This is a genomic window from Pseudokineococcus sp. 1T1Z-3, assembly GCF_037482365.1.
Taxonomy (GTDB): Bacteria; Actinomycetota; Actinomycetes; order Actinomycetales; family Quadrisphaeraceae; genus Pseudokineococcus.
Map to the genome: position 1 here is coordinate 450 of NZ_JBBHZF010000019.1, position 108,491 is coordinate 108,940.

The following is a 108,491-nucleotide window of genomic DNA, read 5'->3' on the forward strand; positions in this document are numbered from 1 at the left end:
GCAAGCGGGAGGTGCCCCCAGGTCGCACCCGGCCCGGGACGACGACCAAGGATGGCCGGCGGATCGCTGAGCTCGAGCGGGAGAACCGTGAGCTGCGGTGGGCGAACGACATCTTGAAGACGGCGTCGGCATTTCGCCCAGGCGGAGCTCGACCGCCGACTGGAGTAGTCGTCGAGTACATCGACGCGCACAAGGACCGTTTCGGGGTCGATCTTGGGAGGAGCTCTGCGACGGCGTCTGCAGGGTGCTGCAGGTCGCCCCGAGCACCTACTACGCCGCCAAGACCAGACCCCCGTCGGCGAGGTCAGTGAGCGACGCGGTGACCACCGAGGTGATCCGGTGTGTGCACGAGGACAACTACGGGGTCTACGGGGCCCGCAAGGTCCACGCCGAGACGGTCCGCCGCGGCCAGGCGGTGGCCCGGTGCACCGTGGAGCGGTTGATGGCCGCGGCGGGGCTGCGGGGCCTGTCGCGGGCCAAGGGCCCGCGGACCACGGTGTCCGGGACCGGCCCGGACGCCCGCCCGGACCTGGTCCAGCGCAGGTCTAAGGCCACGGCGCCGGACCAGCTGTGGGTCGCTGACGTTTCCCCCACCCTTCGGGCGGGAGGTGCCCCCGCCTACTGCCGGACCTTCGCCGGGTGGGTCTACGCCGCGTTTGTCGTCGACGTGTTCTCCCGCCGGGTGCTCGGGTGGCAGCTGTCGACGTCGCTGCGCACCGACCTGGCGCTGGACGCCCTGGAGATGGGGCTGTGGACCCGCGCCCGCGAGGGCGTCGACATGACCGGATTGGTGCACCACTCGGACAAGGGCGGGCAGTACCTCGCGGTGCGCTACACCCAGCGTTTGGCCGAGGCTGGCGCAGTCGCATCCGTGGGGTCCACGGGCGACTCGTACGACAACGCCCTCGCGGAAGCGTTCAACTCGTTGTTCAAGGCCGAGCTGGTCCGCAACAAGGGACCGTGGAAGAACATCGACGACCTCGAGATCGCCACCGCCGATGGGGGCACCTCCCACGAAGTGGGGGAACGTCGACTGGTACAACCACCGGCGCCTGCACAGCGAGCTCGGCCACGTCCCACCGGCCGAGCACGAGGCCACCCGCCAGCAAGACCCCGTTCCGGCTACCGTCGGGGCGTCACTTCAGAGCCTCCACTGAACCCGGGGCGAGACACCTCGGCCGTCAGCCCGCAGGTGGCGGACGAGCGGTCCGCCTGAGGGTCTGCGGGAGAGAGTCGGGCCGAGCGCCCGGTCCCGGCCAGTCACGAGGCGTCGACGAGACGACGTCACCAGCAGTCGTCCCCTGGCGCTCCAGTGAGTTCCCAGCATATTTACCTGCGGGGCGCAGCACGAGCCTCCCCATTGGCCGAGCTATTCCCGACGGGGCTCTCACCTGCCTTGCACGGCGGGCCCACTGTGACCGCGGTAGTGGCGGCCCGCCCTCACCGAGGGACGAAGGTGACGACCGTCGCCGCGGTATGTGTGCCCGCGCGCGCGGGGCGTGTGCCGACGTCGAGGATCAGAGTCCGCCATCCCTGGTTCGAACGGCCTCCCCTCGGCGCGGCTGGTGCGTCGACGACTCGGAAGGCGCCGGGTGTCGACGAACCGAGCCGTGCTTCAACGGTTCGACCGTCGATCGTCAGGAGGGCGGAGCGGCCCTCGCGCGCCAGCTTCACCGACGCACGAGTGTGCGCCGACCACCGGAGCTCGGCCGGGCTCGAGAGACGCACCCGGTCGACAGTCGTCACCTGCTCGCCGGCCAGGACGATCTGACGGCTCGCCTCGCGGGCTTGGAGCGCCTGCCGCATGTCCACGGTGATGTGGCGGCTGCTCGGGCCGAGGGTCGGAGACGAGAGCGGTGCGAGCGCAGTGGGTGGCTGCTGGACGCTTCTGCGCATCAGCGTGGAATGCGCCTCCGTCGTGAGCCGCCAGGGGCTGCTGCTCCCCAGCGGACCGGTGTAACCGGGGAGGGAGTACTCGTCTTGACCGTACTCGTCGACGAAGCGTCGACCGTCCATCTCGAGCACAAAGGTGCCAAGATCGAGGTGCCGGTGACCTGCCACTTGTGAGCCGCCGCGTACGGCCACCCAGGTGGCGTCCTCCTCCCAGCTGCTGCGCAACATCGCCACGCCGGCGCTCTCATACGTGCGTGCCAATGGCTGGCACGTGGGTTTGGAAGTCTCCGGCCGTGCCCACAGGAGCAGCAGTCCGTCGACCTTCCGCTGGTCGAGCAGCCGCTGTCCCAGCCAATCCCCCAAAGGGTCGCCGCCCTGCCGTGCATTCCACAGCGCCAGGTAGGGCCTGATGTAGGCGCCGTCGGCATCCGCGTAGTCGAAGGTCTCGCCCGAAGGTCCGGTGACGTCGAGGATGTGCTGCGCCGCAGCGGGCACGCGGGGGACCTGTCGTCCCCCGGCGTCCCCGTAGCTCAGCAGCAGGCTGGAGGACACGAGGGCGAGGTACCGGTGCACCAACCACGTGTAGTTCGGGCCCTCCGGGCTCCCTCCGTCGGAGGCCGTGGTCGCCACCGCGCGGCGCAGGCGTGGGAGGGCCTGGGCGAAGACGGCGCCGGCGGCGGCGTCGTTCTGGTCCGCGACGACCATCGCGGCCATGGTCATCCCTGCGTTGACGACGACACCCCAGTTCGAGGTGGACTCGACCATCCACGAGCGGTTCGTGTAACCCCAGCAGGCCGGTGCCAGCGCCTTACTCACGAGAGCGGCACGGACGGTGCTGCGCTGTGCACGGCTGAAGGCGTCGGGGACGAGGCTGTAACCGAGGGCGACCGTGCTGGCCACCTCCGCCGTCTCCAGGAGAGAGTCCTGGCCCGTGACGATCGGCGCGGTCGAGCCCCAGGAGCGCATCGAGGTCCACGTCAACACCTCGTCCCGGATGCGGCGGGCGTAGGTAGCGGAGCTGGTGGCGACTCGGCCGCCCTCCACGGCGGGGCTCTTGCCGTCCGCGGCCACCTCCATGGCCGCGCGAAGCAAGATCATCCGGTCGGCGGAGCTCCGAGCACCGAGCGAGAGTGAGGTGCTCCTCGGCAGAGGCGCCGCTAGCGCCGCGTCCGAATGACGCAAGACCTGCCGCACCTGAAGACCTTCGTCGCTCGACATGGTGAGCGTCGCCCGGCTCTCGAGTTGTCTCAACCACGCCAGGTCGTCAGGACCGACCACCATGGCGGGATTCGTCGTGCGTGAGGCAGCCATCGCCTCGAGGGGGCGGTCTGCGGGCAAAGAGCAGGAGTCGAACCGCACAGTGGCAGGCACGGCTGCTGCCGGCGCCGGGGTCACTGCCAGAACAGCGCCGACGAGGACGGCGAGGGAGGAGAGGCCGGCGACCGCACGTGATGCGGTACGCGCGTGGGTCGCCGTCGGGAGCCTTGTGGACCTGTGCAGCGAGGCGGAGGGCTGACGACGTCTCGAGGGGAGAAGGGCCACACAGCCACCTCGGCGCCTCGGGCGGCATGGTGGACCGCCGCGCCGTCGGAGCACCTGCTCGGGCTAGTGCATGCCTCCCTTCGGCTTGAGCCAGGCGAGGGTGGTGGTCACATCGAGTCCGCCGCGGCAGACCAGGACAACCTGGCTCTTTGTATCTGCGGTGGGGCTCAGTCGAGGTGGGCTGGTGGTAGATCGAGCGCAGCTGCTGGCGTAGAACCAGGCGACGCCCGGCCTGGTCGTGCTCAGGATGGGCGGCGAACGCCGCTTCGAGGCGGGCGAGCTGGCGGTCGGTGAGATTCTCGATCCCGGCGCGCAGAGTGGTGCGGATGTCGTAGACCGGGTCGCCGGAGTCGCCGCGGTGGCCAGCGGTCTCCTGCACCCGCCTTCGGACGTCGTCCAGGGCGGCGGCGGGCGACGACTGGAGGTACTCCCGCTTGCGGGGGAGGAAGGGGTCGACCACCGAGGTGGCGTCGGCGAGCTTGTCGTCGATGGCCTTCTTGTCCCCGTGGAAGGGGTCCAGCGTCGCAGTGGCCACTCCGGCGCGGAAGGCCTCACCGCGGTCCTGCAGCCAGTCGGCGTAGACCCATCCAGATCGGCCCGGGTACTTGCGTCCAGCGATCGGGCGTGGAGGCGTCCGTCCTGCTCACGGGTCAGGTCGACCATCCCGGTCAGCCCTTCGGGCCCCGTCTGCGAGGGTCGACGTGGTGGGGAGGCCCGGAGCGTGTGCTCGTCCACCCCCAGCGCAGTGACGTCGTCGAAGCGGGTCTCGCCGTCGGCCAGCACTGCGAGCAGCGGGGCGACCGAGGTCCACAGGCTCCGCCAGGACGCCCCGAGCTGGCGGGCGAGCCCTGCGACGGAGGCGTGCTCGCGGCGCAGCTGTGTGATCGCCCACCACCGCGCCCGGGGCAACAGCCGCGCCCGCGACAGCGCGACCTCGTCGTCGACCTCGGTGAAGCTGCACACCGGACAGGACGGCTCACTGCAGGTCCAGGTCCGCTTCCGCCACACCAGCTGCACCGGGCGCCCGAACGCCGGCCCCTGCACCAAAGCGTGCTCCCGGCGTCCGTGGCTGGTCGCGATCACCCCGTAGGCCCGCCACCCCGACGGACTCGGCGGCGACTCGACCCTCACCACCAGCCCGTCGGCGCCGGCGTCGACGGCGACCACGTGCATCCCGTCCAGGCCCACCAGCCGGTCGCAGCACGCGCGGTACGCACCCGGGCAGAAGCGGGCGCAGAGAACTGAGTCGTCCACAGTTGAGGTCCTCGCTGATCAGGTAACTCGGTCGCTCCTGATCTTGAGGACCTCGACCCTCACCCACCCTCAGCCCACGACCGGCGGGTCGTCACCGCCCCCACCGCGCGGGCACGAGAAGTCGAGTTAGGGACGGTCCATCGATGGCGGGTGTCGACGTCGTAGCCGGCCCAGTCCGCGGGCTGCCGAAGCGTTAGGAGATCTCGACATTCGGCTTGTCGGCTCGGTTGCTGCAGCCACTCGCCCTCGCTGGCCCGCTCGATGCCCGGGTGTAGACGCCCTTGTTGACCCATTCCCCGGCGAGGGGCACGTCGCCGGCGCTTTGCCTGCCGTAGCAAGAGACCCGCCGGCGTTGCCGCCCGGGCAATCGTACAGGTGATTGATGTTCTTGCTGGTCCGGTAATGCCGGGCGTCTGCGAGCCGTCGCCGTCCCAGTCGCCGCAGAGGCGCTGATCACCGGCACCCGCCCGGCCCTACACGAAAGATCGGAGGGCGTTGCCGCCGACCAGACCTTTCCGGGATGTGCCCGCTTCTTGTCGACGGGCGGTACAGGCCTGCGGTGGCCTGTCCATCGCCGTCCCAGTCGCACGGCAGGTGCCGGTCCCCGGTGCTGCCGACATTCCAGGTGCGCGAGCCGGCCTCTGACGTTCGTGCCCCGCCCCGAGATGGGTGCTCGCTTCTTCATCCGCGAGCGCTGGCGCCATCGCAGGCCCTCGTCAGTACCGCACCCTCCACGGCCGCCGCGGCGGCCATCACCTCTCGACTCGTTCTTAAGGAGGGTCCTTGCCTCGCCGGCATGTCAGGGACCCGACGCGCAGGTCGCCGGACAGCAAAGGAGCTGGACGAAGCCGCCCAAAGCTGGCCTTCCTTCAGTCGCGTGTAGCGCTCGTTGCATCGCCGGTGTCGGCCAAGTGCGGCAGCGGCCATCGCGCCAGATCATCTGGCTCAGGCAACGCAGGGGTCTCTGTGTCAAGGCTCGATCGTGCCGCTTCAGCTGTCAGGGCCTAGGCGGGCGACCGAGACCTGGCGCGACTCCGGATCCGAGGGGACCCAGTTCTCGACGTCGAGGGGGATGTCGGTGGCCTTGCCGTACGCCTGCTCACGGGTGATCTGCATGGTGGGGGCGCCGGGTAGATCACCTGTGAACAGGTAGCGGTTGCCCCGTCGCAGGACAAGCGTGTCGACTCCGTTGAGGTACAGCGACGCGGCGGTGACGGGCGCGTCGGTCGGCAGGCCGAAAGTACTGCTGCGGACGCCGCCGCCGCCAGTAATGTTGTCGGTGGCGAAGTAGTAGCGGTTTCCGCGCTTGACGGCCATCTCGTCGACGGAGTCGCCGTCCCAGTCGCCGATGAGCGGCGTGTCCGTGGGTCGACCAAAAGTCACGGCCTTCGTTTGGGTGGCCAGTCGGAAGTAGAAGACACCTTCCCGCCACACGATCAGTGAGTCCTGCTCCCACATTGACTTGTCGACCGGCGTTGTCTGCCCACAGAAGGGCGTGTCGCCGGGTCGGCCGAAGCGCTCGATGTTAGAGGTCGTCCCGACGTCTGAGTCGTCGATGTTGTAAGTCCAGTAACCGTTCCGGAAGCTCGCCGGAAGGGCGCTGGGCGTCATGGGCCAAATCTTGCACATCAGAGGCTTGTCAGTGGGGTCGGCCTCCCACGTCGACGACGCAAGTCGGCTGGTCTGCGTCGGCGCTCCGACGCCTGGTTGAGAGTAGAAGGACAATTCCTGCCCGCTGGGCTCGAAGACTGGCGGCCACGCCGCTGCAGCTGGCGTGACGACCGCACACACCGCTGCCACGACGACCACACCTACCGCGAACGCACGACGCGCCGCCTTCGACCTGCTCACAAGTCCTCCTGCACGACGAGCGGAGCGGGGCGCTCAGATGCCCGGACGGTACGGCGCTGAAGAGCGTGTGGTCGCGACCTTCACGAGGTAGTCACCCTTATGGGCGTCTTCAGCTTCTCGACGGCACATCGACGAGCTGGTTGACCTCCCCGACAACCTCGGACGGTGGCGAGGGGGGCCTCGGGGGCGGTCGACCCGACCTGACCTGACCTGCTCGAGCTCGTGGTCTACGAGTCTGGGGTGGCGGCCGGAGCACTCGCCCGACGACTAGTGCACCGCCGCGCGTCAGTCGACGACCGCGGACCGACCCATCGCAGGCAGCACCGGCCTCCCGGTCCGTCGGGCAGCGCGAGCCCCTCGTGGTGAGGTCTGTCAGGAGCGCTCCCGAGTACGGTGCAGGCGCTTGTCCTGCCGATCGTCGAAGGAGCGCCATGCGCCTGCTCGTCACCGGAGCCGCCGGTTTCATCGGCGCCAACTTCGTGCACCAAAGCGTGCGTGAGCACCCCGACGTCGAGGTCACCGTCCTCGACGCGCTCACCTACGCCGGGGACCGCGCGTCGCTCGCGGAGGTCGCCGACCGCATCAGCTTCGTCGAGGGGGACGTGGCGGACGCCGAGCTCGTCGGACGGCTGGTCGCCGGCAGCGACGCCGTCGTCCACTTCGCCGCGGAGAGCCACAACGACAACAGCCTCGCCGACCCCAGTCCCTTCCTGCGGACGAACCTGCTGGGTACCTACGCGCTGCTCGAGGCGGTGCGCGCCCACGACGTGCGCTACCACCACATCTCCACCGACGAGGTGTACGGCGACCTCGAGCTGGACGACCCTGCCCGCTTCACCGAGCAGACGCCCTACAACCCCTCGAGCCCCTACAGCTCGACGAAGGCGGGCAGCGACCTGCTCGTGCGCGCGTGGGCCCGCTCCTTCGGCGTCCGGGCGACGATCAGCAACTGCTCGAACAACTACGGGCCCTACCAGCACGTCGAGAAGTTCATCCCGCGGCAGATCACCAACCTCGTCGACGGCGTGCGGCCCAAGCTGTACGGCGCCGGCGAGAACGTGCGCGACTGGATCCACGTCGAGGACCACAATGCCGCCGTCTGGGAGATCCTCGAGCGCGGCCGGGTGGGGGAGACCTACCTCATCGGCGCCGACGGCGAGCTGAGCAACAGGCGCGTCGTCGAGCTCGTGCTCGGTGCCTTCGGGCGTCCGGCCGACGACTTCGACCATGTCACCGACCGCGCCGGGCACGACCTGCGCTACGCCATCGACTCCACCAAGCTGCGCGAGGAGCTGGGGTGGGCGCCGCGGTACACGACCTTCGAGGACGGGCTCGCGGCGACGGTCGACTGGTACCGCGCGCACGAGGGGTGGTGGCGCCCGCGCAAGGCGGCCACCGAGGCGCGCTACACCGCGAGCGGCCAGGAGGTGCTCTCAGCCCGCCCCTGACCGTCCGACCGGGTGGTCGTCGCAGGACTGCACGGGTGACGAAGTCGGCGGCGGGTCAACGAGGCGAGGACCTGCAACGACATCTCGCTCATGGCCCTCACCGCCCCCGCCCCGACGGGTGCCGACGTCGTCACCCGCGACGCGGTCTGCCGACCGGACGCCTCGACCGCGGTTCCGACCGAGGAGCGCGCCGCCGTCCTGCACCTCCTCCGCCGCGCCACCTGGGGTGTCACGCCCCAGGTGGTCGCCGAGGTCACCGACGTCGGCCGGGCCGCCTGGGTCGACGGCCAGCTGGCGCCGGCGTCCGTCCCCGACGCCGAGTGCGAGGCCTACCTCGCCCGGCTGCCCCTGGCGTCGATGGACCTGGTGCGAGCCCGGACCGGGGGGATCCCGCAGTTCTCCTGGGACGGGATGCTCGCGCTCGGCTTCGCGACGACGGCGCGCCAGCTGTGGAGCCGCCGGCAGCTGCTCGAGGTCGTCGTCGACGTCCTCGCCGACCACCTGCACGTCGCCAACCCCTCGGGCGACGTGTGGTGGTCGCGGATGGACTACGACGTCACGGTCGTGCGCCGGCACGCCCTCGGCCGCTTCGAGGACGCGCTCGTCGCCTCGGCGCAGCACCCGGCGATGCTCGCCTTCCTCGACAACGCCAGCAGCACGAAGAAGGCGCCGAACGAGAACTACGGGCGCGAGCTGCTCGAGCTGCACACCGTCGGGCTGGGAGCGGGGTACACCGAGGACGACGTGCGTGCCTGCACCCGGCTGTTCACGGGCCTCGGCATCGACGGCGCGACGGGCACCATGCGCTTCCGGCCCGAGCGGCACGACACCTCCGCCGTCACGGTGCTCGGGTGGAGCGCGCCCGCCCACGCGGCCGCCGACGGGCCGGCGCTGCAGGTCTCGCTGCTTCGCTACCTGGCCCGCCACCCCGCCACCGGCCGTCGGGTCGCCACCAAGCTGGCACGGCGGTTCGTCGGCGACGACCCGCCGGCCGCGCTGCTGGACCGCCTCGGTGCGCTCTACGTCGAGAAGGGCACGGCGATCGCGCCGCTCGTGCGCGAGCTGCTGCTGGCCCCCGACGCCCTGGCCGCGGCGCAGCCGAAGGTCAAGCGTCCGCGCGAGGACCTGCTCTCGACCGTCCGCGCCATGGGTCACCGCCCCGACGTCAGCGGGACCAAGGGGGCCGAGGGGATCTACTGGATGCTGCGGGGCCGGGCCGACGCCCCCTCGGACTGGGCCCCGCCCAACGGCTTCCCCGACGTCGCCGCCGCCTGGCAGTCGGCGTCCGGCTCGCTCGCCGCCTGGGACCAGCACCTGGAGGTGGCGAGCGGGTGGTGGCCGCGGGCCTACCAGCTCGCCACCCCGCAGCAGCTGCTGCCGACGCCGGCGCCCGCGACCGTCGGCGCGCTCGTCGACGCGCTGGCCCAGCGGGTGCTCGCGGCCCCGCTCGCGCCGGCCGAGCGGGCCGCCGTCGTCGCCTTCACCGGCAGGACCGAGACGACCGCCCTGCGCGCCGGCGACGAGTGGCTCGGCTGGCGCCTGGCCTCCCTCGTCTGCTGCGTGCTCGACAGCCCCTCCTTCGCGACCCGTTGACCGACGACGCGACCAGCGACCAACCCGACGAGAGACGACCGATGAGCCATCGACACCTGCCTTCTCTGGCCTCTCTGCCCGGCCTGCCCCGGCCGCGCCGCTCGCCCGAGGCGTCGCCCGCGAGCGGGTCACCCTGCGGCTGCGACGAAGAACGACGGGCCGGCGTGAGCCGTCGATCCGTGCTGGCCGGCGCGCTCGCGGGCGGCCTGGCGCTGACGGTCGGCGACGCCTCGACGCAGGTGGCCCTCGCCGCGCCGGGCTACACCGGTGACACGCTCGTCGTCCTGTCCCTGCGCGGCGGGGTGGACGGGCTGTCCATGGTCGCGCCGGTCGGCGACCCGTACTACGCCGCCCTGCGGCCGACGCTCGCCGTGCCGGCCTCGGTGGCCCACCAGCTCGACGCGACCTTCGGGCTGCACCCCGCGCTGGGCCCGCTGCTGCCCCTGTGGCGGGCCGGGCAGCTCGCCGTGCTGCACGCCGTCGGCATGGCGGCGGCCAACCGCTCGCACTTCTCGGCGATGGAGGAGATGGAGCGGGCCGCGCCCGGCACGACCCTGCGGACCGGGTGGCTCGACCGGATGGTCGGCGGCACGGGTGAGGGCTCGGTCTTCTCGGCCGTGCAGGCGGGGAGGACCACGCCGGCCTCGAGCCTGCGCGGGCCGACGCCCGAGCTGGCCTTCCGCGCGCTCGACGGCCTGCGGCTGCGCTCCGGGGCACGGGGGGAGGAGGCCCGCCGCGACACCGTCCTGCGGGCCCTGCACGCCGGGGCCCCCGCCGCGCTCGCCGGCGCGGCGACGACGGCGCTGGACGCCGTCGCCCGCACCGGCGGGGTGCTGGCCGCGCGCCCGGCCCCGCCGGTCGCCTACCCCGACTCCGACCTCGGGCGCTCGCTGCGCGACGTCGCCGCCCTCGTCCTGACCGGCGCCGGCGTGCGCGCGGCCGCCGTGGACGTGGGGGACTGGGACATGCACGTCGGCATGGGGGCCCCCACCGACCCGAAGGGGTGGATGCACACCAAGCTCACCGACCTGGCGCGCGCCCTCGTGGCCTTCGCCGCCGACCTCGGCCCGGCGATGTCGCGCGTCACCCTGGTGACGCTCTCGGAGTTCGGGCGGACCGCGGACGAGAACGGCTCCGGCGGCACCGACCACGGCTACGGCAACGCCGTCCTCGTGCTGGGCGGCGGCGTCGTCGGGGGCAGGGTGCACGGCCGCTGGCCCGGCCTCGCACCGACGGCCCGGGTGGGCGGGGACCTCGCCGTGACGACCGACTACCGCTCCCTGCTCGCCGAGGCCCTCGTCACTCGGTGCGGGATGACGCCGGCCACGGCCTTCCCCGGCGCGGTGACGCCGACCTCGGGGGTCTTCCGCGCGCGCTGACCCGCTCGCGACCGGGGTGAGCCCGGGGCGGTCGCGACGCCGCTGCGTAGCCTGCCGGGCGTGGAGAAGCTCACCGGCGTGGTCCGGGACTACGCGTGGGGCTCGCGGACGGCGCTGCCCGAGCTGCTGGGCCTGCCCGCCGACGGGCGGCCGCAGGCCGAGCTGTGGCTCGGCGCCCACCCCGGCGCGCCGTCGCGGGCCGGCGACGAGCCGCTCGACGCGCTCGTCGACCGCGACCCCGCAGGCGTCCTCGGGGCGCGCGTGCGCGAGCGCTTCGGCGACCGGCTGCCCTACCTGCTCAAGGTGCTGGCGGCCGCCGCGCCGCTGTCGGTGCAGGCCCACCCCAGCGAGGAGCAGGCCCGCGACGGCTTCGCCCGCGAGGAGGAGGCCGGCGTCCCGCTCGGCGCCGGGCACCGCAGCTACAAGGACCCGCACCACAAGCCCGAGATGGTCGTGGCGCTGACGCCGTTCGAGGCGCTCTGCGGCTTCCGCGACCCGGAGGTGGCGGTCGCGGCGCTGCGGCGTCTCGACGTCCCCGAGGTGGCGCCGCTGGTCGACCTGCTGGAGGGCGCGGACCCGCAGGAGGCGCCCGGCGCGGCGATGGCGTACCTGCTGCAGGGCGGCGAGGAGGTGGCCGACCTCGTCGAGGCGGCCAGCGCCGCGTGCGCGGAGGACGCCGGCGACGAGCTGGACGCCGACCGCCGCACCGTCGCCGAGCTGTCGGCCTTCTACCCGGGCGACCCGGGCGTGCTCGTGGCCCTGCTGCTGCACCGGGTGCGGCTGGAGCCGGGCGAGGCCATCTGGCTGCCCGCGGGCAACGTCCACGCCTACCTGTCGGGCGTGGGGGTGGAGATCATGGCCGCCTCGGACAACGTGCTGCGCGGCGGCCTGACGGGCAAGCACGTCGACGTCGGCGAGCTGCACCGCGTCGTCGACCCGCGCCCGGTGCCGCTCCCGCGGGTCTCGCCGGACGAGCCGGCGGCCGGGGTACGGGTCTGGCGACCCGGGCCTGACGAGCTGGAGCTGTGGTGCCTCGCGGTGGAGGGGGAGACGCTCGCCGGCCCCGCGGACGGGCCGCGCGTCGCCCTGTGCACCGACGGCGAGGTGGCGCTGCAGGCGGACGGGCGGCCGCTGGCGCTGACCCGCGGGGCGAGCGCCCTCGTGCGCGACGACGACGGGCCGGTCGAGGTCACCGGGACCGGCACGGTCTGGGTCGCCGCCGTCCCGACCTGACCGCTCGCCCGACCTGACCGCCGCTCAGGCGCGGGCGGTCGCCTGCTCCTGCGCGGCGAGGTCGTCGAGGTCGGCGCCGGCGTCGGGGGAGACCAGGACGACGGAGCCGTCACGGTGCAGCACCCCCAGGACGAGGTCGGGCGCCAGGTCGTCGGCGAGCCCGAGGACCCGCTCGCAGGCCCGGATCTCGCTGATGCGCGCCAGGTCGTCGGCGAGCTCCAGCACGCGGGGGTCCTGGGTCTGCTCGTCGGCGTCGAAGACGTCGTCGCGGCCGGTGACCTCCGCGTTGTAGTCCAGCGCCCCGGGCGGGCCGCCCTCCGTCCTGCGCGACAGGGCCGGGGGGTCGACGACGACGACGCGCCCCGCCGGCCCGACCGGGCCGTCCGCCGTCGTCACGAGCACGGCTGGGGGCTGGGGCTCGAGGTCGTCGAGCATCTCGCCCTCGTCGCCGTCCCACGACGGCTCGGCGCCCGCCGACCACGCGGCCAGCGCCAGGACGACGGTGCGCCACGACGGCGGCAGGGCCAGCGCGACGACGTCGCCGGGCTCGACGTCGCACTCGTCCACCAGGAGGTCGGCGGACTTGGCGACCCAGTTGGCGAGCACCCGGGCGGAGAGCTCGACGCGCTCGCCGCCCGCGCCGTACCAGGTGACGCGCGGGCGGCCGCCGTCGCTCTCGGACAGGGCGTCCAGCAGCGCGGGCACGTGGCGGGCGCGCTCGACGGCCGGGTGCTCGCGGGCGGTCGAGGGGTCGTCTCCAGGAGGCTGGGGCACCCGGCGACCCTACGGTCGACCCGGTGCGGCGGGTACCGGGTGTCGGCAGGCTCCGGGTGTCGGTGGCACCCCGCACACTCGGGGGGTGCTCGACGCCCTCCCTCTCCGCCGCCCCCGGTCCTGGCCAGGGTCGTCGGCGCCGCTGGAGCGCACGTGGCGCCCCGGCCGGCCGCTCGACGTGGCCGCCGTCCTCGCGCCGCTGCGCCGGGGCGCGGGCGACCCGGCGGTCCGGCGTGTCGGCGGCGAGCACTGGTGGGCCACCCGGACGCCCGAGGGCACCGGGCTGCTGCACCTGCGCCCGGCGCCGGGGGAGGGGCTCGTGCACGCGCGGGCCTGGGGTGACGGCGCGCAGCACCTGCTCGACGGCGTGCCGACCCTGCTCGGCGCCGGTGACGACGACGCGGGCTTCACCCCGCTGGCCCGCCACGCCCGCCTCGTCGACGCGCACCGGCGCCACCTCGGCTGGCGGGTGCCGCGCACCCGTGCCGTGCTGGAGGCGACGGCCGGCGCCGCGGTCGAGCAGGTCGTCACCGGGGTCGAGGCCCACCGCGGCTGGCGTCGCCTGCTGCAGCGCTTCGGCGAGCCGGCACCAGGAGCCCCCGCCGCCGCCGGCGGGCCGGCCGCGGGAATGCGGGTGCCGCCGTCGGCGGAGGTCTGGCGCCGGGTGCCGAGCTGGGAGTGGCTGGCGGCCGGCGTCGAGCAGCGGCGCAGCCGGGTCGTCCAGACGGCGGCGCGCTCGGCGTCGGGCCTGGAGCGCACGCTGCTGCTGCCGCCCGAGCGCGTCGAGGCGGCGCTGCGCAGCCTGCCCGGCGTCGGGGTGTGGACGGCGGCCGAGGTGCGTCAGCGCGCCCACGGCGACGCCGACGCCTTCTCCTTCGCCGACTACCACGTGGCCAAGGACGTCACGTGGGCGCTGACCGGCGAGGTGCTCGACGACGACGCCTGCGCCGAGGTCATCGCGCCCTACGCCGGGCACCGCTACCGCGTGCAGCGGCTGCTGGAGATGTCGGGGGCCCGGCGTCCGCGCCGGGGCCCGCGGATGACGCTGCCGACGCACACGCCGGCGGGGAGCCCCCCGGTGCGGCGATCCCGGGGGGCGGCCTAGGTGTCCCAGCGAGGCGCTACCGGCAGGTCCGAGGGGCCCGCCCCGTCGCCTCCTCCAAGGCGGTGAGCGCCGCGGCGGGGTCGACGAGCCCGTAGCCCGTCTCGGCGTCGCGTCCGACTGCGCCGAGGTCTCTCGCCGTGCTGGTCAGGGCGTCGGCCACCTGGCGGGCCGAGGCGCCGGGGACCGTGGACACGAGCACAGCCGCCGCAGCCGCCACGTAGGGCGCTGCCATGGACGTCCCGCTCTTCGCGCCGTAGTCGTCGCCGTCGCCGACCACGGTCGAGACGATCGCGGTGCCCGGCGCCGCGAGGTCGGCGTGGGCGCCCGTCGAGGAGTAGGGCGCACGCCTGAGGTCCTTGCCGACGGCGGCGACGGCCAGGACGTCGGGGTAGGCCGCCGGGTAGTACGTCGGGGACCCGCTGCCCTCGTTGCCCATGGCCGCCACGACGACGACGTCCTGGGAGACGGCGTAGGCGATCGCGCGCTCGAGGACGTCGTCCCGGACCGGACCCCCGAGGGAGAGGTTGACGACGTCCGCACCGTTGTCCGCGGCCCAGACGACCCCGCGCGCGATGGCGGTCGTGCTCCCCGTGCCGTCAGCGCCGAGGGCCTTGACGGGCAGGACTCGCAGCCGGGCCAGCCCCTCACCGCCGAGGCCGTTGGCGATGGCCGCGCCGGCGATGCCGGCGACGTGCGTCCCGTGCCCGTTGCTGTCCCTCCGCCCGTCGCCTCCCGAGGAGGTCATGTCCGCGCCGGGCAGCACGACGGTCCGCAGGTCCTGGTGGTAGGCCGCCACGCCGCTGTCGACGACGGCGACCACGGGAGTCCCGTTCGCCCGCAGGCGGAACGACTCCGCCGCGAGCGCGTCCAGGCCCCACTGCTGCGGGCGCAGCGGGTCGGGAGATCGGGCGGGGACGGCTCCGCCGCGCAGGGTCCGCATGGTCGAGGGGACCGAGGAGGCCTCCACGGCGGGCAGCGTGTCGAGCAGGTCCACGACGGCGTCGGCCCGGCTGCGCGGCACCTCGACGGTGGAGATCTCGAGCCCTGCCCCCTCGGCGACCGCCAGGGCCACCTCGGTGGTCGGGCCCGGCACGTCCGCGTCCAGCGCGGCCTCGCCGGCGAGGGGGCGCAGCTCGGCCAGCACCTCCGGGGCGAGCTCGGACGTCCACCCGGGCAGCTCCGGCGGGGAAGAGGTCGGTGACGCGAAGGCGCCCACGAGGAGGACGGCGCAGCAGGCGGAGACGCCGGGCAGCGCACGCCCGGGACGACGCAGGAGGTTCACGAGGTGCTTGTCGGCCGTCACCGACTGGTCCTGGAGCCGGCGCGCGGCGCAGGCGCCGTCCGGCCTAGAGCATGCCCGGGGCCGGTGCGGTCGTCGGGGCTGCCGGCGCCCTGAGCGTGACGACCGTGGAGCTCGTCCCGTCGCGGCCCGCAGCGCGTGGTCGACGGTCCGTCGCCGTCACCGCCTCGACCCCCTCGGCCCACAGCGCCACCCTGACGCGCTCCGCGAGCACCCCTGCCTCGACGGCTCCGCCCTCGACCACGACGAGGACGGCTCCCTGGCCGGGCGCCCGGGCTGCAGCGCCCACCGGCGCCCCCGGCCCTGTCGCCACGGCCAGCGCCCGTCGCACCCGGGCGGCCACGCTGTCAGCGGCCGGGTCCAGCGGCGGCGCCTCGACGGCGCCGGGCGGGGAGCCGAGCGCGGCGCGGACCGCCTCGACGTGGCCGTAGGCGAACCAGTCCGAGGGGCCGGTGCGGACGCAGCCCGCGGCGCCCTCGCCGTCCGGGCCGCCGACCACCGCGTGCTCTGAGGCTCCGGTCGAGGTCGAGGCCGAGGTGCTGTCGACGGGAGGCAGCCCGCGCACGAGCGCGACGGGAGTCCCGGCGCCCTTGCCCTTGACGAGGTCCCCGAGGGCGGCGACCTCGTCGGCGACGGCACGGACCGTCACCTCCAGCGCCCGGCCGAAGCGGTCGACCTCGCCGCGGACGTCGTCGAGGGCCCGCACGCCGGCCGCACCGAGGGCGACGTCGGCCACCCCGACCCGCCACGGCCGGCCGGTCGTGTCGGAGACGACCACGCCGGGCGAGCGGCCCGTCAGCTCGGTGACGCGGGCGCGCAGCGCCCGCGCCGAGGCGTCGGGGTCGGCGGGCAGCAGCAGCACGGTCCCCGGCTCGACGTCCGAGGCGTCGACGCCGGCCGCCGCCAGGACGGGGCCGCTGCGGGACTCGACGACCCGGGTCGTGACGCCGCCCGGCATCGTCCGCTCGGCGACCACCCGCACCGTCTCCGCCTCGACCGCGGCCGCGCGGCTGCGTGCCCGGACGCTGCGTCCCTCTGCCTTGGCGACGACCTTGCTCGCGACGACCAGCACGTCGTCGTCGCGCAGCGCCAGCCCCGCCCGGGCGACGGCGTCGACGAGCAGCGCGCCGAGGTCGTGGCCCGCGCGCACCTCGGGCACACCGGGCAGGGCGACCGCCCGGACGGCGAAGCCGTCCACCGGCAGCGGCGGCTCGCGCCTCACGCGACGAGCCCGGCGTGCGCGGCGGGGACCCCTGGCCGTGACCCGAGCCTCGACCTCTGGTCGAGGCCGAGAGTGGCGACCTCGGCGGCGAGGTCCAGCGCGGCAGCCGCGATGCGGGCGGCGTCCACGGGCGTGGTCATGAGCAGCGGCTCGGCCCGCACGACCCACCCGGCGGCGCCGGCCCGCGCGTCGGGCGCGTCCGGCGGGTCGACGAGCCAGCCGTCGAGGACGTCGGCGTAGAGGCCGGCGACGGCGGCCGCCGTCGTCGGCACGCCGACGGCCCGCAGGCACGCGTCCGCCATGCCGCGCACGGGGCGGCCGCCGACGACGGGGCAGACGCCGACGACCGGCGCGCCGGTCTCCGCCAGAGCCCGGCGGACCCCCGGGACGGCCAGCACGGCGCCGAGGGAGACGACGGGGTTGCTCGGTGGCAGGAGGACGACGTCGGCGTCGCGGATCGCGGCGACGACCCCCGGGGCGGGCGTGGCCCCGCGCGCCCCGGCCACGACGACGCGCCGCGCGGGCGGGACGGCGTGGTGGCGCACCCACCACTCCTGGAAGTGCAGCGCCACCTCGCCGGGGCCTGCCAGGCCCGCCGCGAGCGGCGAGCGCACCGAGGCCGCGTCGAGGGCGGCCTCGGCGGCGTCGACGACGACGTGGGTCTCGACCCGGTCGTCGGTCATGGGCAGCAGGCGCACGCCTGGCGACCACCGGTGGCACAGCTGCTCGGTCACCGCGGACAGGGATGCGCCGGCGTCGAGCAGCCGGGTGCGGAGCAGGTGCGTCGCGAGGTCGAGGTCGCCGAGGGTGAACCAGTCGGCCGGCACGCCCCCGGCGTCGAGGTAGGCGCCGAGCTCGGCGGCCACGGCGCCGGTCTCCCCGCGCCGGCCCCAGCCGCGCTCGTCGTCGGCGCCCCCGCCCAGGGTGTACATGACGCTGTCGAGGTCGGGGCAGACGCGCAGGCCGGAGAGGGTGACGTCGTCGGCGGTGTTGCCGACGACGGTGAACTCGTGGCTGCTGCCCCGACCCGCGCCGGCGGCGAGCAGCCCCCGTAGGAAGCGGGCCCCGCCGACCCCTCCGGACAGGGCAGTGATCCGCATGCCCCCATCCTCGCTCCCCGGCGGACCACCCGCGGACAGTCGACCCAGCGTGACGCTTCGTGACGACGCGTCGATCGCCGTCTGGGCGGGCGGTCCTGCGGCTCGGTGCCCCGCCTACACCTGACGGGGTTGACGACCGCCGCACGACACGCGTGTAATTCGGTCACGACCCCCGGTGCCGCCGGCCGGGTCGGGAGACGGGCGGACCGCCGACCGCCGCTCCCCGCACCGCCTGCCCAGGCACTCTCAGTAGGCACGCCCGGAGGAGGGCCCCCGTGGCCGAGACGACGCACGCGCAGCACCTCGACGCCGATCCCGACACCCGTCTCGACCGCGGTGAGCGGCTGCTCGAGCGCCGGGCGACCGAGCTCGACGTGGTCGTGGGCCCCTGGGCCGCCGCCGCTCTCGACGAGAGCGCGCTCGAGCACGCCCCCGCCGCCCGCCGCGAGCGTGCCCTCGCCCGCCGCCAGGGTGACGAGCGTCTCGCCGGGGGGGCGTCGGGCGCCCTCGCGGGACTCGAGGAGGACGGCGACGAGGGTGTCCTCGGCTGGCAGGAGCGCGCGCTGTGCGCCCAGACCGACCCCGAGGCCTTCTTCCCCGAGAAGGGCGGCTCCACGCGCGAGGCCAAGCGGGTGTGCGTCTCCTGCGACGTGCGCGCGGAGTGCCTGGAGTACGCCCTCCTCAACGACGAGCGCTTCGGCATCTGGGGCGGCATGTCCGAGCGCGAGCGTCGCAAGCTCAAGAAGCGCGCGGGCTGAGCCGCCCGCCCGTCGCGACCCGCCCCGACGGCCAGGAGGCCGGGGGCACCACGCCACCTCCCGTACGGTTGCCCGTCGTGCCCTCCCCGTCCGAGCCCCACGCCGGGCCACTCACCGGGCCAACCACCGGGCCAACCACCGGGCCGCTCAACGGTCCCGCCGACGGTGAGCCCGACGCCGTCACGGTGACGGTCCTCCTGCTCGTGTCGGACACCTCGCCGGAGGCCCCGCAGCGGCTGCGCCGCGTGCTCGCCGCGCTCGCCGCGCAGACCCGCCGTCCGTCGCTCGTCCAGGCGGTTGCCAGCGGGTGCCACCCGGGCAGCCTGGAGGTCCTGCAGGAGCACGGCCTCGAGCCGTACCTGCGCCGGCGCTCGACCCCCGCGGAGCTGGTCCGGGTGCTGCCCGGCGCGCCGCCCTCGGGGCGTCGCCGTCTCCGCGGCGAGGACGGCCGCCACAAGGTGACGGGCAGCCAGGCCGGCGACGGCGGGTCGTCGGGCCGCGGACGGCCAGGCGCGCCGGACGCCCCCGACGCCACGGGGACGCCCTCGCTGGACGCCCCCGTCCCGTGGCTGTGGCTGCTGACCGACGACGTCGTCGCCGCGCCCGACGCCCTCGAGCGGCTGCTGGCCGCCGTGGAGCTGCGCCCCGGCGTGGCGGTCGCCGGCCCCAAGGTGCGCGACCTCGACGCCCCCGGACGGCTGCTCCAGGCGGGCTTCACGACGAGCCGGCGCGGCACGGCGCTGACCCGCGTGGCCGCCGACGAGCTCGACCAGGGGCAGGTCGACGACCGCGAGGACGTCCTGGCGGTGGCGGGCGCCGGGATGCTGGTGCGCCGGGACGTGCTCGACGAGGTCGGCGGCTTCGACCCGGCGCTGCCCCTCGACGGTGCCGACCTGGACCTCTCGCGCCGCGTGCGGATGGCCGGCCACGGCGTCGTCACCGTGCCCTCGGCGGTCGTCGAGCGGCCCGGGCGCCACGCCCAGGTCGTCGGGGGAGGCCCGGCGAGCGCCGCGTACACCCGGCTCGTGTCGGCCTCGCCGCTCGGCCTGCCCTTCGCCCTCGTCGGCGTCCTGCTCGCGGGGGCGATGCGGGCGCTGTGGCGCTTCCTGCTCAAGGACCCGGGCCACGCGCCGGCCGAGCTCGGCGCCGTGGTCGGCGTCGTCCTGCGGCCCGACCGGCTGGTGGCCGCTCGCCGGCGCGCCGCCGCCGTCTCGGTGCGCGGGCGCTCGGCGCTGCGGCCGCTGCTGGCCTCGCCCGGGGAGGTGCGCCGGCACCACCGCGACCGCTGGTCGCTGCGGCGGGCCGCCGCCGAGGTGGAGGCCGAGGACGCTGCGCGCGCCGCCGAGCACCCCCGGACCCGTCCCCACGCCCCGGGTGGGCTGCCGCCGCGGCGCGACCCGCTCGCCGCGCTCGTGCTCGTCGGTGCCCTGCTCGCCCTCTCGGTGCTGGCGCTGCGCCGCCTCCTCGGCCCGGGCGGCGTCGTGCAGGCGCCGGCCCTGCCCCCGGCGCCCGCAGAGGCCGCGACCTTGTGGGCGGCCGCGCGCTCGTCCTGGTCGGGCAGCGGCACGGGGGTGGCCGCCCCCGCCGACCCGCTCGTGGGCGTGCTGGGCGCGCTGTCAGCCCCCCTGGCCGGGCGCCCCGGCCTGCTCGTGGCGGCGGTGCTGCTGCTCGCCGTCCCGGCCTCCGCCGCGGCGGCGTGGTGGGGCGCGGGCGCCCTCACCCGCAGCCGGCTGCTGCGCGCGGCCGGCGCGCTGGCGTGGGCCGGAGGCATGCCGCTGCTCCTCGGCGTGAGCACCGGCCGGCTCGGGCCCGTGGTGGCGCACGCCGCGCTGCCCTGGCTGGCCCGCTGCCTGCTGTCGGGCTACCGCGCCCGCTCCGGACGCCGCGCGTGGGCGGTGACCGGGGTGACCGCGCTCGCGCTCGTCGTCGTCGGCGTCGGCGCGCCGGTGCTCCTGGCGCCCGCGCTGCTCGTGCTCCTCGCCCTGGCGGTGAGCGCGCGCCGCCGGCTGCCCCTGCTCGTGGCCGGGCTGCCCGTCGCCGCGGTCGTCGGCCCGTGGGCGCTGGCGGTGGCCGCGCGCGCCGGCGAGGGGCCGACCGGGCGGGCGCAGGCGCTCGGGGCCCTGCTCGGCGGGCCGGTGCCCCCGGTCGCGCTCGCGCAGACGCCGCTCTGGCAGCAGGTGCTGGCGCAGCCGCTGGACGCCACCGGCGTCGCGACCGACCTCCTGGGACTGCCGAGCACGTGGCCCGCGTGGCTGCTCGTGGGCCTGCCGCTGGCCGCGGCGGCAGCGCTGGCCGTCGTGGCCCTCGTCGCCGCGGTGCTGCGCCCGCGCGCCGTCGGGGGCTGGGCGCTCGTCGCGCTCGGGACGGCGCTCGCCGCCGCCGCGGCGTCCGTGGGTGCCGGCGTGGTCGACGGCGGCGACGGGGCGGTCGTCGCGCCCGCCTGGTCGGGGCCGGCGGCGAGCACCGTGCTGCTGGGCCTGCTCGTCGCGGCGGTGCCGCTGCTCGCCGGTCCGCTGGGCGCGACCGGACCACGACGTCCGGCTCCCGACCGACCGGGGCCGCGGGCGGCGCGCCTCGCCGCGACCGTCGTCGTGCTCGCCCTCGCCGGCGGGACGACGGGCGTCTGGACGCTCGCCCAGGCCGGGACCGGCGACGAGCAGGCCGCAGCCCTGGGGCTCGTGGCCCGCGGGCAGGGCCCCCAGCTGCCCGAGACGGCGGCGGCCGGCGCCGCCTCGGGGCCGGGGCTGCGCACCCTCGTCCTGCGCCCCCCGGCCGCGGCCGCGGGCACCGGTGCCGACGACGCCCGCGCGCCGGAGGCGGCGGACCTCCCCGCCGGTGTCGCCGGGGCCGACGACCCACCGCCGGTGACGGCGGTGCTCGCGCGCGCCGGCGTCGACCTCGCCGGCACGAGCTCGCTCGTGGCCGCGTCCGCGGCCGCGCCGGGGGAGCAGCCCGCGGACCGGGCCGCCGCCCCCGTCGCGGCGGCCGCGGCGGCCCTCGTCGCGAACGACCCGGGCGCCCGCGACGCGCTCGCCGTGCTGGCGGCCGGCTTCGTGGTCCTGCTGCCGCCCGAGGGTGCGCTGTCTGCCGCCGGCACCGACGCCGCCTCGGCGCTCGACGCCGTCGACGGCCTGCAGCGGGCCGCCGAGGTCGACGGGGCCGTGCTCTGGCGCGTCGCCCCGCCCCCGGAGGGCACGCCCGACGTCGGGGTGCTGCGCGTGCTCGACGCCGACGGGCAGGTGCAGCAGGTCGTCGCCGCGAGCGCGCGGAGCGGGTCGGCCCCGCTCGACCCCGGGCCGGAGGGCCGGGTGCTCGTGCTGGCCGAGCAGGCGGACCCCGGCTGGGAGGCGACGCTGTCGGGCGAGGCCCTCGAGCCGGCCGAGGCACCCGCGAGCAGCCCGTGGGCGCAGGCCTTCGCCCTGCCGGCCGACGGTGGCCAGCTGGCCGTCCGGCACGTCGGGGGCTGGACCTCGCCCGATGGCCCGTGGCCGTGGGTCGCCGGCGTCGGGCTGCTGCTCGCGGCGCTGCTCGCGGTGCCCCTGCCGGGGCGGAGGACGGCATGAGCGGCGCAGGCACGGAGGACGGCATGGGGAGCGCAGCGGCGCAGGACGGCACGAGCAGCGGCTGGACGCCGCAAGAACCGGCCCGTCAGCAGGAGGCCGCCGACCGCGGCGAGCCCGGGCCGCCGGGCCTGCGCCACGGCCCGCGCCTCCTCGCCGCGGTCGCCTCGGTGGCGCTCGTCGTCGGGACGGCGGCGCTGGTCGTGGTGGAGGACGGCGTCGTCGACCACGTGGCCGCGGCGGTGCCCGCAGGCGCCGGGGTCGTCGAGGTGGGGACCCAGCCGGGGGCCTCGTCGCTGGGCTGCGCGGGCGGGCCGGTCCTGACGGCGGCCGTCGAGGAGACGGACGAGGAGTTCGCCGCGGAGCAGTCCCCGACCGACCGGCGCCTCGTCCTCCTGGCCGACGGCGCGCAGGGGCCGCTGGTCGTCACGGCGCCCGTGGAGTCGGCCTCCTCGACCACCTCGGGTACGGCGTCGGCGCCGGCGACGCAGGTCGAGCCGACCGACGACGGCGTCGCCGTGGTCGAGGGGGCCGGCGGCTCCGGCGGCGCGGCGACCGTGTCGGTGACGGGCCCGACGGGCCAGGCGGCGCCCTCCCTGTCAGGGCTGTCGACCTCGCTCACCCCCGACGGGGACCTGCGGGGCCTGTCCGCGTCCTCGTGCGCGGCGCCGACGTCGGACGCGTGGCTCGTGGGCGGCTCGACGGCCGCAGGCACGAGCACGCGGCTGTCCCTGCTCAACCCCGGCGCGACGGCCGCGGAGGTCAGCCTGGGCGTGCACACGCCCGAGGGGGTCGTTCAGCCTCCCGGCGGCCAGGACGTCGTCGTCCCGCCGGGGGAGCGCTCGGAGGTCCTCCTCGACGGGCTCGTCGAGGAGGCGGTCGAGCCGCTCGCCGTCCATGTGACGAGCACCGGCGGCTCCGTGGCACCGTCGCTCGTCGTCTCGCGCCTGGTCGGTATCGTGCCGCGCGGCGTCGAGGTCGTCACGCCGGCGGCGGCCCCGGCGCTGACCCAGGTGGTCCCCGGGCTCGCGACGGCCGGTGCCGGCTCGGCCGTGCTGCGGGTCGTCGCCCCGGGGGAGGAGACGGCGACCGTCGAGGTCGACGTGCTCGCCGACGAGGCGGGAGCCGCCGCCGCGGCGGGCCTCGCGACGTCGGTCGCCGTGCCCGCGGGCGAGGTCGTCGACGTCCCCCTCGGCGGGGTGCCGGCAGGCGCCGCCGGGGTCGTGGTGCGCTCGGACGTCCCCGTGACGGCCGCCGTCGTCCTCGCGCGCAGCGCGGGAGCCGACGACCCGGACGGGCCGGCCGACCTCGCCGTCGCGCCCGCGACCGCGCCGCTCGCGCCCGGGGCGGGGCTGGCACTGCCCCGGGGCGATGCCGGCCTGGGCGCGCAGGTGCTGCTGACGAACGCCGGCGCCGGGCAGGCGACGGCCTCCGTGGTCGGCCTCGCGGCCGACGGCGCCCGCACCGACCCCTTCGAGGTCGCCGTCCCCGCCCGGTCGACGCGCACCCTGGACCCGGCGCAGGTCGGCGAGGGTCTCACCGGTCTCGTCGTCGTCGAGGTCGTCGTCGACGCCGAGGCCGAGGCTGCGGCGGAGCAGGCGGCGGCCGAGGAGACCGAGGAGGCCGGTGGTGCTGACGGGGGTGCTGACGGTGGGCAGGGCGGCGCCACGCAGGACGGTGGGCAGCCGGTGTCGCCGGCCCCTGCCGCGACGGGCCTGCACGCCGCGCTCGTCCTGGTGGCGGCGGACGTGCCCGGGGCGGTCGCCGTCGTGCCGCCGTCGTCGGTGCCGGCCGCGGCGGGCAGCACGCCGGTGCTCGTGGCCCCGCCGGGCCGGTGGCCCTGAGCCGGACCCCCTCGCAAGGCTCGTCACCCTCGACCTGAGGTCGAGGGTGACCAGGGGTGCGTCAGTCCTCGCGGTAGTGCGGGTCGAGCCGCTCGGGCTCGGTGCCCAGGGCGTGGGCGACCTGCTCGACGACGACCTGGTGCACGAGGTCCTCGAGCTCGGCGGGCTCGCCGGCCCGCGTCTCGACCGGTCGGCGGTAGACCACGACCCGGGCCGGCGCGCCCCGCTCGGCCGGGGTGTAGCGCCCGAGGGGGACGGCCTCCCCGACCACGTCCGACGGCTCGCCCGGCGGCACGTCCTCGACGGCGAACTCGATGTGGGAGAGCGGCTGGTCCAGCACGCGCTCGACGTCCTCGACCGCGTCGAGCACGAGGTCGTCGAAGCGTTCTCCCCGGGTGCGGGCGGCGGGCAGGCCCGCCGGCAGCAGGGGCCCCCGCAGCCCGCGGCCGCGGCGGTCGCGCCGGCGCCGGGCGCGGTGGGCGGGGTCGGGCACACCGGGAGGTTACGGCGCGCGGCGTGGGGCCGCGGCGCCCTCGGGCCCGGCGGGTAGCGTCGTCGCCCGTGACGACGACGAGCGCGGCGGGCGGCCGGGGGCGGCCCCGGGTCCGGCGGTGCTGCCGCAGCGCGTGCCCCCAGCCGCCCGTCGCGACGCTGACGTACGTCTACGCCGACTCCACCGCGGTGCTCGGCCCCCTCGCCGCGACGGCGGAGCCGCACACCTACGACCTCTGCGCCGGCCACTCGGAGCGGCTGACGGCGCCCCGCGGGTGGGAGGTCGTGCGGCTGGCCCCCGACGTCCCGGCCGGCCGTCGCAGCGACGACGACCTCCTGGCCCTGGCCGACGCCGTCCGGGACGCCGGGCGGGCCCGGCCCGAGCCGTCCGCGACCGTCCGGGGCGCCCCGCGCGGCGGCCCTGAGGGCGGGGGCGGCGAGCGGAAGGCGCGCGAGTCCGCGCGGCGGGGGCACCTGCGCGTGCTGCGCGACGGCGGCTCCCAAGGCTGAGGGGTCGGGCCCGCCCCGGCCCGAGGAGGGCCTCGTGCTGCTCCGTCCGGGTGACGTGCTCAAGCCCGGTCACCCGATCGCCCGATGCAGGGGTGGTCACGCCGCGCCCACGCGGCCCGTCTGCAGCCCCGAGGAGTTCCTCCGTGCCCAGCACCCGCGCCGCCGCCGTCCCCCGCCCGCGCACCCGTCGCCCCGCGCCGGTCGTCCCGCTCGGCTCGCTGACGCAGACCGCGGCGTCCGAGGTCGTCGGGTGCCCCTCGTGCGAGGCGCCGCGCGTGACCCGCCTGGCCATGACGCTGACGGACGGCACGGCGGCCGTCTTCACCTCCTGCGGGCGCTGCGACCACCGCGGCTGGGAGGCCGACGGCGTCGGCCTGCGCATCGAGGACGTGCTCGCCCGGACCCGTCGCCCCGCCTGAGCGGGGGGCGCGCCGGTAGCGTCCGCCGCGTGAGCAGCCCCGACCCCGACCTCTCCACCATCGTCAAGGCCTACGACGTCCGCGGGGTCGTCCCCGACCAGTGGGACGAGACGACGGCCCGCGCTCTCGGCGCGGCCGTCGCAGACGTCCTCGTCCTGGAGCCGGTGCACCCGGCCGGCGGGGCGCACGAGCCCGGCGGCGCCGCGCGGCCTCGCCTCGTCGTCGGGCATGACATGCGACCGAGCTCGGACGGCCTCGTCGACGCCTTCGCCGCCGGCGCGCAGGACCGCGGCGCCGACGTGGTCCTCATCGGCCTCTGCTCGACCGACGGGCTCTACTACGCCAGCGGCGTCCTGCACGCGCCGGGCGCGATGTTCACGGCGAGCCACAACCCGGCGCGGTACAACGGCATCAAGCTGTGCCGGGCCGGCGCCCGCCCGGTCAGCCTCGACTCGGGGCTCGCCGCGGTGCGCGACCACGCGAGCGCGTCCCTGGCCGCGGGTGGCCACGACGTCGTGGACGGACGGGGCGCCCGCCGCGAGGAGGACCTGCTGCGCGGCTACGGCGAGCACCTGCGCCAGCTCGTCGACCTCTCCGGCTCCCGCCCCCTGCGCGTCGTCGTGGACGCCGGCAACGGGATGGCCGGGCTGACCGTGCCCGCCGTCCTGGGCGAGGCCGCGGGGCTGCCCGCGCTGCCGCTGGACGTGCGGCCCCTCTACTTCGAGCTCGACGGCACCTTCCCGAACCACGAGGCGAACCCGCTGGAGCCGGCCAACCTCGTGGACCTCCAGCGGGCCGTCGTCGACCAGGGCGCCGACGTGGGCCTGGCCTTCGACGGCGACGCCGACCGCTGCTTCGTCGTCGACGAGCGGGGCGAGGCCGTGAGCCCCAGCGCCGTGACGGCGCTCGTGGCGCTGCGGGAGATCGCCCGCGAGCGGGCGCAGGAGGACGAGGCGGCCGTCACGGTGATCCACAACCTCATCACCTCGGCCGTCGTGCCCGAGCTCGTCGAGGCCGCCGGCGCCAGCGCCGTGCGCACGCGGGTGGGGCACTCCTACATCAAGGAGGAGATGGCGCGCACCGGGGCCGTCTTCGGCGGGGAGCACTCGGCGCACTACTACTTCGCGGCGTTCTGGGGCGCCGACACGGGCATGCTCGCGGCCATGCACGTGCTGGCCGCGCTCGGCAGCAGCCAGGGGAGGCTCTCGGAGCTGGTGGCCGACTACGCGCCCTACGTCGCGAGCGGGGAGATCAACTCGACCGTGCCCGACGTCCCCGCCGCGGTGGAGCGGGTCCGGGCCGTCATGGCCGCGCGCGGTGCCGGCGTCGACGAGCTGGACGGCGTGACGTTCACCGCGCCGCTCACTCCGGACGACGCCGGGGGAGGTCCCGGGAGGGGCCCCTTCGGGCGGGCCTGGTGGGCCAACCTGCGCGCCAGCAACACCGAGCCGCTGCTGCGCCTGAACGTCGAGGCCGTCGACGCCGCGACGATGACGGCGGTGCGCGACGAGGTCCTCGCGCTCGTGCGGGCCGACGCATGAGCGCCGGGACGGGCGGCGCGGCCGCGGGCTCGCGGCTGGAGGAGCCACCGGCCTGGCTCCGCGAGGTGCTGCGGTGCCCGGCCACCGGCGGCCGCCTGGAGGACCGTCGTGACGGCGAGGGACGCCTGGTGGCCCTCGTGGCGGTCGACGCCGACCCGCCGCTGCGCTACCCCGTCGTCGACGGCGTCCCCGTGCTGCTCGTCGACGAGGCGGTCGCCGAGCCGGCGGCCGGCGCGCCCGGTGCCTGAGCTCGACGAGGGGCTCCTCGACGACGCCGACGCCCTGGCCGCCGCCGACCCCGCCTCGGTCCTGCGGGCGCTCGCGGGGGCCGGCGCCCAGGTGCGGCGGGCGCTGGAGCTGGTCGAGGAGAGCCCGGCCTCGCGGTGGGAGGCCGCCGACCGGCCGCGTGCCGTCGTCGTCGCGGCGCGGGGCGGGGCGACCGTGGTCGCCGGGGCGCTGGAGGCGCTCGCGGGCCAGCGGGCCGCCGTCCCCGTCGTCGCCCGGACCGGCTCGGTGCTGCCGGCCTGGGTCGGGGCGCTGGACCTGGTCGTGGCGGTGTCCCTCTCCGGCCGGGCGGGGGCGACGGTGGCGCTCGCCGCCGAGGCCGGGCGCAGGGGCGCGCGGCTGCTGACCGTCAGCGCCGCCGGGTCACCGCTGGAGGCGGTCTGCGCCGCGGCCCGCGGGGTGCACGTGCCGCTGCCCGAGCCGGGCCGGGAGTCGACGTCGGCCCCGACCTCCCGGACGGCGCTGTGGTCGCTGCTGACGCCGGCGCTCTGCGTCACCTCCTCCCTCGGCGTCCTGGCCCCGATCGGGGAGACCTCCGGGGCGGCGGGCGCGCGCGAGGCGCTGGAGGAGGTCGCCCGGGCGCTGGACGACGAGGCCGAGGCCTGCCGCCCGTCCTCGGAGGCCTTCGTCAACCCGGCCAAGACGCTGGCGCTGGATCTCTCGGGCGACGTCCCGGTGCTGCTCGGCGACGGGGACCTCGCCGGCGTCGCGGCCCGGCGGGCCGCGTCGGTGCTGGCGCGCACCGCGCGGGTCCCGGCCGTCCACGGCCGGCTGCCCGACGACGCCGGCGACGTCGTGGCGACCTTCGGGGGGCCCTTCGCCGCCGCCGCGGAGGACGACCTCTTCGACGACCCCTTCCTCGACGGCCCGGCCCGCAGCCGCCTGCGCCTCGTGCTGCTGCGCGAGGCGACCACCGGCCCGTCCTCGGCCGTGCTGGCGCTCGCCGAGCGCTCCGGGGTCCGCACGAGCGACGTCGTCGCCGACGAGGGCGGCCCGCTCGCCCGCTTCGCCCGGCTGGTCTCGCGCACCGACTTCGCGGCCGCCTACCTGGCCCTGGCCAGCGGTCTGGACCCGGCCACCTCGCCGCACGTCGCCGAGCTGCGCGACGTCCTGGGCTGAGCCTGCTCCTCGCCGGCGGCGCCCGCGGACGGCTCTCGGGAGAGCGCCCGGGTCGAGAGGTATGTCCCGTTCCGGTCACGGCCCGGGGTGCCCTGCGCGGCGCCGGGGGCGGGGGGTCATGATGCGGCCATGCGACGACGCATCGCCCGGACGGGGCAACCGTGTGCTCCGTCCGGGGAGCTCCTGGGTGCACCCCCTCCAGCGCTGGCGGGCTCCGCCCGAAGGGGTGCCATGGCCTCGGACGACCTGACTGCCCCTGCTGTGCCCGCGGGCCTGCTCGCCCCGGCCCAGGTGCGGCCCCGTCACGACGACCTCGAGGGCGCCGGCGGCCACGTCGTCTTCCGCGACGTCGCCCCGTCGTGGCGGGTGCGCGAGGCCGCCGACGTGGCCGACCCCGAGGACGACCTCGGGCGCGGCACGCCGCTGCAGGCCATGGCGGGCTGGGGGGCGGCGTTCGTCCTGGGCGCGAGCACCTGGGCCGGCGGTCTGGCGCTGGTCGTCCACGTCTTCGGCTGAGCGGCCGCGCCGCCGCCGGTGGTGCCCGGCGCGGACGTCGCGGCGACCACGCCGGCCGGCGGGGCCCGGCCGGGCCCGCGGCCGACGGCGTACCCTGAGCGGGTCCGGCGTCGGTGGTGACCGCAGGCCCAGAGGGGCCGCGCCGGTGGACCTGAGCCCCAGCGCGGGCTCCGCCAGGACCCCACCCAGGAAGGACGTCCCCGTGACGCTCACCGCCCCTGCCCAGCCCGCCGCGACCGCCCCCACCGGCTCGACGGCGCCGGCGGACCTGCCCGACGCCGTCGTCGTCGGCGGCGTCGAGCACCGCGTGGCCGACCTGGGGCTGGCCGAGGCCGGCCGCCACCAGATCCGCCTCGCCGAGCACGAGATGCCCGGTCTCATGGCCCTGCGCGAGGAGATGGGCCCGGCGCAGCCGCTCGCCGGCGCCCGGGTCACGGGCTCGCTGCACATGACGGTGCAGACGGCGGTGCTCATCGAGACCCTCACCGCGCTCGGCGCCGAGGTCCGCTGGGCCAGCTGCAACATCTTCTCGACCCAGGACGAGGCCGCGGCCGCCGTCGTCGTCGGCACCGGCACGCCCGACGCCCCCGCCGGCGTCCCGGTCTTCGCCTGGAAGGGCGAGACGCTCGCGGAGTACTGGTGGTGCACCGACCGCGCGCTCGACTGGAGCCGCGAGGGCCACGACGGCCCCAACATGCTCCTCGACGACGGTGGCGACGCCACGCTGCTGGTCCACCAGGGCGTCGCGGTCGAGAAGGCCGGCGAGGTCCCCGGCGCCGAGAGCGCCGAGAACGCCGAGCACGCCGTCGTCCTGGAGACGCTGCGGCGCAGCCTGGCCGCCGACGGCCAGCGCTTCACCCGCCTGGCGGCGGACCTCAAGGGCGTCACCGAGGAGACGACGACGGGCGTCCACCGCCTCGTGGAGATGTCCCGTGACGGCGCGCTGCTCTTCCCCGCCATCAACGTCAACGACGCCGTCACCAAGTCGAAGTTCGACAACACCTACGGCTGCCGCCACAGCCTCGTCGACGGCCTCAACCGGGCCACCGACATCCTCATCGGCGGCAAGGTCGCCGTCGTCTGCGGGTACGGCGACGTCGGCAAGGGCTGCGCCGAGTCACTGCGCGGCCAGGGCGCCCGGGTCGTCGTCACCGAGGTCGACCCCATCTGCGCGCTGCAGGCGGTGATGGAGGGGTACCAGGTCACGACGCTGGAGGACGTCCTGACCGTCGCCGACGTCGTCGTCACGACGACGGGCTGCAAGGACGTCGTCACCGCCGACCAGATGCGGCGGATGAAGGACAAGGCGGTCGTCGCCAACATCGGCCACTTCGACAACGAGATCGACATGGCCGGGCTGGAGAAGGTCCCCGGCGTGGTCCGCACCCAGATCAAGCCGCAGGTGCACGAGTGGGTGTTCGCCGGCACGGCGGAGGAGCCCGAGCACAGCATCATCGTGCTCTCCGAGGGCCGGCTGATGAACCTCGGCAACGCGACGGGGCACCCGTCCTTCGTCATGAGCTGCTCGTTCTCCAACCAGGTGATCGCCCAGGTCGAGCTCTTCACCCGCACCGACGCCTACGGCACGGGCGTGCACGTGCTGCCCAAGCACCTGGACGAGAAGGTCGCCCGCCTGCACCTGGGAGCGCTCGGCGTCCGGCTCACCGAGCTCACGCAGGGCCAGGCCGACTACCTCGGCGTGCCGGTCGAGGGGCCGTACAAGCCCGAGGCCTACCGCTACTGACGCCGGCCCGCCCGCTGGCTCAGGGCTCGAAGGGCAGGCGGTGCAGGTGCTCGGCGTCGGCACGGCGCCGGTCCTCCTGGCGACGCAGCCGTTCCAGGTCGCGGCGGTGGCGCTCGGCGAGCACGGCCTCCAGGACGCGCTCGTCGGGAGCCGAGCCCGGCGGCGGCGGGAAGACGCGGTCGACGACGTCGGCCCGCAGCGCGGCCCCGAGCCGCTCGCGCGAGGACGGGTTGAGCCGATGGCGGCGCGCGAGCAGCTGGCGGCACGCCAGCGCCAGCCCCGCCGGCAGCGAGGCGACGTCGGCCGAAGCCGCCCACGCGGCCAGCTCGGGCGGCATCGCCGCGCGCCCGACCTCCTGGCGGGCGGCTCGCTCGCGCACGACGACGGTCCCGGCGAGCAGGTCCCCCAGGCGCTTGCCGCGCCGGCTCACGAGCGCGGTGATGAGCGCCGGGCCGCCCGCGAGCAGCCACAGCTCCAGCACCCCGGCGAGGGCCCGGACGAAGGCGTGCCGGAAGCGGGTGGGGCCGCCGTCGTCGCGCACCACCCGCGTCCCCACGACGAGCCGGCCGAGGGAGCGGCCGCGCGTCAGGGTCTCCACCCCGGCGGGCACCGCGAGGAAGAGCAGCGCGAGCGCCAGCCCGACGATCGTCGCGACGGCCGAGGTGTTGCCCAGGGGCAGCAGCGGCCCGAGCGTGAAGGCCAGGACGACCGCGAGGAGCACGACGACGAGCGCGTCCAGCAGCCCGGACACCAGCCGCACCGCGGGGGAGGCCCGCGGCAGCTCCAGCACGACGGCGTCGCCGGTGACGACGCCCGCCCCGAGGGCGTGCGCCAGCGCCTCGTCCTCCCACCGCGCCGAGCCCGTCTGCGTGCTCACGGGCCGATGGTGCCAGGCAGCGCCGTCACGGGCCGTCCCCTCGGCGCTCCGTCGCCCGGACGGGTCGACGAGGCCTGCGTGCCCGCGCCCGTCGCCGCCCCCGCGTAGCCTCGGGCGGACGCGCCCCACGGGCGTGCCGTGACCCGCACCAGCGAGGGGGAGCCCTGGACGTCGACGCGTTCGTCGAGGTGCACGAGCCGACCTGGCAGCGCCTCGAGGTGCTGCTGAGGAGGGGGCGGACGACGGGGGCCGACGCCGACGAGCTGGTCCGGCTGTACCAGCGGACGGCGACGCACCTGTCCCAGCTGCAGGCCGAGAGCCCCGACCCTGTGCTGGTCTCGCGGCTCTCGCGGCTGGTCGGGCAGGCCCGCCACCGCCTGGGCGGGGTGCGCGAGCCCGCCTGGCGCGAGCTGGCCCGCTTCGTCCTGGTCTCCTTCCCCGTCGCCGTCTACCGGACCCGGTGGCTGACCGTGGCCATCGGCGTCCTCTTCTGCCTCGTCGGCGCCGCCGTGGCCACCTGGGTCGCCACCGACCCCGCCGTCCTCGCCGCCCTCGGCAGCGAGGCCGACGCACGCCAGTACGTCGAGAACGACTTCGTCGAGTACTACTCCCAGAACACCGCCGCGTCCTTCGCCGGGCAGGTCTGGACGAACAACGCCCGCATCGCCGCGCTCTGCATCGCCCTGGGCATCGCCGGCTTCCCGGTCGTCTACCTGCTGGCCGTCAACGCCATCGCCGTCGGCCAGGCCGCGGGGCTGCTGTTCGCCTACGACCGTGGCGCCGTGTTCTTCGCCTTCATCCTCCCGCACGGCTTCATGGAGCTGACGGCGATCTTCGTCGCCGGCGCCGCGGGGCTGCGGATCTTCTGGGCCTGGGTCGCTCCCGGCGCCCGCACCCGCGCAGACTCCCTCGCCACGGAGGGACGCGCCCTGTTCACCGTCGCCCTGGGCCTCGTCGGCGTCCTCGCCGTCTCCGGCGTGGTCGAGGGCTTCGTCACGCCCGCGCCGTGGCCGACGTGGCTGCGCGTGGGCGTCGGCCTCGCCGTCCTGCTCGCCTTCGTCGTCTACGTCGGCGTCCTCGGTCGTCGCGGCGTCGCGGCGGGCGAGACGGGGGACCTGCGCGCCGACGAGGTGGGGGACGTCGCACCGACGCGAGGCTGACCCGCCTCCACCGAGGGTGCTCAGGCGCGTGGCTCCCGCCAGGGGGGTCTCCGACGTCGTCACCGAGTCCCCGTCGTCGGCGCCGTCAGCCTGACGGATGACGTCGGGGCCGATGGTGGCCGGCGGGGCCGCGGCGGCGGTCTCGGGTGCTCTACTCGGGGCGGCCGGCGCCGGCGGACGTGGGGCGCTGCGGCTCGGGCGGCGCACGTCGAGCGAGGGGAGCCGCACGTGGGCGAGGTGACGACGCCGGGCGGTGAGCGTCTGGCGTGGGTCGACCGGGCCCGCGGCGCGGCGATCCTGCTCGTCGTGCTGCACCACTGCGTCGCGGCGGCGCTGGCCCAGGGACTGCTCGGCGAGCGGGTGCCCGCGGTGGACGCGCTGCTCGCGGGCGTGCGGATGCCGCTGTTCTTCCTCGTCTCGGGGCTGCTGGCCGCCCGGGCGCTGGAGCGGCCGTGGCGGGCGCTGCTGCGGGGCAAGGTGCTGGTCCTGCTGTGGCTGTACCTGCTGTGGATGGTGCTCGGCGCCGCGCTGTACTCCGTGGTGCCGTACGCGCGCCACGCCGAGGCCGACCCCGGCGGGGCGTGGGGCGCGGCCCTGCTCGGGCTCGCCCTCCCGGACAACTCGCTCTGGTACCTCTACGCCCTCGCCGTCTTCACGGTGCTCGGACGGCTGCTGCGCCGGGTCCCCACCGCGGCTCTGCTGCTCGGGGCCGCGCTCGTGTCCGTGACCGTCGTGGCGCTCGTGCCGGAGCCCGAGACGGGCTTCGCGTGGCAGGCGATGGCGCGTCTGGTGCCGTTCTTCCTCGCGGGCGCCCGGCTGCCGGGGGTGCTCGCGGTCGTGAGCACCGCCGTGCCGTGGGGGTGGGGCGTGCTGGCGCTGCTGGCCTGCCCCACCCTCGTCCTGCTGGCGTGGTGGGTCCCGGCCGGCGTCCCGCTCCCGGGCGCCCACCTGCTCACCGGCGTCGTCGGCGTCGTCGGCGCGGTCGTCGTGACGGCCGCCCTGCCGGCGACCCGGCCCGTCGAGGCGCTGGCCCGTCTCGGCCGGGTGACGCTGCCCCTGTACGTGCTGCACGAGCTGGTGCTCAGCGTCGTGATGCTCCCGCTGCGCGAGCCGCTCGGTGCCGCGGTCCGCGCGCTGGCGCCCTCGTCCGCGCTCGCGACGGCGCTCCTGTCGACGACGGTGGTCCTGCTGCTGCTCGCGCTCACCCTCGCCGGCACCCAGGGGCTGCGCCGGCTCCTCGCGGGGCTCCCCGGTCTCTTCACCCTGCCGCGCGGGCCCGCCGGGCTGGTCGGCGAGCGGCCACGGGCTACAGCCGCCCGGCGGCCTTGAGCGCCAGGTAGGCGTCGGCCAGGCGCGGCGGCAGCTCCTCCGGCGTTCCCCGGACGACGTGCACGCCGGAGCGGGCGAGCCGGCGGGCGAGCCGGTCGGTCTCCAGGACGGTCCGCTCGGCCGCCGCGGCGCCGTAGACGGCGACCTCGTCGCCGCGCCCGGCGCGCATCTCCTCCACCCGCGGGTCCGTGACGCTGGCGAGGACGACCTGGTGGCGGGCCGTCAGCTGCTCCAGCACCGGCAGCAGCGTCTCCTCGACCGCCGCCTCCAGCGGCGTCAGGAGGACGACGAGCGCCCTCCGGGTCAGCGACGTCCGCACGGTCCGCACGACGAGCGGCCAGTCGGCCTCGGTGAGCCGCGCCTCCAGCGGCGCCATCGCCTGCACGAGCGCGGGCAGCAGCGCGGCGCCGGTGGCCCGCTCCACGCGGGCCCGCACGCGCCGGTCGACGGCCACGAGGTCCACCCGGTCCCCGGCCCGGCTGGCCAGGGCCGCGAGCAGCAGCCCGGCGTCCATGGCGGCGTCCAGGCGCGGGGCGTCCCCGACCCGCCCGGCCGCCGTGCGCGAGGTGTCGAGCACGAGCAGCACCCGGCGGTCGCGCTCGGGGCGCCAGGTGCGGACGACGAGCTCCTGGCGCCGCGCCGTCGCCCGCCAGTCGATCGAGCGGACGTCGTCGCCGTCGACGTAGTCGCGAAGGCTGTCGAACTCGGTGCCCTGCCCGCGCACCTGCACCGACGAGCGGCCCTCGACGTCGCGCAGCCGCGCCAGGCGGCTCGGCAGGTGCCGGCGGGAGCGGAAGTGCGGCAGCACCCGCAGGCTCGCCGGCGCGGGCAGCGACCGCTGCCGCCCCGCCACGCCCAGCGGGCCGAGGGAGCGCACCGTCACGAGGTCGGCCGGTCGGTCGCCGCGCCGGGTCGGGCGCAGCGGGGTGAGGTACCGGCGTCGCTCGCCGGCCGGCACGTCGAGGCGGTGGCGGTCCACGCCGGCCCCGGCCGAGGGCCCCCAGGCGTCGCGCACGAGACCGCGCAGCCGCCGCGGCGTCGGGTTGGTGACGAGCAGCTCGCACGTCGTCGCCTCGTCCAGGCGCAGCGAGGTGGGCACCGAGCGCTCCAGCGCCAGGGCCTTCGGGGAGACGGCCAGCAGCAGGTCGAGCCCGACGGCGAGCAGCACGAGCAGCACCCAGGCCAGCACGGGGGCCCACCCGGGCAGCAGGGCGATCGGCACGCCCCCCACCGCGACGAGCGCGACGAGGCGTCCGGTGACGGCCACGCCGGCCCTCAGCGGGGCACGGGCACGCCGGCGAGCACGCTGCCCAGCACCGCGTCGACGCTCACGCCCTCCAGCTCGGCCTCCGGGCGCAGCTGCACGCGGTGGCCGAGCGTCGCCGGCACGAGCGCCTTGACGTCGTCCGGGCTGACGTAGTCCCGGCCCTGCAACCACGCCCACGCCCGGCTGGTCGCCAGGAGCATCGTCGCGCCGCGGGGGGAGACGCCGAGGGACAGCGACGGCGCCTGGCGGGTGGCCCGCACGACGTCGACGACGTAGCCGAGCACCTCGGGCGCCACGCGGACGCCGGCGACGGCCCGCGCGCCCGCGGCCAGGTGCTCCGGCCCGGCGACCGGGCGCAGCCCCGCGGCGGCGAGGTCGCGCGGGTCGAAGCCGGCGGCGTGCCGCTCCAGGACCTGCAGCTCGGCCTCGCGCGCGGGCAGCGGCAGCCGGAGCTTGAGCAGGAACCGGTCCAGCTGCGCCTCGGGGAGGGGGTACGTGCCCTCCTGCTCGACCGGGTTCTGCGTGGCCGCGACGACGAAGGGCCGCGGCAGCGGCCTGGCGCGGCCGTCGACGCTGACCTGCCGCTCCTCCATCGCCTCCAGCAGCGAGGCCTGCGTCTTCGGCGGCGTCCGGTTGATCTCGTCGGCGAGCAGCAGGTTGGTGAAGACCGGGCCCTCGCGGAAGACGAGGTCGGAGACCTTCGCGTCGTAGACGAGCGAGCCGGTGACGTCGCCCGGCATGAGGTCGGGCGTGAACTGCACGCGCGCCGTCCCCAGCTGCAGCGAGGCCGCCAGCGCCCGCACGAGCAGCGTCTTCGCCGTCCCGGGCACGCCCTCCAGCAGCACGTGCCCGCGGCACAGCAGCGCGACGACCAGGCCCGTGACGGCGACGTCCTGGCCGACGACGGCCTTGCCGACCTCGGTGCGCACGGCCGCGAGCGCCTCGCGCGCCTCGGCCTCCGACGGCAGGTCGGCCTGCGGCGGCGGCTCGGCGGCGGGTACCTGCCCGGCGGCGGGCCGGGCCCCGTCAGGCTCGGGGGCGTCGGGGACGGGTGGGGCGGTGGTCGGCTCGCTCACGAGCGTCGGACCTCCTTCTCGAGGGCGTCGAGGGCGGCGGCGAGGGCCACGAGGGCCTCGTCGTCGCGGGGGGCGGGGGAGCGGTAGAGGTCGGCGACCTCACGGACGGGACGTCCGGACGCCGCGGCCGCGGCGTCGACGACGGCGTCGGTCGCCGCGGCGCCGGCCGCGACGGGCACGCCGAGGCGCTCGGCCAGGCGCGCCAGGGATGCCGCGCGCAGCGTCGCGGCGGCGTGCTCGCGCGCGCCGGAGGCGCGGTAGAGCCTGGCCCGGCCCTCGACGGTCTCGGCGGCGCGCACGAGCACGGGCAGCCGCTCGGGCACGAGGCGGCCCAGCCGGCGCCCGCGCCACAGGAGCAGCACGAGGACGGCGGCGCCCAGCACGTACACCGACCGCACGAGGCCCGGTGGGACCAGCGCGGCCAGCGGCGTCGCGTCGTCGCCGGCGAGGGCGGGGTCGAGCGGGTCGGGCAGGTACCAGACGAGGGTGTCTCGGGCCCCCAGCGTCCGCAGCGCGAGCGCCGCGTTGCCGTCGGCGGAGACGCGCTCGTTGGTGAGGACCTCGGGCTGGCCGAGGACCACGACGCGCCCCGGGCCCGCGGTGGCGCGCTCTCCCGCCGCAGCCCCGGCAGGCTCGACGACGACGTACGGCGCGCCGCCGAAGGGCAGCCCGTAGCAGGAGGTGACGGCGGGGTCCTCGTCGTCGGCCGGCTCCACGAGCACCCCGCCGCCCGTGGTGGTCCCCGCGGCGACGGCGTCGGGCTGCTCGCACTGCGGCGGCACGCCCTCGGCGGCCTCGATGACGTCGGCGGCCACCAGGGACGGCGCCAGCGCGGCGAGGACGTCTTCCTGCGGCGCGACGAGCAGCAGGTCGGCGCCGGAGGCTGCGAGGTCGTCCAGCTGGGACGTCGCCAGGGGGGACGTGGGCACGACGAGCACGGCGGCGCCGCCCGGGCCTGCGGCGGCGACGGCGTCCACCGTCTCCTGCGTGCTCGTCGTCCGGACGACCTCGACGCCCCGGTCGCCGAGCACCTGCGCGAGGGCGCGGGACCCGCCCGGGGTGGCGCTCGCCGGGTCGAGGTCGTCGGCGGTCCGGCCGAGGGAGCCGACGACCAGCGCGGCCAGCACCAGCAGGGCGAGCGCGGCCACGAGCAGCCGGCGACGGCGGCGCCGGGCGCGGTCGCCGGGGCCGGCTGCGTCCCCGGGGCGGTCGGCTGCGCCCGACGAGGCGAGCCGGTCGTCGACGGTGGCGCCCCCGTCCTGCTGGGCCGGTGCGGCGACGGGGCTCACCGCCCGGTCACCGCGGGGCCCCGCTCGCCGCGGGCGAGGCGTCCTGGTGCGCCGGCCGGGCGGCGGCGACCTGGTCCTCCAGCGCGCGCAGGCGGGCGTCGTCGTCCGCGCTGCCCGGGGCGGAGCCGTAGACGACGTCGTCGAAGGTCCGCGCACCGGCGCGCAGCTGCTCGACCAGCCCCGGCAGCACCCCGCCGAGCTCGACCGCCGTCTCCCCGGCCGTCCGGCCGGGCCGCTCGTCGACGAGCACGCGCTCCTCGGCGCCGCGCACGAGGGCGCGGAAGCGCTCGGCCACGGCCTCGGGCCAGTCCCCGGCGGCTGCGGCCTCGTCCGCCCGGCGCCGGTGCTCGGCCGCGCTCCGGCGGGGCGCCTGCGCGAAGACCTCGGGGGCCTGCGCGCCGCGTCGACGGGCACGCAGGGCGGCCTGGCCGCCGAGCAGCAGGGCGAGGGCGACGAGGGCACCGAGGACGAGCACCACCAGGGCGCTGAGCACCGGCCCGCCGTCCACGGCGTCGGGCAGCGCGTCGGCGAGGGTCTGCAGCAACCAGTCGAGGGCTCGCTGCAGCAGGGAGGGCTGCGCGTCGGCGTAGGCCGGGTCGGCCAGCTCTGCCGCGAGCAGGTCGCGGGCCTGCTCGCGGGAGAGGTCGCCGACCCCGCTGGTGGCCCGGACGACGCCCAGGACGACGCTCAGGGCGAGGCCTCGGCCGCCCGGGCGAGCTCGACGTCCAGGCCCTCCTGGCGGATCCGCAGGTCCGTGTAGAGCAGGGCGGTGACGGCGGCGGAGAAGGGGAAGACCAGGATCTGCGCCAGGGTCTGGAAGAGCAGCCCGATGAAGACGGCGGCCGCTGAGGCCCCCGCCCCGCCGCCGCCCACGGCGTCGATGACCGCGGCCACGACCGAGGCCGGGCCGACGAGGACGAGCGTGGCGATGGTCGTGACGACCAGCGTCAGCAGCAGGACGCCGAAGACCCGCCACCACGTGCCCCGCACGAGGCCCCAGCTGCGGCCGAGCGCGCCGAGGACGGAGCGCTGCTCCAGCAGCAGCGCAACGGGCCCGAACGCCCAGCCGGTGGCCACCCAGGCCAGCAGCGCGGTCCCGGCGAGGAGGCCGAGCAGCAGCCCGACGACACCGGCCGACGTCGAGCTGAAGAAGAGGAGCGCCCCGGCGACCGGCGGCGTGACGAAGGCGACGAGGTAGACCAGCGTCTGCAGCAGCGAGAGGCCGACCAGGGCCAGCAGCCGACCCCTGACCCGCTGCCACAACGTGCTGGCGCTGACCTCCCGCCCGATCACCGAGCCGCTGACCGACAGCACGAGCAGGCCGGTCAGGGCGATGGTCGCCACGACGCTGACGAGGAAGGTCACCGGGTCGGCGCCGGCGAAGTCGAAGGCGTCGAGCTCCTGGGTGCCGCCCGCGCCCGCAACCCCCGGCCCGGCCAGGAGGTCGTTGAAGACCGACGCGAGGACGCCGCCGAAGAGCGGCGCCAGGAGCAGGGACAGGACGGCGACCCCGCCGAAGACGGCGGCCGAGATGCCGAGCATGACCTTGGGGTTGGCGCTGATCGACCGGAACCCGCCCTCGAAGATCTCGAAGACCCCGAGGGGGCGCAGCGGCACGACGCCCGGGCGCAGCGGGGCCGACCAGGTCTGGTCTGTGCCGGGTGGCGGACCCCAGCCCTGCGGCGTCCCGGCCTTCACGCTGCTGCTCTCAGCCGCTCCGGCGGCCGGCTGGCTGCCGAGCGCCCAGGCCGGTGCCGGTGCCGGGTCCGCGCCGCCCTCGTCGTCGTGGTGGCCGTCGCGGCCGTCCGCGCCGCGGCCTCCCGGCGCCGCCCAGCCCTGGTCCGCGCTCATCGCCGTCCCGCCCGGGGTGCGAGCCCGGTCGTCCCCGCGGCCTCCGTCCTCATGGCCGCGATCTTCCCACGCACCGCCCGTGCCCGTCCGGGGGACGCGCGTGCCCGCGCCGGTGGTGACCCGGTGGTGACCCGGTGGTGACCCGGTGGTGTCCCCGTGGTGTGCGGGTGGCGTCCCAGGTGCGGCCGGGCAGGGAGCCGGAGCGTTCCGTCCACGGCGCGGCCGGCGAGATCCGATGTCCCGACATATGTCTCGAAGGGGTGACGGATCGCTCATGGGTCCGTACGGTGGGTGACGCGCGACACGGTCGTCCGCTCACACGTAGATCCGACGCAGAGCTGAGGCGGCGCCCCGCACCAGGGGGGCCGGGACGAGGTGGACCGCATGAGCGCTGGCACGGCGAGCTGGGGCCGGGGCGCAGCCCCGACGGCGGCCCCCAAGGTGCCAGCCCCGGCCGGCCCGTCCTCCCAGGGCCCGCGCTCCGACGGCCCGTCCTCCCAGGGCCCGCGCTCCGACGGCCCGCCCTCCCAGGGCCCGCGCTCCGACGGCCCGCCCTCCGAGGGCCCGCGGGGCGTGGACGCGCCCCCCGGCATGGTCGACCGCCGGTCCACGCGTCGTCCCGACCTCCGCGAGCAGGGGTGGCAGCGCCGGTACACCGCCCGTCTGCCGCTGGTGGACGCCGCCGCCGCGGGGGTCGCCGCGGTGCTGGCCTACGGCGCGCACTTCGGTCACCTGGCCGCCGGCGGGGCCTGGTGGCAGCAGATCGCCGTCCAGCCGGCCTGGTCGGTGGTCCTCCTGCCCCTGCTGTGGGTGGCCGCCGTCGCGACGGCGCGCGGCTACGAGGCGCGCTTCCTCTTCACCGGCCCCGAGGAGGTCCGCCGGGTCGCCTTCGCGGGCGTCACGGTGGTGGCGGCCGTCTCCACGACGGCCTACGCCTTCGACCTCGACGTGGCCCGCGGCTACGTCGTCGTGGCGCTCCCCCTGGCCCTGGCCCTGACGCTCGCGGCGCGCCTGGTGATGCGCCGGCGCGTCCACCTCCTGCGCCGGCGGGGCCGGCGGACGTCGACGACGCTCGTCGTCGGCCGGGCCGACGGAGTCCGCGACCTCGTGCGCCAGCTGCAGCAGGCCCACCACCAGGGCATGGAGGTCGTCGGCTGCTGCACCACGTCGGCGTCGCTCGTGGGCGTCGACGGCGAGGTCGTGGACGTCTCGACGCCCGTGCTCGGCGGCTTCGACGACGTCGTGGAGGTCGTCCGGCGCGACGGGATCCAGACGGTCGCCGTGCTCCCGTGCGCCGAGATGGGCACCGCCCGCCTGCGCCGGCTCGGGTGGCGCCTGGAGGAGACCAGCGCCGAGCTCGTCGTCGCCCCCGGCATCGCCGAGGTCGCCGGCCCGCGCGTGGCCATCCGGCCCGTGGCCGGGCTGCCGCTGCTGCACCTGGAGCGGCCGGAGCTGCGCGGCGTCCGAGCCGTCGCCAAGGGCGTCATCGACCGGGTCGGTGCGATACTCGCGGTCGTCGCGCTCGCCCCGGTGCTCGTGGGCGTCGCGGTGGCGGTGCGGCGCTCGAGCCCGGGCCCGGTGCTGTTCCGCCAGCAGCGGGTGGGCGCCGACGGCCGCCCCTTCGACATGCTCAAGTTCCGCAGCATGGTCGAGGACGCCGACGCCCGCCTCGCCGGGCTCGTGGCGCAGGACGAGGGCAACGGCGTGCTGTTCAAGATGAAGGGCGACCCGCGCGTCACGCCCGTCGGGCGCGTGCTGCGCCGCTACTCCCTCGACGAGCTGCCGCAGCTCTTCAACGTGCTGCGGGGGGAGATGTCGCTCGTCGGCCCGCGCCCGCCGCTCGCCTCCGAGGTCGAGCGCTACGGCGAGGACATGCACCGCCGCTTCCTCGTCAAGCCCGGCATCACGGGGCTGTGGCAGGTCAGCGGGCGCTCGCAGCTGTCCGCCGAGGAGTCCGAGCGTCTCGACGTCCGCTACGTCGAGAGCTGGTCGCCCGCCACCGACGCGATGATCCTCTGGAAGACCGTCGGGTCCGTGCTCTGGGGTCGGGGGGCGTACTGAGTCCTCGCCCGCAGCAGACTGCTGCGCCCCCCCACGCCGTACTCTCCCGTCCGACGTGCGAGGCAGGACATCCTGGGCGGGGCATCTCGGGCGGGCAGCGCAGGCTCGCCCACGGCGGGCGACGGAAGGGGCGACGTGAGCACGTCGAGGGCGGACTCATCACCGGCGCAGGCGTCCGGTGCTGGCCGAGAGCCAGCCGTGACGCCGGTGGTGGCCTTGAGGCGGCACTGGCTCCTCGGCGTCGTCCTGGTGGCAGCCGGGACCGCGGCCGGAGCGGTCGCGGGGACGGTCGCGCCCGCGGCGTACACCGCCGAGTCGCGGGTCGCCGTGGGCAGCAACGACCTCGGCGCCCTCTCGATCCCCGGGTACGTCTTCGCCTCCCAGCAGATGGCGGCCAGCATGGCGCGCTACGTCGACAACGCGGCGGCGCTCGACGCGCTGGGGCCCGCCCTCGGTGACGCCGAGGGGAGCGCGGTCTCGGCGTCCCCCATCCCTGACTCCAACGTCATCCGGCTGGAGGTGACGACGTCCGACCCCGACGCGGCGGTGCGCGGGGCGTCAGCACTGACCGACTACCTCGTCGCCGAGGTGGCGGAGGTCAACAGCTCGAGTGACGCGGACGCCTTCCTGGCCGCCTACACCGCGCTCTCGCAGGAGGTCGCCGCGGCGACCAGCGCCCGTGACGAGGCGGTCCGTCAGGTCGAGGCGGCCGAGGACGCGGGGGCGCCCGCGCAGGAGGTGCGGAGCCAGCTGGTCACCCTCGAGTCCGAGCTGTCGGTGCTCCAGACCCGCGCGGCAGCCCTCCAGGCCCAGTACGAGCAGGCGGTCACGGGTCAGGACCTCGACTACCAGCTCGTCGTCGTCGCCGACTCCGCCCCGTCCTACGACACCGAGACGTCCTCCCTGCAGAGGTACGGGCTGCTGGGTCTCGTCGGCGGTGGGCTCGCGGCGCTGCTCGCCGCCGTCCTGCTCGAACGACGTCGGACGGGCACGTCGTCCGACGCAGAGGCGGAGGCCGACGTAGAGACGGGGGCCGACGTAGAGGCGGAGGCCGACGTAGAGACGGGGGCCGACGACCGTGCTGGTCCTCGCCCTACCGACCCCGCCGACCGGGCGGAGACGTCGGGGCAACGGTCTCCAGGGCGGGAGAGCGAGATGGCGGGCTGGCGGGCGTCGGGAGGTCGCGCCCCCTCGTCCTCGTGAGGAGGTCGCGAGCCCTCGGCGGACGCGGCGCGCGTTCGGGCGGCACGGGGGAGTGGGGCCCTGATCGACCGCTCTACCTGTGGCTGCTCCTGGCGACGCTGCCCCTCAACGTGCTGTCAGGCACCGGCTCGGACGCCTTGGGGCTACCGCTCAGCCCTGACCGCCTGACCCTCGCCGCCGCCCTGGTCCTGCTCGCGCTCGACCCGTGGGCGTGGCGCCGCACCCCCCTTGGCGTCCGAGGCGTGCACGTGGCCATGGCGGCTGTCGTCGCACTCGCGGCCTGGTCGGCCCTGGTGAGCGGCACGTTGCTCACCACGGCCGGGCTCTTCTCGCTCGCGGACCGACTCGTCGTGCCCTTCCTGCTGCTGACCGTGGCCCCGGTCGTCTTCTGCACCCCGGAGCGCCGCGACCTCCTGCTGCAGACGCTGACCCTCCTCGGTCTCTACCTCGGGGTGACGGCCGTCCTGGAGCAGGTGGCTCCGGCCCTCGTCGTCCCCTCCTTCGTCGTCGACCTCTCTCTCGGCATCAACCAGGGACGCTCCCGCGGACCCTTCCTGGCCAGCGAGGCCCTCGGGCTCACGCTCGTCGTGTGCGGCTTCGCCGCGGTCCTCCTCGCGGTGCGGCGTCGGGGGGCGTGGCGCGCCGTCGCCGCCGCCACCGCGGCGCTGGCCGCCGTCGGCGTGCTGCTGACGCTGACGCGGTCGATCTGGCTGGGTGCGGTCATCGGGGTCGTCGTCGCGTGCCTGCAGCAGCGGCGGCTGCGGCGCCTCCTCCCCGTGCTGCTCGCGGGTGCGGCCGCGCTCGTGCTCGCCGTGCTCGTCGCGGTCCCCGCCCTGCAGGCGGCGGTCACCGAGCGGGCTGGCACGACGCGGTCGCTGGACGACCGGCGCAACGTCAACGAGGCCGCGCTGCGGGTCGTCGAGCGCCACCCCCTGACCGGGGTCGGCTGGGGTCGATTCATCGAGGAGAGCGAGGAGTACGTCCGGCAGGCAGACACCTACCCCGTCACCAACGTCCGTCTCGAGGTGCACAACGTCCCCCTCGGACGTGCCGCCGAGCTCGGACTGCCCGGTGCGGTCCTCTGGCTGGTGGCCGTGGCCCTCGGGCCCGGGCGCGCCACCGTCGGCCGGGTCCGCACCCGTGGGCCCGAGGACGAGGACCTGGACGGGTGGCGACTGGTCCTGACAGGAGGGGCCGCTACCTGGGCCGTGACCATCATGCTGAGCCCTGTGCCGTACCCGTTGCCGAACTACCTGGTCTTCCTGCTCGCCGGCGTCGTGCTCGCCCCCGCGCTCGTGCGTCGTCGGGCTCCCCGGGCGGCCGAGGTCGAGGCGTGAGGGGCGAGGCCGCCCGGATGCTCGGTGCGGCCGGGTACCTCGGGTGCGCCCGTCACCTGCCGTGGTCCCCGCGTCCCGGCGGAGTCGTCAGCCGCCGGCTGCGCGGGTGGCTCGCGCGCTGGATGCTCGACGAGTGCGGCACCGACGTCAACGTCGAGCACGGCGCCTGGTTCGGGTCCGGTCGGGGCATCCGCCTGGGTGACCGCTCCGACCTGGGCATGGACTCCCTGGTCATCGGCCCCGTCCACATCGGCAAGGACGTCATGATGGGGCCGCGCTGCGTCCTGCTCGCGAGCAGCCACCGGGTCGACGACACCTCACGCCCCATGAACACCCAGGGCTTCGCCGCCGACCGTCCCATCGTCATCGAGGACGACGTCTTCGTCGGGGCCGGCTGCGTGGTGCTGCCCGGTCGCCGCATCGGCCGGGGGAGCATCGTGGGCGCCGGCAGCGTCGTCGCCCACGACGTGCCGCCCTGGTCGGTGGTCGCGGGCAACCCAGCGCGGCTCGTCCGACGACGAGGCGAGTCCGAGGAGCTGCCCGTCGTCTGACGAGGGGCTCAGCCGGCGTCGGCGCGGCCGAGGTGGTTGAACGTCGTCGTCCTGTCGGGGGAACGGCCTCGCCCGGACGGGTGGCTGGGCCGTGGCAGCCGAGTGTCCCTGCGCCGGAGCGGCCTGCGCGTCCGACAGCGGGCTCCGGCCTCCGTCGATGCAGCCCTCGTCGGCGGACGTCGACCAGCCCCGGGCACACCGGGCGAGACCTCCGTCGAAGGACATCCCGTGCGCGCCACGATCAAGCCCCCCCGCCGCGAGCATCCGCGCCGCCTGCGCGCCCGCCGCCTCGTCCTCGCCGTCGCCGTCAGCGGTACCGCTCTCCTCGCCGCGGCTCCGGCTGGCGCGTCGGGCAGCGGCGCGGGCCCGACGACGGCCGCGCTGACCGGCACAGCGGCGACGCCCACCGTGGCCGCCACCTCGTCGGTCCTCCCCACCAGTCCTCCGGGCGGGATCTTCGGCCCGACCAGCGTGTGGCGCCAGGACGTCAGCCGGGCTCCGTTGGCGCCGGACTCCGCGGCGAAGTCCGCGCACCTGTTCGCCCAGGTGAAGAAGTACTACGGGCAGGCCGCCTTCAACGCCTACCAGTACAACACCAGCGTCTACACGGTGCCCGCAGACCAGCCTCGGATCGACGTCGCCTTCGACAACTGCCAGGGCAAGGACTTCATCCCTCCGCAGCTCTTCACCCCCTCCCGGGGAGGTCATTTCCTCTCCGTGCCCATGCCGGACGACGCGATCCCCGCCGCTGCCCGCGACGCGCAGCTGACCATCTACTCACCGAGCACCGACCAGCTGTGGGAGTTCTGGCGGGCGAAGAAGACCGCTGACGGCTGGTCCGCCTGCTGGGGAGGGCGTCTGGACGACGTGTCGACGAGCCACGGCTTCTTCCCCGACGGGACCGGCGCCAGCGCCAGCGGCCTGGCCGTCGCGGCCGGCTCGATCCGCGTGGAGGAGGTGCAGCGTGGCTACATCGACCACGCCCTGTCCCTGGCCATCCCCTCGCCGGCGCACTGGAAGACGTACAGCTGGCCCGCACAGCGCAGCGACGGCGGCGACACCTCGCCCGCGGCGATCCCGGAGGGGACCCGTCTGCGTCTCGACCCGTCGATCGACGTGGACTCTCTCAGGCTGCACCCGATCGCCAAGATGGTCGCGAGGTCGGCGCAGAAGTACGGCTTCATCGTCACGGACAAGTCGGGAGCGGTCAGCATCCAGACCGAGAGCGGCAGAGGCACATGGGCCGTGACGGGCAGGGACCCGTGGCCGGCTCTTCTCAACGGCCCTCAGAGTGCGGTGATGAAGAACTTCCCCTGGCAGAGCATCCAGGTGCTGCCGCACGACTACGGCAAGGACGGCGTCACGGCTCAGTGCCGTCCCTGACCTGCAGCGCTCGCCGCCGAGCCTGCCGCCGCCGCCGGAGCACTCGAACGAGGGCACCTACGGCGGCGGGGCGACGGGCGAACCAACCGGCACTCCCGAGCGCGTCGCGCCAGCGGCGCTCCGCCTGGGCCAGGCGGAGGTCGTCCCAGACGACCCGGCTCCACGCGCCCTGGCGCAGCGCCGGCGTCATCCAGGGACGCTCGTCCACCGACGCCAAGATCGTCGTGAAGTGCTCCCGCATGAGGTCCTTGTCGACCGACGCCTGCTCCGCGTGCTCGTGGTAGCGGACGCCGGGCTCGGTGAGGGCGACGCCCGGACCGACCTCGAGCACCCGGAGCCACAGGTCGAGGTCCTGGGCCCGACGCAGCGGCCGGAAGCCGCCCGCGGCGGCGAGCGCCTCAGACGTCACCATCGTCCCGCTGGTGACGACGAGGTCGCTGGGCACGAGCATGTCCTGGGGCCTGAGGTGCCGGACCCGCCGCGAGGGGTTGCCCATCCAGCGCCCGCTGGTCGCCCTGGCCGGGGCCGTCACCATCACGGCCCCTGGCTCTTGCGCCGCTCCCTCGACGAGGCGCTCCAGGTGGTCCGGCAGCCACTCGTCGTCGCTGTCGAGGAACGCGACCCAGCGCGTGGTGGCCTGGGCGATCCCCGCGTTGCGCGCCGGTCCGCTGCCCGAGCGCTCGGGCATGGTGAGCACGTCGGCCCCGCAGGTCTTGGCCACCCGTGCGGTGCCGTCGGTGGAGGCGTCGTCGACCACGACGACCCGGGCGGGAGGGCAGGTCTGGTCCTGCGCGCTGCGCAGCGAGCGGGCGATGAGGTGCTCACGGTCCATCGCGGGCATGACCACGGTGACGTCGGCCACCGTGCCGGCAGGGGCGTCGCTCATCGGTCCACCTCGAGATGCTGGCTCGCCGCGAACCGGTCGTCGAAGGGTGCCAGCAGCGCCTCGGCCTCGCTCGACCTCTCTCGCTCCACCCACGGGGCGGCGAGGATGCGGGAGATCTGCTGGCGGAAGGCACGGTAGGTGCTGGCGTCGCCGGGCTCGTAGGTGACCTCGGAGGAGCCGTCCAGCCCGGCGGCGAGCCGGTCGAGCGGAGGCAGGCCCGGGGGGGCCTCGCCCCGCCCGAAGAGGTCCTGGAAGAGCCGGACGAGCAGGAGGCGGAAGCTGCCGTCGTGGAAGGAGCCCTCGCTCCGCTGGAAGCGGCGGTAGGTGCTGATGACGTAGTTGAAGTGGACGACGTCCTCGGCGCTCCGGGGGTCGACGCCGACGCGTCCAGGGTCGGTGTGCCACTGCGCCCAGAAGGTCGTGTCGACGACGTGGCGCTCGCCACCGACGGAGGCCTCGTGGCCGAGGTGCCGGTGCGGGGGGTAGGCGCGCAACCAGGCGGTCCGGGCGGTCTGCTCCCACGTGGCGGCCAGCTCCCGGCCCCGCGCGGAGTACCACGGGTCCCAGGCGGGGCTCAGCCCGAGCACGTCGAGGTCGGAGGCCTCGGCAGCCTCGTGCATGCGGTCGTGCAGGTCCGGGTCGAGCATGAAGAGGTCCGCGTCGTGCAGGACGACCCGTCGGGTGCTCGCGGCGCTGGCGCCCGCGACGAGCTGGGCCCCGTGGTTGCGACCGGGGTCGCCCAGCCGAGGGAGGACCAGCTGGTCGACCGGGGGGAGGTCGAGAAGCTCGAGGCTGCCTCCTGGCCAGGTCGGCCGCTCGCGGGCGACCGCGGCGGCCACCGCCGGGGAGCGGCGGTCCGGCACGACGAGCGTGCGACGACGGTGCCGCCCGCTCTGCTGGCGGCACACGGCGAGCGCCAGGTCGGTGAAGACCGGCAGGTCGCCGGGGACCGGCACGAGCACCGTGTAGCCCTCGTCGTCGATCGCCGCGACGGACCACCAGCGGCCGAAGCGGAGCCGCCAGAGATAGCTCAGGGGTGAGGGCACGTGAGGATCTCCTCGGTGTCGGGTGGTGCGCGTCGAGGACCCTCGGCGCGGGTCCCGCGGTCGTCGGGCACTCCCTCGAGCCACCACGACCGTAGCCGAGCGTCGAGGCCCGTGACGGCGCGCAACCAGATCAGGGGGGTGGCCGACGTGGTCCGTGCCCCGAGACGGGTGGGTGGGGCTCGTCTGGTCCCTAGTATCCGAGCCATGCCGACGCCGTCTCCGTCTGGCGGGGGTGAGCCTCCCCGGACCGGGCTTCGCGACGAGCTGAGCGAGCTCGTCCGGGCCGACCTCGCCGTCAACCCTTTCCTCGCCGACCGTGCTGTCCTGCTCGTCTGGCGGCTCGGGCAGGTCGCCCACGGTCGTCCCGGCCTCCTCGCCTTCGCCCTCCGTCGCCTCCACACCCTTCTGGACGTCGTCGTCGTCCGTACCTACGCCGGAGCCGAGCTGCCGCGGTCCACGTCCGCTGGTCCGGGACTGCGACTGCCGCACTCGGGGCGTGGAGTCGTCCTCCACCCGTCCTCGCGACTCGGTCGAGACGTCGTCCTCTACCACCGCGTCACCCTCGGGGTGCGGGGCGGCTCGGCGGCGCCCGTCGTGGAGGACGGCGTCTACCTCGGGTGCGGGGCGGCCGTCCTCGGCGACGTCCGTGTGGGCTCGGGGGCGTCGGTCGGGGCCAACGCGGTCGTGCTGGCCGACGTGCCGTCCGGGGACAGGGCTGTCGGCGTCCCCGCCCGCCTCCTCGGGCGGAAGCCGGCATGAGCAGCGAGGAGCTGGACGGCGCAGGCCCGTCCCTCTCGGTCGTCATCCCCGCCCACCAGGAGGAGGGCGTCGTCGGACGGTGCCTGGACGCCTTCTTGCCGGGGCTGGGGGAGCGGGTCGAGGTCGTCGTCGTCCCCAACGGGTGCACCGACCGGACCGCCGAGGTGGCCCGCGAGCGCCCGGGCGTGCGCGTCGTCGAGCTGGCCGGCGGCTCGAAGCGGGCGGCCCTGGACGCCGGGGACGCCGCCGCCAGCGTCTACCCCCGGGTCTACCTCGACGCCGACGTCGTCGTGAGCGCCCCGGCGCTGGAGGCGGTCGCGGACGTGCTGCGCGGTGCTGCGCCGCGGGCCGCCGCGCCACGCGTGCGGTTCCTCACGACCGGGCGCCCCTGGGTGGTGCGTGCCTTCTTCGCCGCCTACGAGCGCACGCCGTACGTCCGCGACGGCCTCGTGGGGCTCGGGCTGTACGGGCTGAGCCGCTCCGGGCGGGCCCGTTTCGGCGCCTTCCCGGCGGTCACGAGCGACGACCTCTTCGTGCAGCGCACCTTCGCACCCCACGAGCGCGTCGTCGTGGTCGACCACGTCTTCGACGTCGAGACGCCACGGACGCTGCGGGCGCTCGTCGCGGTCCGCACCCGGACGGCCCAGGGCAACGCCGAGCTGGCAGCGGGCGGCGAGCCCGCCCACGCGGCCTCCACCGGGGCGACCGTGCGGGCACTCGCCCGCGGCGTCCTGCGCGACCCTCGCACGGCGCCGTCGAGTGCGGTGTACGTCGCGGTGGTGCTGTGGGCCCGGGTGCGGTCACGGCACGTGCCCGAGACGTGGCACCGGGACGAGACGACCCGCCCGACGATGTGACGCAGCGTCACCAATTGTGAACATTGGGTGAACAAGGCGTCACCCAATTGGGTTACGCGTCGATATCACCTCTACTGGGGCCTATGTCCACCACGTCGGCCACCAGACCAGAGGAGCCGGCAACGACGCCGACCACCACGACCAGCGCCCTCCCTCGACCGCGGGGCGTGGAGCGCAGACCACGCATCGAGGTCGACGGCGTCGCCTTCGACGCCGTCACCGAGGTGGAGGTCGTCGAGCACGTGCTCGACCGCCTGGCGCAGGGCCAGGGAGGCATGCTCCTGACGCCCAACGTCGACATCCTGCGCCAGCTGCGGCGACCCGAGCTGTCAGCCATCCACGCGGCGGCCGACGTCGTCGTCGCGGACGGCATGCCGATCGTCTGGGCGTCGAGGCTGCAGGGCCGTCCGCTGCCCGAGCGGGTGACCGGTGCCTCCCTCGCCGTCTCCCTCGCGCGGGCCGCCGCGACGGACGGCCGCTCGGTGTACCTGCTCGGGGGCGAGGAAGGAGTCGCGCAGGCGGCGGCCTCGGCGCTGACGGACGACCACGAGGACCTGCAGGTGGCGGGCTGGCACTGCCCGCCGCACGGCTTCGAGCGGGACGAGGCGGAGCTGCAACGCATCGTCGAGGAGCTGCGTCGCTCCCAGCCCGACGTCGTCCTCGTCGGTCTCGGCTTCCCCAAGCAGGAGCGCCTCATCGGGCTGCTGCGCTCGACCCTCCCGCGGGCCTGGTTCATCGGCTGCGGCGGGGCGCTCGCCTTCCTCGCCGGGCGCGTCCCGCGGGCACCCCAGGCCCTGCAGGCGAGCGGGCTGGAGTGGGTCCACCGCCTCGCGATGGAGCCGCGACGTCTGGCCCGCCGCTACCTCGTCGACGACCTGCCCTACGCCGCAGGCCTCTTCGCGCGCTCCGCCTGGCGCAGCGACGGCCCGGCGCGCGCCGCTTGAGCTCCGCGCCGACGGTGCGCGACGGCGCCGTCCCGGCCCTGGCGCTGCTCGTGAGCCGGTACCCCGCCCTCTCGCACACCTTCGTGGAGCGGGAGGTCACGGCCCTGCGCGAGCTCGGCTGCCGCGTCGTCACCTTCACGGTGCGCCCGCCCGAGGCCCACGAGGTGCGTTCCGAGCACGCCCGCGCCGAGAGGTCGCGGACGACGGCGCTGGTCGGCGCTCCCGCCGGGCACTACGTCCGCGCCCAGCTGGCGGCGGCGCGGCGGTCACCGCTCGGGTGGCTGGCGTCGGTGCGGCGCAGCGTGTCCCGCGGACCGGCGACGCTGCGAGGGCGGCTGTGGCAGCTCTTCTACCTCGCCGAGGCGGGGGTGCTCCTGGAGAGCATGCGGGCGGCAGACCTGACGCACGTGCACGTGCACCTGGCCAACAGCGGCGCCGACGTCGCCCGGGCAGCGGTCGACCTGGGGCGGGCCACCGACCCCGGACGCGCGTGGTCGTGGTCGCTCGGCATGCACGGGCCGACCGAGCTGGAGGACGTCGTCGGCCACGACCTCCCGGCGAAGGTCGCCTCCGCGTCGGCGGTCGCCTGCATCAGCGACTTCTGCCGCAGCCAGCTGATGCGGCACAGCGAGCAGGAGGTGTGGCCGCGGCTGGGTCTCGTGCGGATGGGCGTGGACGTCGACGCCTACCCCGGCCGGGCGGACGAGCGCGCCGCCCGGGCGCCCGGACCGCTCCGGGTTCTCTTCGTCGGCCGGCTGGTGCCGGAGAAGGGCCCGGGCGTGCTGCTCGACGCCCTCGGGCGCCTCGTCGCCCAAGGGGTCGACGTGCAGTGCCGCGTCGCCGGCGCCGGCCCTCTCGCGGGGTCCCTGTCCACCGCCGTCGCCCGCGGCCCGCTCGCGGGCCGCGTGGAGCTGCTGGGCCCGGTGGGCCAGGACGACATGCCGGCGCTGCACGCCTGGGCCGACGTCTTCTGCCTGCCCAGCTTCGCCGAGGGGGTCCCCGTCGTGCTGATGGAGGCCATGTCCAGCGAGCTGCCGGTCGTGAGCACCCGCATCGCGGGCATCCCCGAGCTGGTCGAGGACGGCGTCACCGGCCGGCTGGTCACGCCGGGCCGGGCCGACCTCCTCGCCGAGGCGATCGCCTCGCTCACCGAGGAGCCTCTGCGGCACAAGCTGGGTCGGGCCGGGCGAGAGCGGGTCGTCGAGGAGTTCCAGCCGCTGCCCAACGCACGACGGCTGCTGGGGCTGCTGCACGGCTCAGGAGCGCTCGGCCTGCCCCCGGGCGAGGCGCCAGGTCTTGGGGGTGCCGCCGCGTGAGGTCGGCAGGGGCGACCGCCGTCGCGGCGGCTCTCTGCCTCGTCCTGGGGTGCGGCGACGGGCGGGGCGCCGCGGTGCTGGTGACGGCGGTCCCGCCCCAGCACACCAACCCGCTGACCCGGGACGGGGCCACCGAGAGCCTGTGGGTGCAGGACGTCCGTGCTGCGAAGACCGCCGCGGACAGCGAGGAGCTCGTCGACAACCTGGTGGCCCAGGTCGAGGAGAGGTGGGGTGGCGTCGCCGCCTTCAACGTCGTCCGGTACGGCACGTCGACGTGGACGGCCCCGTGGTGGGTCGTCCGGCACGACGTCCGCTTCGACGACTGCCAGGGCAGAGGTGATGTCCCCGAGGGGCTCTACGACGGCATGGCGCACTTCGCCGACGTCCCCATCCCCTCCGACGCCGTCCCGTCCCCTGGTCGGGACAACCAGCTGACCGTGTACGCACCGAGCACCGACCAGCTGTGGGAGCTCTGGCGTGCCCGCCGGGACGCCGAGGGGTGGTCCGCCTGCTGGGGCGGACGCATCGACGACGTCAGCACCAGCCTCGGTGCCTTCGACGGCGCCGCCGGTGCCAGTGCGAGCGGCCTGGCCGTCTCGGGCGGCGCGCTCACGCTCGAGGAGGCGAGCACCGGTGAGGTCGGCCACGCGCTCTCCCTGGCCGTCCCCGACGTCGCAGCGCCCCCGCGGCTGAGCTGGCCGGCCCAGCGAAGCGACGGCACGGACACGAGCGGCGACGCCATCCCCATGGGGCAGCGCTTCCGACTGCCCGTCGACGTCGACGTCGACGCGCTCGGGCTGCACCCGGTCGCCGAGGCCGTCGCCCGGGCGGCGCAGACCTACGGGGTCGTCGTGACGGACACCTCGGGCGCCGTGAGCGTCAGCGCCGACCTGGGCGAGGAGACCGTCGTCGGTCCGGGAGCGCCGGACCCGTGGCGCGAGGTGCTCGACGGCACGCCCGCCTACGCGGTGCTCGAGGGCTTCCCGTGGGACCAGCTCGAGGCGCTCCCGCAGGACTGGGGCGAGCCGGCGGGCTGAGCCCCTCAGCCCGCAGGGGGCGGTGCCTGCGAGGCAGCGTCGAGCGCCCGCACGACCGCCTCACTCGCGGGCGAGCCGTCGACCTTGCGGGCGAAGGCGGCGCCGGAGGCCAGGGCGGCAGGGACGTCGTCGGCGACCAGGGGCCGAGGGCTGGCCGACCCGGGCGGGAAGACGGTGAAGGTCGTCGGTCCTTCGAGCACGCGCAGCTGCGGGTCGCCGCTGACGACGCTCTGCACGTAGGACTCGTCGGGGATGCGGCACCGCGCGAAGACCCGCCGCGCGCGGGCTGCGCCGGCCCCGGTGACCACCTCGACCGCCGCCCGGCTCAGCACCATCCACTGCGACGCCTTGACGTAGGGCAGGCCCAGCGCCTCCACCGGGTCGCGCCGGGCGCGCACGCCGACGGCCCACACGCCGGCCCGGGAGGTGGGGTAGGCCAGCACGAGGCGCTGCCACCGCGCCGGACCGCGCTGCCACAGCACCCTCGAGACGCGCCGGGCCGGCGACGGCGTGCCCGTCGGCGCCGACCACGTGCGCCACCGGTAGCGGTGCCGCGCCGGGTCGGGGTCGTCGTCCACGTCGAGGAGGGCGTCGGCGCCGGAGGTGCGCACGTCGGCCTCCCAGGCCGCGAGGTCGCGCACGGGGTGGTCGTGGCCGGAGACGAGGACGACGTGCTCGGCCCCCAGGACGTCGACGGCGTGCCGCGCCGCCTCGAGCATGGCCTCCACGAGCGACCAGCCGCCCCAGCGCACGCGGACGTCGCTGCGCAGGAGCTCGGCGCCGGCGGCGCGGGCGTCCTCGGCGCTCAGGTACCCCGCGGGGCGGTCGTGCCGCAGGAGGACGCGAGAGCCGTTGCTGGAGCGCCGGACGGCGCGGGCGAGACGCAGGGCGGCCGGGGCGTCGTCGTGGCACAGGACGACGTAGCAGAAGGCGCCCGTGCCAGGTACGGGTCCTTCGTCCGGTGACGGCACGGTTCCTCCGGGTCTGAGTAGGGTCGAAGGCGACGACGCCGTCCTCGACGGGCGCGTCGCGGACGTGCCCGTGCCGCCGACGCCCGAGGGAGGAGGGACATGACGGTCTCCGCCGTCATCCCCGTGCGTGACCTCGGGGAGCTGCTCGAGGGTGCGCTCGCGAGCCTAGAGGCGCAGTCGGTGCCGGTGGACGAGGTCGTCCTCGTCGACGACGGCCCGAGCGCCACGATCCCGGAGGACCCGTCGCGCTACCGCGTCGTCCGCAGCGGAGGGGTCGGGCCGTACGCCGCCCGCAACCTGGGCTGGCGGGCCGCCACCGGGGACGTCGTCCTCTTCCTCGACGCCCGCAGCCGGCCGCGACCCCGGTGGGCGGGCGAGCTGGCGGCGCTGCTGGCCCGGGAGGGCGTCGGGCTCGCGGGCTGCGACGTGCACGTCGTCGCCGGCCGGTCTCTGGCCTCGCGCGTCGCCGCGCTGGAGCAGCCCTTCGCGCTGGGGGACTACGTCGGGCGCGCCTGGTTCCGCCCCTACCTGGCGACGTGCAGCCTGGCGGTCCGCCGCGAGGTGCTCGAGGCGACGGGCGGCTTCGCGGCGACCCGCAGCGGCGCCGACGCCGACCTCTGCTGGCGCGCGCAGGACCTCGGGTGGCGCCTGGAGGCCGTCCCCGAGGTGCTGCTGGACTGGCTCCCGCGAGACAGCTGCCGCGACCTGCTGGAGCAGCACTACCGCTACGGGCGCAGCAACACCCACCTGCGACGGGCGTGGGCGGCGGCCGGCGCCCAGCAGCCGGTGGTGCCCACCTGGCCCGCCGTCGCGCGGATGGCCGCCCTCGCCGGGATGCGCACCGTCTACGCCGTGCTGCGCCGGCGGGAGGACCGGCTGCTGCACTCCCTCGTCGAGGCCGCCCGGGTCGCCACCCGGCTCGGGGTCCGGCGGGCCGTCGCCGAGGCGTCGGCGCTCACGCCGGCCGCCCCTGCCACAGGGCCGACGACGGGTCCGACGACGTCGGAGGCCGCGTGAGCGCCCCGGTGGCCAGCGCCGTCGTGCGCACCTTCAACTCAATGGCCACGGTCGCGGCGACCTTCGCCTCCCTGCGGGCGCAGGACGTGCCCGTCGAGGTCGTCGTCGTCGACTCCGGGTCGACGGACGGGACGCTCGAGCTGGCCGCCCGCGAGGCCGACCAGGTGGTGCGTCTCTCGCCGCAGGAGTTCACCTTCGGGCACGCGCTCAACGTGGGCGCCGAGGCCGCCTCCGCCCCGGTGCACATCGGCCTGTCCAGCCACTGCGTGCTGCCCGGGCCCTGGTACGCGCGGGTGGCCGCCGGGCACGTGGCCGACGGTGCGCAGGGCGCCTTCGGGGAGGTCCGGGACTGGCAGGGCCAGCCGCTGGAGGGACCCCGTCGGGTCAGCTACGACGACCTGGTGCAGGACCGCTTCTGGGGCTACTCCGGCCACGGCGGCACCTGGTCGGCGGCGGCGTGGCGGCGGGAGCCCTTCCGGGCCGACCTGCCCTCCTCCGAGGACCGGGAGTGGAGCTGGCGGGTCGTCCAGGACGGCGGGTACCTCGTCGTCGACCCGCGGCTGCTCGTCGACGCGGGGCACCGGCGCGACGCGGGCGTGCGCTCCTACTACCGGCGGATGGTCAAGGAGGGCACGGCCCTGCTGGAGTGGCGCCCGCTGGAGCCCTACTCGGCGCGGGCCGCCGTCCGCGACCTCCTCCACCCGGCCCCCGGGACGCAGATGATCACCCGGAGCCGGCGGCTCGGCCGGACCCGTGCCGTGGAGGTGGCGGCCAAGGTCGCCGCCGACCGCCGCCAGCGGGCGCTGCGGCGCCAGGGGCGGCAGCGGCCCTCGTGACGTCGTCCCGGGTCGACGTCCGCGGGCGCTGGGAGGCCCTCGCCGACGAGCTCCTGGAGGCGCTGGTGCCGCGCACCGACGCCTCGGGGGCGCTCGTCCTGCCGCCGGGACCGCTCGGGCCCCAGCTCGGCTCGCCGGGGCTGACGCGCACCGGACGGCGGGCGCAGTCGGCGCTGCAGGCGCGGCTGCGGACGCCCGAGGGCCTCCGGCGGCGGGCCGCCAACGGCCTGGAGGGCTTCGCCCGCTCCGGGCTGCTGGCCGCCTACCGGCTCGTGCACGCGGACGAGGACCGGCGCGAGGTGCTCGCCGCGCGGTTGCGTCGCGGCCTCGTCGCGGGCACCACGCGCGGCGGGCCGACCTCCTGGCCCGAGGTCACCGACCGCAGCCAGCCCGTCGTCGAGGCGGCCCTGCTCGCGATGGCGCTGCACCACAGCCGCCCGCACGTGTGGGACCGGCTGGGGGAGGCGGAGCAGGACGTCGCCGCACGGTGGCTGGAGGGGGCCGTGCGGGCCGAGACGCTGGCGAACAACTGGCTGCTCTTCGGCGTCGTCGTCGAGCGCTTCCTCGCCGCCGTGGGTCGTTCTCCCGCCGTCAGCCGGGCGGCCGGGCGGCTGGACGCCGTCGAGGCGATGTACCGCGGCGACGGCTGGTACTCCGACGGCGGCGAGCGGAACTTCGACTACTACGGCGGCTGGGGCTTCCACCTCTACCTCGTGCTCGCGGCGCTCCTGGAGGGCGGCGAGCAGGGCCGCCAGGAGCTCGCGGTCCACCGCGAGCGGCTGCGGCTGCACCTGGAGCAGGTGCGACACCTCGTGGCCCCCGACGGCCGGCCGGTCGCGCTCGGCCGGTCGCTGACCTACCGCCACGCGCTGCTCGTGCCGTTCTGGCTCGGGGTCCTCCTCGACGCCACGCCGCTGGCGCCGGGGGAGACCCGGGAGATGTGCTCCGCTGCCGTGCAGCGCTTCCGGGAGGGCGGGGCGCCCGACCGGCGAGGCCTGCTGCCGCTCGGGTGGCGCTGCGACGAGCCGGTCGAGGTGCAGTCCTACAGCGGCTCGGCGTCGCCGTACTGGGCGGCCAAGGGCTTCCTCGGGCTGCTCCTGCCCCCCGACCACCCTGAGTGGACGACGCCGGTGGGGGCGCCGCCCGCACCAGCAGCGCCCTGCGTGCGGGTGCTGCCCGTGCCGGGCCTCGCCGTCACCACGACGCCCGACGCGGTCACCCGGGTCCTCAACCACGGCCTCGACCACGAGCTGCCGTCCGCCGGGGTCGAGCGGGGCGCCGACCCCGCCTACGACGCACTGTCCTTCTCCAGCCGCACGGCACCGCCCCCGCCCGGGCACGGGCTGCCCCTGCGTGCCGTCGACCAGCTGCTGCTGCGCGACGCCGACGGCACCTGGCACGAGCGCCGCCAGCCCCGTCCGGTCCCGGTGCCGGCCGGGTCCGTCGCCGTCCTCGCCTCGACGTCGCGCAGCCCCTGCGGCGTCGTGGAGCTGTCCTCGCGGGTCCTCGACGGGGGGTGGGAGCTGCGGACGGCGGTCCTGCGCGAGGGAGGGGAGGCGTGCGCCGGGGTGCTGGCCGGGGGGTCGGCCGCGACCGGGGTCCACACCCGCCGCACGAGCGGGACCGCCGTCGTCGTCGTCGGTGCCGGGGGGCTCGCCAGCGTCGTCGTCGGCGTCGGCGGCTGGGACGACGCCGAGTCGGCGTCCACGTCGTCCTGGCGGCGGGCGGGCGGGATCGGCGTCCCCCTGCTGCACCGCCGCCGCCCGTGGGCGGTCGGGGAGCCCCTCACCTGGCTCGTGGGGCTGCGGCTCGCCCCGGGCCCTCACGAGGTGGCGGCGATGCTGGTCGAGGCGCGCTGCGTGGCAGCGTCCCTCGCCTAGGGTGACGCGGGTGCGCGTCGTCGTCGTCGGGACCGTCGTCTCCAACGGCGGGGACGCCGCGATCCTCGACGCGCAGCTGGACCTGCTGCGCCGGACCTGGCCGGAGGCCGAGGTCGCCCTTCACGACAGCGACCAGCGGGTGGCCCGCCGGCTGTACCCGGGCCTGGAGGTCCACGAGTCGGTCGTCGCCGGCATGTCGACGCCCACGGGGCCGGGTGCCGGGCGCCGGGCCCGGCTGGCCCGCCGGCGGGTCCTGCTGGCCGCACGCCTGGGGCGTCGGTCCCCTCTGCTCGCGCGTCTGCTGCTGCGCCGGCGGGAGGCCGCCAGCGTCATGTCCCTGGTGCGTGCCGACGTCGTCGCGCACACCGGGGGGACGACGCTCATCGAGAAGTACCCCTTGGACCCCAAGCTCTTCGAGCTCGAGGTCGCCTCGGCCGGTGGCGCCGAGCTGGTGCTCCTGCCGCAGTCGCTCGGCCCCTTCTCCCGCCCCGACGTCGTGCCTCGTCTGCGGTCCCTCGTCGACCGTGCCGCGCTGGTCTTGCTGCGCGACGACCGGTCGCTGGCCCACCTGCGGGACATCGGGGCGTCGGTCGACCGCGCCCGCGTGGTCCCCGACATCGTGTTCGCGCTCGGCACCGAGCAGAGCGAGGAGCGGTTGCGGAGCGAGCAGGTCTCCGCCGAGCCGGCAGTCGCCGTCTCGGTCCGGGACTGCTCGATGTTCCTCGACGGGGCCGCCGGGCAGGCAGCCTTCGAGGCTGCCGTCGCCGGGCTCGTCGTCCACCTCGTGCGCGAGCGAGGCGCCCGGGTCACCTTCGTCTCCACCTGCCAGGGGACGCCCGAGTACTGGGCGGACGACTCCCGGGTGGCCGCCTCCGTCGGCGCGCAGCTGCCCCCGGACGTCACGGCGTCGGTGCGCCTCGACGCGCAGCGGTACGACCACGAGGGACTCGTCAGGGTCCTGGCCGGGCACGAGGTCGCGGTGACCACACGGATGCACGCCGGCATCGTCGCCCTGGGCGCCGGCACGCCCGTCCTCCCGATCGCCTACGAGTTCAAGACCCGCGAGGTCATGGGCCAGGTGGGCCTCGGCGACCATGTCCAGGACGTCGGCGAGGTCACCGCTGACTCCCTCGTCCAAGGCTTCGAGGCGCTGCTCGCCGACCTCCCGGCGCGGCGGCCGGAGCTGGCGAGCGCCGTGTCGCAGCGACGACGCGGCGCGCTCGCGCTCGACGCACCGCTGAGAGCCGTGGCGCCGGGGCGCTAGCGGCGCCGCAGGACGCCGCGGACCTCGGCCACGAGCGAGCGGGCGACGAGGAGCATGGTGCCCACGTACACGAGCACCCCCAGAGCCACCTGCCCGACGACGACGGGGACGGCGCGGCGGTCGAGGGCGAGCACCTCGGGCAGGCCCCACACGAGGAGGCCCATGACGCCGGCCGCGGCGAAGGTGGGGCCGGCGTGGGCGAGGACAGTCCTGACCTTCAAGCCGACGGCGCGTCCGGCGACGTGGACCCCGACGGGCATCATCACCCAGTAGCGGGCGAGGACCGCGACAGCGACCCCCACGACCCCCCACCGGAGCCCGACCACGATGAGCACCACGGCGAGGACCGTCCCGATGGCCCCCATGAGGAACATCAGCGTCGTGCGACCTGTGGCCTGGTAGAGCCAGCCGGTGCTCGAGCCGATGCACTGGGGGACGCCCGCGAGGCAGAGGATCTGCAGCAGGGGGATGGTGGCGTCCCAGTTGGGGCCCCACAGCAGCGGCACGAGGCCCTCGGCCGTGGCGGCGAGGCCGAGAAGCATCGGCACGGCGAGGGCGTTGGTGATGCGCAGGGCGCGGAGGTAGGCCGTCCTCATCCGCGCGTAGTCGCCTTGCATGGCCGAGAGCGCTGGGAACATCACTCGGCCCAGCGCGCCGGTGATCTGGGCGATGGGCAGCAGCATGAGGTTGTACGCGCGGTTGTAGAGCCCTAGCGGGGCGGCGCCGAGCTCTCGGCCGACGAGCAGGTTGTCGACGTTGCGGCCCCAGTAGTTGACGACGTTGAAGCCGAGCAGGCCGCCGGAGAAGCGCCAGAGCTCGCGCAAGGACGTAGGAGAGATGAAGTGCCGCGGCACCCAGCGGACGGCGGCGAAGGAGCCGACCGAGGCGGCCGCGCTCGTCACGAGAGGGCCGTAGACCAGGGCGTAGGCGCCGGCACCCGCCAGCGCCGCCGTCACGGTCGTCGCGTGGCCGAGCACTGCCGCCGCCACCTCGATCTGGGCCACGGTCTTGAAGGCCAGGCGCCGTTGCAGGAGGGCGCTGTGCACGACGCCGACGGAGAGCGTGAAGGCGAGCGCGACCAGCGGGGTGAGCGTGACGAGCTCGGCCTGGCCGTAGAAGGACGCGACGAGCGGGGCGGCAGCCGCGAGGAGCGCGGCGAAGAGGATGCCGCCGAGGGCGTTGACCCAGAAGACCGTCGACATGTCCCGCTCGGAGATGGTCGACCGCTGGATGAGCGCCGCCCCGAGACCGAGCTCGAAGAACATGACGGCGAAACCCGAGATGACGTAGACGCTGGCCACCAGCCCGAAGTCCTCGGGCAGCAGCAGGCGCGCCAGGAGGAGCCCGACGAGGAACTGCATCGCCTGGGTGACGAGTCGGGCCGACGTCGACCACTTGGCCCCCGAGACGACGGCGGCTGACATCGAGGCGGTGGGCTCGTGCGTCGTCCCGCGGAGCCCAGCGCGTCCTTCCGGCCCCAGCGCGGCCGCCGGGTCCGGGACCCCGCCACCCGGGAGGGCGGTCGGCTCCCCGGTGGCTGCCTGACGGCGGCGCCTCATGCCGACGGCCTCGGTCGGCCTGGTCCGCGTCGTAGGCCAGCCCGGACGAGGCGTGCCGACCGGAGCAGGCCCCGCCCGGCCACGAGGGCTGCGTCCAAGGTCGAGGAGACGAGTGCGGGCGGCAGCGGCAGCCACCGCGCCGCCCGGAGCTTGGCGACCTCGCGTCGGTAGAGCGTCGACTCGGCCCAGCCGCCGCAGAAGTGCAGGACGGCGGGCTCGACGAGGCGCCCCTCCTTGACGAAGGAGCAACGACCGGCGAGCACGTCGACGTCCAGCTCGCCCTCCATCCCGAGTGGGGTGCGCATGGTCGAGCCACCGTCGTCCACGACGTCGACGCCGTGGGTGCGCATGCCGATGCTGACGAGCGGCTCGTCGGTGAGAGCGCCGGGGCGTCCGCGCATGGGGAAGAAGCCCAGCTCCTCGTAGCGCGCTGCGGTGGCGCGCGCGGTCGAGAAGACAGCCTGCGAGGTCGTCGACCGCTCCCAGTAGTAGAGCCCGCCGTTGAAGAGAGCGAGGGGGCGCGTGCCGCCGAGCCGTTCCAGCACGGTGGCGATGTCCGCGCCGAACCACTCCCCGGTCCGTGCCGCCCGGCCGCAGGCGGCGAAGGGATGACCGGCGAGCAGGTCCACCACCTCGCGGACGTCGCGGACGGCGAGGCAGTCGGAGTCGAGGAAGAGCGTGCGCGAGAAGGGGGTGTAGACGTCGAGCGCGAGCTTCTGCGCGAAGCCGGAGCCGTGGGCGGCGTCGTGGGGGACGACGACGTCGTACCACCGGCTCATCTGCTCGGGCCGGTCGGTGACGACGGCCCGCGGCAGACCCGGGGAGTGGCGCTGGAGGCTGCGCGCGAGGTTGACCGCCAGGCGGCGGTACCGGTCGGCCCCGAAGCCGAGCGTGAGGACGCCGAGCTCTGCGGACGGGGTGAGGCTCACGGGGCACTCCTCGTCGGCGTCAGGGAGTGGATGCCTCTCTGCTGCCGCCCCGCACCGGCCAGCACGGCGTCGTAGATGTCCGCGAGCCGGCCCAGGTGCAGGTCGAGCCCGAAGTGCTCGGCGACGTGGTAGCGGGCGGCGGCGCCCATCCGGGTGCGTGCCGGGACGTCGTCGCGGAGCCGGGCCAGCCGCTGCCGGAGGCCGCCGACGTCGCCCTCGGGCGCCAGCAGCCCGGTGCGCTCGTCGACCACCGCCTCGGGGATGCCGCTGTGGGAGTAACCGACCACAGGTCGCCCGGCAAGACCCGCCTCCAGGGCAGTGACGGGCAGGCCCTCGCAGTCGCCGTCGGAGGAGGTCTTGGAGGGCATGCACACGGCCGACGCCCCTGCCATGAGGGAGGCGACCTCGGCGCTCGTCCGCATGCCGAGGAAGGTCACGTCCAGCCGCAGCCGCGTCGCCTGCTCCTGCAAGGTGGCGCGCAACGGGCCGTCCCCTGCCACCAGGAGCGTCGGAGGCTCGGCGAGCCCCGCCAGCGCTTCGAGCAGGTCGCCCAGGCCCTTCTTCTCGGCGAGCCGCCCGACGAAGAGCAGGGGGCCTCCCGTCGGCGGAGGGGTCGGCGGTGGAGCCCCGGCGACGTCGACGCCGCACGGGACCACGTGCAGCTTCTGGCTGGGGACGCCGCGAAGGCTCAGCCGGTCCCGCAGGTAGCCGCTCACCGTCACGACGGCCGCCGAGCGCTCGACGAGCGCGTCGAAGGTACGGACGAGCAGCCCGCCGCCGTAGCTCTCGCCGAGGACCTCCGGGTGGAGCGTCGCGTCGTAGCCGTGGAAGGTGACGACGAGCGGCAGGCGCGCGCGCCGCACCGCCGGCAGGGCCCACGCGGCGTCGACGCCGAAGTGGGCGTGGACGAGGTCCGCCCTGCTGCCACGCAGCGCCGACGCCAGCGCCGGCGCCGCGACCTCCTCGGGGGGGGAGCTCCGGCGGCGCAGCACCGCTGCCTGCGCCCGGGGCCAGGGCCTGGTCGCACGCGGCAGGAGAGGTCTGTGGCCGGGTACGGGCAACGCGTCAGGAAGGAGCTCGCTGGTCACTGCCCGCGTCCGATGGCGTGGCATGTGCACGAGGTGGTCGCGGACGAAGGTCTCCGAGCGAGGGAGGAACTGACGTCGGTAGACCGCCACGGTGGCTGCCCGACCTGCCGGGGTGTGGACCGGCCCGACCCCTCTGCCCTGCTTCATCCCGGTCATCTTGCCCGTCGTCGGCCGAGGAGCGGTGCGCCGCGCCTAGTCTCGGACTCGTGGTGGAGGCCGGGGTACGCCGCAGGCCTGCCGTCGCGACCTTCCACTCCGGTCGCGGCGACCCCGTCTGGGACGCCGTCGTCGGCGTCGTGCCGCGCTCAGGCGGGTGCCTCGGGCGGTGGCTGCTCGACTTCGCCCGTGCCACGCACGGCCGCGAGGTCGTCCTCGTCCGCGGCACCAGCTCGTGGGAGGACCGCTACCGCGACTACCTCGGCATGGTGCTGCTGCGGGTGACGCGCTCTCGGGCGCGTGTCGTCGTCAGCGACGCCACCCTCGACGTCGGCAGCGCCGCGGTCGGGCGCAGGCTGCCGGCGCGCCTGCGACCGCTCGTGCCGTGGGCCAGCCGCCTGCTCGTCCGGCTCGCGGACTCGCCCCGGACGACGTGGTGCGTGCTGTCCTCCGAGGAGGTCGAGACCTTCGCCGACCGTTGGCGGCTGCGGGCGGGCGCGCGGGGCCGCACGGTGCTCACCCGCTTCTTCCACACCGTCGACGTGGCCGCGTGGGCGCCGAGGACCACTGACGGCGGGTACCTCTTCTCGGGCGGGGACTCGCTGCGCGACTACGAGGCCCTGGCGCACGCCGTGGACGGCCTCGACGTCCCGGTCCGCGTCGCCACGCGCCGTCCCGTGCCCGCGTTCCCGCCGACCGTCGAGGCCGGTCCGACCGACCACGCCACCTTCGTGGCGCTCCTGGCCGGGTGCACCGCCCTCGTCCTGCCGCTCGTCGCCGCGCCGCGCAGCACCGGTCAGCAGACCTACCTGAGCGCCATGGCGCTGGGGAAGCCCGTCGTCGTCACGGACGCGCCCGGTGTGCGCGACCTCGTCGAGGACGGGGTGACCGGTCTCGTCGCCGATCGCGGCGCCGACGGGCTGCGGCGCGCGGTCGACCGGCTCTTGGCGATGTCGCCGCAGGAGCGCGCCCGGATGGGTGCGGCCGCCCGGGCCGCCACCCTCGTGCCCCGCAGCCCGGAGGCCTACCGGGCGCGGCTGCTGGAGGTCGCCGGGCTCGGCCCCGGACGTGCCTGAGGCGGCCTCGACCGGGTGGCGCGGACCACGGCGAGGACGCCGAGCGGGAGGAGGACCCCGACGACGGCGAGGGCCGGCCCGACGAGGGGGTGCCAGGGCTGGGGCACCGCCAGCAGGACCGGCCTCGCGAGGACGACGACCAGCGCGAGGACCACCTCGTGCAGCAGGTAGACGACGAGCGTCGAGCGTCCGAGCCAGGCCAGCGGGCGCCCGAGCGGGCCGAGGCGGAGGCCCCGTGCGGCCACGAGCCCGGCGCCGGCCGACAGGGCCAGCATCACGACCCCGAGCCCGGGGAGCCGCTCGAGGTCGCTCAGGTGGCCCAGGGGTCCGAGCACGAGCAGGAGCCCGTTGGCGACGGTGAGGGCGACGAAGCCGACGGCGAGCCCGAGCCGGGCCGACCGGAGCCCGCGTGTCGTCGCCGACCCCGTCAGGGCGGTGACGAGCGCCGGGTACCGGGCACCCAGCACGAAGGCGGGCAGGTAGGCGAAGGCCTCGTCGACGCGGTCGCTCGGCGTGCCCACCCAGCCGCTCGAGAAGGCCGTCGAGACCAGCAGCGTCCCGCCGAGGGCGACGGCGGCCGGCAGGCGCCGGGTGAGGGCGGTGACCACGAGCGCCAGGAGCAGCGCGTGGAGGAACCAGAGGTACCCCTCGGGCAGCACGAGCTCGCGCAGCAGGCCGCCCAGGCTGCCGAAGCCGGTCTCGGAGGCCCGCGGGAAGTCCACCAGCGAGAAGAGGCCGACGTAGCCGACGGTGGCGACGAGGTACACGACGGCGAGCTGGCGCAGCCGCCGGCGCAGGAGCCCACGGTCGGCGAGCGTCCGACGCGCCACCAGGCCCGCGACGACGAGGAAGACGGGCAGCGGCACGAGGCGCAGGGCGCCGACGGCCATCGCCCACGGCAGCGAGTAGATCTCCAGCGCCTCGGCGAAGAGCAGCGAGTGGTAGACGACCACGCTGAGCATCGCGGCGCCCTTGGCCACGTCCAGCGTCCTGTCCCGGACGAGCCGACCGGGGCTGGGCGTGCGCATGACCACGTCAACCCCCGGCCGAGGACCTCGGCTCGTCACCGTCCGCGACGAGCCGTCGGCGCCAGGCTGGCAGAGCCTGGCCCCGCGTGGGGCGACGACCCGAGACTGGTACGGGTCAGGTGGCCCCGTCGACGGTGAGGCGCCCGGCGCCGAGGAGGGCACGCAACCGGCGCGCCGAGAGGTCCAGAACGGCCAGCGGCAGCTCGCGCAGGCAGGCCGCCCTCCAGCCGCGGGTGCCGCGCGCCCACGGCAGCCGATCGTCGACGGGGGCGAGGGCGGCGGGGGCGAGCGCGGCCGCGAGCGCGCCGTAGGGCCCGAGGCGGTGGTGCAGCCCCTCGTACCGGGCGCGGAGCCGGCCGGACCGGCTCGTCGCGGGGCGTCCGGGCGCGTAGGGCTTGCGGTGGCCCATGGCGTGCACGAGGACGGGTGGGGCGCCGCGGCGCACGCACGCCAGGCGGTCGGCGGGCAGCCACCCCGCGGGCCCGAAGCACTGCGCGACGTCGCGGCCCTGCCGGAGCACCTCGACCTCGAGGGAGGCGAACTCCGCGGAGCCGAGGAGCGCCGTCAGCACCTCCTGGTCGCCCAGCAGGTGCAGGGGCCGCTCCTGCCAGGGGCTCGACTGCGCGCCCCGGTAGCGCTCGTCGGCGAGAAGGTCGCGCCAGGCCTCGAGCAGCGGGCGGTGGCCCCGGTGCACGCGCACGACTCCCGTGTTGGCCGTCGTGGGCAGCGGACGGCCCACCTCCAGGCCCCAGGCGCGGGTGCGGTGGCTGCCGCCGAGCGCCTGCCCGAGGGGCGTCTCGCCCGCCACGACGAGCGCCGAGGGCGGCACCTGCGCCAGCCGCGCCGCGAGGTCGCCCCACACGAGGACGTCGCTGTCGACCCAGAGCGCCTGCTCGTGCTGCTCCAGCAGCGCCAGCAGGACGGCGGGCTTGACGTCCCACCCCCGCGCCGGCAACGACGAGGCGTCCAGCCTCACCCGCGGGCGCGCCGCGCACCACGCCGCCAGGTCGGCCCCCGCTCCCGGCGACCAGAGCAGCACGTCGGCGGTCGGGACCTGCCGGAGCAGGCTCGCGACGGCGAGCCGGGCACCCACGAGCTGGGCCGGCCGGTCCTCGTGGACGACGACCTGCATCGCGGCGTCCGGCGAGGACCGCCGCCGGTCAGAGGTCGACATCCCCTCAGCTCGACGTCCCCTCAGCTCGACGTCCCGAGCCCCCGGTAGGTCCAACCCGCGTCGCGCCAGGCCTGCGCGGGCAGGCAGTTGCGGGCGTCGATGACGGTCGGCCGCGCGGCCGCGAGCCCGGCCAGCGCCACCGGGTCCGCCCCGCGGAAGTGCGGCCACTCGGTGAGCACCAGGACCACGTCGGCGTCGGCCACCGCCTCCTCGGTCGAGGTGGCGTAGCCGAGGGAGGGGAAGATCCGGCGGCTCGTCTCACCGGCCTCGGGGTCGTAGACGAGCACCTGGGCGCCCCGCAGGTGCAGGCCGGCCGCGACGTTGAGGGCGGGGGAGTCGCGCACGTCGTCGGTGTCGGGCTTGAAGGCCGCGCCGAGCACCCCGACGCGGCGGTTGAGGACGCTGCCGCCGCACGTCTGCACCGCCATGTCGATGACGCGCTGGCGCTGGCGCATGTTGATCTCGTCGACGTCCTGCATGAAGGCGACGAGGGAGTCGGCGCCCAGCTCGCCGGCACGGTGCATGAGGGCACGGATGTCCTTGGGCAGGCAGCCGCCCCCGAAGCCGAGCCCGGCGTTGAGGAAGCCGCGCCCGATCCGGACGTCGTGCCCGAGGGCGTCCGCCAGCTGGGTCACGTCGGCGCCGGCCTTGTCGCAGACCTGCGCGATGGCGTTGATGAAGCTGATCTTCGTGGCGAGGAAGGCGTTGGCGGAGACCTTGACGAGCTCGGCGGTCGGCAGGTCGGTCGTGATGAACGGCGTGCCGGCCTCGACCGAGGAGGCGTAGACCTGGCGCAGCAGGTCCTCGCCCCACGCCGAGGTACCGCCGACGACGACGCGGTCCGGCCGCAGCGTGTCCTCCACCGCCTTGCCCTCGCGCAGGAACTCGGGGTTCCACGCGAGCTCCACCCGCAGCCCGGCCGGCGCCGTCTCGCTTACGCGCTGGGCCATCCGCGCCGCCGTGCCGACCGGCACGGTGGACTTGCCGACGAGCAGGGCGTCGTGGGTCAGGTGGCGCGCGAGCCCCTCGAAGGCCGCCTCGACGTACCGCAGGTCGGCGCCGTTGGAGCCGGGGCGCTGGGGGGTGCCGACGCAGACGAAGTGGACGTCGGCGAAGGCCGCCGCCTCAGCGAGGTCGGTCGTGAACCGCAGGCGGCCGGACTCGACGCCGCGCAGCAGCAGCTCGGGCAGCCCCGGCTCGTAGAAGGGGACCTTGCCGGCCGAGAGCGCCGCGACCTTGGCCGGGTCGACGTCCACGCCCACGACCTCGAAGCCCAGCTCGGCCATCGCCGCCGCGTGCGTCGCGCCGAGGTAGCCCGTGCCGACGACGGACAGCCGCGGGCGCCGGTCGCCGGAGGCCCTGGCGGTCGCGGCCACCTCCGCGTCGGTGGCCTCGACGCCCGCGGGTGCGGCGTCGCCGGTCGTCTCGCTCGTTCGGGTCGTCGTGCTCATGCTGGGCCAGTCCTTCAGAGGTCGATGGCGTCGGGGACGCGCCGTCGCGCCCTGGCAGCATGCCACCGGACGCACCGTCACGGTCCCCACGGCGCGTGACTGCCCTGCGTCCGTCGACGGCACGTCGCCGCCGGGCTGGCGTGCGGCGGTGCGACCATGAGGCCATGACCCAACGCGTCCTCGTGGTCGACGACGACACCGCGCTCGCCGAGATGATCGGGATCGTGCTGCGGGGGGAGGGCATCACGCCCACCTTCTGCGCCGACGGCTCGGAGGCCCTCGTGACCTTCCGGGAGAGCAAGCCCGACCTGGTGCTGCTCGACCTCATGCTGCCGGGGGTCGACGGCATCGAGGTCTGCCGGCGCATCCGGGCCGAGTCGGACGTGCCGATCGTCATGCTGACGGCGCGCAGCGACACCACCGACGTCGTCGCGGGCCTGGAGTCCGGGGCCGACGACTACGTGCCCAAGCCGTTCAAGCCGAAGGAGCTCGTGGCCCGGGTGCGGGCCCGGCTGCGGCGCTCGGAGGACGCCACCCCGGAGACGCTGCGGGCCGGCGACCTCGTCATCGACGTCGCCGGGCACACCGTCACCCGGGGCGGCCAGACGATCGCCCTGACGCCGCTGGAGTTCGACCTGCTGGCCGCGCTGGCGCGCAAGCCGTGGCAGGTCTTCACCCGCGAGGTGCTCCTGGAGCAGGTCTGGGGCTACCGGCACCAGGCCGACACCCGCCTGGTCAACGTCCACGTCCAGCGCCTGCGCAGCAAGATCGAGCACGACCCCGAGCACCCCGAGGTGGTCCTCACCGTCCGGGGCGTCGGCTACCGGGCCGGCAGCACCCCCGAGGCCGACGCCGGGGGGGACGCCGGGGGGAGCGGCGACGGCTCTGAGGTCGAGGGCACGAGCGCCGCGACTCCGTCGAGCGCCGCGGGCTGAGCGCGGTGGCGCAGGGGGGCGCCGCCACGGTCGCCCGCCGGGCGCGCAGGGCGGCGGCGCAGCGGTGGCGTCGCTCGCTGCAGCTGCGCGTCGTCGGCCTCACGGTGACCCTCAGCGCCCTGACGATGCTCGTCGTCGGCGGCTTCCTCGCCGGCGCCATCGCCGAGCGGCTCTTCGACGCCCGGCAGGACCAGGCCTTCTTCGAGGCGAGCGATGGCGCCCGCGCGTTCCAGGACCGGCTGGAGGCGGCCGACGTCCCGACCGTCACCGAGCTGCAGCAGTTCGTCAACGACAACCGGGAGCAGCTGGAGGCCGTCGGCGGGGAGTCCTCCCAGGGCTTCATGCTGCTCCGCTCGCGGGGCAACCAGGCCCCGGCGACGATCAGCGGTCTGGTGAGCGCCGGGCTCTCGCCCACCCTGCTGACCCCCGCGCTGCGCGACAGGGTCGCCAACCAGCCACGGCAGCAGGCGGCCGCCGTCGCCCTGCCCGCCGGCAGCACGACGGTGCCCGCCATCGCCGTCGGCCAGCGCGTCGACCTCGGCCTCGCCGGCTCCTACGAGCTCTACTTCGTCGTCGACCTGCAGCGCGAGCAGGCGACGCTCGACGGCGTCCAGCGCGTCCTCGCGGTCGGAGGGCTGCTGCTCGTCCTGCTGCTCGGCGGCGTCGTCTCCGTCGTCACGCGCCTGGTCGTCCGGCCGGTGCGGGCCGCCGCGGCGGCGGCGTCGAGGCTGTCGGCCGGCGAGCTCGACCAGCGGCTCGACGTCCGCGGCGAGGACGACCTCGCGCTGCTGGGCCGCACGTTCAACGAGATGGCCACCTCGCTGCAGCGCCAGATCACCCAGCTCGCCGAGCTGTCGCGCCTGCAGCAGCGCTTCGTCTCCGACGTCAGCCACGAGCTGCGGACGCCGCTGACGACGATGCGCATGGCCGGTGAGGTGCTCCACGAGGCACGCGAGGACCTGGACCCCGCGGCGCGCCGCTCCGCCGAGCTGCTCGTCACCCAGCTCGACCGCTTCGAGGCGCTGCTCGCCGACCTGCTGGAGATGAGCCGCTTCGACGCCGGCGCCGCGGCGGTCGAGCCCGAGCCGGTGGACCTCGCCGCGCTCGTGGCCCGTGTCGTCGAGCACGCCGAGCCGGTCGCCGACGCCCAGGGCGTGCACGTCGGCGTCCGCCTGCCCGCCGAGCCGGTGACGGCCGAGGTGGAGGCGACGCGGGTGGAGCGCGTCGTGCGCAACCTCGTGCTCAACGCCGTCGAGCACGCCGAGGGCCGGCCCGTGCAGGTGACCCTCGCGGCGGACGAGGCCTCCGTGGCCGTGCTCGTGCGCGACCACGGGGTCGGGCTGCGGCCGCAGGACGCCGAGCGGGTCTTCGACCGGTTCTGGCGGGCCGACCCGGCGCGGGCGCGCACCACGGGGGGCAGCGGGCTCGGGCTGTCCATCGCCTCCGAGGACGCGCGGCTGCACGGCGGACGCCTGGAGGTCGTCGGTCGCCCCGGCGAGGGGGCCGCCTTCCGGCTGCTGCTGCCGCGCACCGCCGGCGCGGCGCCCGGGATGTCGCCGTTGCCGATGCCGGACGACCTGGTGCCCGCCGTCGCCGTGGACGACCCGAGCGCCCCCAGCGTCCTCGTCGCGCCCCTGCCGGGCGTCGTCCTCGTGCCGTCGGCCGCGGGCTCGCCCGACGCGTGGGGCGACGCGGGCACCGAGGCCGCCGCCGACGCGATCGCGAGCGCGGCCCTGCCGGTCGTCGCGCCGCCGGAGCCCAGCAGCCGTGGCTGACGCCGGGCGAGAGGCCGGGAAGCGAGGGGCCGGGAGGCGAGGGGCCGGGGGGCGAGGCGTGCTCGTCCTGGCCCTGCCGCTCCTCCTCCTGCTCGCCGGCTGCGTCGACCTGCCGCGCTCCGGCCCGGTCGCCGAGGGCCCGGCGCCGGCGGCCGACCCCGCGCCGCGCTTCGTCGTCGAGGGGCCGCGCCCCGGTGCCTCGCCGGAGGGGGTCGTCGAGGGGTTCCTGCGCGCCTCCGCCGGCTTCGACGACGACTACTCGGTGGCCCGCGCCTACCTGAGCGAGGAGGCGGCGGCGTCCTGGCGGCCGACCACCCAGGTGGTGGTGGTGGCCGCGGGCGGCGCCGCCGTCGAGGGCCCGCCGGCGGACGCTGCCGGCGCCGTCGCGGCGACGCCCCTGCCCGGCACGCGACGCACCGTGGGCGTCAGCGCGCCGCTGGCGGGGGTCGTCGACGCGCACGGCCGCTGGACGAGCGCCGGCAGCGGCGCGACGTACGACCTGGAGCTGGAGCTCGTCCGCGTCCAGGGGTCGTGGCGCATCGACGACCCGCCGGACGAGGTGGTGCTCGGGCGAGACCTCTTCAACCAGATCTACGTGCCCTTCGAGCTGCAGTGGCTGAGCCCGGGCTCCGAGGCGCTCGTGCCGGAGGTCCGGTGGTTCCCCGGCCGCACGCCGAGCGCCACGCTGCTCGTCTCCGAGCTGCTGGCGGGGCCGTCGCCTTGGCTCGCCGACGCCGTCACGACGGCCTTCCCGCCCGGCGCCGTGCTCTCCAGCCGGCCGCCGGCGGTCCCGCTGGACGCGGGCGGGCGCGCCGTCGTCGACCTCAGCGACGCGGCCCGCCAGACCTCGCCCTCCCAGCGCGTGCTCATGCAGGCGCAGCTGGCCGCGACGCTCAGGGACGTCCCCGGGGTCGTCGGCGTGCAGCTCTCCGCCGGTGGCGGCGCCCTCGACGTACCCGCCCGGGAGCCGGCCCTGCTCGACGACCCCCTCCTCGGAGGGTCCCCGCTCGTCCTGGCCGGCGGGCAGCTGGCGCGGCTCGACGGCGACGGCGCCGAGGTGGTGCCCGGGTTGCCGGACGTCTCCACCCGGCTGCCCAGCGACCCGGCGGTCGGCGTCGACGGCCTCGTCGCCGTCCTCGTCCAGCAGCGCAGCCAGCTGCTCGTCGGCCGCCCGCAGGAGGACGACGAGCAGGCGCCGACGCTGCGCAGCGTCCTGTCGGGAGCCGACCTCGTGCCCCCGAGCGTCGACCGGCTCGGCTGGGTGTGGACCTCACCCGCCCGGGCCCGCGGGCAGCTCCTGGCCGTCGACGACGGAGGTGGCCTCGTGCGGGTCGCGGCGCCGTGGCTGGAGGGCCGTCGGGTCCTGGCCGTCCGGGTCTCCCGCGACGGCGCCCGGGCCGCCGTCGTGTCCACCGACGAGGAGGGTCGCTCCCACCTCGACGTCGCGGGCGTCGTGCGCTCCGCCGACGGCGTCCCCGAGCGGCTCGACGTGCCGACGGCGCCGCCCGTGCCCGACCTCGCCGGGGCCAGCGACGTCGCGTGGGTCGACGCGACGGAGCTGGCGCTCCTCGCTGACGCGGAGGACGGCGCAGGCCGCCGGCTGGTCCTGGCGCGGGTCGACGGCTCGCGGGTGCGCAGCCTGGTCGCTCCCGAGGGCGCGCAGCGACTCACCGCCGCCACCGGTGCGGCCTCGGTGCTGCTCGACGCTCCCGGCGGCGGCGTGCTCGCCCGCTCGGGGCGGGCCTGGGTGCTGCGACCCGGCTCGGAGAGCGCCACCGACCCGAGCTACCCGGGCTGAGCGCACAGGCGCCACCCGGCGGTACCTCTCCACAGGAGGGGACCGGCGGAGCCGGGCGGCCGGCCGGCGACGCCACCCTGACGCCATGGTCACCGCCGCTCGCCGCGCCGCTCCACCCGGCCCGCTCGTGCGGGCGCTGGTGGCCCTGGCCGGGACGGTCTGGCCGGTCTCCTGCCCGGGCTGCGGCCGGGTCGACGTCGCGGTGTGCCCGCCGTGCCGGCGCGCGCTGCTCGGTCCGGCGCCGCTGGTCGCCGCACCCGCGGCGGCGGGCCTGCCGGTGCGTGCCGCGGCCGCCTACGACGGTCCGGCCCGCCGGCTGCTGCTGGCGTGGAAGGAGCGGGGGCGTCACGACCTCGCCCCGCTGCTCGCCGACGCGCTGCGCCGGGCGGGAAGCCCCGCCGTGGGGCAGCGGCCGAGCGGCGGGCCGCCGCTCGCGCTGGTCCCCCTGCCCTCGCGCGCGGGCGCGGTCCGGGCCAGGGGAGGGGACCTCGTGGCCGACCTGGCGCGTCGCTGGGCCCGCGTCCTGCGTGCCTGCGGGGTCGCGGCCGGCGTGGCGCCGGTGCTGGCCCTGCGCGCGGGGGCGGGGGACCAGGTGGGTCGCAGCGCCTCCGCCCGGGCGGCGGCGCGGGCAGGTGCCGTGCGCCTGGTGGGGCGCCCGCCGCCGGTGTGCCTGCTCGTCGACGACGTCGTGACGACGGGCTCGACGCTCGCGGCAGCGGCGGCCGTCCTCGCCCGCCGCGGCAGCGACGTCCGCGGCGGGGTCGTCGTCCTCGCCACGCCGCCGCCGCGTCGTCGGACGACAAGCACGCTTGGTACGCACCGTCAGATCGAGTGACTCTGCGTCGATCGGTCGTCGGGGCTGTCGTGCCGGGCCCGCGGCGGCTAGCGTCCGGTCATGGTGGTGCGCCGGTGGACGCAGCGAGCCCCTCGCGGGGGCTTCTCGTCGCCCGCGCACCACCTCCCCCCGGCGACGACGCCGGGCCCCCGCGGCCGGGGGAGGTGGTGGTGACCGCTCTGGCGACCGCCGGGCAGGGCTGAGCCCGCCGGCGTGTCGGTGCACCGTCCCCCACCGCAGGAGGATCCATGGAGATCACGCTCACGACCCGTCACACCACCGTCCCCGAGCGCTTCCGGCGCCACCTGGAGGACAAGCTCGCCAAGGTGGAGCAGGTGGCCCCGAAGGCCGACCGGCTCGACGTCGTGATCAGCCACGAGGAGAACCCGCGCCAGCCGCAGAGCTGCGAGCGTGTCGAGCTGACGCTGCGCCACCGGCGCGAGGTCGTCCGCGCCGAGGCCTGCGCCGACGACGCCCACGGCGCCCTCGACCTCGCCGAGGAGAAGCTGCTGGAGCGGCTGCGACGCCTGCGGGACCGGCGCAAGGTCCACCACGGGCGCCAGACCCCGACGTCGGTGCGCAGCATGGCGGTGCAGGACCCCGAGGCCGTGCTGGCGGCCGTGCCGGTCCGTGAGCCGGCCCCGGCGTCGACGGCTCTCGACGACGACGTCGAGGTGGGTGGCCTGGTGGCGGGCGAGGACCCCGACGAGCACGGCCTGGCCGAGGCGCTGGGCGCCTCCCCGGTCCGGATCCGGGAGAAGACCCACCTCGCCCACCCCATGAGCGTCGACGAGGCCCTGGCGCAGATGGAGGCGCTGGGCCACGACTTCTACCTCTTCCTCTGCCGGTCCTCGGGGGCCGTGAGCCTCGTCTACCGCCGTCGCGGCTGGAGCTACGGGGTCATCCGCCTGGAGGAGGCCGTCGAGCCCGCTCCCGCCCCGGCCGGCGCGGCCCCGCTCGAGCCGGCCCGCGTGGGGGCGTAGCGCGCGTCGCCCGCGCAGGCACGGCGGGACCACGGCCGGCACGCGGCCGTGGTCCCGTCGGGGTCTGCGGTCCATCTCGTCCCCCTCTCGTCGTCTGCTCTTCCTCGCTGCTCCTGGCCCCGACACCTCGTCGTGGCGGATTCGTGATGTGGGACGTGCGGACATCCGGCGCCCGAGCGGGCAGGCTCCTCCCTGGTCTCGGGGTCTTCCCCGACGGGGGCGTGAGGGAGGACCCACGTGGCAGGACATGGTGGTGCCGGCGAGCGGGCCGACGGCGGGGCCGTCGTCGTCGAGGCGCGGGCAGTGGTCGCAGACGGCCTGGACGGGATCGCCGGGGACGGGGCCGCGAGGGACGGGGGCGCGAGGGACGGGGTCGTTGGGGACGGGGCCGCTGGCTTCCCGCCGGCCGCCGAGCGGCCGGAGACCTCGACCGACGCCGCGCTCATCCGGGTGCTCGTCGTCGACGACCACGTCCTCTACCGCAAGGGGCTCGAGCGCGTCCTCGAGCTGGAGGACGACATCCGCATCGTGGGGGAGGCCAGCGACGGCGCCGAGGCGGTCGCCCGCGCCGAGGAGCTGCTGCCCGACGTCGTGCTCATGGACGTGCGCATGCCGAAGAGCACCGGGATCGAGGCGTGCGCCGCCATCCGCGCGAGCGTGCCCAGCACCCGCATCGTCATGCTGACGATGAGCGACGAGGAGGAGGACCTCTTCAGCGCGGTCCGGGCGGGGGCCGTCGGGTACGTGCTCAAGGACGTCCCGGGCGAGGAGGTGGCCGCCGGGCTGCGCGCCGTCCACGGCGGCCAGTCGCTGCTCAGCCCCGCGATGGCCAGCCACCTCATCTCCGAGTTCGCCGCCCTGACCAGGCACGAGGCCGAGCGGGTCGAGGCGCCGGCGGTCCCGGCGCCGCGGCTGACCGCCCGCGAGCTGGAGGTCCTGCGCCTGGTCGCCCGCGGCATGAGCAACCGTGACATCGCCGGCGAGCTGTGGATCTCGGACAACACCGTGAAGAACCACGTCCGCAACATCCTCGAGAAGCTGCAGCTGCACTCGCGCATGGAGGCGGCCATGTACGCCGTCCGCGCGCGGCTCGTCGAGCCCGAGGACTCCTAGCGCCAGCGGGTCCGGGGCGAGGTCGTCGGCGCCGCCGCGCTACCGTCCGCGCCGTGGTGGCGTCCGGCAGCGGCTCGCCGCCTGCCGCCCGCGGACGTCGGCGCGGGCCCCGCCGGGAGGTCCTCACCGCCGCGCAGGCCCGCCGGAGCGCGCTGGCGGCCCAGGGCCTCGCCGGCCCGCGCCCGACGGGGCCGCCGACCATGCGCTCGCTGCAGCGCGTCGTCGACCGCCTCGGCGTCGTCCAGCTCGACTCCGTCACGGTGCTGGCGCGCACCCACCGGCTGCCCTTCTTCAGCCGGCTCGGGCCCTACGACGACGAGCTGCTGCGGCGCGCGCGCGAGGAGCGCCCCCGCCGGCTCGTGGAGTACTGGGCCCACGAGGCGAGCCTCGTGCCGCCGGCCACCCACCGGCTGCTGCGCTGGCGGATGGCGGGCGCCGCCGACCAGGCGTGGCAGCGGTACCGGCGCGTCCTGGCGGAGCGGCCGCAGCTGCCGGCCGAGGTCCTGGCCGTCGTCTCGGCGGGCGGGGCGGCCACGGCGGCGCAGCTCACCGCCCGCCTGCACCCCGGTGTCCCGCGCAGCCCGGCCGGCTCGTGGATGACGGCGCTCACGCCGGAGGTGCTCGCCGGGCCCGCGCGCGACGTCAAGGCCACCGCCGAGATGCTCTTCTGGTCCGGCGACCTGTCCGCCGCCGGCCGCACGGCCCAGTTCGAGCGGGTCTACGACCTGCCCTCCCGGGTGCTGCCGCCCGAGGTCGCCCGGGCGCCGACCCCACCGCCGGAGGAGGCGCTGCGCGGGCTGGTCGACGTCGCCGGACGCGCGCTCGGCGTCGCCACCGAGCCCGAGCTGCGCGACTACTTCCGGCTGCCGCCGGACCTCTCCCGCGCCGCCGTCGCCGCGCTCGTCGAGGAGGGCCGCCTCGCGCCCGTCACCGTGCGCGGGTGGGCCCGGCCGGCCTACCTGCACGCCGACGCGACCTTCCCGCGCGCCGCCTCCGCCCGGGCGCTGCTGTCGCCCTTCGACTCGATGGTCTTCGAGCGCACCCGCACCGAGCAGCTGTTCGGCATGCGCCTGCGGCTGGAGATCTACGTGCCCGCCGCCCAGCGCCTGCACGGCTACTACGTGCTGCCGTTCCTCCTCGACGACGCACTGGTCGCCCGCGTCGACCTGAAGGCCGACCGGGCCGCCGGCCTGCTGCGCGTCCAGGCGGCCTGGGCCGAGCCCACGGCGCCGGAGCACGCACCGGCAGCGCTGGCCGCCGAGCTGCGTCTGATGGCTGGGTGGCTCGGGCTCGACGACGTCACCCTCACCGGCCGGGGCGACCTCGCGCCCCGCCTCGCCGAGGAGCTCGCCCGCACCTGAGCGCCCGTTCGCCGAGCGCGGGCTCTGCGGGCCGGTGCGCCGTCGTCGTGCGCCGGGCGCGGACCCCCGGGGCCGACGCGCAGGAGCTCCTGCCGCGTCAGGACGGCGGCGTCGTCGCGAGGTCGTCGGCGGTGAGGAGGAAGCGGTCCAGCCGCACGGGCGGCCGAGGCCTGCTCCCGCAGCCACCCGGGCCGCCACCCGGGCCGCCACCCGGGGCGCCGGACGGCCCAGCCGGCGCGAGGTCCCACCCAGCGGGGGCGAGGCCGGCGCGCCGGGCGACGGCGACGCTCGCGACGTTCGCCGGCTCGGCGCGCACCAGCACCGCGGGCAGGCCCAGGCCGCCGACGTCGGTCGGCAGCAGGGCGTGGCGGGCGGCCGCCCGGACCGCCGTCGTGACGACGCCGCGCCCGCGCGCGTCGGGGTGCGCCCAGTACCCGATCTCGGCCGGGCGGCTGCCCTCGAGCCCGAAGACCTGCAGCGACGCCAGCGCCGCGCCCGAGCGGGCGTCGGCCGCGCACCAGCCCACCGCGCGCCCCTCAGCGGCCGCCAGGCGGGTGCTCTCCACGTAGGCGGAGGCCTCCTCGACGCCGTAGGGGGCCGGCAGGGAGGGCAGCCACCGGCGGGTCGTCGGGTCGGTGCAGGCCTCGACGACCCGGGTGGCGTCCTCGTCGGCCCACGGGCGCAGGACGACGTCGCCGGTGACCAGGGGAACCTCGACCCGCGGGACCTCCAGCCACGGCTGCACGGGCGTCGTCGGGTCGCCGGGGCACCACGTGCCGACCCAGCAGTCGCGCAGCTCCCCGCGCTGGTCGTCCCGGCGGCGCACCGTCCCCTCGACGGCGACGCCGCACGCCCACGCGACGCGCCGGCTCGGCCAGTTGCCCACGTGCGCCTGCCAGCGGACCACCGCGGCGCCGCGCGCGGCCGCCCACGGCAGCACGGTCCGCAGCGCCGCCGACATGACGCCGCGGCCCCGGTGCGCCGCCGCGAGGCCGTAGCCGAGGCCGACGCCCCCGTCGGCCTCGGGCCGCAGGCTGACGCTCCCGGCCAGCCGCCCGTCCACCTCCAGCGCCCACGTGAGGTCCTGCCCGCGCGCCCACCCCGCCGACACCCGCCGCATGAAGGCCTCGGCGTCCTCGCGCCCGTACCCCAGCGGCACGCTCGTCCAGCGGGTGAAGGCCTCCTCGGCGGCCATGGCGACCACCGGCCCGGCGTCGTCGTCGCCGAAGGCACGCAGCCGCACGCCCTCGCGGACGGCCAGCACCGGCGGCGCCGCAGGCAGGTCCATCCCGGCAGGCTCGCCGACGGCAGCGCTGGCGCGCAACGGACTTCCCGGCCGCGCTGCGTAGCATGACGGCCGACCTGCGGGGGCCGACGGACGACGGGCCTGGCGACGACGGGCCGGACGAGACGGGCGTGGAGATGGGTCCACGCCGAGAGGGAGCGCGCACGTGGGGATGCTCGAGAAGCTGCTGAGGGCCGGCGAGGGCCGTGCCCTGCGCAAGCTGGAGGCCGTCGCCGAGCAGGTGAACGCGCTCGAGGAGGACTTCGAGAAGCTCACCGACGCCGAGATCCGCGAGGAGACCGACCGGTTCCGCGAGCGTCTCGCCGAGGGCGAGGACATCGACCACCTGCTGCCCGAGGCCTTCGCCAACTGCCGCGAGGCGGCACGCCGCAGCATCGGCAAGCGGCACTTCGACGTCCAGGTCATGGGCGGGGCGGCCCTGCACCAGGGCAACATCGCCGAGATGAAGACCGGCGAGGGCAAGACCCTCGTCGCGACGCTGCCGGCCTACCTCAACGCGCTCACCGGCGAGGGCGTCCACGTCATCACGGTCAACGACTTCCTCGCCTCCTACCAGAGCGAGCTCATGGGCCGGGTGTTCCGCTTCCTCGGCGTCACCACGGGCTGCATCACCGACGGCATGCGCCCCGAGCAGCGCCGCGCGCAGTACGCCTGCGACATCACCTACGGCACGAACACCCAGTTCGGCTTCGACTACCTGCGCGACAACATGGCGTGGCAGGCCAGCGAGCGGGTCCAGCGCGGGCACGCCTTCGCCGTCGTCGACGAGGTGGACTCCATCCTCATCGACGAGGCCCGCACGCCGCTCATCATCTCCGGCCCTGCGCAGGGCGACGCGACGCGCTGGTACGCCGAGTTCGCCAAGGTCGCCCGCACGCTGAGCATCGACGTCGACTACGAGGTGGACGAGAAGAAGCGCACCGTCGGCGTCCTGGAGAGCGGGATCGAGAAGGTCGAGGACCGCCTCGGGATCGACAACCTCTACGACTCGGTCAACACGCCCTACGTCGGGTACCTCAACAACGCGGTGAAGGCCAAGGAGCTCTTCCGCCGCGACAAGGACTACGTCGTCACCGACGGCGAGGTGCTGATCGTCGACGAGCACACCGGGCGCATCCTCTCCGGCCGCCGCTACAGCGAGGGCATGCACCAGGCCATCGAGGCCAAGGAGGGCGTCGAGGTCAAGGCCGAGAACCAGACGCTCGCGACGATCACGCTGCAGAACTACTTCCGCCTCTACGACAAGCTCTCGGGGATGACGGGGACGGCGACCACCGAGGCCGCCGAGTTCCAGGGCACCTACAAGCTCGGGGTCATCCCGATCCGCACGAATCAGACGATGCAGCGCGTCGACGGCTCCGACCTCGTGTTCAAGAGCGAGGAGGGCAAGCTCGCCGCCGTCGTGGAGGACATCGCCGAGCGGCACGAGAAGGGCCAGCCGGTGCTGGTCGGGACGACGTCGGTGAGCAAGAGCGAGCGGCTGTCGGCCCAGCTGGCCAAGAGGGGCGTCAAGCACGAGGTGCTCAACGCCAAGAACCACGCCCGGGAGGCCTCGATCGTCGCGATGGCCGGGCGCAGGGGCGCCGTGACGGTCGCGACGAACATGGCCGGGCGCGGCACCGACATCATGCTCGGCGGCAACGCCGAGTTCATGGCCGTCGCCCAGATGCGGGAGAAGGGCCTGGACCCGGCCGAGCAGGCCGAGCAGTACGAGGCGCTGTGGCCCGAGGTCCTCGCCGAGGCGGAGGCCGCCGTCGCCACCGGGCACGACGAGGTCGCCGAGCTGGGCGGCCTCTACGTCCTCGGCACCGAGCGGCACGAGTCCCGCCGCATCGACAACCAGCTGAGGGGGCGCTCGGGCCGCCAGGGCGACCCGGGGGAGTCGCGCTTCTACCTCTCCCTGCGCGACGACCTCATGCGGCTGTTCAACTCCGGCGCGGCCGAGTCCCTCATGGCCCGGACGGGCTTCCCCGAGGACATGCCGCTGGAGTCGAAGGTCGTCACGAGGGCCATCGCCAGCGCGCAGGGCCAGGTGGAGTCCCGCAACTTCGAGATCCGCAAGAACGTCCTCAAGTACGACGACGTCCTCAACCGCCAGCGGCAGGTCATCTACGCCGAGCGGCGCCGCGTCCTGGAGGGGGAGGACCTGCACGAGCAGGTCACCCACTTCCGCGACGACGTCGTCTCGGGCTACATCACCGCGGCGACGGCCGACGGCTTCGCCGAGGACTGGGACCTCGACCAGCTCCTCACCGCGCTCGGGACCCTCTACCCGATCAGCCTGTCGGTGGACGACCTCGAGGAGCAGGCGGGCGGCCGGCAGCACATCACCCGCGAGAGCCTGCTGGAGGAGGTGCTCTCCGACGCCCGCCTGGCCTACGAGCGGCGGGAGGAGCAGCTCGGCGAGGAGGCGATGCGCCAGCTGGAGCGCCGCGTCGTCCTCTCGGTGCTCGACCGCAAGTGGCGCGAGCACCTCTACGAGATGGACTACCTGCAGGAGGGCATCTCGCTGCGCTCCATGGCCCAGCGGGACCCCCTCGTGGAGTACCAGCGCGAGGGCTACCAGCTCTTCGTCGCGATGATGGACGCCATCAAGGAGGAGTCGGTCGGCTTCCTCTACAACCTCGAGGTGCAGGTGGCGCCGCCCGCGCCGGCGTCCGACCCCTCGCTCAGCGCCGGGCTGGCCGCCGCGGCGCCCCAGCTGAGGGCGCGGGGGCTCGACCAGCCGCAGACGCCGCAGCGCCTGGCCTACAGCGCCGGGTCGGTGGACACCGAGGACGGCGTCGAGCGGCAGGTCGAGAACGCCGACGGCACCAAGCCCTCCGGCGAGGGCAACCGGGCCCAGCGGCGGGCGGCGCGCCGGCAGGGCTGACCTCACCCCACCTCGACGGCGGTGGCGCGCCAGCGCCGGTCCCACCCCTCCAGGCGCAGGGCGACGGCGCGCACCCGGTCGCCGTCGGCCACGACGGCGCTCGCCTCGACGACGCCGTCGCCCGGGCGGCACACGCGGACCCGGCGGACGTGCGCGGGCCGGCCCTGCCGCACCGGGACGGCACCAGGGCGGCACCGCGGGGGCCCCGGCCGCAGGCGCGCGGCCAGCCCGGCCCGCCGCTGCAGCTCGGCGTGCACCTCCAGCGTCGTCCAGCGCACGAGCTGGGCCGCGGGCCGGTGCCCCGACAGCACCTCGACGACGGCGCCGGCGAGCGCGCCGCAGACGCCGGCCGGGTCCGGGAGCTCGTCGTCACCGCTCTCCCGGGGCGCCACCTCTGGCTCGGCGTCCAGCGGCGGCCACCCCCGTGGGCGCACCGGGACGCCGGCGCCGGGCAGGTGAAGCACCTGCTGCCCGGGGTGGTGCCCCCCGTGCTGCCCCCCGTGGTGCCCCCCGTGGTGCCCGGTCCGGCCGGGCCCGGCCGACGACATCTCCTCCGGCCGCAGGCCGGGGGGGAGGCGGCCGGGCACCGGCAGCAGCCGGGCGCGCGACGGCACCGACGGGCCGGCGTGGCGGGGGGCGCGCGGGGACGGCGTGCTGACCGTCTGCGCTGTCCCGGTCGTGCTGGCCCCAGTCGCGCTGACGTCGGTCGTGCTGGTCCTGGACGTGCGGGTCCCGGTCGTCGCGGACCTGGTCGCCGCGGACCGGGTCGTCGGCACGGTCGGGGGCGTCTTCGCCGGGGGCCGGGCTGGTGTCCTGGGAGCCGGTGCCTCTCGGCTGTGGACCCCGCCGCGCCTGTCGTCGCACGCCTGGCCTGCGCCTGGGCCCGCCGTGCGGGGGCTCGCCGGAGCGGCGGTGGTGGTCGCGCTCACCGGGTCACCTGCGAGGTGGGGACGAGGAGCACCTGTCCTGGCCGCAGGAGGTCGGGGTCGTCACCGATGACGTGCCTGTTGGTCTCGTACCAGGCGGGCCACGCGGCGGCGACCTCCGCGTCGTCGGCGCCCGGCGGCAGGGCCCGGGCCGCGATGTCCCAGAGGGTGTCGCCCCGGACGACGACGACCTGACGGCCGCCCTCGGCGGCGTCCGCCCGGGGTGCCGGCACGACCAGCGCCTCGGCCTCGGCCGTCGCGGCGTCGCGCAGCGGCGGGGGTGACGGTGGTCGCCAGGCGACGTCCGGGACCGCGACCGTCGTCGTCCCCGCGGAGGCGAGGTCGGTGCCGCTGCTTGAGGCGGGCTCGGCGGTGGGCGCAGCGGGAGCGGGGCCGCCGGTGACGGTGAGGCCCTCGGGTGTCGTCCGCGTCGTCACCGGGAGGTCGGTGGGGACGGCGCTCTCGCCGTGCTGCTCCACCTGGGTGGCTGCCGGGGGTACCGTCGCGGCCGACGCCGGACCGGCGGCGACCAGCGGCGCGGCGCCCAGGGCGGCCACGAGGACGCCGCGGAGCACGGCGGGCAGCAGCCGCGCCCCCAGGTGCTGGAGCAGCACGCCGGTGGCCGAGGCCGCCGGCGCGAGCCGCCCGAGCGCCACGAGGAGCCCGCCGAGCGCCCACGCCGCCGCCAGCAGCCCACCGGCCGCGGCGGCCCCGGCGGCGACGGCGTCGTCGAGGCGCCCGGTGGGTGCGGCCGCCGCGACGAGGCTGCCGGCGGCGACGTGCAGCAGGAGGACGCCGACCGCGCCCAGCGCCAGCGCGGCTGCGGCGACCAGCACCGGCAGCAGCGCCCCTCGGTCGCTGCCGGACCGCACCGGGCGGACCGGGTCTGCCCCCGTGCCCGGGCGCCGGGAGGAGCGCGCGTCGCAGGTCTGACCGCCCGGTGCCGGTGCGCTCGCAGGGTGTGCCGTCCGGGTCGGCTGCCGCCGACGGCGCGGGGGCACGCCCCCGTCGCACGGGTGCTGCGGCTCACGCCCCAGGACGTACCTGGCGGGTCCGGCGGCGGTGCGGGCGGGGCGAGCAGGGCAGCAGCGGCGGCTGCGGTGGTGCGGGGAGCTGCGAGGTCGAGGCACGGCGGCACTCCTCGGTCGTCGCCCTGAGGCGGTCTGGTGTCGACGAGGCATGTGTAGAGCATCAGGGGCGCGATGACCAACGTTTGATGTCGTTTGCTGTCGAAGAGCACTCGATGGTGGCGTGCGACGCGGGTGAGTACCGTGCCCGGGTGCGGTGGGAGCGGCTCTTCGCGGATCTCGAGGCCCAGCTGGAGGCCGAGGCCGAGGCCGCGCTGCGCTCGGAGGTCGCCGACCGCACGCGGGCCGAGCAGGCCGACGTCTGGCTCGCCGACCGCGTGCGCGCGCACGTGGGCGCGCCGCTCGTGCTGCACCTGCAGGGGGGCGGTGTCGTCGTCGGTCGGGTCGAGGACGTCGGTCCCGACTGGGTCGTCCTGCTCGAGCAGGCGGCCGCGGGCCGCTCGCAGGCCCTCGTCCCGCTCGGGGTCGTCTCCTCCGTCGGGGGCCTGACGCGCCGCGTGGCCCTGCCCGCCGGTCAGGTGCTGCGCCGGCTGTCGCTGCGCACGGCGCTGCGAGCCCTCGCCCGCGACCGTGCGCCGGTCCGCCTCGACGTGGCCGGTGCCTCCTACGGCGCGGGGGCCGCCGGGCCGGCGTCGGGCGAGCTCGCGGGGACCCTCGACCGGGTCGCCGCCGACCACGTCGACCTGGCGCTCCACCCACCGGGTGAGCCCCGCCGGGCGGGCGCAGTCCTGGAGGTGCGGGCCGTCCCGCTCGCGGCGCTGCGCGTCGTCCGCAGCTCGTGAGCGAGCGGCCGGCTCAGCCCGGCCCCGCGCGCAGGCCGTCGCCGCCGGCCTCGACCTCCGGCGCGGCCTCGAGCCCGCCGCGGTCCACGAGGGCGCGGGTCTGGGAGTACATCCGCTGGATGTAGTCCTCCAGCTCGCTCGTCTCGACGCGCCACTGCCCGCGACCGCCGACCTTGATGGCGGGCAGCTCCCCCGAGCGCACGAGGGCGTAGGCCTGGGCGGAGGAGATGGCCAGGATCTCCGCGACGTCCGCGAGCGGCAGGAAGCGAGCGGGCACGTCCCCTCCCTCGGGTCGTCGGTGGCCGGCGGCTCCGGGCCTCGCCGGGGCGGAGTGTGGCACGCGTCCGGTGGATCTCGCGGCCCGGTCGGGTGACCCTGTGGACAACTCGACGGCGGCGTCCGCCGGCGCTGGCAGCATCGGCGGAGCGTCGCCAGGAGGGCGGCGCCCCGTGACGGCCCGGCCGTCGCGGGCGCCCACCAGAGCAGGGGGTCCCGTGGCGGTGACCGACCGGAGCACGGCGGCGCAGGGGGGCGCGCCGCTGCGCGGCGGGGCTCGTGCCCGACGCGTCGCCGTCCCCTCGTGGCGCGACCCCCGCCTGGCGGTCGGCGTCCTCCTCGTCCTCGCGGCCGTCGTCGCCGGGGCCAGGGTCGTCGCGGCCGCCGACCAGACCGTGCCCGTCTACGCCGCCGCGCAGGCGCTGACGCCGGGTGAGCCCGTCGGCGCCGACGACCTGGCCGTCGTCCGGGTCCGGGTGGAGGGCGGGGCCGGGGCCGGGGCGTACGTCGCCGCGGACGCCGCGCCCGCCGACGGCCTCGTCGCGCTGCGCACCGTCGGCGCCGGCGAGCTCGTCCCGGCGGTGGCGCTCGGGTCCGCCGACGAGGTCGGCGTCCGGCCGGTGGGCGTCCCTGTCACGGGTGCGCTGCCGAGCGCCCTCGTGCCCGGCGCGCTGGTCGACGTGTGGGTCACCGAGGTCGACCCCACGCAGCCGGGTGCCCGGCTGGACCCGCGGCGCGTCGTCGTCTCCGCGCCCGTCGCCGAGGTCGAGGCCGACGGCGGCGGCCTGGGGAGCATGGCGACGACGACCGTGCAGGTGCTCGTGGGCTCGGGCGACCTGCCCGACGTCCTGGCCGCGCTGGCCGCCGACGCGCGGGTGGCGCTCGTCCTCACCCCCGGCGGCGAGCCGCCGGTGCCGCCGTCGGCGCCGACCGCGGCCGAGGGCGGCACAGCCGACGGCACCGCCGCAGCCGACGCGCCGGCCGACGGCTCGCCGGCCGACGACACGCCGGCCGACGGCGGGATACCGGCGGAGGAGGAGGGGCAGGCGGGTGGCTGAGACGGGGGTCCTCGTCGCGGTCACGGGCGCCTGGGAGGCGCCGCTGGTCGCCGCGCTGGAGGGGTCGCGCTCGCTGGTGGTCCTGCGTCGCTGCGCCGACCTCGCCGAGCTGCTCGCCGCCGCGTCGACGGGGCGCGCGGCCGCGGCCCTCGTGTCGGCCGACACCTACCGCCTCGACCGCGCCGCCGTGGCCCAGCTGGAGGCCGCGGGAGTCGCCGTCGTCGGCCTGGCCGCCCCGGCGGCGCTGCGGGAGCAGGAGCCCAGGCTCCGTGCGCTCGGCGTCGCCGCGCTCGCGCCGGCCGACGCGCCGGTCGGCCGGCTGGAGCAGCTCGTGGCCGAGGCGGTCGACGCGCGGACCGCCGCCGCGGCCGCCTCGGTGGTCGACGGCGTCCGTCGCGCCGAGGACGGCGGCACCCCCGACGAGCCGGGCCCCGGTGGCCGCCGGCCCGCCACGGGCCTGGCCGACCCGGCGGCCGCGCTGGCGGCCCCCGGCCACCGCGTCGCGGCGGATGACCTCCTCGGCGACGGGCCCGGGAGCCTGGAGCACTCGCTGCTGGCGCCCCGGCCGTCACCCGGCGAGGGCCCTCCGGGCCGGCTCGTCGCCGTCTGGGGCCCGCCCGGTGCACCGGGGCGGACCACCGTCGCGTCCGGGCTCGCCGCCGAGCTCGCCGCGGCCGGCCAGCAGGTGCTGCTCGTCGACGCCGACACCCACGCCGCGAGCCTGGCGCAGGTGCTCGGGGTGCTCGACGAGGCGCCAGGACTGGCCGCCGCCTGCCGGGCCGCCGGCTCAGGGGCCCTCGACGTCCGCGCCCTGCGGCGCCTGGCCGTCGAGGTCTGCCCACGGTTGCGGCTGCTCTCGGGCATCTCACGGGCGAGCCGCTGGCCGGAGGTCTCGCCCGCCACGCTGGAGACGGTCTGGGACGTCGCCCGGGCCGACGCCGCCTGGGTGGTCGTCGACCTCGCCGCGCCGCTGGAGTCCGACGAGGAGCTCAGCTACGACACGGCGGCGCCGCGCCGCAACGGCGCCGCCCTCCTGACGCTCGAGGCCGCCGACGAGGTCGTCGTCGTCGGGGCGGCCGACGCCATCGGGCTGCAGCGCCTCGTCCGGGGGCTCGCCGAGCTCGCCGAGGCCGTCCCCGCGGCGTCCCGCCCGCGTGTCGTGGTCACCCGTGCCCGGACCTCTAGCGTCGGCTCCCCGCCCGAGCGGCGGGTCCGGGACGCGCTCGCGCGCTTCGCCGGCTCGCGCGAGGTCGTCGTCGTGCCCGACGACCGTCCGGCGCTCGACGCCGCCCTGCTGGCCGGCCGCACGCTCGTCGAGGCGGCGCCCCGCTCGCCGGCGCGCGCCGCGCTGCGCGACCTGGCCGCGACGCTGGTGTCCGCCTCGGGCGCCTCGGCCGCCTCGGTCGCGGCGCCGACCCGCCGCCGCGGCGCTCTCACCCGCGCTCTCCGCCGCCGCACCGGCTAGCGGCGCCTCTGGGCGTCCTGGCGTCCCCGAGGTCCCGCACCTTCACCAGACCTCTGGGTGCCCGGCCCCCGGCAACTGCGCGTCGCCGGCGCGACGGGCCGGTCGTCGGTCGTCGGCCCGGCCGGGGGTCGGGCCGGCTCGGGGTCAGGCAGGCTGGTGGCCTGCGCGGTGACAGCCCTGTCGGCCGCCGTGAGGAGGAGCCAGGTGCCCGATCGCCTCAGCCCGCTGGACGCCTCCTTCCTCTACCTGGAGGAACGGTCGACGGTCATGCACGTCGGCTCGGTGATGGTCCTGGAGCCGCCGCCCGAGGGCTTCGACGTCGAGGCGCTCGCCCGCTCGGTCGGCGCGCGCGTCGCCTACATCCCGCGCTACCGCCAGCGGGTGCGCACCGTGCCCGGGCACCTCGCGAACCCCGTGTGGGTCGACGACGAGCGCTTCGACCTCGACTTCCACGTGCGCCGGACCGCCCTGCCACGGCCCGGGACGCGCGAGCAGCTCACCGAGCTCGTCGCCCGCGTGCAGCCCCGGCGCCTGGACCGCACCCGGCCGCTGTGGGAGGTGTACCTCGTCGAGGGGCTGGAGGGCGGGGGTCTCGCGATCATCACCAAGACCCACCAGGCGATGGTCGACGGCGTCGCCGCCGTCGACCTCGGCCACGTGCTCTGGGACGACGCGCCCTCGGCCGGACCGCCGCCCGGCACGACGTGGCGGCCCGCGCCCGAGCCCTCGCTCGTCGAGCTCGTCACCGGCGCCGTCGTCGACGCCGTCCGCCGCCCGCCGCTGGTCCTCGACACCGTGCGGGCGGGAGCGGGGGACCTGCGCGCCCTCGCCCGGCGCGCAGCCGGCACCGCGACGGGTCTGGTCCGCGCCGCCTCCAACGCCACGGGGCCGCAGGGCGGCCCGCTGGACGTCGAGGTCGGCGAGCAGCGCCGCTTCGCCGTCGTCGACACGGCCCTGGAGGACTACCGCGCCGTGCGCCGCGCCCTCGACGCCGCCCCGCGCCGCCGCGAGCCCCGGCCTCACGGCCGCCGCGGCGAGGAGGGGGCGCGCACCCCCGACGCGCGGCTCGCCCCCGACCGGCGTCCCGCCCGCCCGGACCTGCACGACGTCGTCCTCGCCGTCCTCGCCGGGGCGCTGCGCGGCTGGATGCTCGCTCGGGGCCTGGACGTGGCGCCGTCGGCGGTCGTGCGCACCCTCGTGCCGGTCAGCGTCGCGGCCGACGGCGGCGAGGCGCAGGTGGGCGTGTCGTCCTGGCGCGACGGGCTGCCGCCCGACACCGAGGTCGTGGGCCGGCTGGTCGACCTGCCCGTCGGCGAGCCCGACCCCGTCGTGCGGCTGCAGCGCGTGGCCTTCGCGGTCCGCTCGCGGTCCGAGGGGCGCAGGGTGGGCGCCCGCGACCTCGCCGGGCTCGCCGGCTTCGCCCCGCCCACGCTGCACTCCCTCGGCGTGCGCGTCGCCGGCTCGCTCACCCACCGGGTCTTCAACCTCGTCGTCACCGACGTCCCCGGGCCCCAGCACCCGCTGTACGTCGGGCCTGTGCGCCTGCTCGCCTCCTACCCGGTGATCCCGCTCGCCGCCGGGCAGGGCCTGGCCGTCGGCGTCAACAGCTACGACGGTGCCGTCACCTTCGGCCTCAACGCCGACCGCGACGGGGTGCCGGACCTCGACGTCCTCGCCGAGTGCGTCACCGAGGCCCTCGCCGAGCTCGTGGACGTCACCGCCGCGGCGGGAACGGCAGGATGAGCCGGTGCGCGTCTACGTCCCGGCCACCCTGCCGCTGCTCGCCGCCTGGACCGCCGCGGGAGAGCTGCCCGCCGGAGCCGCACGGGCGGTGACACCGGCCCTGCGGGAGTGGTACTCCGGCGGTGACGACGAGGAGCTGGAGTTCTCGGTGCTGCTGGAGGCCGCCACCGACGCCCTCGGGCTGCTGGCGGGCGACCCGGGAGCGCCGCGACGCCGGCTCGTGCTCGCCGCCGACGTCCCCGACGGCACGGCCACCGCCCTCGGGGGGCCTCTCGACGAGGAGCCCCCGAGCCTCGTCGCCCTGGCCCCGCCCGTCCCGCTGCGCGCCGTCGTCAGCGCCCACTGCGACGAGCCCGAGGCCGCCGCCGCCGTCGCCGCCGCGGCCGACGCCCTGCCCGCCGCCCTCGCCGGGGACGAGGACGCCCGCTTCGTCGTCGACGAGGCGGAGGAGCACGACCTGCTCTGGTACGACGCCTCGGAGCTGGCTGCGCTCGCCGGTCAGGGCTGACGGCGGCGGCCGTCGGTCCCACGGCACCGACCACCGCGGGGCGCCGGGGCGCACCTGGCCCGCGACCCTCGGTCCCGACGGGCACGGCCCCCGGGCCTCACCCGGCCCGCTCGGCCAGCCACTGCCGCCCGACGCGCTCCTCGCTGCGGATGGCCGAGCGCACGAGCGGCTCGGCGGCCTTCTCCAGGGCGCCGCCGACGAGCGGGACGGAGGCCTTGAGGTCGCCCTCCATCGTCTCGACGGACGAGCCGTCCGGCTGCGCGTCCAGCCGCAGGCTCGCGCGCAGCGCGACGGGGGCTCCGGGCACCTCGATCGTCATGGTGCCCGTGCGGGAGCCGTCGGCGGCGGGCTCGGACCAGACGTCGGTCTGCTCCAGCACCAGCGTGTCGCCGACGAAGCGGCGCGCGACGGCCGGGGCGCCGTCGGTCGGCATCGCCCGCGAGCTGCGGACGACGAAGGCCCCGTCGGCCGAGCCCTCGACGCTGCTGGAGTGCTCCAGGGCGTGCGTCGCGGCGTCCCGGGCGTCGACGAAGGCGGTGTCGGCGAGCATCGCCGCGACGGCGTCGGCGCTGGCGGGGTAGCGGACCTCGGCGTGCACGCGCATGGGCCGGACGCTACCCGCGCCTGGCGCTGGCCCGCCGGCCCCCGTCCCCGGCCGGCACGTGCGCCCGGGCCCGGGCCCGGGTGCCCCGACACGAGCGACCGACGCCGGGGGCCCGGCGGGGCGCCTCGGTAGGGTCGCGCCATGCTGCGGGGCGGGGTGGACGGGCGGGTGGCCGAGCTCCTCGACCGGGTGGTCGCCGAGGTCGCCGCCGGGCCGGCCGCCGGCCCGACCTCCGGCCCGACCTCCGACGGCAGCGGGCGGCCCGCAGAGCTCGAGGTCGCGCCCGGCGAGCGTCGCCCGCTCGCCGAGCTGCTGCGCGAGTACTGGGGCCGCTCCCCGCTCGTCGAGCTCGCCGACCGGTCCCCTGAGCAGCTGGCCGCCGCCGTGCGCAGCCACGCCGAGCTCGCCAGCTCGCGCGCGCCGGGGACGACGGCGCTGCGGGTGCTGCCCGGCGGCGCGGGCTGGCGGGGCCTCGAGACCGTCGTCGAGGTCGTCGCCGACGACGTCCCCCACCTCGTCGGGTCGGTGCTCGCCGAGCTCGACCGCCAGCACCTGGGCTACTCCACCCTGGTGCACCCCGTGCTGCGGCCGGCGGACGGCGGCACCCCCACGTCATGGATCCACGTCGAGGTCGAGGGCGTCGAGCCCGCCGAGGCGCAGGAGCTGGAGCGGGACCTGCGCCACGTCGTCGCCGAGGTCCACGCGGCCGCGGCGGGGACGCCGCGGGTGCTGGAGCTGCTGGCCCGGGCCGCCGACGCGATGCCGGCGGGCGAGGCGGGCGAGGAGGCGGCCGCCTACCTGCGCTGGCTGGCCGAGGAGAACCTGGTCGTGCTCGGCGCCCGGGTGGTCCCCGCCGGCTCGCCAGCCGGGGGAGCCGCCGGGGCAGGGCCGGGCGCCGAGTCCGTGGGCCTGCTCGCCCCTGGCGCCCCGCGCCTCGCCGGGGAGCCGCCGCTGGACTCCCTGCCCGCCGAGCTCGCAGCGCCCCTGCGGGCCGAGGAGCTGCTGCGCCTGGCCGTCGGGGACGTCCGCTCGCCCGTCGCCGGTCGCACCTTCGTCGACCACGTCGTCGCGGCGCTGCACGACGCCGACGGCGTCCGGGTTGGTGACCTGCGCGTCGTCGGTGTCTACAGCCCGGCGTCCGCGCGGGCGTCGGTGCTCGCGGTGCCCCTCGTCGAGCGGAAGGTCCGCGAGGTCCTCGCCCTGGCCGAGGCCCCCGCCGACAGCCACACCGGCCGGGACCTGCTGGCCCTGCTGGAGACCTTCCCCCGGGCCGAGCTGCGCCTCGGCGCCACCTCGGGCCTCGCCTCGACGGCGCTCGCCGTCCTCGGCCTGCAGAGCAGCCGTGGCCCCAGCGCCTTCCTGCGGACCGACCCCTGGGGCCGCTACGTCTCCGTGCTCGTCTACGTGCCTCGCGACCGCTACACCACGGCCGTCCGCCTGCGCGTCGCCGAGCTCCTGCGCCGGCTCTTCGAGGCCCGCAGCGTCGAGCACGACGTGTGGGTCTCCGCCGCTCCGCTCTCGCGCATCCACTTCGTCGTCCGCGCCCCGACCGGCGGCGGGCTGGCCGAGGTCGAGCCCTCCCGCCTGGTGGACGAGCTGTCGCGGGTCGTGCGGACCTGGGAGGACGACCTCGTCGTCGCCCTCTCCGACCGGCTGGGCACCGAGGAGGCCGCGCACCGCCTGCGCCGCTGGGCCGGGGCCTTCCCCGAGGCGTACAAGGAGGACTTCACCGCCGCCGACGCCGTCGCCGACCTGGCCCGGCTGGCCCGCGTCGAGGCCGGTGAGGCCGACACGGTCCTGCACCTGCGCACCCCTCCAGGCGCCGGCCCCGGCGAGCACCGCCTCTCGCTGCTGCGGCGCGCGCCGCTGCCGCTGACGAGCGTCCTGCCCGTCCTCGCCAACCTGGGCGTCGAGGTCGTCGACGAGCGCCCCTACCGGCTGGAGCCCGGCGGCCGCACCCGCCGGCAGACCGATCGCGCCGGCCGGGGCGTGCCCGCCGCGACACCTCGGGGCACGGTGGGTGCCGACGGCCCGGCCGACGCCGCCACGCCCGCGACGGCCGGGCCCCTCGACGAGGCCTTCCTCCTGGACTTCGGCCTGCGGTACACGCCGGGGGCGTGGGAGGCCGGGGCGCCGCCGGGCACCGCCGAGCAGCTGCTCGAGGACGCCTTCTGGCAGGCCTGGCGCGGGCGCACCGAGTCCGACGGCCTCGACCGGCTGGTCCTGGCCGCCGGGCTGACCTGGCGCGAGGTCCGGGTGCTGCGCGGCTACGTCAAGTACCTGCGCCAGGCGGGGCTGCCCTTCAGCCAGACCTACGTCGAGCGGACCCTGCTGGCGCACACCGACCTCGTCGCCGACCTGCTGGGCCTCTTCGCCGCCCGGTTCGACCCCGACGCCACCGCGGCCGAGCCCGGGGAGCAGGAGCTGGCCGACCTCGGCGTCGACGTCGAGGCCCTGCCCGCCGACGTCAGCCCCGCGCGGGCGGCGCACGCGGCCCGGCTGGAGGCGCGCGTGCGCGAGCGCCTCGGGGAGGTCGAGGGCCTGGACGCCGACCGCACGCTGCGCGCCCTGGTCTCCCTCGTGGTGGCGACGACCCGCACGAACGCCTGGCGGGAGGACGTGCGTGGGGACGTGCTGGCCCTCAAGCTCGACCCCCGCCGCGTCGCCGAGCTGCCCGAGCCCCGGCCGGTGCACGAGATCTGGGTGTGCTCCCCGCGGGTGGAGGGCGTGCACCTGCGCTTCGGCGACGTCGCCCGCGGCGGGCTGCGCTGGAGCGACCGGCGCGAGGACTTCCGCACCGAGGTGCTGGGGCTCGTGCGCGCCCAGGTCGTCAAGAACGCCGTCATCGTCCCCACCGGCGCCAAGGGCGGCTTCGTCACCAAGCAGCTGCTGGCGTCCTCGACGACCGGGGCACCGGCCCCGGCGGTCTCCCGCGAGGAGCGCGCCGAGGAGGGCCGGGAGTGCTACGCGGCCTTCGTCTCGGCGATGCTCGACGTCACCGACGACCTGGCGCCCGGCGAGGGCGGGCAGCGCGCCGTCGTCCCGCCGCCGCGCGTCGTGCGCCACGACGGCGACGACCCCTACCTCGTCGTCGCGGCCGACAAGGGGACGGCGACCTTCTCCGACCTCGCCAACTCGGTCGCCGCCGACCACGGCTTCTGGCTCGGCGACGCCTTCGCCTCGGGCGGCTCGGTCGGCTACGACCACAAGGCCATGGGCATCACCGCGCGCGGGGCCTGGGTCAGCGTGCGGCGCCACTTCGCCGAGCTGGGCCGCGACGTGCAGTCCGATCCCTTCACCTGCGTCGGCGTCGGCGACATGAGCGGCGACGTCTTCGGCAACGGCATGCTCCTGTCGACGCGCACGCGCCTGGTGGCCGCCTTCGACCACCGGCACGTCTTCCTCGACCCCGACCCCGACCCGGACGTCTCCTGGGCCGAGCGGGCCAGGGTCTTCGCGCTGCCCCGCTCGTCCTGGGACGACTACGACCGGTCCCTGCTGTCCCCGGGCGGCGCCGTGGTCCCGAGGACGGCCAAGTCGGTGGCCATCAGCCCGCAGGTGCGCGCCGCCCTCGGCCTGCCGGGCTCGACGACGTCGCTGACCCCGCCCGAGCTCGTGCGCGCCGTCCTGCAGGCCCCCGTCGACCTGCTCTGGAACGGCGGCATCGGCACCTACGTCAAGGCCTCCACCGAGAGCCACGCCGACGCCGGCGACAAGGCCAACGACGCCGTGCGGGTCAACGGCGCCGACCTGCGCTGCCTCGTCGTCGGCGAGGGCGGCAACCTCGGGCTCACCCAGCGCGGGCGGGTCGAGGCTGCGCTGCACGGCGTGGCGCTGAACACCGACGCCGTCGACAACTCCGCCGGCGTGGACTGCTCCGACCACGAGGTGAACATCAAGGTGCTGCTCGACCAGGTCGTCGCGACCGGCGACCTGGGGCGGGAGGAGCGCGACGACCTGCTCCTGTCGATGACCGAGGACGTCGGCCGGCTCGTCCTGACCGACAACGACGAGCAGAACTCCGTGCTGGGGGACGTCCGCGCCATGGCCCCGGGTCTGCTGCCGGTCCACCACCGGCTCGTCCAGGCGCTGGAGCGGGACGGCCACCTCGACCGGGCGCTGGAGGCGGTCCCCGACGACGCGGGCTTCGCCGCCCGCGCCGAGGACGGCCTTGGCCTGACGACGCCGGAGGCCAGCGTCCTGCTCGCCCTCGCCAAGACGACGTTGTCGGCCGACCTGCTGGCCTCCGGGGTGCCCGACGAGCCCTGGGCCCAGGGCGTGCTGCGCCACTACTTCCCGGCTCCCGTCGTCGAGCGCTTCGGCGACCGGCTGGAGGAGCACCCGCTGCGGCGCCAGGTCGTGACGACGTGCCTGGTCAACGACGTCGTCAACCGCGGCGGCATCACCTTCGCCTTCCGCTCCACCGAGGAGACCGGCGCCAGCCCGGCCGCGGTCGTGCGGGCCTACGTCGTGACCCGCGACGTCTTCGACACGCGGGGGGTGCACGCCGCCGTCCGGGCCCTCGACGGCCAGGTGCCGACGGCGGCCCAGTCCCGCGCCACGCAGGAGCTGCGACGGCTCCTCGACCGCGGGGTGCGCTGGTACGTCCACCACCGCAGCGGGACCCTCGACGTCGCCGCCGAGGTCGAGGCCGCGGCGCCGGTGCTGGCGCCCTTCCGCGGCGCCATGGCCGACCTCGTGCGCGGCGGGGAGCTGGCCCGGCTGGAGAAGGTCGCCGCCGGCTACGTCGCGGACGGCTTCCCCGAGCCGCTCGCCCGTCACGTCGCGGGGCTGCTGCACGAGTACGTCCTGCTCGACGTCGCCGAGACCGCAGCCGGGCTGGGGGTGCCGGTGGGGCACGTCGCGCACGTCCACGCGGCCCTGTCCGAGCGCTACGGCGTCGACGACCTGCTGGAGCTCATCACCGCCCTGCCGCGCACCGACCGCTGGCAGACCCTCGCCCGCGGGGCCGTTCGCGACGACCTCTACGCCGCGCTCGACGCGCTCGTGCGGGCCACCCTCGTGCACGAGCGGGAGCAGGGCCCGCCGGTGCCCGCCGACGGCGCCCGCGAGCGCGCGGACGCGGCGGTCGCGGCCTGGGAGGCTGCGCACGAGGCGCCGCTCGCGCAGGCGCGCCGGGTTCTCGACGAGGTCCGACGCCTCGAGCGGGGCGACCTCGCACCCCTGTCGGTGGCCTTGCGGCTGCTGCGCGGGGCGGTGCGCTCGAGCCCCTCCTGAGCCGCGCACGGCGCCCGTCGGCGGCGCCGTAGGGTCGCGGCGTGCCCACCATGAGCGACCTGCTGCGGCGCGACACCGACCTCGGGCCGGCGGACGCCGAGTGGCTGCGGCTGCTCGTGGGGGACTGGCAGATGATCTCCGACCTGGCCTTCGCCGACCTCGTGCTCTGGGTGCCGGCGGAGGGCGGGCAGGACTGGGTGGCGGTGGGCCACTGCCGGCCGTCGACGGGCCCGACGGCGTACTACGACGACCAGGTCGGCCGCCGGGTCCCCCGGGGCCGGCGCCCGCTCGTCGACGAGGCCTGGGCCACGCGGGAGGTCTGCACCGAGGGCGACCCCGAGCACGACGAGGACTCCGCCGTCCGCACGACGACGGCCCCCGTCATGCGGGCGGGCCACCGCGTGGGGGTGCTCTCGCGGCACACCACGGCGGTGTCGCTGCGGATGCCGAGCCGGCTGGAGCTCACGTACATGGCGTGCGCCGACGTCCTCATGGGCATGGTGGCCCAGGGCCGCTTCCCCTCCCAGGACACCCCCAGCACCCACCGGCGCGGGTCGCCCCGCGTCGGCGACGGGCTGGTGCGGCTGGACGCCGACGGCGTCGTCCTCTACGCGAGCCCCAACGCCCAGGCCGTCTTCCACCGGCTCGGGCTCATCGGGCAGCTCGCCGGCCGCTCGCTGCCGGAGGTGACGAGCGAGCTGGTCGACACGAGCGGTCCTGTCGACGAGTCGCTGCCGATCGTCCTGCTCGGGAAGGCGCCGTGGCGGGCGGACGTGGAGACCCGCGGCGCGTCGATCTCGCTGCGGGCCGTCCCTCTCGTCGAGGGCGGGGTCCGCACGGGCGGTCTCGTCCTGTGCCGCGACGTCACCGAGCTGCGGGGCCGTGAGCTGGAGCTCATCTCCAAGGACGCGACGATCCGCGAGATCCACCACCGGGTGAAGAACAACCTCCAGACCGTCTCGGCCCTCTTGCGGCTGCAGTCACGACGGATCGAGTCCCCCGACGCGCGGGCCGCGCTCGGCGAGGCGATGCGCCGGGTGTCCACCATCGCCCTCGTCCACGACACGCTGTCCCAGACCTACGACGCCTCGGTGGACTTCGACGCCCTCGTCGACACGGGCCTGCTCCTGGCCGCCGAGGTCGCGACCTCCTCGACGCGGGCGCGCGCACGTCGCACGGGCTCCTTCGGGCTCGTCGCCCCCCACGACGCCACGCCCCTGGCGCTGGTCATCACCGAGCTCGTCACCAACGCCGTCGAGCACGGGCTGGCCGACCAGGACGGCACGGTGGAGCTGCGGGCCGAGCGCGACGGCAGCACGTTGCGGCTCTCGGTGCTCGACGACGGGTGCGGCCTCCCGGCGGACTTCGCCGTGGGCGGCCGCAGGCCGGGGGGCGGCGGGCTCGGCAGCCGGATCGTGCAGACGCTCGTGCGCGGCGAGCTGCGCGGCGACATCCGCTGGGAGCGGCGCGAGCCCGGCCCCGGGACGAGGGTCGACGTCCGGGCGCGGCTGGGCGAGGTGGCGGCCGGGCGGTGACGCCCGCCGCCGGTCCGCGTCGCGTCCGGGCGTCCGGTGCTGCTGCCCGAGCTGCTGCCCGGCTCCTGCTCTGCGGCGCAGGGCCCCAGGCTCGGACCTCGGACGTAGCAGAGCCCCCGATCGCGTGGGTCGGGGGCTCTGGCGGTCCGGATGCTCTGGCGGCTCGGATGCTGAGGCGGTCCGAGCGCTGAGGCGGGTCGCTGCCTGGCCGCGGAGGGCGGGCGACGCGCCGGGCTCAGCTGGCGCGGCGGGCGCGGGCGACGCGGCGCTTGAGCGCGCGGCGCTCGTCCTCGGACATGCCGCCCCAGACGCCGGCGTCCTGACCGTTGTCGATGGCCCACTGCAGGCACGTCTCCATGACGGGGCAGCGCTTGCAGATGGCCTTGGCCTCCTCGATCTGCAGGAGGGCAGGGCCGGTGTTGCCGATGGGGAAGAAGAGCTCGGGGTCCTCGTCGAGGCAGGCGGAGCGGTCGCGCCAGTCCATGGGTGTGTCCTCCGGTCGGTGGTGCGTGGTCTCGGGGCGGGCGGCTCACGTCGATGACGACGTGCTGCACGAGCTGTGCCGAACCAGCTGTGCCCGCGAAAAAGGGCGCCGCCGAAGCGGAGCCCCCTGTCTTGCGACGAGGATCACAGAGCGACGGCCCGTCATCAAGGGTTAACGCGCTGGGAACTTCCTGCGTGTCGCCCCGAGGTAGGTGCAGCCGGCCCCTGCTCGACCCGCAGGCGCGAGCGGACCCTCTGACGTGGAGTCTGGATGCTCGTGATAACTAGTGCCACCCGAGAGGTGTTCCCCCCGCGTGTGGCTAGCGTGCCGCACGTGGACGAGGAGCAGACCGACGAGCGCCCGGACGCCGGACCGGTGGGGCTGGCCTCGCCGGTGGTCTGCGTCGTCGTGACCGGGCTCGCCGTCGAGGTGCTGCTGCTGCTGGCGACGGCGGCGCTCTACCTGCTGGAGACCGGGCTGGGCGCGGCGACGTCCGCGGGCCTGGCGGTCGGCACGGCCGTGCTGGCCCTGGCGCTGGCGGCCCTCCTCGGCGGGTCGGCGCTGGGGATGGCTCGGGGTCGTCGCCGTGGCCGGGTGCCGACCCTCGTCTGGCAGGTGCTCCAGGTGCTCGTGGCCCTGCAGGTCGTCCTGGTCGAGCAGGTGGGGACCCTGACGTGGTGGGTCGCGGCGGCCCTGGCCGGCCTGGGCGCCCTCCTGGCGGTCGCCCTCCTGGCCGGTGCGACGACGAAGGCCCTGCCCTACGTGGCGGGCGAGGACGTCCGGCTGCTGTAGGTGGTAGGCGTCGCAGCCGTGCGGACGGCTGACGTCGGCCCACCCTCTCGGCCCACCCTCTCGGCCCACCCTCTCGGCCCTGGCCCGCCGGCCTCGGCGTCACTCCGCCAGCTGGGCCCTCAGGTCGTTGAGCGTGCGGGCCAGCAGCCGCGAGACGTGCATCTGGGAGAGCCCCACCTCTGCCGCGATCTCCGCCTGCGACAGCCCGCGGACGAAGCGCAGGGCGATGATCCGCCGCTCGCGCGCGGGGAGGGCGTCGAGGAGCGGACGCAGCAGCACCCGGTCCTCGACGTCGGCCAGGCCGGTGTCCTCGGCGACGAGCCGGGAGGTGCCCGGTTCCTCCTCCAGCGGGACGGTCGTGTAGGCGCCGGCCGACTCCAGGGCGGCGACGACGAGCTCGGCGTCCAGCCCCGTGGCGGTGGCGACCTCGGTGACCGTGGGGGAGCGGCCGAGCGACTGCGTGAGCGTGGCGCGGGCGTCGGCGACCGTGCGTCCGTGCTCCTGCAGCCGGCGGGGCACCCGCACGGCCCACCCACGGTCGCGGAAGTGGCGGCGGATCTCCCCGAGCACGTGCGGGACGGCGAAGGCGCCGAGCGGGACCCCCCGGGCCGGGTCGAAGCGGTCGACGGCCGACAGCAGGCCGATGGTGCCCACCTGGACGAGGTCGTCGAAGGGCTCTCCTCGGCCGGTGTAGCGACGGGCGAGCCTCTCGACGAGAGGGAGGTGCTCGGCGACGACCCGGTCGCGTGCCGCCGGACGCCGGGGGTCGTCCCCGGCGAGGCCGACGAGGGTGCGCACCGCGTCGTCGACAGGGGCGGGCGCGGCGGCGGACCGAGCGGGCCGCGCCGGTGCAGAGGGCTGCCGGCCGGACTCGCGGGGCGTCGGGAGCAGGCTGACGGCGGGGCCGGGGGGAAGGCCCGCCGCCTCCTCGATCGGCGGCGGAGGAGCGGGCGCGGGCACCCGGTGCGTCGCCCCCGCGACCGGCGCCCGCTCGCACCCGGGGTCGCGCACGGCGCCGGCGTCGCCGGCGCGGCGGCCGGTGGCACTCCCGGGCGGGGCCGGGGCGCCGTCGCGCCGCTCCCGCCGGAGCGGGCTCATGCCGCCTCGTCCGGCAGGTCGTGCACCAGGCGCACGGCCGAGCCGTGCGGCACCGGCAGGACCTCGACCTGCCCCACGAGCGCCTCCAGCACGGCCCAGGCGACCTCGCCCGACGCCGGCAGCGACGTCGCGGGGCCGCTCACGACCGCCGTCAGCCGTGCCGGCGTGAGGTCGAAGACGGCTTCCAGGTGCGCGGGGCCCGGGTCCGCGCCCGGCCGCCCGTCCCCGAGCACCAGGGCGGCGGCCTCGTCGACGGCGATGCGCAGGTCCTCGACCTCGTCCAGGGTGAGGTCCAGCCGGGCCGCGAGCGAGGCGGCCGTCGTCCTCAGCACGGACAAGAAGGCGGGGTCGGCGGGCAGCCGCAGGGCGACGGTGCCGGTGGGCCGGGGGCTCGGCGGCACCGGGGCGGTCACCGAGGACGTCGCAGGTGGGAGGGGATCGGAGCCGCACGCATCGGGCGCCGTGCTCGGGTCTGGGCCAGACGACGTCGACAGGTCCACCGACGGCACCATCGGGCGCGCCCGGTGCACGTCGTGCTCGGCACGCGCCACGGCCCCTCACCCTCGTCCTCGTCGTCCTGCCGGGGTGGGCCCACCCCGGCACGTCGTCGCGTGGCCCATCATCCACGGCCCGGGGCCGACCGGCCAGGTCCCGCGCGGTCTTCTCGCCCCTCTCTCTCGGTCTCTCGGCGCGGCGTGCCGTCCGGCTGCCGGCGCCGGGGCTGGGTCGGGGCGGGCATGGGAGCAGCGACCACGCGGGTCAGCCCGGCGGGCCCGGCAGCGCCACCTGAAGCACGCTCGACGCGCCTCGTCGCACGAGCAGCCCCCGCCCGGGCACGGCGCCCCGTGGCCACCGTCCGCCGCGCAGCCCCACGGCCTCCCCGTCCAGCGGCCCCGAGGGCGCGAGCAGGACACCGCTGCGCCGACGCCGGCCCACGCCGAGCAGGCCGGAGGACCGCGCCTGCGCCGCAGCGGTCGTCGCGGCGACGACGACGAGGGCGCCCGTGGCGCGCGGGCCCCGCGCGCCGGCGGCGCCGTCGGCGGACGCGTCGTCGGGGACGGTCAGGGTGCGGCGCACCAGGGCGTCGACGACCTCGGCGACGGCAGAGCCCAGCGCGGTGCCCTCCAGCAGGTCCGCGTCGTCCACGAGGAGGAGCACGGGAGGTCCGCCGTCGGGCACGGCGCGCTGGAGGCGGCCGGCGGCGTCCGGCGAGCCCGGGTCGACCCGGAGCACCTCCTTCGGCCCTGGCGCCCCGGCCGGGGGCGGGCCGCCGACCAGGACGGTGCGCCACCCGCGCGCGGCGCCGGAGCGCCCGAGGGTCGCCAGGGCGCTCGTCCGGCCCGAGCCGGGCGGTCCCAGCACGAGGCAGACGGGCCCGTCGAGCTCCGGCTGCAGGGCCACCGTCGTCGCCCCCGGGCCGCCGACACCGAGCAGGAGGCCGTCGGCGGGGGGCGAGAGGGTGTCCGCCAGCACCCGGCCGGGCAGCGCTGGCAGGCGCAGCGCCGGGTCGCCGAGCGCCGGAGCCGGGCCACCGAGGGCACGGGGCGGGGCGCCCGGCCCGACGGTCGGGGCCCCGTGGTCGCCGTCGCCCCGGTGGTCTGCCAGGCGGGTGACGAGGGCCACCTGGACCTCGACCGGGCCGCCTCCGGGATGGTCGGCGGGCGAGCCCGCCGGGACGGCGTCCGTGAGGTCGCCGGTGAGGTCGCCCGGGTACCGGGTCGTCGCCGGACGCGTGTCGTCCGTCCCCGCGCTGGCCGTGCTGGCCTCCGGCCCGCCCGGTCCGTGGTCGGCGAGCAGGACGCCGCGTCCCGCGGGGACGTCGACGGGTGCCTCGCGGGCCGGGAGGCCGGCGAGCACGGCGTCCACGGGGTCGGTCACCCGCAGCACGAGCCGGGTGCCGAAGGCTGCGCCGAGCCGTCCGCCCAGCAGCCGGGGCGCACCCGTCAGGAGGACCAGGACGCCGGCGCCAGGGCCGTCGCGCAGCAGGTCGGCGAGCTGGTCGGCGCACGTGCTCCCCGCCTCCTCCCACGCGGCCTGAGCGGCCTCCCAGCCGTCGAGGACCAGCAGGAGCGTCGTCCGCGCGCCGCCGCCACCGTGCGCGCCGCCACCGTGCGCGTCGTCGGCCGCGGTGCCCGCCGCGCGCGCCGCGGCCCGCCGGGCGGCGACGACGGCGAGGAGGTGAGCCAGCACCCGGCCGGCGTGCTCGACGTCGTCCCCCGCGACGACGGAGGCGACACCGGGCAGGGCGGCGGCCCCGGCCAGCGCGCCGGAGGTGTCGACGACGTGCACAACCAGCTGCCCGGGGGTCGTCTGCGCCGCCGCGGCCGCGAGCACGGCGCGGGCCGCCCCGGTGCGCCCTGACCGCGGGGCCCCGACGACGAGCAGGTGGCTGAGGCGGGTGAGGTCCCAGCACAGGTCGCTGCGCCGGGCCGCGGCCGGCTCGTCGACCAGGCCCCACCGCAGCCGCAGGTCCGGGCTCGCGCCGGAGCCGGCGCGGACGGCTGCCGGCAGCGGCACCCGGGTCGGCAGCGGCGGCAGCCACGGCGAGGCGGGCGCCGGCGAGCCGAGCGAGGCCCAGGCCGCCCGGACGGCGGCGAGCGCCGGCGCGAGCACCTCCTCCGGCGGGGGAGCGGACGTCGCGGGCACTGTCGTCCGTGCGCCCTGCTGGCCTTCTCCGGCCCGGCCTTCTCCGGCTCGGCCCGCCCCGGCCCGGACGACGACGCGGGGCCCGGCGGTCGTCGTCGCCCCCGCCGAGGCCACCTGGACCTCCTCGAGCGCGCCGCCGCCCGTGCGCCACAGCGACCGTCCGGGCACGGACGCGGGCAGCCGGGCGGCGTCGCGGGCCTCGACGACGTCCAGGGAGTCGTGCTCGTCGCGCACCCGCAGGGCGATGCGCAGGTTGACGTTCGCCGCGACGTCGGCGCCGACGACGCCGGCCGGCCGCTGCGTCGCGAGGACCAGGTGCAGGCCCAGAGAGCGGCCGACGGCGGCGAGGCGGACGAGACCGTCGACGAAGTCGGGCAGCTCCTCGGCGAGCACCCGGAACTCGTCGACCACGAGGACGAGGCGGCCGAGGACGGGGTCGTGCCGACGCCGTCGTCGGCGGTAGTCGGCGAGGTCGCCGGCGCCCACCCGCCGCAGCAGCCGCTCGCGCCGGGCCACCTCGGCGCCCAGGGAGCGCAGGGCCCGCTCGGTGAGGCGGGAGTCGAGGTCGGTGACCAGGCCGCTGACGTGCGGCAGCCCCGCGACGGCCGAGAAGGCCGCGCCGCCCTTGTAGTCGACGAGGACGAAGGAGAGGTCTTCCGGCGCGTGGTGCAGCGCGAGGGAGAGCACCAGCGTGCGCAGCAGCTCGCTCTTGCCCGCGCCCGTCGTGCCGGCCACGAGGGCGTGCGGGCCGTCGACGCCGAGGTCGAGCAGCCGGCTGCCCTCCGCGTCGGCCCCGACGGGCACGGGGACGAGGCTGCCGCTGGCCGCAGCGACCGCCCAGGTCGCCGTCAGCTCGGCGGGCGTGGGCCACCGCCCCGCGGGCAGCAGCTGGGGCAGGGCCAGCCGGGTGGGCACGCCGGCGGCTGCCCCGGCGCTGCCGGCCTCCCGCAGCGGCGCAGCGGCACGGGCCGTGCGGGCCGCGGTGGCCGGGCCGACCGTCGTGGGCGTGCCCCGCAGCGGGTCGGCGCCGTCACCGCCTCGCACGAGCAGGTCGAGGCCGTCCTCGCCGCCCAGCTCGGCGACGACGCCGCAGCCGTCGGGCAGGTCCTGCTCCCGCGCGAGGACGACGGCGCACACGGTGCCGGCGCCGCCGCGGGAGGGAGCGCCGGGCCCCGCCTCCGCCGCCGCCGCCGCGAGCAGCCGCCCCAGCCCGGTCGTCGCGCCCACCTCTGGCCCGCCGTCCACGACGAGCACGGTGCGGGGCGCGGGTCCCGTGCCCGGCCGCGCCCGCCCTCCCGGCTCCTCGCCCGGGCGCTCCGCCCCGGCCAGGAGCGCGGCCACCTGGGCGGTCCGCGCGCCGGCGTCGGCGGCGACCGCGTCCCACCCGGCGTGCGGCAGCCACCGCACCCAGGCCCAGGCCGCCGCGTCGTCGGTGAGGACGACGACGCGCAGGCCCGACGGGGCGTGCAGGGCGGCGGCCTGCAGGAGGACCCACCGCACCAGCCCCCGCTCGCTGCCCCCGTCGCCCCCGGCGCGCGTCGCGCCGCGGGCGGCCCGCACCCCCAGCCCGTCGGCGAGGTCCACGACGAGGGGCACGTCGGCCAGGCGGGGGCGCTCGGTGCGGCGGCCGCCCGGCCCCTCGGGGTCCTCGACCTCCACGCGGGTGCTCGAGGGCGCGTCACCCGTGCCGAGGGCCACGAGCAGCGGGTCGCCAGAGCGGCGCTCCCAGAGGTGGGGACCGGCACCCGCGAGCGCGTCGACGACGTCACCCGCGCCCGGGCACAGCCGGCGCAGCAGGCTCTCCTCGGCCTGCAGGGCACGGCGCACGTCCTCCTCCAGCGCCGCGGTGCGGCGGGCCGCGGCGTCGGCGTCCGCCGCCACCTGCTTGCGCCACGCGCGGCGCTCGGTGCTCGTGCTGACGACGGCGACGAGCGGCGAGGCCAGGCCCATGAGCAGCGCCCACGGGCTCCACAGCAGCGCCATCGGCACCGCCACGACGAGCGGCACCAGCGAGGCCACCCAGGCCGTGCGGGGCCGGGCGGGCGGCTCGGGGCGCCGCGGCCGCACCAGGCGGGCGCCGGCCCGCGCCGGCGGCGGGGCCGGCGGCCGCACGACGACGCGGGTGCCGCGCCCGTCCCACGTCGCGGGGCGACGGGGGGCCGCGCCGAGCCGCAGCTCGACCGTGCTCGCGCCCGCGACCAGACGGGCGCCGGCGCGCACGGGGGTGCCCTCGCCGCAGCGCCCACCGCGTGGCCCGCCGTCCGGCTCGCTGCTCGAGTCCCGCGCGAGCGAGACGCCGTCCACCCGTGTGCCGTTGGTGGCGGCCAGGTCGGCGACGCGTGCGCCGTCGCGGTCGACGTCGACGCGCAGGTGCCGTCGGGACAGGCGGGGGTCCGCCAGGCGGACGTCGGCTGCCTGCCCGCGCCCGACCACCCACGAGCCGGGCGGCAGCGGCACCACCGCGCCGGCGTCGGGCCCCGCGACGACGTGCAGGGACAGCGCGCAGGCCGAGGGCACCTCCCGGCGGGGCCCGGGCACCGCGCGACGCGCCCGCCGCACCAGCACCGCGCCGTGCACGAGCGGTGGTGCCCCGAGGACCGTCGCCGGGGTCAGCGGCACGCCCCCGCAGGCCCAGCCGTACCCGCCGGGCCCCGCGGCGGGCGGGCGGCCCAGCACGGCGGCGAGGTCCTCCTCGACGTCGTCGAGCACCGGCGCCGACCCGTCGGCGCGGGTGCGCAGGTCGACCTCGACCTCGACGTCGACGACCGCGCCGGCGCGGGCGGCGTCGACGAGCGTCAGGCGGAGCGTCTCGGCGTCCATGCCGCTCACCCTGACGGGCGCCTCGCACGGCCGCCGGCCTCGTCCACAGGCCGCATCTCACGCAGCGTCATCCGAAGGGGACTGTGGACAACCCGAACGGGACCGACCTGCCGACCTAGCGTGACGGGCGTGGACGCGGTGACGATCGTCGAGGGCGAGGTGCGCGAGCTCGTGCGCCGTCGCGGCCTGGACCCGGTGCGGGAGCCGGCGCTCCTGCGCTTGCTGGTCGAGGACGTCGTCGCCGACTACGACGAGCGCTCCCTGCTGGGTCCGCTGCCCCGCCTGCCCGAGCAGACGGGTGTCGTCAAGACGGTGGTCGACGCCGTCGCCGGTCTCGGGCCGCTGCAGGTGCACCTGGAGGACCCTGAGGTCGAGGAGATCTGGATCAACGAGCCCGGCAAGGTCTTCGTCGCCCGCGGCGGGCGCCCCGAGCTGACGACGACCATCCTCACGCCGGAGAAGGTCGCCGACCTCGTCGAGCGGATGCTCAAGACCTCCGGGCGCCGGGTCGACCTCAGCTCGCCCTTCGTCGACGCGAGCCTGCCCGACGGCAGCCGCCTGCACGTGGCCATCCCCGACGTGACCCGGGAGCACTGGGCCGTCAACATCCGCAAGTTCGTCGTGCGCGCCGACCGGCTCGACGACCTCGTCGCCCTCGGCTCCCTCACCGCCCGCGCCGCCGCCTTCCTCGAGGCCTCGGTCTCCGCCGGCCTCAACGTCCTCGTCTCCGGCGGCACCCAGGCGGGCAAGACGACGATGCTCAACTGCCTGGCCGCGGCGATCCCCTCGCGCTCGCGGGTCGTCACGTGCGAGGAGGTCTTCGAGCTCAAGGTGCCGCTGCGCGACTGCGTCGGCCTGCAGTGCCGGCAGCCGAGCCTGGAGGGCACCGGCGAGATCTCCCTGCGCCGCCTGGTCAAGGAGGCCCTGCGGATGCGGCCCGACCGCCTGGTCGTCGGAGAGGTGCGCCAGGAGGAGAGCCTCGACCTGCTGGTCGCACTGAACTCCGGCCTGCCCGGGATGGCCAGCATCCACGCCAACAGCGCGCGGGAGGCCGTCTCGAAGATGTGCGTGCTGCCGCTGCTCGCGGGGGAGAACGTCAGCAGCCGCTTCGTCGTGCCGACGGTCGCGAGCAGCGTCGACCTGGTCGTCCACCTCGCGCTGGACCGGGACGGACGCCGGGGCGTGCGCGAGGTCGTGGCCGTCCCGGGGCGGGTGGAGGACGAGGTGGTCGAGGTCGCCGACGTCTTCACGACCGTCGGCGGGGCCCTGGTGCGTGCCGACGGCTACCCGCCGCACGAGGACCGCTTCGTGCGCGCCGGGCACGACCTCCAGGCGCTGCTGGGGGGTCGCGCCTGATGGGCTCGCTCGTCGGCCTGGTCGGCGGGGCGGGTCTGTTCTGCCTGTGGTGGGCGTGCTGGGTGCCCGACGAGCGCCGCGGCCCCCGGCGGGGCCCGCGGCGCCTGCAGGGGTTGCGCGACGAGCTCGTCCAGGCAGACATGGCCGGCGTCTCGCCGGCCGCGCTGGCGGCGGCGAGCGTCGTCTGCGGGCTGCTCGTCGGCGTCGGCGTGCTGGCGGTCGCGGCCTCGCCCGTCGTCGCCTCGGCCTTCGCGCTCATCGCCGCCGCCGGCCCCCGGACGCTCGTGCGGGTCCGCGCGCGGGGGCGCCGCACGAGGACGCGCGAGCAGTGGCCCGAGGCGGTGGACCACCTGACCTCGGGCATCCGGGCGGGCCTGTCCCTGCCCGAGGCGCTCGCCCAGCTGTCGGTGCGCGGCCCTGCGGAGCTGCGCCCGTCCTTCGCCGCCTTCGCCGAGGACTACCGCGCGACGGGTCGTTTCGGGGACTGCCTGGACCGGCTCAAGGCCTCGCTCGCCGACCCGGTCGCCGACCGCATCGTCGAGTCGCTGCGCCTGACCCGCGAGGTCGGTGGCAGCGACCTGGGCCGCCTGCTGCGGACCCTGTCGGTCTTCCTGCGCGAGGACGCGCGCACCCGGGCCGAGCTGGAGGCCCGCCAGAGCTGGACGGTCAACGGCGCACGTCTCGCCGTGGCGGCGCCCTGGCTCGTGCTCGCGCTGCTGGCGACCCGGCCGCAGGCCGCCGAGGCCTACGACAGCGCCACCGGCGTCCTCGTGCTCGCCGGGGGAGGCGCGGCCTCCGTGGTCGCCTACCGGCTCATGGTGCGCCTGGGGCGGTTGCCGGAGGAGGAGCGGGTGCTGCGATGAGCGCGACGACGCTCACCCTCCCGGCTGCCGCCGCGGCCGGGAGCACGCCCTGGTCCTGGCCCGGCGCCGGTCTCGGCCTGCTCGCCGGGCTGGGGCTCGTGCTCGTGCTCCTGCGGCTGCCGGCGATGCGGCGGGTCGGCCTGCTGGAGCGGGTGGCGCCCTACGTGCGCGACGCCGTGCCGCCGTCGCGGCTGCTCGCCACCGAGGCCGACGCCGGGCCGCTGGCCGTCGTCGAACGGATGCTCGCGCCGGTCATGGGCGACGCCGTGGCAGCGGTCGAGAAGGTCCTCGGCGGCCGGGCCGGGGTCCGCCGCCGGCTCGACCAGCTGGGCGAGGGCTTAGGCGTCGAGGACTTCCGCGCCCAGCAGGTCGTCTGGGGCGTCGGGGGCCTGCTGCTCGGCACCGGCGCGGCGGCCGCACTTGCGGGCGCACGCGGCGTCGCGGTGGTCCCGCTGGCGCTGCTCGTCCTGCTCAGCGGCGTCAGCGGGGTGCTGCTGCGTGACTGGTGGCTCAGCCGGGCCGTGCGCCGGCGCGAGGAGCGCATGACCGCCGAGTTCCCCACCGTCGCCGAGCTGCTCGCCCTGTCGGTGAGCGCCGGCGAGGGCGCGGTCGGGGCGTTGGAGCGGGTCTCGCGCACGTGCGGCGGCGAGCTGTCCGGCGAGCTGCGGCGCACCCTCGCCGAGGCCCGCGCCGGCGCCACGCTCGTGCAGGCCCTCGCCGGGCTCGCCGACCGCACGAGCCTGCCGAGCCTCGCGAGGTTCGTCGACGGCGTCGCGGTGGCCGTCGAGCGCGGCACCCCGCTGGCTGACGTCCTGCGCGCCCAGGCCCAGGACGTGCGCGACGAGGGCCGCCGGGCCCTGCTCGAGAGCGGCGGGCGCAAGGAGATCGCGATGATGGCGCCGGTCGTCTTCCTCGTCCTGCCGATCACCGTGGTCTTCGCCGTCTACCCCGGCCTCGCCGTGCTGCGGCTGGACCTGTGAGCGCCGGCGCGACGGCGCGCCGGACGGCCGCCGACCCCCGGCCCGCCCCACCTGACCTTCCGGCGCGGGACGTCCGCGACGGGTGCCCCGAGGAGGAGACCCATGACCGAGGCGATGACGCGCGCGCTCAGCACGAGCAGGAGGGCCGGTGGCGCACGAGCGGGCGAGACCTGGAGGGCCTGCGCCGGCACGTACACCCGGGCGGCCACGGCGACCGGCGCCCGGGTGCGGGCGGCGGCCCGCGGCGACCGGGGCGACGTGCCCGGCTGGGTGATGGTCACGCTCATGACGGCCGGGCTCGTCGTCGCCCTCTGGGCGGTCGCCGGGCCCCGGCTCCAGCTGGTCTTCACGACGGCCATGGACCGGGTTCTCGGCGGCGGCTGAGGGCGCGGCCACCCGCGCTGCGCGCCCGTCGCGGCGAGGTCGGGTCGGCGGTCGTCGACATGGCGCTCGTCGCCGGCCTCCTCACGCTGCTCGTGTCCGCCGTGCTGCAGCTGTCGGTCGTGCTGCACGTGCGGGCGACCGTCGTGGACTGCGCCTCGGAGGGCGCCCGCTACGGCGCGCTCGCCGACCGCACGCCCGCCCAGGGGGCCGAGCGCACCCGCGAGCTGGTGTCGGCCGCGCTCTCGCCGGCGTACGCGCGCGACGTCACCGCGACGACCACGACCGTCGGCGGCCGCGAGGTGGTCGAGGTGGTCGTCCGCAGCCCTCTGCCGGTGGCCGGGCTCCTCGGGGTGGGCGACGCGCTCACCGCCCGCGGGCACGGCCTGGTCACGGGCACGCCCCCGTGACCGCGGCGGCGGCGAGAGCCGGCCTGCGCCGCAGGGCGCGAGCCGTCGTCGGCGGGCACGGGGAGGCGGGTGCGGGGGAGCGCGGCAGCGCCCTCGTGGAGTTCGTCGTCCTCGGGACCCTCCTGCTGGTCCCGGTGGTCTACCTCGTGCTGTGCGTGGCGCAGCTGCAGGCGGCCGCCTTCGCCGTCGAGGGGGCGGCACGAGAGGCCGCACGCGTCGTCGCGGCGCCGGGTCCGCAGGCGGCAGCCGCCTCGGACGCTCGCGCGGTCGTCGATCTCGCCCTCGCCGACCAGGGCTTCGAGCGCGGGTCGGGCCGCCTGGAGGTGCGGTGCGAGGCGACCCCGTGCTCCAGCCCGGACGCGCGCGTGACGACCACCGTGTCCCTCGACGTCGTCCTGCCCGGCGTCCCGGCGCCCGTCACGGCGCTCGTGCCCGCCTCGGTGCGGGTCTCGGCCTCCGGCGTCGCCGTGGGGGACCGTTTCGCCGGGACGACGCCGTGAGGCCGTCGCGGGGGAGCGTGGGAAGGACGCCCGTGCGACGGCGGCTGCGTGCGCCGGCTGCCAGGGACGAGGGCCAGGTGGCCCTGCTCGTGCTCGGCTACGCCGTCCTCGCGCTCGCGCTGGTCCTCGTGGTGACGGGCGTCTCGGCGGTCCACCTCGAGCGCAAGCGCCTCCTCGCCGTCGCGGACGCGGCCGCGGGCGACGCGGCGGACGCCCTCGACGAGGGCTTCTACTTCGGCGAGGGGGCGGGTACCCCGCTGGAGCGCGGGGTCCCCCTCACCGACGCGGCGGTGAGGTCCGCGGCGGCCGAGCACCTGAGCAGCAGCCCGGCCGCGCGGAGGCTCGACGGCGTGCGGCTGGGCCCGGGCACGGGCAGCCCCGACGGGGTGACGGCACAGGTCCAGCTGAGCGCCCCGGTGCGCCTGCCGCTCGTGGGCGTCGGCGTCCACGACGTCGTGGGAGGTGACCGCCTCGTCATCGTCGTGACGGCGCGTGCCCGGGCGCAGCTGGGTCCGGCCTGACCGACGCGGCGGGCGTCGGGCCGTGACGTGCCGGGCTGCGCACGGGCTCGTGCCGTCGCCGGTGCGCTACCACGACCCGGCGCCGCGTGGGCGAGGTCGAGAGCACCCCAGGACGTGGGGTAGCGTTCATCTCACCGCAAGGGGCCGGGACACCGGCGCCGGGTCGGCCGCCCGAGAGGGTGGGTTGACCACCTGGACCGCCTGGTCTAGGTTGGAGCGGTTGCCTCCTGGAGGTGCGGGCCACGGCCCGGACGCCAGGCGGGTCTGCTTCTTGAGAACTCAACAGCGTACCGATGTCG

Annotated in this window: 85 protein-coding genes, 3 pseudogenes and 1 other annotated feature; of the genes and pseudogenes, 56 read left to right on the forward strand and 32 right to left on the reverse strand. The window is 76.8% G+C overall.

What is annotated here, in order from left to right; all coding sequences use genetic code 11:
- Window positions 1-1,157, forward strand: a pseudogene (locus WDV86_RS06585) (IS3 family transposase); the annotation flags it as partial.
- Window positions 128-262 (forward strand) — a sequence feature (AL1L pseudoknot). Its footprint overlaps the pseudogene before it by 135 nt.
- A gap of 283 nt (window positions 1,158-1,440) precedes the next feature.
- On the opposite strand, the gene WDV86_RS06590 reads toward WDV86_RS06585, so the two are convergent.
- The 3 genes from WDV86_RS06590 to WDV86_RS06595 all read right to left on the reverse strand — a co-directional run bounded on the left by WDV86_RS06590 (window position 1,441) and on the right by WDV86_RS06595 (window position 6,540).
- Complete coding sequence (locus WDV86_RS06590) at window positions 1,441-3,204, reverse strand: heparinase II/III domain-containing protein (RefSeq protein WP_339566810.1); 1,764 nt, start codon at window positions 3,202-3,204, stop codon at window positions 1,441-1,443.
- The gene (locus WDV86_RS16250) at window positions 3,158-4,054 is read right to left on the reverse strand and encodes a transposase (protein ID WP_445262973.1); all 897 of its coding nucleotides are present in this window, start codon (window positions 4,052-4,054) and stop codon (window positions 3,158-3,160) included. Before WDV86_RS16250 ends, WDV86_RS06590 begins: the two co-directional genes overlap by 47 nt.
- 1,625 nt (window positions 4,055-5,679) lie before the next feature.
- A complete protein-coding gene (locus WDV86_RS06595) occupies window positions 5,680-6,540 on the reverse strand; it encodes a hypothetical protein (RefSeq protein WP_339566811.1) in 861 nt (286 codons plus the stop codon).
- Window positions 6,541-6,971: 431 nt separating this feature from the next.
- On the opposite strand from WDV86_RS06595, the gene rfbB reads away from it, so the two are divergent.
- The 4 genes from rfbB to manA all read left to right on the forward strand — a co-directional run bounded on the left by rfbB (window position 6,972) and on the right by manA (window position 12,193).
- Window positions 6,972-7,988 carry a dTDP-glucose 4,6-dehydratase gene (rfbB, locus tag WDV86_RS06600; RefSeq protein ID WP_339566812.1) on the forward strand — a complete coding sequence of 339 codons (1,017 nt, stop codon included), beginning with the start codon at window positions 6,972-6,974 and terminating at the stop codon, window positions 7,986-7,988.
- A gap of 90 nt (window positions 7,989-8,078) precedes the next feature.
- Window positions 8,079-9,581 (forward strand): DUF1800 domain-containing protein, encoded by a 1,503-nt coding sequence (locus WDV86_RS06605; protein WP_339566813.1) that lies wholly within the window; start codon window positions 8,079-8,081, stop codon window positions 9,579-9,581.
- Window positions 9,582-9,745: 164 nt separating this feature from the next.
- Window positions 9,746-10,960 (forward strand): DUF1501 domain-containing protein, encoded by a 1,215-nt coding sequence (locus WDV86_RS06610; protein ID WP_339566814.1) that lies wholly within the window; start codon window positions 9,746-9,748, stop codon window positions 10,958-10,960.
- A 60-nt stretch (window positions 10,961-11,020) separates the two neighbouring features.
- On the forward strand, window positions 11,021-12,193 hold the full coding sequence (gene manA, locus WDV86_RS06615) for a mannose-6-phosphate isomerase, class I (protein WP_339566815.1): 1,173 nt from the start codon (window positions 11,021-11,023) through the stop codon (window positions 12,191-12,193).
- A 24-nt stretch (window positions 12,194-12,217) separates the two neighbouring features.
- On the opposite strand, the gene WDV86_RS06620 is transcribed toward manA, so the two are convergent.
- Entirely contained in the window at window positions 12,218-12,967 is a 750-nt protein-coding gene (locus tag WDV86_RS06620; RefSeq protein ID WP_339566816.1) for a TIGR03089 family protein, read from the reverse strand.
- 85 nt (window positions 12,968-13,052) lie between these two features.
- Between WDV86_RS06620 and WDV86_RS06625 the strand changes: the two genes are divergently transcribed.
- Window positions 13,053-14,072, forward strand: a complete 1,020-nt coding sequence (locus tag WDV86_RS06625) for a DNA-3-methyladenine glycosylase family protein (RefSeq protein WP_339566817.1) — start codon at window positions 13,053-13,055, stop codon at window positions 14,070-14,072.
- Between the two features lie 16 nt (window positions 14,073-14,088).
- On the opposite strand, the gene WDV86_RS06630 is transcribed toward WDV86_RS06625, so the two are convergent.
- Genes WDV86_RS06630 through cofD form a run of 3 tightly spaced genes read right to left on the reverse strand, consistent with a single transcriptional unit; the run spans window position 14,089 to window position 17,694 of the window.
- On the reverse strand, window positions 14,089-15,375 hold the full coding sequence (locus tag WDV86_RS06630; protein WP_339566818.1) for a S8 family serine peptidase: 1,287 nt from the start codon (window positions 15,373-15,375) through the stop codon (window positions 14,089-14,091).
- Between the two features lie 43 nt (window positions 15,376-15,418).
- On the reverse strand, window positions 15,419-16,594 hold the full coding sequence (gene cofE / locus WDV86_RS06635) for a coenzyme F420-0:L-glutamate ligase (RefSeq protein ID WP_339566819.1): 1,176 nt from the start codon (window positions 16,592-16,594) through the stop codon (window positions 15,419-15,421).
- Window positions 16,591-17,694: a 2-phospho-L-lactate transferase gene (gene cofD, locus WDV86_RS06640; RefSeq protein WP_339566820.1), complete on the reverse strand. Its 1,104-nt coding sequence runs from the start codon at window positions 17,692-17,694 to the stop codon at window positions 16,591-16,593. Before cofD ends, cofE begins: the two co-directional genes overlap by 4 nt.
- Window positions 17,695-18,215: 521 nt before the next feature.
- Between cofD and WDV86_RS06645 the strand changes: the two are divergent.
- From WDV86_RS06645 to WDV86_RS06655, 3 genes and pseudogenes are all read left to right on the forward strand, one after another.
- Window positions 18,216-18,452, forward strand: a pseudogene (locus tag WDV86_RS06645) (WhiB family transcriptional regulator); the annotation flags it as partial.
- A gap of 77 nt (window positions 18,453-18,529) precedes the next feature.
- Window positions 18,530-22,015, forward strand: a complete 3,486-nt coding sequence (locus WDV86_RS06650; protein ID WP_339566821.1) for a glycosyltransferase family 2 protein — start codon at window positions 18,530-18,532, stop codon at window positions 22,013-22,015.
- On the forward strand, window positions 22,012-23,856 hold the full coding sequence (locus WDV86_RS06655) for a DUF5719 family protein (RefSeq protein WP_339566822.1): 1,845 nt from the start codon (window positions 22,012-22,014) through the stop codon (window positions 23,854-23,856). Before WDV86_RS06650 ends, WDV86_RS06655 begins: the two co-directional genes overlap by 4 nt.
- A gap of 61 nt (window positions 23,857-23,917) precedes the next feature.
- Here WDV86_RS06655 and WDV86_RS06660 read toward each other — a convergent pair whose 3' ends face one another.
- The gene (locus WDV86_RS06660; protein WP_339566823.1) at window positions 23,918-24,349 is read right to left on the reverse strand and encodes a metallopeptidase family protein; all 432 of its coding nucleotides are present in this window, start codon (window positions 24,347-24,349) and stop codon (window positions 23,918-23,920) included.
- Between the two features lie 68 nt (window positions 24,350-24,417).
- Between WDV86_RS06660 and WDV86_RS06665 the strand changes: the two genes are divergently transcribed.
- The 7 genes from WDV86_RS06665 (at window position 24,418) to ahcY (ending at window position 30,482) form a co-directional block, all read left to right on the forward strand.
- Entirely contained in the window at window positions 24,418-24,858 is a 441-nt protein-coding gene (locus tag WDV86_RS06665; protein ID WP_339566824.1) for a DUF3499 domain-containing protein, read from the forward strand.
- Between the two features lie 143 nt (window positions 24,859-25,001).
- A complete protein-coding gene (locus WDV86_RS06670) occupies window positions 25,002-25,277 on the forward strand; it encodes a hypothetical protein (RefSeq protein WP_339566825.1) in 276 nt (91 codons plus the stop codon).
- 29 nt (window positions 25,278-25,306) lie between these two features.
- Window positions 25,307-26,818 (forward strand): phosphomannomutase/phosphoglucomutase, encoded by a 1,512-nt coding sequence (locus WDV86_RS06675; RefSeq protein WP_339566826.1) that lies wholly within the window; start codon window positions 25,307-25,309, stop codon window positions 26,816-26,818.
- Entirely contained in the window at window positions 26,815-27,066 is a 252-nt protein-coding gene (locus tag WDV86_RS06680; RefSeq protein ID WP_339566827.1) for a Trm112 family protein, read from the forward strand. The genes WDV86_RS06675 and WDV86_RS06680 overlap by 4 nt, the downstream gene beginning before the upstream one ends.
- Window positions 27,059-28,222, forward strand: a complete 1,164-nt coding sequence (locus WDV86_RS06685; protein ID WP_339566828.1) for an SIS domain-containing protein — start codon at window positions 27,059-27,061, stop codon at window positions 28,220-28,222. Before WDV86_RS06680 ends, WDV86_RS06685 begins: the two co-directional genes overlap by 8 nt.
- 231 nt (window positions 28,223-28,453) lie before the next feature.
- Window positions 28,454-28,738, forward strand: a complete 285-nt coding sequence (locus tag WDV86_RS06690) for a hypothetical protein (RefSeq protein ID WP_339566829.1) — start codon at window positions 28,454-28,456, stop codon at window positions 28,736-28,738.
- 268 nt (window positions 28,739-29,006) lie between these two features.
- Window positions 29,007-30,482 (forward strand): adenosylhomocysteinase, encoded by a 1,476-nt coding sequence (ahcY, locus tag WDV86_RS06695; protein ID WP_339566888.1) that lies wholly within the window; start codon window positions 29,007-29,009, stop codon window positions 30,480-30,482.
- A 19-nt stretch (window positions 30,483-30,501) separates the two neighbouring features.
- Here ahcY and WDV86_RS06700 read toward each other — a convergent pair whose 3' ends face one another.
- Window positions 30,502-31,359, reverse strand: a complete 858-nt coding sequence (locus WDV86_RS06700) for an RDD family protein (protein WP_339566830.1) — start codon at window positions 31,357-31,359, stop codon at window positions 30,502-30,504.
- A gap of 188 nt (window positions 31,360-31,547) precedes the next feature.
- Here WDV86_RS06700 and WDV86_RS06705 point away from each other — a divergent pair, with 188 nt between their 5' ends.
- The gene (locus WDV86_RS06705) at window positions 31,548-32,519 is read left to right on the forward strand and encodes a stage II sporulation protein M (protein ID WP_339566831.1); all 972 of its coding nucleotides are present in this window, start codon (window positions 31,548-31,550) and stop codon (window positions 32,517-32,519) included.
- Window positions 32,520-32,747: 228 nt separating this feature from the next.
- Window positions 32,748-33,848 (forward strand): acyltransferase family protein, encoded by a 1,101-nt coding sequence (locus WDV86_RS06710; protein WP_339566832.1) that lies wholly within the window; start codon window positions 32,748-32,750, stop codon window positions 33,846-33,848.
- Here the strand turns inward: WDV86_RS06710 and WDV86_RS06715 are convergent.
- The 5 genes from WDV86_RS06715 to WDV86_RS06735 all read right to left on the reverse strand — a co-directional run bounded on the left by WDV86_RS06715 (window position 33,826) and on the right by WDV86_RS06735 (window position 39,331).
- Window positions 33,826-35,115 (reverse strand): DUF58 domain-containing protein, encoded by a 1,290-nt coding sequence (locus tag WDV86_RS06715; protein WP_339566833.1) that lies wholly within the window; start codon window positions 35,113-35,115, stop codon window positions 33,826-33,828. The two genes, WDV86_RS06710 and WDV86_RS06715, sit on opposite strands and share 23 nt — an antisense overlap.
- 8 nt (window positions 35,116-35,123) lie before the next feature.
- Window positions 35,124-36,191, reverse strand: a complete 1,068-nt coding sequence (locus tag WDV86_RS06720; protein ID WP_339566834.1) for an AAA family ATPase — start codon at window positions 36,189-36,191, stop codon at window positions 35,124-35,126.
- Complete coding sequence (locus tag WDV86_RS06725) at window positions 36,188-37,480, reverse strand: DUF4350 domain-containing protein (protein WP_339566835.1); 1,293 nt, start codon at window positions 37,478-37,480, stop codon at window positions 36,188-36,190. The genes WDV86_RS06720 and WDV86_RS06725 overlap by 4 nt, the downstream gene beginning before the upstream one ends.
- 7 nt (window positions 37,481-37,487) lie before the next feature.
- Window positions 37,488-38,024, reverse strand: coding sequence for a DUF4129 domain-containing protein (locus WDV86_RS06730; RefSeq protein ID WP_339566836.1), 537 nt, complete (start codon window positions 38,022-38,024; stop codon window positions 37,488-37,490).
- 143 nt (window positions 38,025-38,167) lie between these two features.
- Complete coding sequence (locus tag WDV86_RS06735; protein ID WP_339566837.1) at window positions 38,168-39,331, reverse strand: glycerophosphoryl diester phosphodiesterase membrane domain-containing protein; 1,164 nt, start codon at window positions 39,329-39,331, stop codon at window positions 38,168-38,170.
- Window positions 39,332-39,715: 384 nt separating this feature from the next.
- On the opposite strand from WDV86_RS06735, the gene WDV86_RS06740 reads away from it, so the two are divergent.
- The 5 genes from WDV86_RS06740 to WDV86_RS06760 all read left to right on the forward strand — a co-directional run bounded on the left by WDV86_RS06740 (window position 39,716) and on the right by WDV86_RS06760 (window position 45,866).
- Complete coding sequence (locus WDV86_RS06740; protein ID WP_339566838.1) at window positions 39,716-41,392, forward strand: sugar transferase; 1,677 nt, start codon at window positions 39,716-39,718, stop codon at window positions 41,390-41,392.
- A gap of 249 nt (window positions 41,393-41,641) precedes the next feature.
- On the forward strand, window positions 41,642-42,595 hold the full coding sequence (locus WDV86_RS06745; RefSeq protein WP_339566839.1) for a hypothetical protein: 954 nt from the start codon (window positions 41,642-41,644) through the stop codon (window positions 42,593-42,595).
- Window positions 42,592-43,932 (forward strand): O-antigen ligase family protein, encoded by a 1,341-nt coding sequence (locus WDV86_RS06750; RefSeq protein ID WP_339566840.1) that lies wholly within the window; start codon window positions 42,592-42,594, stop codon window positions 43,930-43,932. Before WDV86_RS06745 ends, WDV86_RS06750 begins: the two co-directional genes overlap by 4 nt.
- Window positions 43,929-44,483, forward strand: coding sequence for an acyltransferase (locus WDV86_RS06755; RefSeq protein WP_339566841.1), 555 nt, complete (start codon window positions 43,929-43,931; stop codon window positions 44,481-44,483). Before WDV86_RS06750 ends, WDV86_RS06755 begins: the two co-directional genes overlap by 4 nt.
- A gap of 228 nt (window positions 44,484-44,711) precedes the next feature.
- Window positions 44,712-45,866, forward strand: a complete 1,155-nt coding sequence (locus WDV86_RS06760; RefSeq protein ID WP_339566842.1) for a hypothetical protein — start codon at window positions 44,712-44,714, stop codon at window positions 45,864-45,866.
- Here WDV86_RS06760 and WDV86_RS06765 read toward each other — a convergent pair.
- Together WDV86_RS06765 and WDV86_RS06770 are read right to left on the reverse strand one after the other, a co-directional pair.
- Window positions 45,844-46,752 (reverse strand): glycosyltransferase family 2 protein, encoded by a 909-nt coding sequence (locus tag WDV86_RS06765; RefSeq protein ID WP_339566843.1) that lies wholly within the window; start codon window positions 46,750-46,752, stop codon window positions 45,844-45,846. The genes WDV86_RS06760 and WDV86_RS06765 overlap by 23 nt on opposite strands.
- Window positions 46,749-47,798 carry a hypothetical protein gene (locus WDV86_RS06770; RefSeq protein ID WP_339566844.1) on the reverse strand — a complete coding sequence of 350 codons (1,050 nt, stop codon included), beginning with the start codon at window positions 47,796-47,798 and terminating at the stop codon, window positions 46,749-46,751. The genes WDV86_RS06765 and WDV86_RS06770 overlap by 4 nt, the downstream gene beginning before the upstream one ends.
- Before the next feature lie 204 nt (window positions 47,799-48,002).
- Between WDV86_RS06770 and WDV86_RS06775 the strand changes: the two genes are divergently transcribed.
- The 5 genes from WDV86_RS06775 to WDV86_RS06795 all read left to right on the forward strand — a co-directional run bounded on the left by WDV86_RS06775 (window position 48,003) and on the right by WDV86_RS06795 (window position 52,711).
- Window positions 48,003-48,557, forward strand: a complete 555-nt coding sequence (locus tag WDV86_RS06775; protein ID WP_339566845.1) for a serine acetyltransferase — start codon at window positions 48,003-48,005, stop codon at window positions 48,555-48,557.
- Window positions 48,554-49,414, forward strand: coding sequence for a glycosyltransferase family 2 protein (locus WDV86_RS06780; RefSeq protein WP_339566846.1), 861 nt, complete (start codon window positions 48,554-48,556; stop codon window positions 49,412-49,414). The genes WDV86_RS06775 and WDV86_RS06780 overlap by 4 nt, the downstream gene beginning before the upstream one ends.
- A gap of 167 nt (window positions 49,415-49,581) precedes the next feature.
- Window positions 49,582-50,358 carry a WecB/TagA/CpsF family glycosyltransferase gene (locus WDV86_RS06785; protein WP_339566847.1) on the forward strand — a complete coding sequence of 259 codons (777 nt, stop codon included), beginning with the start codon at window positions 49,582-49,584 and terminating at the stop codon, window positions 50,356-50,358.
- On the forward strand, window positions 50,355-51,674 hold the full coding sequence (locus WDV86_RS06790; RefSeq protein WP_339566848.1) for a glycosyltransferase: 1,320 nt from the start codon (window positions 50,355-50,357) through the stop codon (window positions 51,672-51,674). Before WDV86_RS06785 ends, WDV86_RS06790 begins: the two co-directional genes overlap by 4 nt.
- Complete coding sequence (locus tag WDV86_RS06795) at window positions 51,671-52,711, forward strand: hypothetical protein (RefSeq protein ID WP_339566849.1); 1,041 nt, start codon at window positions 51,671-51,673, stop codon at window positions 52,709-52,711. Before WDV86_RS06790 ends, WDV86_RS06795 begins: the two co-directional genes overlap by 4 nt.
- 5 nt (window positions 52,712-52,716) lie before the next feature.
- On the opposite strand, the gene WDV86_RS06800 is transcribed toward WDV86_RS06795, so the two are convergent.
- Window positions 52,717-53,682 (reverse strand): beta-1,6-N-acetylglucosaminyltransferase, encoded by a 966-nt coding sequence (locus WDV86_RS06800; RefSeq protein WP_339566850.1) that lies wholly within the window; start codon window positions 53,680-53,682, stop codon window positions 52,717-52,719.
- 99 nt (window positions 53,683-53,781) lie between these two features.
- Between WDV86_RS06800 and WDV86_RS06805 the strand changes: the two genes are divergently transcribed.
- Genes WDV86_RS06805 through WDV86_RS06820 form a run of 4 tightly spaced genes read left to right on the forward strand, consistent with a single transcriptional unit; the run spans window position 53,782 to window position 58,679 of the window.
- Window positions 53,782-54,699, forward strand: coding sequence for a glycosyltransferase (locus WDV86_RS06805; RefSeq protein WP_339566851.1), 918 nt, complete (start codon window positions 53,782-53,784; stop codon window positions 54,697-54,699).
- Window positions 54,696-55,535 (forward strand): glycosyltransferase, encoded by an 840-nt coding sequence (locus WDV86_RS06810; protein WP_339566852.1) that lies wholly within the window; start codon window positions 54,696-54,698, stop codon window positions 55,533-55,535. Before WDV86_RS06805 ends, WDV86_RS06810 begins: the two co-directional genes overlap by 4 nt.
- Window positions 55,532-57,415, forward strand: a complete 1,884-nt coding sequence (locus WDV86_RS06815; protein WP_339566853.1) for a DUF2264 domain-containing protein — start codon at window positions 55,532-55,534, stop codon at window positions 57,413-57,415. Before WDV86_RS06810 ends, WDV86_RS06815 begins: the two co-directional genes overlap by 4 nt.
- Before the next feature lie 10 nt (window positions 57,416-57,425).
- On the forward strand, window positions 57,426-58,679 hold the full coding sequence (locus tag WDV86_RS06820) for a polysaccharide pyruvyl transferase family protein (RefSeq protein ID WP_339566854.1): 1,254 nt from the start codon (window positions 57,426-57,428) through the stop codon (window positions 58,677-58,679).
- On the opposite strand, the gene WDV86_RS06825 is transcribed toward WDV86_RS06820, so the two are convergent.
- Genes WDV86_RS06825 through WDV86_RS06835 form a run of 3 tightly spaced genes read right to left on the reverse strand, consistent with a single transcriptional unit; the run spans window position 58,676 to window position 62,411 of the window.
- Window positions 58,676-60,238: an MOP flippase family protein gene (locus WDV86_RS06825; RefSeq protein ID WP_339566855.1), complete on the reverse strand. Its 1,563-nt coding sequence runs from the start codon at window positions 60,236-60,238 to the stop codon at window positions 58,676-58,678. The two genes, WDV86_RS06820 and WDV86_RS06825, sit on opposite strands and share 4 nt — an antisense overlap.
- Entirely contained in the window at window positions 60,235-61,167 is a 933-nt protein-coding gene (locus WDV86_RS06830; RefSeq protein ID WP_339566856.1) for a hypothetical protein, read from the reverse strand. The genes WDV86_RS06825 and WDV86_RS06830 overlap by 4 nt, the downstream gene beginning before the upstream one ends.
- Window positions 61,164-62,411, reverse strand: coding sequence for a glycosyltransferase (locus tag WDV86_RS06835; protein WP_339566857.1), 1,248 nt, complete (start codon window positions 62,409-62,411; stop codon window positions 61,164-61,166). Before WDV86_RS06835 ends, WDV86_RS06830 begins: the two co-directional genes overlap by 4 nt.
- 50 nt (window positions 62,412-62,461) lie before the next feature.
- Here WDV86_RS06835 and WDV86_RS06840 point away from each other — a divergent pair, with 50 nt between their 5' ends.
- Complete coding sequence (locus WDV86_RS06840) at window positions 62,462-63,487, forward strand: glycosyltransferase (protein WP_339566858.1); 1,026 nt, start codon at window positions 62,462-62,464, stop codon at window positions 63,485-63,487.
- Here WDV86_RS06840 and WDV86_RS06845 read toward each other — a convergent pair.
- The 3 genes from WDV86_RS06845 to WDV86_RS06855 all read right to left on the reverse strand — a co-directional run bounded on the left by WDV86_RS06845 (window position 63,436) and on the right by WDV86_RS06855 (window position 67,065).
- Window positions 63,436-64,515, reverse strand: a complete 1,080-nt coding sequence (locus WDV86_RS06845) for an acyltransferase family protein (RefSeq protein ID WP_339566859.1) — start codon at window positions 64,513-64,515, stop codon at window positions 63,436-63,438. The genes WDV86_RS06840 and WDV86_RS06845 overlap by 52 nt on opposite strands.
- Before the next feature lie 115 nt (window positions 64,516-64,630).
- On the reverse strand, window positions 64,631-65,689 hold the full coding sequence (locus WDV86_RS06850; protein ID WP_339566860.1) for a hypothetical protein: 1,059 nt from the start codon (window positions 65,687-65,689) through the stop codon (window positions 64,631-64,633).
- Between the two features lie 20 nt (window positions 65,690-65,709).
- A complete protein-coding gene (locus WDV86_RS06855) occupies window positions 65,710-67,065 on the reverse strand; it encodes a UDP-glucose dehydrogenase family protein (protein WP_445262974.1) in 1,356 nt (451 codons plus the stop codon).
- A gap of 239 nt (window positions 67,066-67,304) precedes the next feature.
- Here WDV86_RS06855 and mtrA point away from each other — a divergent pair.
- The 7 genes and pseudogenes from mtrA to WDV86_RS06890 form a co-directional block, all read left to right on the forward strand.
- Window positions 67,305-67,973: pseudogene (mtrA, locus tag WDV86_RS06860) on the forward strand (MtrAB system response regulator MtrA); the annotation flags it as partial.
- Window positions 67,974-68,080: 107 nt separating this feature from the next.
- Window positions 68,081-69,850 carry an MtrAB system histidine kinase MtrB gene (gene mtrB / locus WDV86_RS06865; RefSeq protein ID WP_339566862.1) on the forward strand — a complete coding sequence of 590 codons (1,770 nt, stop codon included), beginning with the start codon at window positions 68,081-68,083 and terminating at the stop codon, window positions 69,848-69,850.
- Between the two features lie 58 nt (window positions 69,851-69,908).
- The gene (locus tag WDV86_RS06870; RefSeq protein WP_339566863.1) at window positions 69,909-71,648 is read left to right on the forward strand and encodes an LpqB family beta-propeller domain-containing protein; all 1,740 of its coding nucleotides are present in this window, start codon (window positions 69,909-69,911) and stop codon (window positions 71,646-71,648) included.
- An 85-nt stretch (window positions 71,649-71,733) separates the two neighbouring features.
- A complete protein-coding gene (locus WDV86_RS06875; RefSeq protein WP_339566864.1) occupies window positions 71,734-72,483 on the forward strand; it encodes a ComF family protein in 750 nt (249 codons plus the stop codon).
- 248 nt (window positions 72,484-72,731) lie between these two features.
- The gene (gene hpf, locus WDV86_RS06880) at window positions 72,732-73,466 is read left to right on the forward strand and encodes a ribosome hibernation-promoting factor, HPF/YfiA family (RefSeq protein WP_339566865.1); all 735 of its coding nucleotides are present in this window, start codon (window positions 72,732-72,734) and stop codon (window positions 73,464-73,466) included.
- A gap of 327 nt (window positions 73,467-73,793) precedes the next feature.
- Window positions 73,794-74,579 carry a response regulator gene (locus WDV86_RS06885; RefSeq protein WP_445262975.1) on the forward strand — a complete coding sequence of 262 codons (786 nt, stop codon included), beginning with the start codon at window positions 73,794-73,796 and terminating at the stop codon, window positions 74,577-74,579.
- 53 nt (window positions 74,580-74,632) lie between these two features.
- Window positions 74,633-75,940: a winged helix-turn-helix domain-containing protein gene (locus tag WDV86_RS06890; RefSeq protein ID WP_339566867.1), complete on the forward strand. Its 1,308-nt coding sequence runs from the start codon at window positions 74,633-74,635 to the stop codon at window positions 75,938-75,940.
- Window positions 75,941-76,037: 97 nt separating this feature from the next.
- Here the strand turns inward: WDV86_RS06890 and WDV86_RS06895 are convergent, their stop codons facing one another.
- Window positions 76,038-77,228 (reverse strand): GNAT family N-acetyltransferase, encoded by a 1,191-nt coding sequence (locus WDV86_RS06895; protein ID WP_339566868.1) that lies wholly within the window; start codon window positions 77,226-77,228, stop codon window positions 76,038-76,040.
- A 169-nt stretch (window positions 77,229-77,397) separates the two neighbouring features.
- Here WDV86_RS06895 and secA point away from each other — a divergent pair, with 169 nt between their 5' ends.
- On the forward strand, window positions 77,398-80,118 hold the full coding sequence (secA, locus tag WDV86_RS06900; RefSeq protein ID WP_339566889.1) for a preprotein translocase subunit SecA: 2,721 nt from the start codon (window positions 77,398-77,400) through the stop codon (window positions 80,116-80,118).
- Window positions 80,119-80,120: 2 nt separating this feature from the next.
- Here the strand turns inward: secA and WDV86_RS06905 are convergent, their stop codons facing one another.
- Both WDV86_RS06905 and WDV86_RS06910 read right to left on the reverse strand, forming a co-directional pair.
- The gene (locus tag WDV86_RS06905; protein ID WP_339566869.1) at window positions 80,121-80,666 is read right to left on the reverse strand and encodes an Rv3235 family protein; all 546 of its coding nucleotides are present in this window, start codon (window positions 80,664-80,666) and stop codon (window positions 80,121-80,123) included.
- A gap of 377 nt (window positions 80,667-81,043) precedes the next feature.
- The gene (locus tag WDV86_RS06910; protein ID WP_339566870.1) at window positions 81,044-81,916 is read right to left on the reverse strand and encodes a LysM peptidoglycan-binding domain-containing protein; all 873 of its coding nucleotides are present in this window, start codon (window positions 81,914-81,916) and stop codon (window positions 81,044-81,046) included.
- A gap of 344 nt (window positions 81,917-82,260) precedes the next feature.
- On the opposite strand from WDV86_RS06910, the gene WDV86_RS06915 reads away from it, so the two are divergent.
- Window positions 82,261-82,914, forward strand: a complete 654-nt coding sequence (locus WDV86_RS06915) for a hypothetical protein (protein WP_339566871.1) — start codon at window positions 82,261-82,263, stop codon at window positions 82,912-82,914.
- A gap of 13 nt (window positions 82,915-82,927) precedes the next feature.
- On the opposite strand, the gene WDV86_RS06920 is transcribed toward WDV86_RS06915, so the two are convergent.
- Window positions 82,928-83,191 carry a helix-turn-helix domain-containing protein gene (locus WDV86_RS06920; RefSeq protein ID WP_339566872.1) on the reverse strand — a complete coding sequence of 88 codons (264 nt, stop codon included), beginning with the start codon at window positions 83,189-83,191 and terminating at the stop codon, window positions 82,928-82,930.
- Between the two features lie 217 nt (window positions 83,192-83,408).
- Here WDV86_RS06920 and WDV86_RS06925 point away from each other — a divergent pair, with 217 nt between their 5' ends.
- The 4 genes from WDV86_RS06925 to WDV86_RS06940 all read left to right on the forward strand — a co-directional run bounded on the left by WDV86_RS06925 (window position 83,409) and on the right by WDV86_RS06940 (window position 87,964).
- Window positions 83,409-84,248 (forward strand): hypothetical protein, encoded by an 840-nt coding sequence (locus tag WDV86_RS06925; RefSeq protein ID WP_339566873.1) that lies wholly within the window; start codon window positions 83,409-83,411, stop codon window positions 84,246-84,248.
- Window positions 84,241-85,713 (forward strand): AAA family ATPase, encoded by a 1,473-nt coding sequence (locus WDV86_RS06930; RefSeq protein WP_339566874.1) that lies wholly within the window; start codon window positions 84,241-84,243, stop codon window positions 85,711-85,713. The genes WDV86_RS06925 and WDV86_RS06930 overlap by 8 nt, the downstream gene beginning before the upstream one ends.
- Window positions 85,714-85,917: 204 nt before the next feature.
- The gene (locus tag WDV86_RS06935; RefSeq protein WP_339566875.1) at window positions 85,918-87,456 is read left to right on the forward strand and encodes a wax ester/triacylglycerol synthase domain-containing protein; all 1,539 of its coding nucleotides are present in this window, start codon (window positions 85,918-85,920) and stop codon (window positions 87,454-87,456) included.
- Window positions 87,457-87,460: 4 nt separating this feature from the next.
- The gene (locus WDV86_RS06940) at window positions 87,461-87,964 is read left to right on the forward strand and encodes a DUF6912 family protein (RefSeq protein WP_339566876.1); all 504 of its coding nucleotides are present in this window, start codon (window positions 87,461-87,463) and stop codon (window positions 87,962-87,964) included.
- Between the two features lie 97 nt (window positions 87,965-88,061).
- On the opposite strand, the gene WDV86_RS06945 is transcribed toward WDV86_RS06940, so the two are convergent.
- Window positions 88,062-88,568: a DUF2505 domain-containing protein gene (locus WDV86_RS06945; RefSeq protein WP_339566877.1), complete on the reverse strand. Its 507-nt coding sequence runs from the start codon at window positions 88,566-88,568 to the stop codon at window positions 88,062-88,064.
- Window positions 88,569-88,709: 141 nt separating this feature from the next.
- Here WDV86_RS06945 and WDV86_RS06950 point away from each other — a divergent pair, with 141 nt between their 5' ends.
- Both WDV86_RS06950 and WDV86_RS06955 read left to right on the forward strand, forming a co-directional pair.
- The gene (locus WDV86_RS06950) at window positions 88,710-93,806 is read left to right on the forward strand and encodes an NAD-glutamate dehydrogenase (protein WP_339566878.1); all 5,097 of its coding nucleotides are present in this window, start codon (window positions 88,710-88,712) and stop codon (window positions 93,804-93,806) included.
- A 50-nt stretch (window positions 93,807-93,856) separates the two neighbouring features.
- Complete coding sequence (locus WDV86_RS06955) at window positions 93,857-95,341, forward strand: sensor histidine kinase (RefSeq protein WP_339566890.1); 1,485 nt, start codon at window positions 93,857-93,859, stop codon at window positions 95,339-95,341.
- 235 nt (window positions 95,342-95,576) lie between these two features.
- Here WDV86_RS06955 and WDV86_RS06960 read toward each other — a convergent pair whose 3' ends face one another.
- Window positions 95,577-95,825, reverse strand: a complete 249-nt coding sequence (locus WDV86_RS06960; RefSeq protein WP_339566879.1) for a WhiB family transcriptional regulator — start codon at window positions 95,823-95,825, stop codon at window positions 95,577-95,579.
- 333 nt (window positions 95,826-96,158) lie between these two features.
- Here WDV86_RS06960 and WDV86_RS06965 point away from each other — a divergent pair, with 333 nt between their 5' ends.
- Window positions 96,159-96,617 carry a hypothetical protein gene (locus tag WDV86_RS06965; protein ID WP_339566880.1) on the forward strand — a complete coding sequence of 153 codons (459 nt, stop codon included), beginning with the start codon at window positions 96,159-96,161 and terminating at the stop codon, window positions 96,615-96,617.
- A 99-nt stretch (window positions 96,618-96,716) separates the two neighbouring features.
- Here the strand turns inward: WDV86_RS06965 and WDV86_RS06970 are convergent, their stop codons facing one another.
- The 3 genes from WDV86_RS06970 to WDV86_RS06980 form a co-directional block, all read right to left on the reverse strand.
- On the reverse strand, window positions 96,717-97,715 hold the full coding sequence (locus WDV86_RS06970) for a SigB/SigF/SigG family RNA polymerase sigma factor (RefSeq protein ID WP_339566881.1): 999 nt from the start codon (window positions 97,713-97,715) through the stop codon (window positions 96,717-96,719).
- Complete coding sequence (locus WDV86_RS06975) at window positions 97,712-98,128, reverse strand: ATP-binding protein (protein WP_445262972.1); 417 nt, start codon at window positions 98,126-98,128, stop codon at window positions 97,712-97,714. The genes WDV86_RS06970 and WDV86_RS06975 overlap by 4 nt, the downstream gene beginning before the upstream one ends.
- Before the next feature lie 346 nt (window positions 98,129-98,474).
- Window positions 98,475-103,181 (reverse strand): FtsK/SpoIIIE domain-containing protein, encoded by a 4,707-nt coding sequence (locus WDV86_RS06980; RefSeq protein WP_339566882.1) that lies wholly within the window; start codon window positions 103,179-103,181, stop codon window positions 98,475-98,477.
- A 129-nt stretch (window positions 103,182-103,310) separates the two neighbouring features.
- Between WDV86_RS06980 and WDV86_RS06985 the strand changes: the two genes are divergently transcribed.
- The 7 genes from WDV86_RS06985 (at window position 103,311) to WDV86_RS07015 (ending at window position 108,192) form a co-directional block, all read left to right on the forward strand.
- A complete protein-coding gene (locus tag WDV86_RS06985) occupies window positions 103,311-104,537 on the forward strand; it encodes a CpaF family protein (RefSeq protein WP_339566883.1) in 1,227 nt (408 codons plus the stop codon).
- Window positions 104,537-105,400: a type II secretion system F family protein gene (locus WDV86_RS06990; RefSeq protein ID WP_339566884.1), complete on the forward strand. Its 864-nt coding sequence runs from the start codon at window positions 104,537-104,539 to the stop codon at window positions 105,398-105,400. Before WDV86_RS06985 ends, WDV86_RS06990 begins: the two co-directional genes overlap by 1 nt.
- The gene (locus WDV86_RS06995; protein WP_339566885.1) at window positions 105,397-106,380 is read left to right on the forward strand and encodes a type II secretion system F family protein; all 984 of its coding nucleotides are present in this window, start codon (window positions 105,397-105,399) and stop codon (window positions 106,378-106,380) included. Before WDV86_RS06990 ends, WDV86_RS06995 begins: the two co-directional genes overlap by 4 nt.
- 114 nt (window positions 106,381-106,494) lie before the next feature.
- On the forward strand, window positions 106,495-106,764 hold the full coding sequence (locus WDV86_RS07000; RefSeq protein WP_445262976.1) for a hypothetical protein: 270 nt from the start codon (window positions 106,495-106,497) through the stop codon (window positions 106,762-106,764).
- A 17-nt stretch (window positions 106,765-106,781) separates the two neighbouring features.
- A complete protein-coding gene (locus tag WDV86_RS07005; RefSeq protein ID WP_339566892.1) occupies window positions 106,782-107,171 on the forward strand; it encodes a TadE family protein in 390 nt (129 codons plus the stop codon).
- The gene (locus tag WDV86_RS07010; RefSeq protein WP_339566886.1) at window positions 107,168-107,671 is read left to right on the forward strand and encodes a pilus assembly protein; all 504 of its coding nucleotides are present in this window, start codon (window positions 107,168-107,170) and stop codon (window positions 107,669-107,671) included. The genes WDV86_RS07005 and WDV86_RS07010 overlap by 4 nt, the downstream gene beginning before the upstream one ends.
- Before the next feature lie 77 nt (window positions 107,672-107,748).
- The gene (locus tag WDV86_RS07015) at window positions 107,749-108,192 is read left to right on the forward strand and encodes a hypothetical protein (RefSeq protein WP_339566887.1); all 444 of its coding nucleotides are present in this window, start codon (window positions 107,749-107,751) and stop codon (window positions 108,190-108,192) included.
- The last annotated feature ends 299 nt before the right edge of the window (window positions 108,193-108,491 follow it).

Bases quoted from the DNA above. Each gene is read 5' to 3' on its own strand.
- WDV86_RS06950 (WP_339566878.1), top strand. From the start codon at position 88,710: ATGCTGCGGGGCGGGGTGGACGGGCGGGTGGCCGAGCTCCTCGACCGG.
- WDV86_RS06970 (WP_339566881.1), bottom strand. From the start codon at position 97,715: ATGAGCCCGCTCCGGCGGGAGCGGCGCGACGGCGCCCCGGCCCCGCCC.
- WDV86_RS06655 (WP_339566822.1), top strand. From the start codon at position 22,012: ATGAGCGGCGCAGGCACGGAGGACGGCATGGGGAGCGCAGCGGCGCAG.
- WDV86_RS06875 (WP_339566864.1), top strand. From the start codon at position 71,734: ATGGTCACCGCCGCTCGCCGCGCCGCTCCACCCGGCCCGCTCGTGCGG.
- WDV86_RS06955 (WP_339566890.1), top strand. From the start codon at position 93,857: ATGAGCGACCTGCTGCGGCGCGACACCGACCTCGGGCCGGCGGACGCC.
- WDV86_RS06915 (WP_339566871.1), top strand. From the start codon at position 82,261: ATGTCGTTTGCTGTCGAAGAGCACTCGATGGTGGCGTGCGACGCGGGT.
- WDV86_RS06850 (WP_339566860.1), bottom strand. From the start codon at position 65,689: ATGTCGACCTCTGACCGGCGGCGGTCCTCGCCGGACGCCGCGATGCAG.
- WDV86_RS06690 (WP_339566829.1), top strand. From the start codon at position 28,454: ATGGCCTCGGACGACCTGACTGCCCCTGCTGTGCCCGCGGGCCTGCTC.
- WDV86_RS06905 (WP_339566869.1), bottom strand. From the start codon at position 80,666: ATGTCGTCGGCCGGGCCCGGCCGGACCGGGCACCACGGGGGGCACCAC.
- WDV86_RS06805 (WP_339566851.1), top strand. From the start codon at position 53,782: ATGACGGTCTCCGCCGTCATCCCCGTGCGTGACCTCGGGGAGCTGCTC.
- WDV86_RS06735 (WP_339566837.1), bottom strand. From the start codon at position 39,331: ATGAGCGCGGACCAGGGCTGGGCGGCGCCGGGAGGCCGCGGCGCGGAC.
- WDV86_RS06990 (WP_339566884.1), top strand. From the start codon at position 104,537: ATGGGCTCGCTCGTCGGCCTGGTCGGCGGGGCGGGTCTGTTCTGCCTG.
- WDV86_RS06740 (WP_339566838.1), top strand. From the start codon at position 39,716: ATGAGCGCTGGCACGGCGAGCTGGGGCCGGGGCGCAGCCCCGACGGCG.
- WDV86_RS06835 (WP_339566857.1), bottom strand. From the start codon at position 62,411: ATGACCGGGATGAAGCAGGGCAGAGGGGTCGGGCCGGTCCACACCCCG.
- WDV86_RS06680 (WP_339566827.1), top strand. From the start codon at position 26,815: ATGAGCGCCGGGACGGGCGGCGCGGCCGCGGGCTCGCGGCTGGAGGAG.
- WDV86_RS06590 (WP_339566810.1), bottom strand. From the start codon at position 3,204: ATGGCTGCCTCACGCACGACGAATCCCGCCATGGTGGTCGGTCCTGAC.
- cofD (WP_339566820.1), bottom strand. From the start codon at position 17,694: ATGCGGATCACTGCCCTGTCCGGAGGGGTCGGCGGGGCCCGCTTCCTA.
- secA (WP_339566889.1), top strand. From the start codon at position 77,398: ATGCTCGAGAAGCTGCTGAGGGCCGGCGAGGGCCGTGCCCTGCGCAAG.
- WDV86_RS06980 (WP_339566882.1), bottom strand. From the start codon at position 103,181: ATGGACGCCGAGACGCTCCGCCTGACGCTCGTCGACGCCGCCCGCGCC.
- WDV86_RS06605 (WP_339566813.1), top strand. From the start codon at position 8,079: ATGGCCCTCACCGCCCCCGCCCCGACGGGTGCCGACGTCGTCACCCGC.
- WDV86_RS07000 (WP_445262976.1), top strand. From the start codon at position 106,495: ATGACGCGCGCGCTCAGCACGAGCAGGAGGGCCGGTGGCGCACGAGCG.
- WDV86_RS06765 (WP_339566843.1), bottom strand. From the start codon at position 46,752: ATGAGCGACGCCCCTGCCGGCACGGTGGCCGACGTCACCGTGGTCATG.
- WDV86_RS06945 (WP_339566877.1), bottom strand. From the start codon at position 88,568: ATGCGCGTGCACGCCGAGGTCCGCTACCCCGCCAGCGCCGACGCCGTC.
- rfbB (WP_339566812.1), top strand. From the start codon at position 6,972: ATGCGCCTGCTCGTCACCGGAGCCGCCGGTTTCATCGGCGCCAACTTC.
- WDV86_RS06960 (WP_339566879.1), bottom strand. From the start codon at position 95,825: ATGGACTGGCGCGACCGCTCCGCCTGCCTCGACGAGGACCCCGAGCTC.
- WDV86_RS06775 (WP_339566845.1), top strand. From the start codon at position 48,003: ATGCCGACGCCGTCTCCGTCTGGCGGGGGTGAGCCTCCCCGGACCGGG.
- WDV86_RS06895 (WP_339566868.1), bottom strand. From the start codon at position 77,228: ATGGACCTGCCTGCGGCGCCGCCGGTGCTGGCCGTCCGCGAGGGCGTG.
- WDV86_RS06845 (WP_339566859.1), bottom strand. From the start codon at position 64,515: ATGCGCACGCCCAGCCCCGGTCGGCTCGTCCGGGACAGGACGCTGGAC.
- WDV86_RS06780 (WP_339566846.1), top strand. From the start codon at position 48,554: ATGAGCAGCGAGGAGCTGGACGGCGCAGGCCCGTCCCTCTCGGTCGTC.
- WDV86_RS06995 (WP_339566885.1), top strand. From the start codon at position 105,397: ATGAGCGCGACGACGCTCACCCTCCCGGCTGCCGCCGCGGCCGGGAGC.
- hpf (WP_339566865.1), top strand. From the start codon at position 72,732: ATGGAGATCACGCTCACGACCCGTCACACCACCGTCCCCGAGCGCTTC.
- WDV86_RS06825 (WP_339566855.1), bottom strand. From the start codon at position 60,238: ATGAGGCGCCGCCGTCAGGCAGCCACCGGGGAGCCGACCGCCCTCCCG.